The sequence below is a fragment of the Pacificispira sp. genome, assembly GCF_965228185.1.
Classification (GTDB): domain Bacteria; phylum Pseudomonadota; class Alphaproteobacteria; order UBA8366; family Aestuariispiraceae; genus Pacificispira.
Genome location: NZ_CBDDHE010000010.1, coordinates 1 through 110,926, shown reverse-complemented (window position 1 = coordinate 110,926; position 110,926 = coordinate 1). Strand labels below are relative to the sequence as shown.

The 110,926-nt window shown below is 65.2% G+C and carries 113 protein-coding genes, 1 tRNA gene, 1 pseudogene and 1 riboswitch; of the genes and pseudogenes, 60 read left to right on the top strand and 55 right to left on the bottom strand.

The features are described 5' to 3' along the window. Positions 1-310: 310 nt before the first annotated feature. The 7 genes from hisB (at position 311) to ACO06O_RS20935 (ending at position 4,753) form a co-directional block, all read left to right on the top strand. The gene (hisB, locus tag ACO06O_RS20965; RefSeq protein WP_421884459.1) at positions 311-910 is read left to right on the top strand and encodes an imidazoleglycerol-phosphate dehydratase HisB; all 600 of its coding nucleotides are present in this window, start codon (positions 311-313) and stop codon (positions 908-910) included. A gap of 6 nt (positions 911-916) precedes the next feature. After that, positions 917-1,549, top strand: a complete 633-nt coding sequence (gene hisH, locus ACO06O_RS20960; protein WP_421884457.1) for an imidazole glycerol phosphate synthase subunit HisH — start codon at positions 917-919, stop codon at positions 1,547-1,549. 11 nt (positions 1,550-1,560) lie between these two features. Continuing rightward, complete coding sequence (gene hisA, locus ACO06O_RS20955; protein WP_421884454.1) at positions 1,561-2,292, top strand: 1-(5-phosphoribosyl)-5-[(5-phosphoribosylamino)methylideneamino]imidazole-4-carboxamide isomerase; 732 nt, start codon at positions 1,561-1,563, stop codon at positions 2,290-2,292. Between the two features lie 7 nt (positions 2,293-2,299). Then, the gene (gene hisF / locus ACO06O_RS20950; protein WP_420419362.1) at positions 2,300-3,100 is read left to right on the top strand and encodes an imidazole glycerol phosphate synthase subunit HisF; all 801 of its coding nucleotides are present in this window, start codon (positions 2,300-2,302) and stop codon (positions 3,098-3,100) included. Further along, on the top strand, positions 3,097-3,429 hold the full coding sequence (locus ACO06O_RS20945; protein WP_421884451.1) for a phosphoribosyl-ATP diphosphatase: 333 nt from the start codon (positions 3,097-3,099) through the stop codon (positions 3,427-3,429). The genes hisF and ACO06O_RS20945 overlap by 4 nt, the downstream gene beginning before the upstream one ends. A 16-nt stretch (positions 3,430-3,445) precedes the next feature. Continuing rightward, entirely contained in the window at positions 3,446-4,102 is a 657-nt protein-coding gene (locus ACO06O_RS20940) for a LysE family translocator (protein WP_421884448.1), read from the top strand. A gap of 282 nt (positions 4,103-4,384) precedes the next feature. After that, positions 4,385-4,753, top strand: coding sequence for a histidine triad nucleotide-binding protein (locus ACO06O_RS20935; protein WP_420419359.1), 369 nt, complete (start codon positions 4,385-4,387; stop codon positions 4,751-4,753). A 72-nt stretch (positions 4,754-4,825) separates the two neighbouring features. Here ACO06O_RS20935 and ACO06O_RS20930 read toward each other — a convergent pair whose 3' ends face one another. Next, complete coding sequence (locus ACO06O_RS20930; protein ID WP_421884445.1) at positions 4,826-5,011, bottom strand: hypothetical protein; 186 nt, start codon at positions 5,009-5,011, stop codon at positions 4,826-4,828. A gap of 123 nt (positions 5,012-5,134) precedes the next feature. Between ACO06O_RS20930 and ACO06O_RS20925 the strand changes: the two genes are divergently transcribed. Continuing rightward, the gene (locus ACO06O_RS20925) at positions 5,135-7,144 is read left to right on the top strand and encodes a sulfotransferase (protein WP_421884442.1); all 2,010 of its coding nucleotides are present in this window, start codon (positions 5,135-5,137) and stop codon (positions 7,142-7,144) included. On the opposite strand, the gene ACO06O_RS20920 is transcribed toward ACO06O_RS20925, so the two are convergent. Then, a complete protein-coding gene (locus tag ACO06O_RS20920) occupies positions 7,129-8,403 on the bottom strand; it encodes an MFS transporter (RefSeq protein ID WP_421884439.1) in 1,275 nt (424 codons plus the stop codon). The two genes, ACO06O_RS20925 and ACO06O_RS20920, sit on opposite strands and share 16 nt — an antisense overlap. A gap of 177 nt (positions 8,404-8,580) precedes the next feature. Here ACO06O_RS20920 and ACO06O_RS20915 point away from each other — a divergent pair, with 177 nt between their 5' ends. Further along, positions 8,581-9,330, top strand: coding sequence for an AraC family transcriptional regulator (locus ACO06O_RS20915; RefSeq protein WP_421884435.1), 750 nt, complete (start codon positions 8,581-8,583; stop codon positions 9,328-9,330). Between the two features lie 371 nt (positions 9,331-9,701). Here the strand turns inward: ACO06O_RS20915 and ACO06O_RS20910 are convergent, their stop codons facing one another. Continuing rightward, a complete protein-coding gene (locus ACO06O_RS20910; RefSeq protein ID WP_421884432.1) occupies positions 9,702-10,358 on the bottom strand; it encodes a transglutaminase-like cysteine peptidase in 657 nt (218 codons plus the stop codon). Between the two features lie 225 nt (positions 10,359-10,583). Here ACO06O_RS20910 and ACO06O_RS20905 point away from each other — a divergent pair, with 225 nt between their 5' ends. Genes ACO06O_RS20905 through rfaE1 form a run of 3 tightly spaced genes read left to right on the top strand, consistent with a single transcriptional unit; the run spans position 10,584 to position 15,068 of the window. Beyond that, positions 10,584-12,737: an HD-GYP domain-containing protein gene (locus tag ACO06O_RS20905; RefSeq protein ID WP_421884429.1), complete on the top strand. Its 2,154-nt coding sequence runs from the start codon at positions 10,584-10,586 to the stop codon at positions 12,735-12,737. A gap of 55 nt (positions 12,738-12,792) precedes the next feature. Continuing rightward, entirely contained in the window at positions 12,793-13,554 is a 762-nt protein-coding gene (locus tag ACO06O_RS20900; RefSeq protein WP_421884426.1) for a metallophosphoesterase family protein, read from the top strand. Between the two features lie 38 nt (positions 13,555-13,592). Continuing rightward, entirely contained in the window at positions 13,593-15,068 is a 1,476-nt protein-coding gene (gene rfaE1, locus ACO06O_RS20895) for a D-glycero-beta-D-manno-heptose-7-phosphate kinase (RefSeq protein ID WP_421884423.1), read from the top strand. Between the two features lie 192 nt (positions 15,069-15,260). On the opposite strand, the gene ACO06O_RS20890 is transcribed toward rfaE1, so the two are convergent. The 3 genes from ACO06O_RS20890 to ACO06O_RS20880 form a co-directional block, all read right to left on the bottom strand. Then, complete coding sequence (locus tag ACO06O_RS20890) at positions 15,261-15,722, bottom strand: MmcB family DNA repair protein (RefSeq protein ID WP_421884420.1); 462 nt, start codon at positions 15,720-15,722, stop codon at positions 15,261-15,263. Positions 15,723-15,791: 69 nt separating this feature from the next. Further along, on the bottom strand, positions 15,792-16,328 hold the full coding sequence (locus ACO06O_RS20885) for a hypothetical protein (protein ID WP_421884417.1): 537 nt from the start codon (positions 16,326-16,328) through the stop codon (positions 15,792-15,794). 22 nt (positions 16,329-16,350) lie between these two features. Then, positions 16,351-16,433: riboswitch (cyclic di-GMP riboswitch) on the bottom strand. Between the two features lie 275 nt (positions 16,434-16,708). Further along, positions 16,709-16,785: transfer RNA gene (locus ACO06O_RS20880), tRNA-Arg, on the bottom strand. A gap of 555 nt (positions 16,786-17,340) precedes the next feature. Between ACO06O_RS20880 and ACO06O_RS20875 the strand changes: the two genes are divergently transcribed. Both ACO06O_RS20875 and ACO06O_RS20870 read left to right on the top strand, forming a co-directional pair. Next, the gene (locus ACO06O_RS20875) at positions 17,341-18,477 is read left to right on the top strand and encodes a hypothetical protein (protein WP_421884414.1); all 1,137 of its coding nucleotides are present in this window, start codon (positions 17,341-17,343) and stop codon (positions 18,475-18,477) included. A 118-nt stretch (positions 18,478-18,595) separates the two neighbouring features. Further along, positions 18,596-19,021, top strand: coding sequence for a DUF4864 domain-containing protein (locus tag ACO06O_RS20870; protein ID WP_421884411.1), 426 nt, complete (start codon positions 18,596-18,598; stop codon positions 19,019-19,021). Positions 19,022-19,049: 28 nt separating this feature from the next. On the opposite strand, the gene ACO06O_RS20865 is transcribed toward ACO06O_RS20870, so the two are convergent. The 3 genes from ACO06O_RS20865 to ACO06O_RS20855 all read right to left on the bottom strand — a co-directional run bounded on the left by ACO06O_RS20865 (position 19,050) and on the right by ACO06O_RS20855 (position 21,765). Further along, on the bottom strand, positions 19,050-19,622 hold the full coding sequence (locus ACO06O_RS20865; protein ID WP_421884408.1) for a DUF882 domain-containing protein: 573 nt from the start codon (positions 19,620-19,622) through the stop codon (positions 19,050-19,052). Between the two features lie 92 nt (positions 19,623-19,714). After that, positions 19,715-21,346: a L,D-transpeptidase family protein gene (locus tag ACO06O_RS20860; protein ID WP_421884405.1), complete on the bottom strand. Its 1,632-nt coding sequence runs from the start codon at positions 21,344-21,346 to the stop codon at positions 19,715-19,717. A 221-nt stretch (positions 21,347-21,567) separates the two neighbouring features. Beyond that, complete coding sequence (locus ACO06O_RS20855; RefSeq protein WP_421884402.1) at positions 21,568-21,765, bottom strand: hypothetical protein; 198 nt, start codon at positions 21,763-21,765, stop codon at positions 21,568-21,570. Between the two features lie 284 nt (positions 21,766-22,049). On the opposite strand from ACO06O_RS20855, the gene ACO06O_RS20850 reads away from it, so the two are divergent. Next, positions 22,050-22,964, top strand: a complete 915-nt coding sequence (locus tag ACO06O_RS20850; RefSeq protein ID WP_420419343.1) for a LysR family transcriptional regulator — start codon at positions 22,050-22,052, stop codon at positions 22,962-22,964. Between the two features lie 169 nt (positions 22,965-23,133). On the opposite strand, the gene ACO06O_RS20845 is transcribed toward ACO06O_RS20850, so the two are convergent. The 4 genes from ACO06O_RS20845 to ACO06O_RS20830 form a co-directional block, all read right to left on the bottom strand. Beyond that, the gene (locus ACO06O_RS20845; RefSeq protein WP_421884399.1) at positions 23,134-23,775 is read right to left on the bottom strand and encodes a phosphoribosylanthranilate isomerase; all 642 of its coding nucleotides are present in this window, start codon (positions 23,773-23,775) and stop codon (positions 23,134-23,136) included. 183 nt (positions 23,776-23,958) lie between these two features. Then, positions 23,959-24,711, bottom strand: a complete 753-nt coding sequence (locus tag ACO06O_RS20840) for a hypothetical protein (protein WP_421884397.1) — start codon at positions 24,709-24,711, stop codon at positions 23,959-23,961. After that, positions 24,701-25,465 (bottom strand): orotidine-5'-phosphate decarboxylase, encoded by a 765-nt coding sequence (gene pyrF, locus ACO06O_RS20835; protein ID WP_421884547.1) that lies wholly within the window; start codon positions 25,463-25,465, stop codon positions 24,701-24,703. The genes ACO06O_RS20840 and pyrF overlap by 11 nt, the downstream gene beginning before the upstream one ends. 81 nt (positions 25,466-25,546) lie before the next feature. Continuing rightward, positions 25,547-26,437 carry a transcriptional regulator GcvA gene (locus tag ACO06O_RS20830; RefSeq protein WP_421884394.1) on the bottom strand — a complete coding sequence of 297 codons (891 nt, stop codon included), beginning with the start codon at positions 26,435-26,437 and terminating at the stop codon, positions 25,547-25,549. 194 nt (positions 26,438-26,631) lie between these two features. On the opposite strand from ACO06O_RS20830, the gene ACO06O_RS20825 reads away from it, so the two are divergent. Beyond that, positions 26,632-26,889, top strand: a complete 258-nt coding sequence (locus ACO06O_RS20825; protein ID WP_420419339.1) for a DUF1127 domain-containing protein — start codon at positions 26,632-26,634, stop codon at positions 26,887-26,889. Positions 26,890-27,720: 831 nt separating this feature from the next. On the opposite strand, the gene ACO06O_RS20820 is transcribed toward ACO06O_RS20825, so the two are convergent. Together ACO06O_RS20820 and ACO06O_RS20815 are read right to left on the bottom strand one after the other, a co-directional pair. Next, the gene (locus ACO06O_RS20820; RefSeq protein WP_421884391.1) at positions 27,721-28,947 is read right to left on the bottom strand and encodes an SAM-dependent methyltransferase; all 1,227 of its coding nucleotides are present in this window, start codon (positions 28,945-28,947) and stop codon (positions 27,721-27,723) included. A 1-nt stretch (position 28,948) separates the two neighbouring features. Next, positions 28,949-29,992 carry an asparaginase gene (locus ACO06O_RS20815; protein WP_421884389.1) on the bottom strand — a complete coding sequence of 348 codons (1,044 nt, stop codon included), beginning with the start codon at positions 29,990-29,992 and terminating at the stop codon, positions 28,949-28,951. 108 nt (positions 29,993-30,100) lie between these two features. On the opposite strand from ACO06O_RS20815, the gene ACO06O_RS20810 reads away from it, so the two are divergent. From ACO06O_RS20810 to ACO06O_RS20800, 3 genes are all read left to right on the top strand, one after another. Then, positions 30,101-30,676 (top strand): RNA methyltransferase, encoded by a 576-nt coding sequence (locus ACO06O_RS20810; protein ID WP_421884387.1) that lies wholly within the window; start codon positions 30,101-30,103, stop codon positions 30,674-30,676. 187 nt (positions 30,677-30,863) lie between these two features. After that, positions 30,864-31,571, top strand: a complete 708-nt coding sequence (locus ACO06O_RS20805; protein WP_420419335.1) for a response regulator transcription factor — start codon at positions 30,864-30,866, stop codon at positions 31,569-31,571. A gap of 17 nt (positions 31,572-31,588) precedes the next feature. Continuing rightward, positions 31,589-33,328, top strand: a complete 1,740-nt coding sequence (locus tag ACO06O_RS20800; protein ID WP_421884384.1) for a stimulus-sensing domain-containing protein — start codon at positions 31,589-31,591, stop codon at positions 33,326-33,328. A gap of 51 nt (positions 33,329-33,379) precedes the next feature. On the opposite strand, the gene phbB is transcribed toward ACO06O_RS20800, so the two are convergent. Beyond that, positions 33,380-34,102, bottom strand: a complete 723-nt coding sequence (phbB, locus tag ACO06O_RS20795; RefSeq protein ID WP_420419333.1) for an acetoacetyl-CoA reductase — start codon at positions 34,100-34,102, stop codon at positions 33,380-33,382. 190 nt (positions 34,103-34,292) lie between these two features. Next, a complete protein-coding gene (locus ACO06O_RS20790) occupies positions 34,293-34,760 on the bottom strand; it encodes a hypothetical protein (RefSeq protein ID WP_421884381.1) in 468 nt (155 codons plus the stop codon). 182 nt (positions 34,761-34,942) lie between these two features. Between ACO06O_RS20790 and ACO06O_RS20785 the strand changes: the two genes are divergently transcribed. From ACO06O_RS20785 to ACO06O_RS20770, 4 genes are all read left to right on the top strand, one after another. Further along, complete coding sequence (locus ACO06O_RS20785) at positions 34,943-35,143, top strand: hypothetical protein (RefSeq protein ID WP_420419331.1); 201 nt, start codon at positions 34,943-34,945, stop codon at positions 35,141-35,143. A 144-nt stretch (positions 35,144-35,287) separates the two neighbouring features. Further along, complete coding sequence (locus ACO06O_RS20780; RefSeq protein ID WP_421884378.1) at positions 35,288-36,850, top strand: sulfatase-like hydrolase/transferase; 1,563 nt, start codon at positions 35,288-35,290, stop codon at positions 36,848-36,850. A 77-nt stretch (positions 36,851-36,927) separates the two neighbouring features. After that, complete coding sequence (locus tag ACO06O_RS20775; protein ID WP_421884375.1) at positions 36,928-37,653, top strand: AzlC family ABC transporter permease; 726 nt, start codon at positions 36,928-36,930, stop codon at positions 37,651-37,653. Further along, positions 37,643-37,963: an AzlD domain-containing protein gene (locus ACO06O_RS20770; RefSeq protein WP_421884372.1), complete on the top strand. Its 321-nt coding sequence runs from the start codon at positions 37,643-37,645 to the stop codon at positions 37,961-37,963. Before ACO06O_RS20775 ends, ACO06O_RS20770 begins: the two co-directional genes overlap by 11 nt. A gap of 3 nt (positions 37,964-37,966) precedes the next feature. Here ACO06O_RS20770 and ACO06O_RS20765 read toward each other — a convergent pair whose 3' ends face one another. Genes ACO06O_RS20765 through ACO06O_RS20750 form a run of 4 tightly spaced genes read right to left on the bottom strand, consistent with a single transcriptional unit; the run spans position 37,967 to position 39,611 of the window. Continuing rightward, positions 37,967-38,647, bottom strand: coding sequence for a nitrile hydratase subunit alpha (locus ACO06O_RS20765; RefSeq protein WP_421884369.1), 681 nt, complete (start codon positions 38,645-38,647; stop codon positions 37,967-37,969). Next, the gene (locus ACO06O_RS20760; RefSeq protein WP_421884366.1) at positions 38,644-38,925 is read right to left on the bottom strand and encodes an SH3-like domain-containing protein; all 282 of its coding nucleotides are present in this window, start codon (positions 38,923-38,925) and stop codon (positions 38,644-38,646) included. Before ACO06O_RS20760 ends, ACO06O_RS20765 begins: the two co-directional genes overlap by 4 nt. 4 nt (positions 38,926-38,929) lie before the next feature. After that, a complete protein-coding gene (locus tag ACO06O_RS20755; protein ID WP_421884363.1) occupies positions 38,930-39,280 on the bottom strand; it encodes a hypothetical protein in 351 nt (116 codons plus the stop codon). Positions 39,281-39,284: 4 nt separating this feature from the next. Then, positions 39,285-39,611 carry a PilZ domain-containing protein gene (locus ACO06O_RS20750; RefSeq protein ID WP_420419324.1) on the bottom strand — a complete coding sequence of 109 codons (327 nt, stop codon included), beginning with the start codon at positions 39,609-39,611 and terminating at the stop codon, positions 39,285-39,287. A gap of 193 nt (positions 39,612-39,804) precedes the next feature. Here ACO06O_RS20750 and ACO06O_RS20745 point away from each other — a divergent pair, with 193 nt between their 5' ends. Beyond that, the gene (locus tag ACO06O_RS20745; protein ID WP_421884360.1) at positions 39,805-40,974 is read left to right on the top strand and encodes a hypothetical protein; all 1,170 of its coding nucleotides are present in this window, start codon (positions 39,805-39,807) and stop codon (positions 40,972-40,974) included. A gap of 8 nt (positions 40,975-40,982) precedes the next feature. Here ACO06O_RS20745 and ACO06O_RS20740 read toward each other — a convergent pair whose 3' ends face one another. Further along, positions 40,983-41,786, bottom strand: coding sequence for a methyltransferase domain-containing protein (locus ACO06O_RS20740; protein ID WP_421884357.1), 804 nt, complete (start codon positions 41,784-41,786; stop codon positions 40,983-40,985). Positions 41,787-41,864: 78 nt separating this feature from the next. Here ACO06O_RS20740 and ACO06O_RS20735 point away from each other — a divergent pair, with 78 nt between their 5' ends. The 11 genes from ACO06O_RS20735 (at position 41,865) to cobM (ending at position 53,075) form a co-directional block, all read left to right on the top strand. Continuing rightward, positions 41,865-42,554 carry a hypothetical protein gene (locus ACO06O_RS20735; RefSeq protein ID WP_421884354.1) on the top strand — a complete coding sequence of 230 codons (690 nt, stop codon included), beginning with the start codon at positions 41,865-41,867 and terminating at the stop codon, positions 42,552-42,554. 114 nt (positions 42,555-42,668) lie between these two features. Beyond that, the gene (locus ACO06O_RS20730; RefSeq protein WP_421884351.1) at positions 42,669-43,988 is read left to right on the top strand and encodes an ActS/PrrB/RegB family redox-sensitive histidine kinase; all 1,320 of its coding nucleotides are present in this window, start codon (positions 42,669-42,671) and stop codon (positions 43,986-43,988) included. A gap of 37 nt (positions 43,989-44,025) precedes the next feature. Beyond that, positions 44,026-44,580, top strand: a complete 555-nt coding sequence (locus ACO06O_RS20725) for an ActR/PrrA/RegA family redox response regulator transcription factor (protein ID WP_420419319.1) — start codon at positions 44,026-44,028, stop codon at positions 44,578-44,580. A gap of 729 nt (positions 44,581-45,309) precedes the next feature. Beyond that, positions 45,310-46,524 carry a sirohydrochlorin chelatase gene (locus tag ACO06O_RS20720; protein WP_421884348.1) on the top strand — a complete coding sequence of 405 codons (1,215 nt, stop codon included), beginning with the start codon at positions 45,310-45,312 and terminating at the stop codon, positions 46,522-46,524. Positions 46,525-46,540: 16 nt separating this feature from the next. After that, positions 46,541-47,458, top strand: coding sequence for a hypothetical protein (locus ACO06O_RS20715; protein ID WP_421884345.1), 918 nt, complete (start codon positions 46,541-46,543; stop codon positions 47,456-47,458). Continuing rightward, on the top strand, positions 47,455-48,087 hold the full coding sequence (locus tag ACO06O_RS20710) for a precorrin-8X methylmutase (RefSeq protein ID WP_421884341.1): 633 nt from the start codon (positions 47,455-47,457) through the stop codon (positions 48,085-48,087). Before ACO06O_RS20715 ends, ACO06O_RS20710 begins: the two co-directional genes overlap by 4 nt. Next, on the top strand, positions 48,084-49,295 hold the full coding sequence (gene cbiE, locus ACO06O_RS20705; protein WP_421884338.1) for a precorrin-6y C5,15-methyltransferase (decarboxylating) subunit CbiE: 1,212 nt from the start codon (positions 48,084-48,086) through the stop codon (positions 49,293-49,295). The genes ACO06O_RS20710 and cbiE overlap by 4 nt, the downstream gene beginning before the upstream one ends. Beyond that, positions 49,292-50,029 (top strand): precorrin-2 C(20)-methyltransferase, encoded by a 738-nt coding sequence (gene cobI / locus ACO06O_RS20700; protein WP_421884335.1) that lies wholly within the window; start codon positions 49,292-49,294, stop codon positions 50,027-50,029. Before cbiE ends, cobI begins: the two co-directional genes overlap by 4 nt. Continuing rightward, on the top strand, positions 50,026-51,867 hold the full coding sequence (gene cobJ, locus ACO06O_RS20695; RefSeq protein WP_421884332.1) for a precorrin-3B C(17)-methyltransferase: 1,842 nt from the start codon (positions 50,026-50,028) through the stop codon (positions 51,865-51,867). The genes cobI and cobJ overlap by 4 nt, the downstream gene beginning before the upstream one ends. A 4-nt stretch (positions 51,868-51,871) precedes the next feature. Continuing rightward, positions 51,872-52,255 (top strand): GxxExxY protein, encoded by a 384-nt coding sequence (locus ACO06O_RS20690; RefSeq protein WP_421884328.1) that lies wholly within the window; start codon positions 51,872-51,874, stop codon positions 52,253-52,255. A gap of 61 nt (positions 52,256-52,316) precedes the next feature. Continuing rightward, positions 52,317-53,075, top strand: a complete 759-nt coding sequence (gene cobM / locus ACO06O_RS20685) for a precorrin-4 C(11)-methyltransferase (RefSeq protein ID WP_421884325.1) — start codon at positions 52,317-52,319, stop codon at positions 53,073-53,075. A 102-nt stretch (positions 53,076-53,177) separates the two neighbouring features. Here cobM and mobA read toward each other — a convergent pair whose 3' ends face one another. From mobA to ACO06O_RS20655, 6 genes are all read right to left on the bottom strand, one after another. Continuing rightward, positions 53,178-53,795: a molybdenum cofactor guanylyltransferase MobA gene (gene mobA / locus ACO06O_RS20680; protein WP_421884323.1), complete on the bottom strand. Its 618-nt coding sequence runs from the start codon at positions 53,793-53,795 to the stop codon at positions 53,178-53,180. After that, positions 53,792-54,691 carry a diguanylate cyclase gene (locus ACO06O_RS20675; protein ID WP_421884321.1) on the bottom strand — a complete coding sequence of 300 codons (900 nt, stop codon included), beginning with the start codon at positions 54,689-54,691 and terminating at the stop codon, positions 53,792-53,794. Before ACO06O_RS20675 ends, mobA begins: the two co-directional genes overlap by 4 nt. Beyond that, complete coding sequence (gene fdhD / locus ACO06O_RS20670; protein ID WP_420419308.1) at positions 54,681-55,562, bottom strand: formate dehydrogenase accessory sulfurtransferase FdhD; 882 nt, start codon at positions 55,560-55,562, stop codon at positions 54,681-54,683. The genes ACO06O_RS20675 and fdhD overlap by 11 nt, the downstream gene beginning before the upstream one ends. Positions 55,563-55,575: 13 nt before the next feature. Then, positions 55,576-56,076 (bottom strand): hypothetical protein, encoded by a 501-nt coding sequence (locus ACO06O_RS20665; RefSeq protein ID WP_421884318.1) that lies wholly within the window; start codon positions 56,074-56,076, stop codon positions 55,576-55,578. A gap of 89 nt (positions 56,077-56,165) precedes the next feature. Beyond that, a complete protein-coding gene (locus ACO06O_RS20660) occupies positions 56,166-56,576 on the bottom strand; it encodes a YybH family protein (RefSeq protein WP_421884315.1) in 411 nt (136 codons plus the stop codon). Positions 56,577-56,598: 22 nt separating this feature from the next. Beyond that, complete coding sequence (locus ACO06O_RS20655) at positions 56,599-57,111, bottom strand: molybdopterin-guanine dinucleotide biosynthesis protein A (protein ID WP_421884313.1); 513 nt, start codon at positions 57,109-57,111, stop codon at positions 56,599-56,601. A gap of 106 nt (positions 57,112-57,217) precedes the next feature. Between ACO06O_RS20655 and ACO06O_RS20650 the strand changes: the two genes are divergently transcribed. The 4 genes from ACO06O_RS20650 (at position 57,218) to ACO06O_RS20635 (ending at position 64,265) form a co-directional block, all read left to right on the top strand. After that, entirely contained in the window at positions 57,218-57,988 is a 771-nt protein-coding gene (locus ACO06O_RS20650; protein WP_420419304.1) for an NAD kinase, read from the top strand. 66 nt (positions 57,989-58,054) lie between these two features. Further along, the gene (locus ACO06O_RS20645; RefSeq protein WP_421884311.1) at positions 58,055-58,711 is read left to right on the top strand and encodes a hypothetical protein; all 657 of its coding nucleotides are present in this window, start codon (positions 58,055-58,057) and stop codon (positions 58,709-58,711) included. A gap of 13 nt (positions 58,712-58,724) precedes the next feature. After that, positions 58,725-60,947: an adenylate/guanylate cyclase domain-containing protein gene (locus ACO06O_RS20640; RefSeq protein ID WP_421884309.1), complete on the top strand. Its 2,223-nt coding sequence runs from the start codon at positions 58,725-58,727 to the stop codon at positions 60,945-60,947. Positions 60,948-61,073: 126 nt separating this feature from the next. Then, complete coding sequence (locus ACO06O_RS20635; protein WP_421884307.1) at positions 61,074-64,265, top strand: ABC transporter transmembrane domain-containing protein; 3,192 nt, start codon at positions 61,074-61,076, stop codon at positions 64,263-64,265. Between the two features lie 44 nt (positions 64,266-64,309). Here the strand turns inward: ACO06O_RS20635 and ACO06O_RS20630 are convergent, their stop codons facing one another. Next, positions 64,310-65,548 (bottom strand): DUF2336 domain-containing protein, encoded by a 1,239-nt coding sequence (locus tag ACO06O_RS20630; protein ID WP_421884305.1) that lies wholly within the window; start codon positions 65,546-65,548, stop codon positions 64,310-64,312. Positions 65,549-65,621: 73 nt separating this feature from the next. Further along, positions 65,622-67,298 carry a sensor domain-containing diguanylate cyclase gene (locus ACO06O_RS20625; protein ID WP_421884302.1) on the bottom strand — a complete coding sequence of 559 codons (1,677 nt, stop codon included), beginning with the start codon at positions 67,296-67,298 and terminating at the stop codon, positions 65,622-65,624. A 188-nt stretch (positions 67,299-67,486) separates the two neighbouring features. Here ACO06O_RS20625 and ACO06O_RS20620 point away from each other — a divergent pair, with 188 nt between their 5' ends. The 8 genes from ACO06O_RS20620 (at position 67,487) to ACO06O_RS20585 (ending at position 74,234) form a co-directional block, all read left to right on the top strand. Further along, a complete protein-coding gene (locus ACO06O_RS20620; RefSeq protein ID WP_421884298.1) occupies positions 67,487-68,209 on the top strand; it encodes a pyrimidine 5'-nucleotidase in 723 nt (240 codons plus the stop codon). 199 nt (positions 68,210-68,408) lie between these two features. Continuing rightward, positions 68,409-68,609, top strand: a complete 201-nt coding sequence (gene rpmI, locus ACO06O_RS20615; RefSeq protein WP_420419296.1) for a 50S ribosomal protein L35 — start codon at positions 68,409-68,411, stop codon at positions 68,607-68,609. A gap of 42 nt (positions 68,610-68,651) precedes the next feature. Continuing rightward, complete coding sequence (rplT, locus tag ACO06O_RS20610; protein ID WP_420419295.1) at positions 68,652-69,023, top strand: 50S ribosomal protein L20; 372 nt, start codon at positions 68,652-68,654, stop codon at positions 69,021-69,023. A gap of 151 nt (positions 69,024-69,174) precedes the next feature. After that, positions 69,175-70,272, top strand: coding sequence for a phenylalanine--tRNA ligase subunit alpha (gene pheS, locus ACO06O_RS20605; protein ID WP_421884295.1), 1,098 nt, complete (start codon positions 69,175-69,177; stop codon positions 70,270-70,272). Positions 70,273-70,336: 64 nt separating this feature from the next. Further along, positions 70,337-70,567, top strand: coding sequence for a ribbon-helix-helix domain-containing protein (locus tag ACO06O_RS20600; protein WP_421884292.1), 231 nt, complete (start codon positions 70,337-70,339; stop codon positions 70,565-70,567). Further along, positions 70,564-70,884 carry a type II toxin-antitoxin system RelE/ParE family toxin gene (locus tag ACO06O_RS20595; RefSeq protein ID WP_421884288.1) on the top strand — a complete coding sequence of 107 codons (321 nt, stop codon included), beginning with the start codon at positions 70,564-70,566 and terminating at the stop codon, positions 70,882-70,884. Before ACO06O_RS20600 ends, ACO06O_RS20595 begins: the two co-directional genes overlap by 4 nt. 99 nt (positions 70,885-70,983) lie before the next feature. Continuing rightward, positions 70,984-73,395 carry a phenylalanine--tRNA ligase subunit beta gene (gene pheT, locus ACO06O_RS20590; RefSeq protein WP_421884285.1) on the top strand — a complete coding sequence of 804 codons (2,412 nt, stop codon included), beginning with the start codon at positions 70,984-70,986 and terminating at the stop codon, positions 73,393-73,395. 8 nt (positions 73,396-73,403) lie between these two features. Further along, positions 73,404-74,234, top strand: coding sequence for an aspartyl/asparaginyl beta-hydroxylase domain-containing protein (locus ACO06O_RS20585; protein ID WP_421884283.1), 831 nt, complete (start codon positions 73,404-73,406; stop codon positions 74,232-74,234). A gap of 17 nt (positions 74,235-74,251) precedes the next feature. Here ACO06O_RS20585 and argB read toward each other — a convergent pair whose 3' ends face one another. The 5 genes from argB to rpmH are packed head-to-tail and all read right to left on the bottom strand — an operon-like array spanning position 74,252 to position 78,589. Further along, positions 74,252-75,184 carry an acetylglutamate kinase gene (gene argB / locus ACO06O_RS20580; protein ID WP_421884281.1) on the bottom strand — a complete coding sequence of 311 codons (933 nt, stop codon included), beginning with the start codon at positions 75,182-75,184 and terminating at the stop codon, positions 74,252-74,254. Positions 75,185-75,236: 52 nt separating this feature from the next. After that, the gene (gene yihA / locus ACO06O_RS20575; RefSeq protein ID WP_421884279.1) at positions 75,237-75,890 is read right to left on the bottom strand and encodes a ribosome biogenesis GTP-binding protein YihA/YsxC; all 654 of its coding nucleotides are present in this window, start codon (positions 75,888-75,890) and stop codon (positions 75,237-75,239) included. A 4-nt stretch (positions 75,891-75,894) separates the two neighbouring features. After that, positions 75,895-77,952 (bottom strand): membrane protein insertase YidC, encoded by a 2,058-nt coding sequence (yidC, locus tag ACO06O_RS20570; protein WP_421884276.1) that lies wholly within the window; start codon positions 77,950-77,952, stop codon positions 75,895-75,897. Between the two features lie 38 nt (positions 77,953-77,990). Next, the gene (gene rnpA / locus ACO06O_RS20565) at positions 77,991-78,410 is read right to left on the bottom strand and encodes a ribonuclease P protein component (protein WP_420419288.1); all 420 of its coding nucleotides are present in this window, start codon (positions 78,408-78,410) and stop codon (positions 77,991-77,993) included. Positions 78,411-78,454: 44 nt separating this feature from the next. Continuing rightward, complete coding sequence (rpmH, locus tag ACO06O_RS20560; RefSeq protein ID WP_420419287.1) at positions 78,455-78,589, bottom strand: 50S ribosomal protein L34; 135 nt, start codon at positions 78,587-78,589, stop codon at positions 78,455-78,457. Positions 78,590-78,732: 143 nt separating this feature from the next. Between rpmH and ACO06O_RS20555 the strand changes: the two genes are divergently transcribed. Then, positions 78,733-80,094 carry a sensor histidine kinase gene (locus ACO06O_RS20555; protein ID WP_421884273.1) on the top strand — a complete coding sequence of 454 codons (1,362 nt, stop codon included), beginning with the start codon at positions 78,733-78,735 and terminating at the stop codon, positions 80,092-80,094. Positions 80,095-80,269: 175 nt separating this feature from the next. Here the strand turns inward: ACO06O_RS20555 and ACO06O_RS20550 are convergent, their stop codons facing one another. After that, a complete protein-coding gene (locus ACO06O_RS20550) occupies positions 80,270-80,767 on the bottom strand; it encodes a hypothetical protein (RefSeq protein WP_421884270.1) in 498 nt (165 codons plus the stop codon). A gap of 177 nt (positions 80,768-80,944) precedes the next feature. On the opposite strand from ACO06O_RS20550, the gene ACO06O_RS20545 reads away from it, so the two are divergent. From ACO06O_RS20545 to ACO06O_RS20520, 6 genes are all read left to right on the top strand, one after another. Next, positions 80,945-81,709 (top strand): Crp/Fnr family transcriptional regulator, encoded by a 765-nt coding sequence (locus ACO06O_RS20545; RefSeq protein WP_421884266.1) that lies wholly within the window; start codon positions 80,945-80,947, stop codon positions 81,707-81,709. Between the two features lie 38 nt (positions 81,710-81,747). After that, complete coding sequence (locus ACO06O_RS20540) at positions 81,748-83,235, top strand: M81 family metallopeptidase (protein ID WP_421884263.1); 1,488 nt, start codon at positions 81,748-81,750, stop codon at positions 83,233-83,235. Continuing rightward, complete coding sequence (locus tag ACO06O_RS20535; RefSeq protein ID WP_421884260.1) at positions 83,232-84,287, top strand: P1 family peptidase; 1,056 nt, start codon at positions 83,232-83,234, stop codon at positions 84,285-84,287. Before ACO06O_RS20540 ends, ACO06O_RS20535 begins: the two co-directional genes overlap by 4 nt. 108 nt (positions 84,288-84,395) lie before the next feature. Next, on the top strand, positions 84,396-85,880 hold the full coding sequence (locus ACO06O_RS20530; RefSeq protein ID WP_421884256.1) for an ABC transporter substrate-binding protein: 1,485 nt from the start codon (positions 84,396-84,398) through the stop codon (positions 85,878-85,880). 51 nt (positions 85,881-85,931) lie between these two features. Next, positions 85,932-86,882, top strand: a complete 951-nt coding sequence (locus tag ACO06O_RS20525; protein ID WP_421884252.1) for an ABC transporter permease — start codon at positions 85,932-85,934, stop codon at positions 86,880-86,882. Further along, complete coding sequence (locus ACO06O_RS20520) at positions 86,879-87,706, top strand: ABC transporter permease (RefSeq protein ID WP_421884249.1); 828 nt, start codon at positions 86,879-86,881, stop codon at positions 87,704-87,706. Before ACO06O_RS20525 ends, ACO06O_RS20520 begins: the two co-directional genes overlap by 4 nt. Positions 87,707-87,720: 14 nt before the next feature. Here the strand turns inward: ACO06O_RS20520 and ACO06O_RS20515 are convergent, their stop codons facing one another. The 8 genes from ACO06O_RS20515 to aceA all read right to left on the bottom strand — a co-directional run bounded on the left by ACO06O_RS20515 (position 87,721) and on the right by aceA (position 95,088). Beyond that, complete coding sequence (locus ACO06O_RS20515; RefSeq protein ID WP_421884246.1) at positions 87,721-88,908, bottom strand: diguanylate cyclase; 1,188 nt, start codon at positions 88,906-88,908, stop codon at positions 87,721-87,723. Between the two features lie 86 nt (positions 88,909-88,994). After that, positions 88,995-89,609 (bottom strand): DNA-3-methyladenine glycosylase I, encoded by a 615-nt coding sequence (locus ACO06O_RS20510; RefSeq protein WP_421884243.1) that lies wholly within the window; start codon positions 89,607-89,609, stop codon positions 88,995-88,997. Positions 89,610-89,670: 61 nt separating this feature from the next. Then, positions 89,671-90,654 carry a cyclase family protein gene (locus ACO06O_RS20505; protein WP_421884240.1) on the bottom strand — a complete coding sequence of 328 codons (984 nt, stop codon included), beginning with the start codon at positions 90,652-90,654 and terminating at the stop codon, positions 89,671-89,673. A 123-nt stretch (positions 90,655-90,777) separates the two neighbouring features. Further along, positions 90,778-91,065, bottom strand: coding sequence for a YciI family protein (locus ACO06O_RS20500; protein ID WP_421884238.1), 288 nt, complete (start codon positions 91,063-91,065; stop codon positions 90,778-90,780). Between the two features lie 49 nt (positions 91,066-91,114). Then, the gene (locus tag ACO06O_RS20495) at positions 91,115-91,681 is read right to left on the bottom strand and encodes a TetR/AcrR family transcriptional regulator (RefSeq protein ID WP_421884235.1); all 567 of its coding nucleotides are present in this window, start codon (positions 91,679-91,681) and stop codon (positions 91,115-91,117) included. Between the two features lie 88 nt (positions 91,682-91,769). Beyond that, on the bottom strand, positions 91,770-92,627 hold the full coding sequence (locus ACO06O_RS20490) for an EamA family transporter (protein WP_421884232.1): 858 nt from the start codon (positions 92,625-92,627) through the stop codon (positions 91,770-91,772). Between the two features lie 221 nt (positions 92,628-92,848). After that, positions 92,849-93,565 (bottom strand): hypothetical protein, encoded by a 717-nt coding sequence (locus ACO06O_RS20485; protein WP_421884229.1) that lies wholly within the window; start codon positions 93,563-93,565, stop codon positions 92,849-92,851. 203 nt (positions 93,566-93,768) lie between these two features. Further along, positions 93,769-95,088 carry an isocitrate lyase gene (aceA, locus tag ACO06O_RS20480; protein WP_420419269.1) on the bottom strand — a complete coding sequence of 440 codons (1,320 nt, stop codon included), beginning with the start codon at positions 95,086-95,088 and terminating at the stop codon, positions 93,769-93,771. A 190-nt stretch (positions 95,089-95,278) separates the two neighbouring features. Here aceA and ACO06O_RS20475 point away from each other — a divergent pair, with 190 nt between their 5' ends. Together ACO06O_RS20475 and ACO06O_RS20470 are read left to right on the top strand one after the other, a co-directional pair. Then, a complete protein-coding gene (locus ACO06O_RS20475; protein WP_421884226.1) occupies positions 95,279-96,805 on the top strand; it encodes a helix-turn-helix domain-containing protein in 1,527 nt (508 codons plus the stop codon). A gap of 125 nt (positions 96,806-96,930) precedes the next feature. Beyond that, the gene (locus tag ACO06O_RS20470) at positions 96,931-97,953 is read left to right on the top strand and encodes a GSU2403 family nucleotidyltransferase fold protein (protein ID WP_421884223.1); all 1,023 of its coding nucleotides are present in this window, start codon (positions 96,931-96,933) and stop codon (positions 97,951-97,953) included. Between the two features lie 18 nt (positions 97,954-97,971). Here the strand turns inward: ACO06O_RS20470 and ACO06O_RS20465 are convergent, their stop codons facing one another. Genes ACO06O_RS20465 through cobA form a run of 3 tightly spaced genes read right to left on the bottom strand, consistent with a single transcriptional unit; the run spans position 97,972 to position 100,654 of the window. Next, the gene (locus ACO06O_RS20465) at positions 97,972-98,430 is read right to left on the bottom strand and encodes a YcgN family cysteine cluster protein (RefSeq protein ID WP_421884220.1); all 459 of its coding nucleotides are present in this window, start codon (positions 98,428-98,430) and stop codon (positions 97,972-97,974) included. A 21-nt stretch (positions 98,431-98,451) separates the two neighbouring features. Further along, a complete protein-coding gene (locus ACO06O_RS20460; protein ID WP_421884217.1) occupies positions 98,452-99,786 on the bottom strand; it encodes a cobyrinate a,c-diamide synthase in 1,335 nt (444 codons plus the stop codon). Positions 99,787-99,796: 10 nt separating this feature from the next. Next, positions 99,797-100,654, bottom strand: coding sequence for a uroporphyrinogen-III C-methyltransferase (gene cobA / locus ACO06O_RS20455; protein WP_421884214.1), 858 nt, complete (start codon positions 100,652-100,654; stop codon positions 99,797-99,799). Positions 100,655-100,814: 160 nt separating this feature from the next. Here cobA and ACO06O_RS20450 point away from each other — a divergent pair, with 160 nt between their 5' ends. Further along, positions 100,815-101,567, top strand: a complete 753-nt coding sequence (locus ACO06O_RS20450) for a cobalt-precorrin-6A reductase (protein WP_421884212.1) — start codon at positions 100,815-100,817, stop codon at positions 101,565-101,567. A 4-nt stretch (positions 101,568-101,571) separates the two neighbouring features. Continuing rightward, entirely contained in the window at positions 101,572-102,147 is a 576-nt protein-coding gene (locus tag ACO06O_RS20445; protein ID WP_421884210.1) for an ankyrin repeat domain-containing protein, read from the top strand. Positions 102,148-102,165: 18 nt separating this feature from the next. Here ACO06O_RS20445 and ACO06O_RS20440 read toward each other — a convergent pair whose 3' ends face one another. The 4 genes from ACO06O_RS20440 to ACO06O_RS20425 form a co-directional block, all read right to left on the bottom strand. After that, positions 102,166-103,851, bottom strand: a complete 1,686-nt coding sequence (locus ACO06O_RS20440) for an adenylate/guanylate cyclase domain-containing protein (protein ID WP_421884208.1) — start codon at positions 103,849-103,851, stop codon at positions 102,166-102,168. 7 nt (positions 103,852-103,858) lie between these two features. Then, the gene (locus ACO06O_RS20435; protein WP_421884206.1) at positions 103,859-105,406 is read right to left on the bottom strand and encodes an acyl--CoA ligase; all 1,548 of its coding nucleotides are present in this window, start codon (positions 105,404-105,406) and stop codon (positions 103,859-103,861) included. Positions 105,407-105,480: 74 nt separating this feature from the next. Continuing rightward, complete coding sequence (locus ACO06O_RS20430; protein WP_421884204.1) at positions 105,481-105,870, bottom strand: cyclic nucleotide-binding domain-containing protein; 390 nt, start codon at positions 105,868-105,870, stop codon at positions 105,481-105,483. 28 nt (positions 105,871-105,898) lie between these two features. Beyond that, positions 105,899-106,402 carry a TerB family tellurite resistance protein gene (locus tag ACO06O_RS20425; RefSeq protein ID WP_421884201.1) on the bottom strand — a complete coding sequence of 168 codons (504 nt, stop codon included), beginning with the start codon at positions 106,400-106,402 and terminating at the stop codon, positions 105,899-105,901. An 88-nt stretch (positions 106,403-106,490) separates the two neighbouring features. On the opposite strand from ACO06O_RS20425, the gene ACO06O_RS20420 reads away from it, so the two are divergent. Next, positions 106,491-107,096, top strand: coding sequence for an alpha-ketoglutarate-dependent dioxygenase AlkB family protein (locus ACO06O_RS20420; RefSeq protein WP_421884198.1), 606 nt, complete (start codon positions 106,491-106,493; stop codon positions 107,094-107,096). Here the strand turns inward: ACO06O_RS20420 and ACO06O_RS20415 are convergent. From ACO06O_RS20415 to ACO06O_RS20405, 3 genes are all read right to left on the bottom strand, one after another. Then, the gene (locus ACO06O_RS20415) at positions 107,093-107,713 is read right to left on the bottom strand and encodes a sigma-70 family RNA polymerase sigma factor (RefSeq protein ID WP_421884195.1); all 621 of its coding nucleotides are present in this window, start codon (positions 107,711-107,713) and stop codon (positions 107,093-107,095) included. The two genes, ACO06O_RS20420 and ACO06O_RS20415, sit on opposite strands and share 4 nt — an antisense overlap. Positions 107,714-107,770: 57 nt before the next feature. Next, on the bottom strand, positions 107,771-108,217 hold the full coding sequence (locus ACO06O_RS20410; RefSeq protein ID WP_421884192.1) for an ArsI/CadI family heavy metal resistance metalloenzyme: 447 nt from the start codon (positions 108,215-108,217) through the stop codon (positions 107,771-107,773). Between the two features lie 84 nt (positions 108,218-108,301). Then, complete coding sequence (locus ACO06O_RS20405) at positions 108,302-108,796, bottom strand: GAF domain-containing protein (protein ID WP_421884189.1); 495 nt, start codon at positions 108,794-108,796, stop codon at positions 108,302-108,304. Positions 108,797-108,950: 154 nt separating this feature from the next. On the opposite strand from ACO06O_RS20405, the pseudogene ACO06O_RS20400 reads away from it, so the two are divergent. Beyond that, positions 108,951-110,473 (top strand): annotated as a pseudogene (locus ACO06O_RS20400) (YifB family Mg chelatase-like AAA ATPase). On the opposite strand, the gene ACO06O_RS20395 reads toward ACO06O_RS20400, so the two are convergent. Continuing rightward, the coding region (locus ACO06O_RS20395; protein WP_421884186.1) for a TetR/AcrR family transcriptional regulator at positions 110,470-110,926 on the bottom strand (457 nt) is incomplete at its 5' end. The pseudogene ACO06O_RS20400 and the gene ACO06O_RS20395 sit on opposite strands and share 4 nt — an antisense overlap.

Here is a 110,926-nt window from a genome sequence, read left to right as displayed (position 1 = left end):
CATTCCCTGGACCCCGGCTTCGGCCGGGGTGACGGATTAGGGGTAACTCGGAGGGCGCGAAGGCGACTTTGCGGACCTCCGCGGAGCCTCTGCGCCCTCCGCGTTCAAATTCTTTCTCAAGGCACCATTGACGTCATTCCGGCGAAAGCCGGAATCCAGGGCCGTCGGCAGGGACGTGCCCCATTCCCTGGACCCCGGCTTCCGCCGGGGTGACGGCCGAGGAGGGGCTGCGACCCACGTGCGTCTAGCCATTCCGCGCCGTGCCTGCTATTTGCACCGCATTCGATGGATCGAATGAAGGAAAACGGTGATGCGGCAGGCGTCGGTCGAGCGCAATACGAAGGAAACGCGGATCTCCGGGTCGGTGAACCTGGACGGGGCGGGCGTCTATGACGTCCAGACCGGGATCGGCTTCCTGGACCATATGCTGGAGCAGCTCTCCAAGCATAGCCTGATCGACCTGACCCTGCGGGCCGAGGGCGACCTGCATATCGATTTCCACCACACGACCGAGGACAGCGGCTATGTCGTCGGCGAGGCCGTTCTGAAGGCGCTGGGCGACCGCAAGGGGATCGAGCGCTATGGCCATGCCTATATCCCGATGGACGAGACCCTGACCCGGGTGTCGATCGACCTGTCGGGCCGACCCTATCTGGTGTGGAAAGTCAATTTCACCAAGCCGAAGCTGGGCGATTTCGACACGGAACTGTTCAAGGAATGGTTCGCAGCCTTCGCCCAGGCGGCCGGCGCGACCCTGCATGTCGAGAATCTCTACGGCGAGAACAATCACCATATCGCCGAGAGCTGCTACAAGGGCCTGGCCCGCGCGCTGAAGGCGGCGACCGCCATCGACCCGCGCAAGGCGGACCAGGTGCCGTCGACCAAGGGCACGCTGGGCGAGTCGCTGTAGGCGGCCATGCGGACAGTCATCGTCGATTACGGGTCGGGCAATCTGCATTCCGCCGCGAAGGCGTTCGAGCGGATGGCCGGGCCGTCGGACCGGATTTCCGTCACGGACGACATCGTCGAGATCGCGGCGGCGGACCGGATCGTGCTGCCCGGCGTCGGCGCCTATGCCGATTGCCGCGCGGGTCTGATGAAGGTCGAGGGCCTCTACGAAACCCTGCAGGACGCGGTGATCGACAAGGGCCGTCCCTTTCTGGGCATCTGCGTCGGCATGCAGTTGATGGCGACATTGGGCGAAGAGCACGGCGAGACGCCGGGCTTCGACTGGATCCAGGGAAGGGTCACGGCGATCCGCCCGAACGACCCGGCGCTGAAAGTGCCGCATATGGGCTGGAACGATCTGACCCGCGTCGCCGACCATCCGGTTTTCGACGGGATCGGTCCCGGCGCCTATTGCTACTATGTCCACAGCTATCATCTGAAGACGGACAGGCCGGATCAATGCCTGGCCCAGGTCGATTACGGCGAGGCACTGACCGCCGCCGTCGGCCGCGACAACATGGTCGGAACCCAGTTCCACCCGGAAAAGAGCCAGGCGGCCGGCTTGCGGCTGATTTCGAACTTCCTGTCCTGGAAACCGTAAAGAGAGGCGCCATGATCCTGTATCCCGCGATCGACCTGAAGGATGGCGCCTGTGTGCGCCTGCTGCGCGGCGACATGGACGCGGCGACGGTGTTCAACACCGATCCCGGCGCCCAGGCCCGCGCCTTTGTCGATGCTGGGGCGGAATGGATCCACGTGGTCGACCTGAACGGCGCGTTTTCCGGCAAGTCGGAAAACGCCGATGCCGTCTCGGCCATTCTGGATGCCGTCGGCAACAAGGCACAGGTCCAGTTGGGCGGCGGCATCCGGTCGGTGTCGCATGTCTCGTCCTGGCTGGAGCGCGGCGTGTCCCGGGTCATTCTGGGCACGGTCGCGGTGAAGGACCCCGACACGGTCAAGGCGGCCTGCGCGGCCTTTCCCGGGCAGGTCGCGGTCGGCATCGACGCGCGCGCCGGCAAGGTCGCGGTCGAGGGCTGGGCCGAAGCGACGGAACTGGAAGTCCTGGAACTGGCGCGGATGTTCGAGGACGAAGGCGTCGCCGCCATCATCTATACCGATATCGACCGCGACGGCGCGTTGCAGGGTGTGAATGTCGCGGCGACCAAATCGCTGTCCGACGCCATCGCCACGCCGGTCATCGCATCCGGCGGCGTCACGTCGTTGGACGATCTGCGGGCACTGAAGGCGGCGGGCGGCATCGCCGGCGCGATTTCCGGCCGGGCGCTGTATGACGGCCGCATCGATCTGGCCGAGGCCATCGCCGTTCTGAAGGGCAAGGGGTAACGCCGCCATGCTGACGACCCGCGTCATCCCCTGTCTGGACGTCAAGGACGGCCGCGTCGTCAAGGGCGTCAACTTCGTCGGCCTGCGCGATGCGGGCGACCCGGTGGAACAGGCCAAGATCTACGACGCCGCCGGGGCGGACGAACTGACCTTCCTGGACATCACTGCCAGCAGCGACAATCGCGACACGATCTATGACGTGGTCGCGCGGACGGCCGCCGTCGCCTTCATGCCGCTGACCGTCGGCGGCGGGGTACGGGTGGTCGAGGATATCCGCAAGCTGCTGCTGGCCGGGGCCGACAAGGCGTCGATCAACACGGCGGCGGTGAAACGGCCGGAATTCGTGAAAGAGGCTGCGGAACGCTTCGGCTCGCAATGTGTCGTCGTCGCCATCGATGCCAAATCGGTCGGGCCGGACCGCTGGGAAATCTTCACCCATGGCGGGCGGGAGCCGACCGGCATCGACGCCGTCGCCTTCGCACGGCAGGTAGTCGAACTGGGCGCGGGCGAAATCCTGCTGACCTCCATGGATCGCGACGGCACCAAATCCGGCTTCAACATCCCGCTGACCCGGGCCATCGCGGATGCCGTGCCGGTACCGGTGATCGCGTCGGGCGGCGTCGGGACGCTGGATCATCTGGTCGAGGGCGTGCGCGACGGCCATGCCTCCGCCGTGCTGGCCGCCTCCATCTTCCATTTCGGCGAATATTCCATCGCCGAGGCCAAGGCCCATATGGCCGCCGCGGGCCTGCCAGTCCGTCCGGTCGACGGCGGCAGCAACGCCCCGACGACAGGAGCAGGCGCATGAGCGAGATCGACGCGACGGTTCTGGACCGCCTCTATGCCACTGTGGCCGCGCGCAAGGGCGCCGATCCGGACACGTCCTACACCGCCAAGCTGTTCGGCAAGGGCCGCGGCAAGATCGCCCAGAAACTGGGTGAGGAATCGGTCGAAACGGTGATCGAGGCGATGAAGGACGACCGCGAGGGCATCGCGTCCGAAAGCGCCGACCTTCTGTATCACCTGTTGGTGCTTTGGGCCGACGCGGGCTTGAAGCCCGACGAGGTCTGGGCGAAGCTGGCCGCCCGCGAAGGCACGTCCGGACTGACGGAAAAGGCGTCGCGCAAGCAAGACTGATCGAAGGGGAGGTGTCATGTCCTGGGAACTCTGGCTGGTTTTCGTCGCGGTCTGGTTCCTGGCGGGCATCCCCCTGGGTCCGAATGCGCTGAACTGCATCGCGATCTCATCGAATTCCGGGTTCCGCCATGCACTGTGGGCGGTCGCCGGCATCCTGATCGCCGCCTTCCTGTTCATTGCCGCCGTGTCCGCCGGTTTTGCCACCCTGCTGGCGGCCAATGCCACCCTGTTCACGATCCTGAAAATCTGCGGCGGGGCCTATCTGATCTGGATGGGGATTTCGATGTGGCGCAAATCCGGACGCGCCGTCGCCGTGAAGGCGGAGGCCGCGAAGCCGGCCGGACGCATCCTGCGCGATTCCATCCTGATATCGCTCAGCAATCCGAAGGCGGTCCTGGCCTATGCCGCCGTCTTCTCGCAATTCGTCGACCCGGCACAGCCGCTGGCCCCGCAATTGGCGGTCCTGGTGCCGACCGCCCAGGCGATCACGGCGTCGATCTATATCGGCTATTGCGGTTTCGGCACCGCCATCGGCCGCTTCCTTAATTCCACCCGCCGACGCCTGGTCTTCAACCGTCTGATCGCGGCGTTCTATGCCTTGGCCGGGACCGGCCTGATCGGCGCGGAGATCCTGGGCAACAGCAGTGGCGAAAGAACCGCGACCAGCCACTGAACCCACCCCGTCACCCCGGCGGAAGCCGGGGTCCAGGGGAACAGGCACCGGATCCTGCATGAGGCCCTGGATTCCGGCTTTCGCCGGAATGACGAAAGCAAATACATCCGTGTTCCTGCTCTCGCAGGAGCGCGGCAATGCCCTGCGGCACCCCCTTTTGATCCCGGCGACATGGAGTTGCGTCGCCGAACGCGGTTGCAAAATGGGTGAAGTTTTTGTCCAGTCGCACGGGGCCAGCGCCCGACGCAAATTCCGCAAGACCTTGCCGGGGAGGCAGACCGAATGACCTATGACGACCAGAATGTGTTCGCGAAGATCCTGCGGGGCGAAATTCCCTGCAACAAGGTCTATGAGGACGATTACGCCCTGGCCTTTCACGACATCGCGCCGCAGGCCCCGGTCCATGTCCTGGTCATCCCGAAGGGCCCCTATGTGTCGACCGCCGATTTCACCGAAAAGGCCAGCGACGCGGAGGTCGCCGGCTATTTCAAGGCCATCGGTACGGTCGCCCGGCAATTGGGTCTGGACGAGCCGGGCTACCGCCTGATCGCCAATCACGGCGCGGATGCCCACCAGGAAGTCCCCCACCTGCATTTCCACATTTTCGGTGGCCGCAAGATGAAGGGCATGATCCCGAAGCCACAGAACTGACTCTCTAGCCCGGCAATCGGGCGATCCGATCCGATTCGATCTGCCGGCGGCATCCCACTCTGAGCGCGGGGGCTATTTTCCCCATAGAAGGGTCTGAACGAACACCACCGGCACCAGGACCAGGGCGATCCATAATACGGCCTCCACGCCGAACCACAGCGTGGCAGCGAAGCCGAGAATGACGAGGACCCCCGCGAGGGCCAGTAGAATTGGTTTCAGCGCTTCCATGATGTGACGATCCCGGACCTGACGTTTCAATGCGATAGGATCCTAGGCGGCATGGCCGCAAGGGTCATTGACCTGGGTCAAGCGCATTGGTTGGTTGAACCGACCGGCGGCTTGCGCTTTCGTATCGGCGCAGCAGGGGGAGCGCCCAGACGCATGGCACAACAGCCGGCCGGATCGGCCCTACAATCCATATTGAACGCGGCCGTTGCGGCCCATCAGGCCGGGGATGTCGCCACCGCCGTGTCCGGCTATCGCCGCGTTCTCGCGGCCATGCCGAAGCACGCCCCGACCCTGCATCTGATGGGCGTTGCCCTGACCCAGTCCGGCGATGCGGAAGGCGGCGTCCGGTCCATCAAGTCGGCGATCAAGCTTGCGCCGCGCGACCCGGTTTTTCATTTCAACCTGGCCAATGCGGAAAGGGCGGCGGGCCGGGATTCGCGGGCGCTCGCGGCGCTGGAGGCCGCTATCGCGCGCAAGCCCGATTATGCCGAGGCGCATCTGAACCGGGCCAATCTGCTGGAGCGGACCGGAAGGGTGGAAGAGGCCGAGCGGGCCTATCGCGCCGCCACCCAATACGCGCTCGACTGGCCGCTGCCGCGCATCAACCTGACCCTGCTGCTTGCCCGAACCGGCAAGGTCGCGGCGGCGCTGGAGCTGGCGGCAAGCCTGCCCAGGAACGGCGCGGGGTTGAATGCTTCCGGGGTGGCGTTGCGCGCCGCCGGGCGGCTGGAAGAGGCAGAGGCCGCGTTCCGCACCGCGCTGAGTCAGAATGCCGCCGACCGGGATGCGCGCGGCAATCTGGGCGCGGTGCTGCTGGAAGGCGGCGCGCTGGACGAAGCCGAGCCGCTGCTGGAATCCGCCGCCGCCGACGGTGGCTCGGTCGAAGCGCGTGCCAATCTCGCGCGGCTCTATTTCAAACGATCGCGCACGCGCGACGCGCTGGCGCTGTTGGACGCGGTCATCGCGGAACGGCCGACGGACCCGGCCCTGCTGGCGCAGCGTGCCGTCCTGCGCGAGATGATCAGTGACGAAGCGGGGGCGCAGGCGGATGTCGATGCCGGACTGGCGCTGAAACCGGGCCATCCGGAATTGACCTATGTCGCCGCGCTGCTGCGCCTGCGCCAGGGTGCGGCCGAGGCGGCCCTGGATCTGCTGGACAGCCTCGACCCCGACAGTCTGACCGAAGGCACGCTGGCGCTGCAGGCGGCGTTCGAGCGGGCGCGGGCCTTGGACAGGCTGAACCGGACGGAGGACGCGCTGGCGGCCTTCACCGAGGCCAACCGGCGGGCCCAGTCGGTCCATGGCGCGGCGGCGGATCCCGCCTCGAATACGGCGCTTCTGGACCGGCTGGCGGCGTTCGACCCCGCCCGGACGGCGCTGGCGCCCTTGCCGGAGGACGGGATCGAGGATCCGGTCTTTCTGATCGGCTTCCCACGCTCGGGCACCACGCTTCTGGACCGGATGCTGGACGGCCATGGCGGGCTGAAAGTGATGGAGGAAGAACCCATCCTGGACGGATTGGCCGCGCGGTTGGCGGAGCGGCCGGAGGGCTATCCCGAGGCACTGGCGGTGCTGAATGTCGAGGACCGTCTGGCCCTGCGCCGCCAATACGCCGACTGGGCGGAGGCGAAGGGGCCACAGGGTCCAGGCCGGTTGATCGACAAACTGCCGCTGAACGCGATCCATGTGCCCCTGATCCGCAGCCTGTTTCCGCGCGCCCGCTTCATCCTGGCCCTGCGTCATCCGATGGATTCGGTGCTGAGTTGCTTCATGCAGAACTTCCACATGAATGCCGCCATGGCGAATTATTTGACCCTGGACGGCGCGGCGCGGCATTACGACCGGGTCATGGGCCTCTGCCAGGCCGCCTGTACGGCGCTGGAAATCGCGCCGATCCGCGTACGCTATGAAGATCTGATCGACGATCCGGAAGATGTCGCCGGGAAAGTCATCGGCGCGCTGGGACTGGAATGGGACGAGGCGGTTCTGGACCATGCCGGACGCGCCAAAGGGCGCCGGATCAACACGCCAAGCTACGCCCAGGTGTCGGAGCCGGTCTACAAGCGCGCCGCCGGACGCTGGCAGCGTTACGAGGCCGCGCTGAAACCCCTGGAGCCTGTTCTGGCCCCCTGGATCGACCGCTGGGGCTATTCGGCCGGCTGAACCGCGCCGGGCCCGGGCCGCGTCAGCACCGTCTCGTTCCCCGCTTCCGGATCGCGCGGCACCAGCAGGGCCAGGATCAGCGAGATCACCGCCATGCCCGCGCCCAGCAGGAATACCAGCCCCTCGTCCTCTAGATACAGGTAGCCGAAAGCGGCCGGAATACCGACGGCGGCGATATGGTTGATGGTGAAGCTGACCCCCGCCGTCGACGCGATATCCTTCGGATCGGCGATCTTCTGGAAGTAGGTCTTGATCGCCATGGAGAAGGCGAAGAACAGGTGGTCGACGATATATAGGAAGGCCGCGAAGGACGCGTCCTCGACCACCGCATAGCTGCCGAAGACACAGATCAGACCGACATATTCCAGGATCAGCGCGCGGCGCTCGCCCATCTTCACGATGAAGCGGCCGATATAGGGGGCGATCCAGATATTCGCGATCAGATTGACCATGAACAGGAGCGTGATCGCCGTCGCGTCATAGCCGAATTTCTCGACCATCAGGAATCCGGCGAAGACCATGAATATCTGACGCCGCGCCCCGCCCATGAAGGTCAGCGCGTAGTACAGCCAATAGCGCCGCCGCAGGAACAGCGACTTGGTTTGCACTTCCGCCGCCTCATAGAACGGATAATAGATTTTGCAGAACACGGCGATCACCGCCGTAACCGCGCCGGCGAAGACATAAATCGGCACATAGCCCAGATTGAGGCCGGTCAGCGGCTCGGCGATTCCCAGATTCTCCTGAATCCGCACGAAGGCGGAATCGTTGAAGAAGGCGATGATCACGATGAAAATGAAGAAGGTCCCGATCGACGCCGCCTTCAACTGCGTCGCCAGATGGATCGGCGCACGCTTCTTTTCGATCATCTGAAGCGTCAGGGACTGGTTCATCGTCTCGTAATAGTGGAAGCCCGTCGACATCAGCAGGGTCGTCAGATAGAGGCCCAGCTCCGTCGGGAAATAGCCCGTCAGTGCGGTACCGATACCCAGCAGGAACAACGACAGGAAGGCCAGGTTCTGCTCGCGGATGAAGGGCAGCAGCAGGACCGCCGCGAAGGACAGGAAGCCCGGAATTTCCCGGATCGACTGCAGAAACCCGATCTCCTTGCCGGTGAAATTCGCCCGTTCCACCACGAAATTGTTCAACAGCGCGAACCAGCCCTGCAGGCTGATCGCCATGGCGAAGGCCATCAGGATCAGCATGCCTTCGGGCCCCTGAAGGAATCGGGGCAGGAAACGGGTGATAAAACGGCTCATCGCGGGCGCTTTCTGGGTCTGACCGGCCGGAGTTCGGCGGCGAGAAGGGCAGGCGTTCAATGGACCGTCTACCCTCTAGATTCGGATGATCTGAGATTTACGCCTCGCCAGACCGGCTGTCTCTCGTTATTCTGACAAACGATGTCTAGAATCAGCCAAGCCCCATCCCGGGACGCCGTGCCGTCACAGCTGCTGCGTCCGGTCGAGGTCCGTGCCTTCGACATGAGCGTCGGCGAGACCGTGACGCCGCATTCCCACGATTGGGGGCAGTTCACCTATTCGGCGGAGGGGGTTCTGACCGTGCTGACGCCGCAGGGGCGGTTCACGGCGCCGCCCGCCATGGCGGTCTGGATTCCGCCCGGCATCCTGCACGACATCCGGCCCGTCGGACGGGCCAAATTCCGCAGCCTCTATGTTGCCGCCGAAGCGATGACCGGCATGCCCGACCGCTGCGCCGTCCTGTCGGTCGATCCGCTGCTGCGTCAGTTGATCCTGGAAGCCGCCGCCTTCCCCCGCGACTGGCAGGTGGACGGGCCGCAGGGCCGCCTGATGGCCGTTCTGCTGGACCAGATGCGCGCCGCCCCGCCCGCCGAGCTGCATTTGCCACTGCCCGAGGATTCGCGACTGCGCGCCGTCACCGACGCCCTGCTGGAAGACCCCGCAGACCGGCGCGGGCTGGAGGAATTCGCGAAGGTCAGCGGCGCCGCCCCGCGCACCCTGGCGCGCCTGTTCCAGAAGGAAACCGGCATGAGCTTCGGCGTCTGGCGCCGCCAGCGCGTCCTGCTCTCCGCCCTGGAACGCCTGTCGGAAGGCGTGCCCGTCACCAGCGTCGCGCTCGATCTGGGCTATGACAGCCCCTCCGCCTTCATCGCCATGTTCCGCCGCACCCTGGGCGACACGCCGACGCGGTATTTGCGCGGCGACTGAGCCAAGGGCGCACGGCGCAGGTATCGCGAAGGCTCCTGCGGCCGCAGGAGCACGACGATGTAAACTCGTCATCCCTGTGCAGACGGCCCTGGATTCCCGCCTTCGCGGGAATGACGGTCCAGAACACCTCCGTGTTCCTGCGGAAGCAGGAACCTTCGTCGGGCTCTCTCGGCACCGGAAAGATCAAAAGTCCTGCTATCGCAGAAGCGCCACTTCCCTCTCCCCCTGGGAGAGGGTGGCCCGAAGGGTCGGGTGAGGGCCTACGGCCGTAGCCTAGGGCACCATCTCCCCCTCACCCCGGCCCTCTCCCTCAAGGGAGAGGGGGCATCCGGCACGGCTGGTCGGGAACACTGCTGGCCAAGGCCGGAGCCTTACCCCCGGTGCAGCCACCAGCGGTCTTCGTTGATCGAGAAGATCGGCTTGTAATGCTTGATGCGGCTGGCATCGATGACCTGGGGGATCTGGTTGTCGAGGACCAGGGCCTGATTGTCGATGTAGACGACCAGAATGGCGTGAGGCGTATTCAGGTTCAGGTCCTGCAGAACCACAACGCGCATCTGTTCCTTCGGCCAGCCGAGATGGATCAGCGAGACGTATTTCGAGATCGCGTAATCCTCGCAATCGCCGGTGCGGTACATGAATTCGCGCGGCGTCGCCCAGTAATCCTTTTTTCCGTAATTGATCGGGTCCAGGATATAGGCGTATTGATTCAGGTACTTATTGACGTATTGCAATTGGTCGACCGGCGGATGGCCCTTCAGCTTGTTCAGGAAGATCCGCCATTTCGCGATATGGCAGGGCTCGGTCGCGGTGATCTGGCAGGCGCTCAACTCCGTGCCCTTCTCACCGCCATAGCGATCCAGGACGCCGGTCCATTTCTCGAACTTGTCGAGCTTGGTCGAGCTGATTTCCTTGGTGCCGAACAGGTTCACGCCGGCCGCATGGGCATCCGGCGCCGATAGGACCGGGGCGACCAAAAGCGCCGCGACGGCCGCGGCCATCATCAGGAAAGGCTTCCTGCGCAGCATGTCTCTCCGCTCCAATCCTTTGGACCCAATCCATGGCCAGCCCCGACGGCACACGTTCCCCCGCCACTGGCGACGGTAACCATATTTGATTATCCCGGCGGCTGCCAAGCGTATGGATCGGAATTTGCGCGAATATGGCTAAAACGTCGGGGTGTACGTTCATGCGGAATTTGGGCATTATCCGCGTCGATACACGTATCCTTTTGGGATCAGGGGGGATTACCGGTGAGCAGCACGACGAGTGACGGCGGCGCGAAGGACAGCGACAAGGCCGCCAAACCCGCCATGAGCGCGCGGATGAAGATGATTCTGACCGGCGTCGGGGTGGCCATCTTCGTCGCCGTCGGCATCTTCCTGATGCTGCAATTCAAGGCGTCGGAACAGGCGCGTGAAATGCGCCAGTGGCAGAGCCGCATGTCGATCGTCATCGACAGCCGCTACACCGATATCGAACGCTGGCTGGGCGAACAGACCGCCGATCTGCGCGGCATTTCCGACAATGCGTCGGTCCAGCTCTACCTGACCGTCTTCCACGAAGCCGGCGGCGGCGGTGAGGAGGCCCAGGCGGAACTGGGCTATCTGGGTAATCTCCTGGAGGTCGTCGCGGATCGCGCCGGGTTCCGCAAGGACGATACCGGCCCGCAGGTCGGCGCCAACATCGCCAAGGAAGGCACCCACGGCCTGGCGCTGATCGACTTGAACTACGAATACATCGTCCGGACCGACAATTTCCCGCAGATCAAGGGGCCGATCCGGACATTCCTGGACAATACGGAAAAGGGCGTCTCCGCCGTTTCCGACATTTTCCTGAATGCCGACAACAAGCCGTCCATGGCCTTTCTGGTCCCGGTCTATGCCATCCAGGCGGATGAGAGCGCGGAATCGCAGCTCGGCTACGTACTGGGGATCAAGGAAGTCGGGGAGGAACTCTATCCCCTGCTGGAACAGCCGGGCGCGACGGAAGAAACCGCCGAGACCCTGATCGTCCGCCAAGCCAAGAACCAGATCGAATATCTGACGCCGCGCCGCGACGGCACGCCGCCGCTGAAGAAGCCGCTGGCCGTCGACACGCCGAACCTGGCCAGCGCCTGGGCGGTCCGCACGGTCGGCGGGTTCACCACCGCGACTGACTATGCCGGCAACGAGGTCCTGGCAATCTCCCGCGCCTTCCAGCAGGTTCCCTGGACCCTGGTCCACAAGGTCGACACGTCGGAAGCACTGAAGGAATCGCGCGAGCGCATCCAGCTGCTGATGATCGTTTTCGGCGCCATCATCGTCCTGGTGCTGATCGGGATGTTGGCGCTGTGGTACTACGGCACGTCGCAGCGCGCGACCGAGGCGGCGCATAAATTCGAGGAACTGGCCAACCGCTTCCAGGGGCAGCGCAATTTCATGCACCTGGTGACGGACAGCCAGCCCAACGCCATCGTCATCCTCGACGAGTCCGGCCATTATCGCTGGTTCAACAAGACCGCGTTGGACCTGTCCCGGATGGACCGCAAGGACATGTTCGACAAGCATGTCTCGGCCATTCTGGGTCCGGTCGAGGGCAAGCGCATCGCCGCCTGGGTCAAGGAGGCCCTGGCCAAGAACGAACGCCTGACCGTCACCCATACGATGGAACTGGGCGAGGACGGGCCGAAGGTCTATCGATCCGACTTCCAGCCGCTGCCGGCCCGCGAAGACTTCCCGCCGGGCGTGCTGATGGTCAGCCAGGACATCACCGAAAGCGTCAAGGAGCGCGAGAAGCGCGAGGCCGTGATGCGTCAGTTGGTCGGCACATTGGTTTCCGTCGTCGACCGGCGCGACCCGTTCTCGGCCAACCATTCGGTCCGGGTCGGCGAGGTCGCCCGTGCCGTGGCCAAGGAAATGGATATCGACCACACCCTGACCGAAACCGCCGCCATCGCGGGCAGCCTGATGAATCTGGGCAAGATCACGGTGCCGGAAGAGGTTCTGACCAAGCAGGGCGGCCTGACCGACGAAGAGATCAAAATGATCCAGCAATCGGTCCTGACCAGCGCCGAATTGGTGTCGAATATCGATTTCGACGGGCCGGTTTACGACACGCTGCGCCAGTTGCAGGAGAACTTCGACGGCAGCGGCACGCCGGACGGTCTGTCGGGCCAGAACATCGTCGTAACGGCCCGCATCTCCGCCGTCGCCAACGCCTTTGTCGGCATGGTCAGCGCCCGCGCCTGGCGTGCCGGCATGAGCTTCGACAAGTCGCTGGATATCCTGTTGTCGGACGGCAATAAAAAGTTCGACAGGTCTGTTGTGGTGGCGCTGGCTAACTATCTAGATAACCGGGGGGGACGTGACGAGTGGAAGAGTTACGGCGACCCGCCGGCCGAGGATGGTAAAGCCCCGGCCGAGTGACCCGCGCCGGAAGTGAGGCGATATCAGTACGGCAACAGCCGCAACGGCCCCGCCCTTGAAACGATCCCGCGCGCCTGACGGCGTGCGGCTGATCGCTGTCGGCGATGTTCACGGTCATCTGAACTATCTGGACGATCTTCTGGCCGCGTTGGTCCGGACGCCCGCCCCGGCGGCAAAGAATCTGCGCGACCGCTTCGTGTTCCTGGGCGATTACATCGACCGGGGTCCGGACTCTGCGGGTGTCATCGACCGGCTTATCGAATTGCGTGAGGCCGAGGCCGGGTCGGCCGATGGGGCGGTCTTCCTGCGCGGCAATCACGAGGAGATGATGCTGCGCTTTCTGAAAGACGGGGATATGCGGCTGGGCGGTGCCTGGATCGCCAATGGCGGCGACGAGACGCTGCGCAGCTATGGCGTCACCCCGCCGGCGGATGCCCTCGACACCGCCGACTTCAATCGCAGCCGCCGCGATCTGGACGCGGCCCTGCCGCCGGCTCATCTGCATTTCCTGGAGACCTTGTCGCTGATCCATCGCGACGGCGATTTCATTTTCGTCCATGCCGGTTTGCGCCCGGACGTCGCTGTCGCGGATCAGGACGCGAAGGACATGATGTGGATTCGCGACACTTTCCTGGACAGCCAGTATGATTTCGGCGGGCTGGTCGTCCATGGCCATTCACCCACCCCCGATCCCGAACTGCATCCCAACCGGATCTGCGTCGATACCGGCGCGGGCAAGGGCGGATATTTGACGGCGGGATTGTTCTGGGGTACCGAAAAGGCCTTCCTTCACGCGGGCCCGCGCGCACCCTACTAAGCCGCGCCGGCGCCCATGATCACAAGGACATTCCGGAGATGACCGAGACCGATCTGGCGGCGACCCTGGAGCGGCTGGGCGGGGCCAAGGTGCTCTGCGTCGGCGATCTGATGCTGGACCGGTTCGTCGAGGGCAAGGTGGAGCGGATTTCCCCCGAAGCCCCGATCCCCGTCCTGTCCGTGCAGCGCGAACGCCCGGCACTGGGCGGCGCGGCCAATGTTGCGCGCAATGTCTCGGCCCTGGGTGCGCGATGCACCCTGGTCGGGGCGGTGGGCGCGGATTCCGCCGCGGGGGAACTGGCCACGATGCTGGCCGACCTGCCGGGTGTGACCGACGGCTCCGTCACCGCGCCGGACCGGCCGACCGCCGTCAAGACGCGCTACATCGCCGGCCGTGCCCAATTGCTGCGCACCGACCGGGAAAGGACCGGCCCCTTCCCGCCGGAAACCGCCGCCGCCCTACGCGAGGCCGCCCTGACCGCGCTGCCCGGCGCCGGCGCGCTGATCCTGTCGGATTACGGCAAGGGCGTCCTGTCCGACGCGCTGGTCGCCGACCTGATCGCGGCCGCCAACCAGGCGGGCTGCCCGGTCATCGTCGATCCGAAGGGTCGGGACTTCTCGCGCTATCGCGGCGCCGATCTGGTCACCCCGAACCGGGCCGAACTGTCCCTGGCCAGCGGCATGCCCGCCGAGGGCGACGACGCCGTGCTGGCCGCCTGCCGCCACCTGGCCGAGAGCTGCGGTCTGGCCGGCATTCTGGCCACCCGGTCGGAGGAAGGCATGACCCTCTATCGCCGCGCCGCCGACGGAACCGACAGCGCCGTCCATCTGGGCGCCCGCGCGCGGGAGGTCTTCGATGTGGCGGGCGCCGGGGACACGGTCGTCGCCGCGCTGGCCGCCGGTCTTGCCGCAGGCCTCGACCCGCGCAGCGCTGCCGCCCTGGCCAACCGGGCGGCGGGGATCGTCGTCGCCAAGACCGGCACCGCCGTCGCCTATCCCGGCGAAATCCTGAACGACAGTCACGAGGAACGCCTGGAGGCTGGGGAATCCAAAGTCCTGACCCAGGCCGAGGCAGTCGACCGCGTCGCCGCCTGGCGCCGGTCCGGCAAGTCGGTCGGCTTCACCAATGGCTGTTTCGATCTGCTGCATCCGGGCCATGTTTCGCTGATCGCCCAGGCCCGCGCCGCTTGCGACCGGCTGGTCGTCGGCCTGAACAGCGATGCGTCGGTCGGCCGTCTGAAAGGCCCCGACCGTCCGGTCCAGCCGGAATCCGCCCGCGCCGCCGTTCTGGCTGCGCTGGGCCATGTCGATCTGGTGGTGATCTTCGGCGAGGATACGCCGCTTTCCCTGATCACCGCGCTGGAACCGGACGTGCTGATCAAGGGCGCGGATTACACCAAGGACAAGGTCGTCGGCGCCGATGTCGTGGAGCGGCTGGGCGGCAAGGTCGTCCTGGCCGATCTGGTCGACGGTCATTCGACGACACGGACGATCGCCAAGCTGAACCGGGGCTGAGTGAGGGACCCTCTTCCCCGGAAGGGAGAGGCAGGACCATCACGCGTTCCTTCGCCCGCAAGAGCAGGGAGTGACCGGCACGGGCGCGCTCCTGCGAAAGCGGGGGCCTTGCCGGGTCGCGTCTGGAGAGGGGCCGCGAAGGTTCCTGCTTCCGCAGGAACCCGGGTGGCGTTACCGCGTCATACGGCTTCCTCACCCTTCCATCAGGCGTGAACAGCGTTCCGCCGCCAGCCGGGCGAAGCGCAGGGTCAGGGCCTTGCGGCGGCTGGCATTCATGCTGCCCTCCGCCGCCGGGCGTTCGATCGAGGCGCCATAGGCGTCGGCCAGGATCAGTCCGACTTCGCCGGGCAGGATGTCGATGGGGAATTCGGTCGGGACGGCGAAGTAGAACCGGTCGCAGAAGGGCAGATACTCACCCCATTTGGAATCGGCCGCATAATCCTCCAGCGAGGATTTCACTTCCACGATCGTCGTCTGGCCCTTCTTGTCCAACGCCATCACATCGACGCGCCGTCCGGTTTTCAGCGGCACCTCGGTCAGACAGGCCAAGCCCATCTCGCGCAGCAGGCGCATCGTGCCGCGCGTGACCGCCTGGGTCGCGTCCGGGCGGGTGCCGAAGCCAGGCGGCGTGATCTCAGGCAGGGATTCCGGCATGGCGCGCTCCTCTCCGGGGCACCATAGACCAGACGATAAAGAAAACAAACACGGAACTAATGCGAATATCTATTCGTAGGATTTCTGGGCGATCCGGCGGTAACTCAGCCCCTGGCATTCATAGACGTCGCGGCTGGGATAGATCCATTTATAGGCGGTCGGTTCGGTCAGTCGGACGGCATCCATCGGGATCGACGGAAATTCCGCGCGCAACACGCGGATCAGCACAGGATCGCGGCCGGAGATGCGCGTCTTGTCGCTCAAACGGGAGGGATTTTCCGCCGCGAAGACCTGCAGCCGGTCATGCAAATAGGGCGACTTTTCGCACAGCGCATCGGCCATGGTTCGGTTCGGCAGGTCGATGACCGCCACAAGGCCGTCATTGATCCGGCCGGCGACATTCATCAGCGGCCCGGCGACCAGCCGGACCGGCTCGCCGTTATCGGGTTGGCGCTTGTCCTCGGTGTCGGAAATCTCCTGCACCGCGTCCAGCACCTCCTCGCCGAACAAGGGCATCAGGATGATCGGAAGCACGCCGAAAAAGGCGATGATCGTATAGAGGATGAGGCGGTCGATGCCCATGGGCTGCACTGCTTTCGGCGTCACGCGTTGTTTCCAGTCGTCGCTTTTCGGCAACCCCGCTACCCCGTTTACGCTCCGGGGCCGGAGGCTTTGCGTCCCGCCGTTACCGACGGTTTGCCTTGATCGAAAGGCGCGACACCCGCGTCTTCCTACCGATGAACTATAATTAGCTGATTCCGCAGCGCAACACAGTGACGAGGATCACAGGTAGAATTTTTTGTGACGCCCCGGATTTTGCGGCGACGGTACCGATATCCGCTGAATGGGGCCGGCGAAGCGCATATGCGACTTCACCCACGGAAGTGGGACGCAGGCCGTCGAAAGTCGGGAGAAAATGGCGCGCCCCAACGGACGAAGTCCGAACTTACTAAGTTCCGGGAAGCGATGTTCGAACGAAGTGAGAATGGCGCGCCCCGGAGGATTCGAACCCCCAACCTCCTGATCCGTAGTCAGGTGCTCTATCCAGTTGAGCTAGGGGCGCGCAGTGCGGCCGACCGGTGATCGGCGGCGCGGCGCGGTTGATAGGCCAAGCGGCGGGGAATGGCAAGGGGTGATTTGCAGGAAAATGACAAAGACGCTGATCCGTCCGGTTTCGTCCGGCCCGGCCCGGTGCTCTTGCGGCGCGTATCTGTCGGGTCGCGGGGGTGAGACCGAGACGCAACGGCCGGGAAAAATCGCGCTAGTCCAATGGGATTCGGCCTATCCCCCACCCAGAATGCGGGTTGTCCCCGAACGCGGGGTCAAGTAGTATCCGCGCTAAGTTTGCCGGGTCCGGCCCGGCGGCGCTGTTTATCGGTCGCCGCCGTATGGATCGCGGATAGAGTGGGACGGCGGTTTTGGGCGCGGCGCAGGACGTTGCGGACCGGATCGCGTGGGGGCAGAAACCGCGTTGGGCTGGACGGGCGTTCCAACCAGGAAACTTCCGGCAGGGAGTTCTCCGAAGGGGCGGTCCGGCGGCGCATGCGGCGGTCCGAGAAAGGGTCCGGGGATCACGGACCCGAAGGAAGACAGGGCGGTACAAGGCATGGTGCAGGGCATGACGACTTCTTTCCGGATGTTTGGGCTGATCGGCGCGACCTGTGTCATGCTGACCGGATGCGACTCGCTGTGGCCGTCCCTGGACGCCCAGGACCCGGCCGGCGGATCCACCGCGGCCTCGCAGCCGACCACCGCACCCGCCCCGGCTCCGGCGGCGCAGCAGGCGACGGCCCAGCCGACCGTCTCGGCGATCCCGGCCAGCACCCAGGCGGTCTATTCCGGCACCACGGCGGTCGGCGAGCGGATCGCCCAGATGGATCAGGACCTGCGGCAATTGACCGGCCAGGTCGGCGACTTGAAGGGCCGGTTGAGTGGCATCCGCGCCAACAGCTCCAGCAACGCCACGACCTATCATTCCAACAAGGCCGCGATCACCTCGCGCCTGCAGCTCGGCACCACGCCGGGCAACCCCATCCTGGTCGAACAGTGGAACCAGGCCCAGAATTCCCTGGCCCAGGTCGAACAGACCATCCCGTCCCTGTCCAAGCTGCACAGCGACGCGTCGGATCAGGCGGCCTTTGGGAAATTCCTGTTGAGCACGGTTCAGGCGACCTATGGCCTGTCCGGCGCGGTCGACGAAGACCATGCCCGCCTGCGCGTCTTGGAAGACGCCGTGCACCAGGGTCTGGTCGATCTGGACCGGATGCTGACCGACGTCACGCAGGAGATCAATCGCCACAATCTCTATGTCTCGGCCGAGCGCGGGAACATGACGACGCTGGCGGAAGGCATCAAGAACGGTCAGCTGTATGGCGCCAATATCGCCACCCGGTCATTCCAACTGACCGAGAACGCGGCGGCGCGTGTCGCGGCGTCCGGCCAGGGCATCGATCCGTCGGCAGAGCCGCTGGTCATCATCAAATTCGACCGCGAGAACGTCCCTTATCAGCAGGCGCTGTTCAACGCGGTGAACCAGGCCATGACCGCCAAGCCGAACGCAGTGTTCGATCTGGTCGCCGTCAGCCCCGACCGCGGCAATGCGGCGCAGGTCGCGCTGAACGGCGCCGCCGCCCAGCGCAATGCGGAAGCCGTGCTGCGCACCCTGACCAGCATGGGCATTCAGCCCGGCCGGGTGAACCTGCTGTCGGATTCGCAGGGCGTCGCGCAGAACGAGGTTCACCTCTACGTCCGCTGAGGCATCGTCCGAGACCGCAGGTCCCGGCCGCCCCTTCCGGATTTCCACCGTCTGTGATCCTACCGGCCTTCCGGCGCGTATCCCTTTGCAGGGGCCCAACCACGCCGGAGGCCGTATCATGCGGATCGTCTTCGTCTTTCTGTTCGTCGCCGGGTTGGCGGCGGTCGGCGCGATCACCGCGCGGGCACAGGACAATGCGGGCCAGCAGGCCGTCGCAACCATCATCCAGAACCAGCTGAACGCCATGGCGGCAGGCGACCGCGCGGAAGCCTATTCCTATGCCGCGACCTTCATTCAGCAGAAGTTCCAGAACCCGGACATCTTCATGGAGATGGTGACCCGCGGCTATGCCCCGCTGATCGCGCCCCAGGCCGTGGAGTTCCAGCGCTTCGAGGTGTCAGGAGGGCGCGCCACCCAGGCGGTCATGCTGGTCGCGCGGGACGGATCGGCCTGGATGGCCACCTATTTCATGCAGCAGATGGAAGACGGAAGCTGGCGCATCGCCGGATGCCAGCTTGAGAAACTGCCGGGCGGGGCCGTCTGACCGCCGCCCGCAGGATCACATCGATCTGTTACCAGGTCCGAACCGGACCGGTATCGACATGGACGAAGTCGTTCTTGCGATACAGGCCGACGCCGCCCGCCTTCAGACCGCGCGCCACCGGATAGACGTTTTCCGCCCGGATGCCCGGCACCCGCACATCCACCGCCATGCCGCGCATGTGATAGCTTTTCTTGGCGACGCCGCCGCTATTGGCGGCCAGGGCCGCATTGGTGGCCGGCGCGCGATAGGCAGAGATGATTTCGAACGGCCCTTTGGTGTCCAGCTTGTGGCGCAGGCGCACCAGCAGCTCCAACAGACCCAGATCCATATCCACGGCTTCGCCGGTCCGCCAATCCCGCAGGATATTGTTGACCTCGGCCAGGGCGCCCTGGTCATAGACCCCTTCCTTGCGGAAGGTCAGCGCCAGCTTTTCGCCGGTATGAAGGTGGACGAAGGAGAGGCGCGCCACCCCTGGAAGCCGGATCGGCGCCACAGCGGAGGCGGTGCCCATCGTGATTCCCGGGATCGTGCCCGAAACCGCGGCCGCACTGACGAGGCCCGCGGCGCCGCTGATGAAGCGGCGTCGATCAATGAGTGTCATGAAGCGCTTGCTCCGAAAGTCAGCGATCTCCCTCCATATCCCGGAATGTGATCACAGGGCAATATGTATTTTCCGCATACGTCCGCGCCGTGTCATGCGCCTAGCGCGGCCCGCAGGATGCCGTCCCGGTCGTAAACATCGGGCCGGAAGCGCACGGCATGAAGCGGATCCGACAAGTCCGCGCCGGGCGGCACCCAGGCGGTCAGATAGGTCAGATGCACCGGCACGGTTTCCTTCATCAGAACCCGGACAGGCTTGTCGCGCGCCATCGCGTCGGCAATCCGCTCCGCCGTCCAGTCCGGCTGATCGCGCAGCAGCGCCTGGGCCAGCACATCCGGCTTGGATACACGGATGCAGCCGGAGCTGAAGGCCCTTTCCGGGCGGGCATAGAGCTCCTTCGCCGGGCTGTCGTGCAGATAGACATTGTGGGTGTTCGGGAACATGAACTTGACCCGGCCCAGCGCATTGTCGTCGCCCGGACGCTGCTGGATCTGATAGGGGAAGCCGCGCGCCTCAACCGTCGCCCAATCGATCTGGGACGGGTCGATCTCCTGCGGATTGTCACCGCCGGTGAAGAAACGGTAGCCGAACTTCTCGATCACCGTCGGGTCTTTCTTGATTTTCGGGATCATGTCCTTGACCAGAATGCCGGGCGGCACCGTCCAGGTCGGGCTGAAATCGATGTAGCGGATGCGGTCGGAAAAGACCGGTGTGCGCCGGTAGGGCCGGCCGACGACGACCGCCATACTGAGTTTCGGCGCGCCGTCTTCCCAGTAATCCAGTTGGAAATCCGCGATATTCACATGGACATGGCGGCTGCCGAAATTGTCCGGCAGCCAGCGCAGCCGCTCCATGTTCAGGGCCGCGGTTGTCACCCATTCGGCCGCGTCCCGATTCAGGGTGGCCAGGGTCTGCTTGCCGACCACCCCGTCTGCGGCAAGGCCGTAACGGGTCTGGAAGGCCGCGACCGCCGCCTGTAGGCCCGGGCCATAGGCCGAGCCAACGGCGCCGTCGATGGGGATGCCGAGATAGATCAGCCGGTCCGCGATCGCCGGCAGGCGCGCATCTTCCATGCCGGGCTTCAGCGTCGGGCCGTCCGGTACGGTCGGCGGCGGATCCTCACTGGCCTTGACGCGCCAGGCGGTATAGGCGGCACGCAGATTGCGGTAACGGTCGGATTGCGGGGCCATGGCGGCCAGCGCGGCGCGCGGATCCTTCGCCAATCCGAGCTTCAGCAGGACCGAATCCGGCTGCGTGTCGCGCGGATAGACGAACAGGTCCGGTTCCGCCCGTTTTGGATCGGCGCGGCCGCTTTGAATGTCGATCCCGTAGCGCGCGGCCGAGAAACTGTAAGCGAGTTCCCGGTGTTCCGGGCTGGCGTCCCAGTTGGGCAGGCGCGACGGGTCGTAATCGCGCGGGTCCAGGGCATCGGTATCGGCATGGGCCAACCCGGCCAACAGGGCATCGGCATGGCCTGCCGGACTGTCGGCGCCGAACCAGAAGGCGGCATAGTTGCGCAGGGCATAATGCCGGGCGACCCCGTCGCGCAGATAGTCGCTGACCGCCGCCCGGATCAGGGGATCGCTCCCGTCGACCAGCAGGTCCGCCAGCCTGTCGGGATCGGCCGTTCCCGACGACGCATCGGCCCGGCGCTGAAACAGTCCCGATCCGAATGCCGCGCCCAACAGCGCCGCGCCGCCGCCCAGAACCTGTCTGCGATCCATGAATGCCTCCGTCGCACCTTCCACAAAAAAAACCCCGTATCGGATCGATACGGGGCTAGTCTCTCACGAGTTTGCGCCGGTCGTACAGGGAGATCCGGCGCAGGGCGGTGGAGCGTCGGCGTACCGACGCTCCGGGGGGGATGGGCCGTCGCGGCCACCCGGCGAGCTTCATGCCGGGCGAAGGGGGCGATACCGCGACGGTGTTCCGTTCGCGCGACCTGTCAGCAGGCCACGCAGTTCGGCGCGCGACCGGTCAGGGTCAGATACGGACGCGCCGTGAATAGGTTTCTGAACGCCTCCGCGACGGCGGTACCGGCGTCGTGGAAGGCCTTGCTGCGAAGCCGGCCGGCACGGGCCAGGCCTTCGCGGATTTCCGCGTCAGTCGGATGGCGGCGCAACAGAGCTTCGGTCTCGCTCATAACGAAGATCCTTTCCTTCGGTTTGCGCCCGCCCTTCGATCCTGGGGGATCGGATTGCGGGTGTCTGGGTATGGCGTTTGTTCCGCCGTGGTAAAAAACTTAACAAGTCGGGCGTTCTTTTTTAATCTGGTGGATGGTCCAAGCATCTATTCTTTGACGGAATAGGTTGGGCCGTATATAAACCGATCCGTAACGCAACGGACACAAATCAGGGAGTTGCCGGCCCGGCGAGGCGAAAACGCCAGCCTGGCGCTATCGGCCTTTCGGGGGAGCGTCGCAGGAAAATGGATAGAGCGGGTGAAATGGCCGTCTTCACCAAAGTGGTGGAAGAGGGAAGCTTCTCCAGTGCCGCGCGGGCGCTGAAACTGACGCCGTCGGCGGTCAGCAAGCAAATCGGGCGGTTGGAAGACCGGCTGGGCGTGCGATTGTTGAACCGCACGACACGGCAGCTTTCGGCGACAGAGGAAGGCGATGCCTTCTATCAACGCTGCGTGCGCATCCTGACGGATATGGAAGAGGCGGAACTGGCGGTCAGCCAGCGCCATTCCGCACCACGCGGCACCTTGCGCGTCAATTGCGGCGTCGCCTTCGGCAAGCACCAGATCAGTCCGCTGATCCCGGAATTCCTGGACCGGTATCCCGAGGTCAATGTCGAGATGACGCTGACCGACGCGCTGGCCGATCTGGTGGAGGAAGGCCAGGACGTGGCGATCCGCTTCGGCAAGCTGCAGGATTCCTCCATGGTCGCGCGGCAATTGGCGGTCAGCCGCCGGGCGATCTGCTGTTCCCCGGACTTTCTCGAACGGTTCGGCGAACCGAAACACCCGTCGGAACTGGTGAATTACAACCGCCTCGCCTTTGCCATGGCGATCCATCTGAACGAATGGATTTTCCGCCTGCCCGACGGCACGGAATACCCGGTGAAGGCGGAAGGCAATTTCACCGCCAACAATGGCGAGACGATCCACGAAATGGTTTTGGCCGGGCTGGGCATCGCGCGGCTGGCCGAATTCCTGGTCGCGCCGGAGGTCAAGGAAGGCAAGCTGGTCCGCATCCTGACGCCGTTCTATCGCGACGTCGAAGTGCCGATCAACGCGGTCTATCCGACCCGCCGGCACCTGTCGCCCAAGGTGCGGGCCTTCGTCGACTTCCTGGTGGAAAAATTCAACCCCGTGCCGCCTTGGGAGTCCTTGACCTGAGGCGCCCGAACCGCCCGGACGGCACGGGGCTGAAAGTTGGGATGGGATAGAAGTGTCTTCAGGGATAGGGCCCATTCCGACGCTTCACCGCTCCGCAGAGCGATAAGGCGAGACTAGGCCCCGCCCCACAGGCCCGCATTGACGTGAATCAAACGGTTCGAGAAAGCCGTCAGGCGGACTTGACCGCGTTCAGGAAGGCCGCGATTTTCGCCGGATCCTTCTTGCCCGGTGCGCTTTCCAGGCCCGACGAGGCGTCGACACCGGGACAGCCGGTCATGCGGATCGCCGATTTCACATTGTCCGGGGTCAGCCCGCCGGCCAGCAGCCACGGCACGGGCCAGCTGCGCCCTTCCAGCACCGTCCAGTCGAAGGTCTCTGCATTGCCGCCGGGTCGCGTCGCATCCGCCGGCGGTTTGGCGTCGAACAGCAACCGGTCGCAGACCTTGGCGTAGCGGTCGGCGGTGGCCAGATCCTCGGCATCGCGCACCTTGATCGCCTTGTGCACTTCGCGGCCCGTGCGGGCTTTCAGCCCGGCGCAGCGGTCCGCCGGCTCCTCGCCATGCAGCTGGATCGCGTCCAGCGGCACCCGGGCCAGAACCTGATCGATCAACTCGTCATCGGGGTCCACGAACAGGCCGACGCGGAGGACGCGTTCCGGCACGCGCCCGGCCAGCATCGCCGCCTCGTCGACGGAGACCGCGCGCGGGCTGGGCGGAAAGAACACAAGCCCGATCAACGCCGCGCCATGCCTGACGGCGGCTTCCATCGCCTGGGGATCGGTGATCCCGCAAATTTTCGCGTCGACTGCCATGGCCGGATAGATAGAGCGGGACGCCGCGCGCCGCAAGCAAGACAACCGCGAAGGGCGCGAAGGAGGCGCCAAGGACGCCAAGTCGGTTTAACGCGGAGGGCGCGGAGGGATCGCAGAGAACGCGGAGAGAGTTTCGATGCGGTGAGTTCCGAGTCAGGTCTTATAGAAGATTCTTCCTCCGCGTTAAAACTTTTGATCCGTTATACGGAACAGCTCGACCGTCAGCCAAAGAACGCCGACCAGCCATGCTTTTTCCACCAGAATTCGTGCCAGGTCCCAGCCTGGTCGGAACAGGTCGATTGGCTCGATGGCTCCCCGGAACAGGTCGTAATGCCAATGAGGATCAACCAGAAAGACCGGTATCCGGAGCATCGTGATCCAGGCAATCAGGACCGAGCCGCCTACCAGACAGACAAAAGGCATCGGGTTTCGTTCAAAAATCGTGACCCCGCTATAGGGCCATACGAACCGCCCTTCCGTCACCGACAGCCAGAGCGTTGCCAGCGCCAGAAGCTTCGTTGTCTCCAGCACAAGGAAGAACACCAAACTGATCCAAACAGGACCGTCCGCCGACAGTATGAGGACGATGGGGGTTCCGACACTCCAAAGAACGTAATGAACCCCGGCGTAACATGCGGTCATGGCCGCCGCGGTAACCAGTATCGGCAAGGGCGCAAGGCGCCGTTCGGGTCCCGCCGCGAGGCGCATCAACGTCAGAACGGCGGCGGCATACAGGCATTCCTGCAATATCGGCCAAATCCATTCCGGCACATCGTGAAACGCAAGCGCCTTCCACCCAGTGCTATGCAGCCACCCGCGGCCGTCCTGTGTCGCGAAGACCGCCTGCCCCCATTTGACGCATGTGAAGGCCAGGGCGAAAAGGGCGGCGGCAAACAGCGAAGAGCCTGCGCCGCCTATCCCAGCGTTACGCCCCACCCAACTCGTCCGCGATGGCCTTGGCGGCGCCGGCGGGGTTTTCGGCGCCGGTGATGGGGCGGCCGATGACGATGAAATCGGCGCCTTCGGCAATCGCTTCGGACGGGGTCATGACCCGTTTCTGATCGCCCAGCGCGGCGCCGGCGGGACGGATGCCCGGGACGATCAGTTTGAAGTCGGGGCCGCATTCGGCGCGGATGGCGGCGATTTCCTTCGACGAGCAGACGACGCCGTCCAGCCCGGCCTTCCGTGCCAGGCCAGCCAGACGCACGGCCTGATCCTTCGACGGGCCGGCCTGACCCACGGCGGAGAGATCGGCATCGTCCAGGCTGGTCAGCACGGTCACGGCGATCAGCATCGGGCGCACGGTGCCCAACTGTTCGGCCTCGAAATTGGCGGCGTCCAGGGCGGCCTTCATCATCGCCGGGCCGCCACCGGCATGGACGTTCAGGATCGACGGGCCCAGCGGCATGACGGAGCGCACCGCCCCCGCCACCGTGTTGGGGATGTCGTGAAATTTGAGATCGAGGAACAGGCGTTGCTGCGCCGGGGCCTCGCCGCGCGGCGTTTCTTCCGGCCCGGCGCGCACCACCTTGCGGACCCCGTCCGGCCCGGCGGCGTTGAAGAATTCCAGCCCCAGCTTGATGCCGCCGACATGGCCCGCGAGCTGCCGCGACAGGGCGACGGCCTTGTCCGTATCCGGCGTGTCGAGGGCGACGAGAACCCTGTCCTTCGGTTTGACTGGCGTGGTCATCCGGGTCATCGGCGGGTCTCCTCCTTGATTGTGGCGGGCGTCGTCATACACCGCTTTGCCCGCAACCGCCAGCCACGGCGGTCAGGCGGTTTCCGCCTCCTTCAGCAGCCAGTCGGAGAAGGCGCGGATCTTCGGACGGTCGGCGCGTTCCTGGGGGCAGACGATCCAATAGGCGAAATCGCTGGGCAGGGAGAAATCGAAGGGTTTGACCAGAAGCCCCTGTTCCAGCGCGTCATGGGCGATGGCGCTGCGGCCCAGTGCCACGCCCTCCCCCGCGATCGCGGCCTGCAGGACCAGGTTCGAGAAATTGTAGCGCGGCCCCTTGTCCGGATTGACGCCCGTCACCCCCGCCGCCTTCAGCCAAACCCGCCAGTCGGTCCGGATATCGTCATGCAGCAATGTGTGCTGGGCCAGGTCTTCCGGCTTCTCCAGTGGCTTTTCCGGATCTTCCAGCAGGCGCGGGCTGCAGACGGGGAAGACTTCCTCTGTCATCAGGCGGATTTCGTGCAGATCGTTATACCCGCCCGTGCCCCAGCGGATGGCGAGGTCGATATCCTCCGCGTCGAAATCCGTCAGCTCGTAATCGGCGGACAGACGAATGTCGATTTCCGGATGGTCGGCGCGGAACCGCGCCAGGCGCGGCACCAGCCAGGCCGACGCGAAGGACGGCAGGCAACTGACATTCAGCGGCCCGCTCTCGTCCTGGCGTTTGACCCGGTCCGCGCCGTCAGCGATCAGATGCAGCGCCTGACGCACCGTTCCGGCAAAGGCCTGCCCCTCCTCCGTCAGCAACAGCGCACGGTTCAGACGGCGAAACAGGCGCACACCCATCGCGTCCTCAAGCTGCTTGATCTGATGGCTGATCGCGGCCTGTGTCACATAAAGTTCTTCGGCCGCCTCCGTGAAGGACAACAGCCGGGCCGCGGCTTCAAAGGCGGGCAAGGGCTTCAAAGGGGGCAGACGGGCGCTCACGACGGTCTCCGTTCGGATAAATTTTCTTAATTCGATAAATGAAAATATATCCGTTGTCCGGAAAACGAAACCCCCCTATTTCTCCCCCTGTCGGGCAACGGTGCCCGGGATGAACAAGACTTTCGGATAAACTACACCTCTGTGACATCCGGTCGTGTCATCTGTGAACGGCAGTTTGCTATAGGAGAAAGACAATGGCGAACACGCAGCAAATGTACGGGGCCGGCAGCCCGTTTGCGCCGCTGGCTTATCTTCTGGTCGAAGCGACGGATGCGGCCCTGGAAGGCCTGCGCTCGATCGCGGTCAACCCGATCGCGACCCTGGCGCAACTTCAGGCGCGCGCCGAACAGCGCCGCCGCCTGGCCGAAATGGAAGATCACCTTCTGGCGGATATCGGCCTGAATCGCGCCGAAGCCGACCGTGAAGCGAAAAAGCCGGTCTGGGTCGCGTAAGTCCCCAACGCACCCCCCAAATACCCAGACCAGCGCCGAAGCCCCCGAGCCCTCCGCCCGGGGGCTTTTTGGCGTCTTGGGGCCAGGGCTTGGTCGCACATACCGTGCCGACCATCCGCGATTCCCGCCCCAGCGCGAATGACGGACAGCCCAAAAGCCGTGTTCCTGCGAAAGCAGGAACCTTCTACGTCTTGGCACGGTGCCGGACCCGCGAAGGCTCCTACTTTCGCAGGAGCGCGCCGGTACCGGAAGTGAAACGCAGAGTACGCTGAGATGGCGCAGAGCGCGCGGAGGGGATGATAGCAGGGCCCCATCTGCCGCTCGCACCTTAGCCGTCACCCCGGCGGAAGCCGGCGTCCAGGGGGTGCGCTCAGACCGTGCCAACGGGCCTGATTCCCCGACCCTTCAAGAATTACAGACAACCCGGAGACCGTGTTCCTGCGGAAGCAGGAACCTTCTACGTCTTGGCACGGTGCCGGACCCGCGAAGGCTCCTACTTTCGCAGGAGCGCGCCGGTACCGGAAGTGGAACGCAGAGTACGCGGAGATGGCGCAGAGCACGCGGAGGGGATGAAAACGGGGCCGCGTCGTCCGCTCACCCCCTTGTCCGTCACCCCGGCGGAAGCCGGGGTCCAGGGGGGTGCGCTCAGACCGTGCCAACGGGCCTGATTCCCGGACCCTTCAAGAATTACAGACAGCCCAGAGACCGTCTTCCTGCGGAAGCAGGAACCTTCCTCATCCAGGCACGGTGCCGGAAACTCGAAGGCTCCTGCTGTCGCAGGAACGCATTCGGGCCCTGATTCCCCATGGCGCGGAAATGACGGAAACCCCGCTAGCGCGTCAGGAACAGTTGGGAGAAACCGTTCAGTGCGGCGAAGAGCTGGGTGAAGCTTTTATGGAAGCGGTCCCAGTCCGGGGCGGCGGGCAGGTCCTGGCGGATCTGCTCCAGGCTGCTGGTCCCGTCGATGCGGTCCAGAATTGTCTTGGCGTCGCGCGGCAGCGGCAGGGCGAGGTCCAGCCCGTCTATGGAGACCGGCAGGGACGGCGCGCCCGGCGGCATGGCGCGGAACTCGGCCTCCGTCTCCGCATCGCGGAACACCGGAACGGCGTCCGGTGCGATCCGGGCCACCGTGTCTTCCGCCCGGTCGGCGCGGGTCAGATAGGCGATATGGACCGGCATGTTCCCGGCCATGGCCTCGGCCAATGCCGCCCGGTCGCCCGCTGCCAGAGCGGCGGCGCGGTTCCGCAGATCCTGCTCGCGGGTATAGGTTTCCGGCGCATAGCGGGCCGGGTCGATATAGGTCACGGTGCGCAGGCCCGCCGCCGCTATTTCCGCCTCCAGCTGCGGCACGGTATAGGCGCGGTCGGTCGAATGCAGCAGCAGATCGTAAAGGCCGGCATCGCCGCCGGTCTTGTGGTCGCGCACCAGCGGATTGCGGACCAGCCGGTTGCTGGCGGGCAGCGCATTCAGATAGCGCTTGGCCAGGGCGACCCGTTTCGCCGGCGGTTCGTCGTCACGCGCCAGCAGGCGCAGCGCCGCCTGGGTTTCATAAACCCCGGTCCGGCCGGTCTCGCCATAGACCATGACGCCCATGCCGCCCAGAGGGGCCAGGGCTGCGGCCAAGGCCCGGAACCCGTCCTGCGGCACCGGCAGGTGATGCAGCACGCCGCAGCAGTCGATATAGTCGAACGGGCCCCATTCCGCCGCGTCCAACAGCGACCCGGTCCGGAACGTAACCCGCCCCGTCAGGCCGCGCGCGGCGATCCGCGCCTCGGCGATCTTGCGGGTCGCCTCGGACAGATCGACATAGTGGATGTCGGCGTCGATCCCGGCATCGGCGGTCTGCTGCGCCAGCATGGTCAGCGCATCGCCGCTGCCGCCGCCGGCGACCAGCAGGCGAAACGGCCTATCCTGCGGCAGGCGACCGGCGAACAGCCAATGGGTCAACTCCCGCAAATGGCTCGGCGAGCCGGTAATCAGCCGTTTCGCCTCGTCCTTCGGGTCGCGGGCCGGATAGGGGTAGGTTTCGTACTGGGCCCGGACCGGATCCACCGCCATGTCAGAAAGCCAGCCAGCTATCCGCCGGCCGGATGTCGCCGACGATGGTTTCCTGGCGGTTCTTGAGCTGCGGATTGAGCCAGGGGGCCATCGCCTCCATGTGCTCGTCCTCGATGACGCCGATTTCGCGCAGCAGCGCCGCCATCATCGTCTCCGCACCCCGGGTCGCACCGTCATCGCATTTCAGCGCGACGCCCAGACCATATTCCGGCAGCGCGGCGCAGAACACGCCTTCCGCCCCGGTCTTGATGAAGGCGCGCGCGCCCAGGATCTTCATGACCTCGGTGCAGAACCGGCCGGTGCCGGCGACCATGAAGGGATGCGCCATGACCGACGAGGTGATGCGGTGCACGGCCTTGGCGCGCTCCTCCGGCAAATCCTTCGGGTCGGCGACGCGGGCAAAGCCATAGGCCAGATTTTCCAGCGGGATCGGCCAGTTCGGCGCGGAACATCCGTCGATGCCGGGCTGCACGCCGGACAGATCGATGCCGCACATCTGCTCCATCGCGCCCAGAATGCGCTGCTGTACCGGATGGGTCTGTTTCGTATAGCCCTTGGTCGGCACGCCGAGCTGTTTGGCCAGGGCCAGCATGCCCGCATGCTTGCCGGAACAGTTATTGTGCAACTGGTTGGGTTCAACCGCCGCCCGGGCCAGCGCGTGGGCATCCGCCTCGCGGTACGGCCAGTGCGACCCGCATTCCAGATCCGCCTCCGACAGGCCCAGCTTGGACAGCATGGACGCCGCGCCGTCGGTATGCCCCTTTTCGCCATTATGCGAGGCGCAGGCCAGCGACACTTCCGCATCCGTGAAACCGAATGCTTCCGGCGCGCCGGATTCGACCATCGGCAGCGCCTGGATCGCCTTGATGGCAGAGCGCGGATAGGTCGGGCGGGCGATTTCGCCCCAGGCGGCCTGCAGCTTGCCGGCCACGTCGACCACGGCGGCGCTGCCGCGATGGCGGCTTTCCACCACGCCGTTGCGGGTGACTTCGACGGTCAGAGGGTTGGCGTTGCTGCCGGATAGGGTGATGGCGTCGTCGAGCATCGCGCGTGGCTTTCCGGTTACTGTCCTTGGGGGCCGGAAACTTGCCTTGCCCGGACCCTTTGTGCAAGAAGGCGGCGATCCGGTTCTCACAAGTCACGGAACGGCGCCATGGCGCAGACGCGCGGATATTTCGGCCTGGGGGTCGAAGGCATCTCAAAACCGATGAATGCGGGCAGTCTGCTGCGCACCGCCCACGCCTTCGGCGCCAGTTTCGTCTTCGCTGTCTCGCCCTATGTCAACATGCGCGGGCTGAACAAGTCGGACACGTCCGGCACCGCCGATCAGGTGCCCTATTACCAATGGGAAACGGCCGACGAGATCGCCCTGCCCAAGGGCTGCCAACTGGTCGGGGTTGAGTTGACCGACGACGCGGTCGAACTGCCGTCCTTCCGCCACCCGGACCGGGCGGCCTATATTCTGGGGCCGGAGCGCGGGTCCCTGTCCGACGCGATGGTCGAACGCTGCGATTTCGTGGTGAAGATTCCGATGGCTTTCTGCATCAATGTCGGCATCGCGGGTGCGATCACGCTTTACGACCGGATGATCAGCCGGGGCCGGTTCGCGGAGCGGCCGGTGAAGGCGGGCGGGCCGCATGCCGCCCTGTCCCCGCATGTCCATGGCAAACAGGTCTTCCGGACCCCCCGGATTCCGGTGCCGAAAGGCGGCACAAAACCCGTGGAATAGCGGCGGCCCGGTGGATCGCACCGCCGAATTATGACAAATATTTTCCAATAACTGCCGCGACCTTGCCTTATTTCCGCCCTGTTGCAACGGTGTAAGGGACAGCGTCCGCTACCGGTTCGCCTGACGACGCCGGGAGACGGACCCTGGAAACAGGCCCCTGCTTATCGCGGTGAACGAGGAAATACAGATGCCCCAGCAGATCGCCCTGGTCGACGACGACCGGAACATTCTGACCTCCGTCTCGATCGCCCTGGAGGCGGAAGGATTCAAGGTCACCACCTATACCGACGGCGAAACCGCCTTGCGCGGCCTGACCACGCGGCCCGTCGACCTGGCGGTATTGGACATCAAGATGCCGCGCATGGACGGGATGGAACTGCTGCAGAAGCTGCGCCAATCGTCGGAATTGCCGGTCATCTTCCTGACCTCCAAGGATGACGAGGTGGATGAGCTGCTGGGCCTGCGCATGGGCGCGGACGATTACATCAAGAAACCGTTTTCCCAGCGCCTGCTGATCGAGCGCATCCGCGCCCTGCTGCGCCGGGCCGAACTGGAACAGCGCACGGCCGAAGGCGGCGGCAAATCCCAGGGCGCCTTCACAAGGGGCGAGCTGGTGATGGATGGCGACCGCCATCTGTGCACCTGGAAGGGCGAACCGGTGAAGCTGACGGTGACGGAATTCCTGCTGCTGAAGGCGCTGGCCCAGCGCCCGGGCCATGTGAAGAACCGGGATCAGCTGATGGACGCCGCCTATGGCGAGAACATCTATGTCGACGACCGCACGATCGACAGCCATATCAAGCGCCTGCGCAAGAAGCTGCGGGCGACCGATAATGAATTCGACAAGATTGAAACGCTCTACGGCGTCGGATACCGCTACAAGGACGAGGAATAGCGCGAAGGGCCATCGAATTGGGCAGCCTCACCGCCGAAAGGCCCGTCTCCCGGGAAGAGGAAACCCGCGCCGCCAAGAAGGCCGCGCGTGTGGAGAAGCGTGACGGTAAGAACCGGTCCCGGGCCGCGCGGCGTCTGCGGCGGCGTCAGCGTCTGTCGCCGCTGACCCGCAAGATTCTGGCGGTCAATCTTCTGGCCCTCCTCATCCCCGTCGTCGGGATGCTCTATCTCGGCCCCTATCGCGAAAGTCTGATCGCCCAGGAAATCGACGCCCTGCGCGAACAGGGGGAAATCTTCTCCGGCGCGCTGGGCGAGGGCGCGATCGGCCTTTTGGACAATGGGCAGGAAGTCCTGAACATCGTACCCGCGCGCGATCTGGTGCGCCGCCTGTCGGCCGCCAGCGAGGTCCGCGCCCGCTTCTTCCTGGCCGACGGGTCGCTGGCGGTGGACAGCCGTCAATTGGGGTCGACCGGCCAGCAGATTCTGGTGGAGGAGTTGGAAGATCCCATTGCCGAAGATCCGATCCAGCCGGTGGTGAACCCGGTCCTGTCCTGGCTGGACAGCCTGTCCCACTGGATCGAAAACCGGGACTATCCGCTTTACCGCGATCATTTGAATCCGACCGTCACCGATTATCCGGAATCCGTCCGCGCGTTGCAGGGCGAAAGCGCCTTCGCGGTGCGCCGGGACGACAACCGCAATCTGGTCCTGACCGTCGCCTTGCCGGTCCAACGCTATGTCCATGTCTTCGGCAGCCTGATGCTGTCGCGTGACGGCGGGCGGATCGACGAGGCGATGCGCGATGTCCGCCTGACCATTCTGGCGGTATTCGCCGGCGCGCTGGTCATCACGACCCTGGTGTCGCTCTACTTCGCCAGCACCATCGCCCGCCCGCTGCACCGATTGGCAGAGGCGGCGGAAAAGGTGCGCCATTCCGTCGGCCGCGACCCGGACACCATTCCCGATCTGACGGGCCGGCGGGATGAAATCGGCGATCTGTCGGCGGTGCTGCGCGAAATGACCTCCGCCCTGACGATGCGGATCACGGCGATCGAACGCTTCGCCGCCGATGTCAGTCATGAGATCAAGAATCCGCTGACCTCGCTGAAAAGCGCGATCGAGACGGTACAGCGCGTGAAGGACCCGAATCATCAGCGCGAATTGCTGCGCATCGTGAAAGAGGACGTGGAACGGCTGGACCGGCTGATCACGGATATCTCCGACGCGTCGCGTCTGGACGCCGAGCTGGGCCGGGTGCAGACCGAGGAGATCGACCTGGCCGACATGCTGGAGATGCTGGTCGGGATGCACCGCACCGCGCGCGGCGACGGTGTGCCGGATGCGGGCGGTCAGGGCCCGGTGGTCCGGTTTGTCCGGTCCGGGAACGGCCCCTTCCGGGTCGGCGGCATGGAAAGCCGGCTGGTCCAGATCTTCCAGAACCTGATCGGCAATGCGGAGAGTTTCAGCCCGCGGGACGGCACCATCACCGTCACGATCGCGCGCGAAGGCGCCTGGATCGTCGCGACCTGCGAGGATGACGGGCCGGGCATCCCGGCGGCCAAGCTGGAGGAAATCTTCAACCGCTTCTATACGGAACGCCCGCAACACGAAAAGTTCGGGGCGCATTCCGGCCTGGGCCTGTCGATCTGCAAACAGATCGCCGAAGCCCATGGCGGCGCGATCCATGCCGAAAACCGCCCCGGCCCCGACGGTAATCCGAAAGGCGCTCGCTTCGTGGTTCGCCTGCCAGCGGCGTAACATCGCGCACCCCGCCCCTCTCCCTGAGGGAGAGGGGTTACTGCAAGGGCCTCAATACATGTGCTGGCCGCCGTTGATCGACAGGGTCGACCCGGTGATGAATCCGGCATCGTCCGAAACCAGGAACAGGACGCCGCGGGCGATTTCGCCGGCCTGGCCAAGACGCCCGACCGGGATTTTCGCGACGATCTTTTCCAGGACCTCCGCCGGGACCGCGCGCACCATGTCGGTGTCGATATAGCCCGGCGCGATGGCGTTGACCGTGATGCCGGCCCGCGCGCCCTCTTGGGCCAGGGCCTTGGTGAAGCCGTGAATGCCGGATTTTGCGGCGGCATAGTTGACCTGGCCGTACTGACCGGCCTGGCCGTTGATCGAGCCGATATTGACGATGCGGCCGAACTTCCGCGACCGCATGCCGTCGATGACGGCGCGGCAGCAGTTGAAACAGGACCCCAGATTGGTATCGATCACCGCCTGCCACTGGTCCGGCGACATGCGATGCATGGTGCCGTCCCGGGTGATACCGGCATTGTTCACCACGACGTCGATCGGCCCCAGATCGGCTTCGATCTTCGCCACCGCGGCCGTCACGGCGTCGAAATCGGAAACGTCGAACTTAAAGGCCGCGATGCCGGTTTCCTCGGTGAAGGCCTTGGCGGCGGCGTCATTGCCGCCGTAATTCGCCGCGACGGTATAGCCCGCCGCCTTCAACGCCGTGGAAATCGCCGCGCCGATACCGCGCGTACCGCCCGTAACCAGTGCCACTCTGCTCATGAGATTCCTCCCTCTTGAGTCTTGTTGGGTCCTGAACTCGTCTTCTCTGCCCGGCCGCGCCCCGCCCTCTCCCCAGCGCGTAACGCATTGCCATTGCTACTGTCTCATATCCCGACCCCGGATGCGATGGGATCGGATACATGAATTCGACGGCGGTTGCGGCGGATCGTTCCGCCGCCGCCGTCCCGATCTACTTGCGCGCCTTGCCGCCCGGCCTGGCCGGCGGTTTGCCGGCCGGCGCCGATCCGGGTTTTCCCCCGGTATTGCCATGCTGGCGGTCGCCCAGCGCCTTGAGGGTCAGGACGATCTCGTCGCGCTCGAAACTCAAATCCTCGACATCGGCAGGATCGTCGGTCTGGGCCAGGCGCGCCTTGATCTGGCGCAAGACTTTGTCGAATTCCTGCCGCACCAGTTCCTTTTCGCGCGCGGTGACCTCTTCCAGCACGACCTCCTGATCCATCATCAGGTCGGCGAAGGCGTCCATGTCATGCTTCCCCAGATCGACCAGGCGCGCATCCAGATCGACCCACAGATCCTCCCATTTGTCATACAGCGATTTCAGGTCCGAGCCGCGCCCGCCGCTGCGGGTATTCAGCGACTCCTCCATGCACACCATCAGGCGGACGAACTGCCATACGTCCAGGGTGAGATCGGTCATCGGATCCTCATTTTTGCCAAGGGTTTCGCCGCAGCCTACGTCACCCGCCGGGTCGGTGAAAGGGTCGGTTTCGCCCAGAAGCCGTAGCGTAACGTTCAGCAAAGGGACGCCGATTCGTAACAGAACACTGTTAATCACGACCCTTACACCCCATGTGGGACCGTATCGAAGGATTGAGGACGATGATCGACGCCAACCGGCTGGACTATTCCGACTTCGAGGGAAGCGAATTCGCCGCGGCCATGGCCGATATCGAAGGCGAAGTGCAAGCCGCCGTGGATTGGGTGGAAGACGCGTTCGGCGAAATCGAAGCCGAAGCCTCCAGGCTCGCCCCCGTACGGGCGGTCAAGGCCGTTTTCCGCACCCTTTTCCGTCAGGGCTGAACCCGACAGAGAACGACCGAGGCTCCTGCTTTCGCAGGAGCACGCGGGAAGTAGCCGGAGTGGCTCTGTATCCTCCGCGTTCGTCCTTTCCCGTTTCGACCGACCCGCCTTTCCGTCCGGAGGAAACCGCACTAATCTCGCGCCATGCCGGTTCGGAACATTCTCTTCATCATGGCCGATCAGTTGCGCGCGGATTGCTGGGGCGCGGGGATCGGCGTGCCGGGGGCAAAGATCGAAACCCCGCATCTGGAGGCATTGGCCCGGCGCGGCACGCGGTTCGACCGGGCCTATTGCCCGGCGCCGATCTGCGGGCCGTCGCGGATGGGGTTCTATACCGGGCTTTACCCGTCGACCCATGGCGCGACCGTCAATCAGGCACCGCTGCCCCTAGGGACGGTGACGCTGGGCGACCGGATGCGGAAGCTGGGCCTGCGCACGGCGCTGGCGGGCAAGACCCATATGAAGGCCGACCGCGAAGGCATGGCCCGTATGGGCCTGTCGGACCTGTCCGATCAGGGTGTGCTGGCGGCGGAATGCGGCTTCGAACCTTTCGCCCGCGACGACGGGCTGCATCCATTGGATAAGCCGCCGAACAAGGGCTACAACGCCTATCTGCGGGGCAAGGGATATGACGGCGACAATCCCTGGCACGACCACGCCAACAGCGCGTTGGGGCCGCAGGGCGAGATCCTGTCGGGCTGGTATCTGCGCCACGCCGACAAGCCCGCCCGTGTCGCGCCGGAGGACAGCGAAACCGCCTGGACCACCGACCGGGCGATGGCCTTCATCGACGAACAGGGCGACGCGCCCTGGTGCCTGCATCTCAGCTATATCAAACCGCATTGGCCCTACATCGCGCCGAAACCCTATTGCGGCCTGTTCGGCCCGGATAGCGTCTGGCCCGCCGTCCCGACCGCCGCCGACCCGCATCCGGTCTACCGCGCCTTTCTGGACCATACCGAAAGTATCGGTTTCCGCCGCGACGGCGCGCGGGAACGGGTGATCCCCACCTATCTGGGCCTGATCCGGGAGCTGGACGACCATATCGGCCGCCTGACCGCCTTTCTTGAGGAACGCGGCCGCCTGGACGACACGATGATCGCCTTCGTCAGCGATCACGGCGATTACCTGGGCGATTACGGGCTGGGCGAGAAGCAATTGTTCCACGATGTCTCCGCCCACATCCCTTTCTTCGTCGTTCATCCCGACCTGCCGGGCGGGCACGTCAGCCAGGCGCCGGTCGAAGGCATCGATCTGGTGCCGACCTTCCTGGACGCGTTGGGCGGCGATCCGCACGATATCCAGATGCTGGACGGACGGCCGCTGACGCCCTTCCTGAGAGGCGAAGCCCCGCCCGCCTGGCGCATGGCGGCGTGCTGCGAGCTGGATTACGCGACCCGGCAGGCGCGCGTCGCGCTGGGCGTCGCGCCGAAACGGGCGCGCGGCTGGATGCTGCGCGGAGAACGCTGGAAATACGTCCATTGGCTGGACCTGCCGCCGCAGCTCTATGACATGATCGAGGATCCGCGGGAATTGCACGACCTGGGCCGCGACCCGGCCCATGCCGCGACGGTGCGGCGGATGCGCGACCTGCTGTTCGATCAATTCGCCGACCGCCTGACCCGGACCAGTTTCACCGCCGCCGAGGTCGAGGCCGAAACCGCCGATTACACCTTCGGCGGGCGCATCAAGATGGGGGTCTGGTAAGTTTGCTTCCGCGCCGTCGGAAATGCTGTGCCGAAGCGACGGTTTCGCCCGGCGCGCGAAAGGATTAAGTCGCGCCAATGGCCTTTCCCACAGATATGACCGGCACACCGCCGGGCTGTTCCGGCGCGAGCTTCCTCGCCGGGATCCGCGACGCGTCCGGCATGTTCTTCGGCGCGCTGCTGTTCGGCATCCTGTTCGGATCGGCAGCCAGCGTCGCCGGGCTGGACATGGGCCAGACCGTCGCCATGAGCGCCTTCATCTTCGCCGGCACGGCCCAGTTCGCGACCCTGGCCCTGTGGTCGGATCAGATGCCCTATTTCGCGATCCTGATTTCCGCCGCCATGGTGACCAGCCGCCTGACCCTGATGGGTCTTTCGCTGGGACCGACGATCCGCGGCCTGCCTAGTCCGCTGCGCCTGCCCGCGATCTTCGTGATCAACGACGCCGCCTGGGCCCTGACCCTGCAGGCCAAGTCGATCCCGAACAAATCCGCCTATTATCTGGGCGTTTCCGCGCCGATGTATGCAATCTGGGTCGCGGCGACGGCGGTCGGGGTCTTCTCCGCCGGGCTGTTCGATCCGGTGACGGCGAAAAGCCTGGCCTTCGCCGGGATCGTTTTCCTGTCCATTCTGGTCGGCGTCGTGGTACGCGGTGTCGACGCGCCGCGCGCGCCGCTGGCGGTTTCCGCCGGGGTCGGCATCGCGCTGGACGGCGTGATCGAGCCGGGCGCGGCCGTCCTGGTCGCCGTCGCGGCCGGCGCCGTCACCGCCCTGGCGTCGGAGGTCATGCGCGATGCCCGATAGCTATACCGCCTTTCTGACCATCGCTCTGGTCGCGCTGACCGTCTTCGGCATGCGCATCGGTGGCATGATCCTGGGCGCGGCCCTGTCCAGCGGCGGCGAGAAGACCCAGCGCATCGTCAACTGCCTGCCCGGCTGCGCCCTCGCCGCGATCGTCGCCCCCGCCGCCATGCGCGGCACCCCGACTGACATCGCCGCCGTGATCGTGACCTTCGGCCTCTATCTCTGGACCGGCCGCACAATCCTGAGCCTCATCGCCGGGGTCTCCCTGTGCCTTCTGGGCGCCCACTGGCAGGCGGGCACGTTCGGGTAGGAATCACCCCGCCGCCGGTCCCGCCACCTCGATCACCCCGATCAGGCTGTCGCGGGTGACCAGCGCCGCCAATTCTTCCTCGGTCATGCCGTCGGTGCCGTCGGGGCGCATGGGCAGGATCATGTAGCGCATGTCGGCGGTCGAATCGTGGACGCGGACCTCGCGGCCGGGCGCGATCTCGGTGCCGAATTCGGCCAGGACGGCGCGCGGTTCGCGGACCATCCGGCTGCGGTACTCCCGGCTCTTGTACCAGTCCGGCGACTTGCCCAGCAGAAAGACCGGATAGCAACTGCACAGGGTGCAGACGATGACGTTGTGGACGTCCGGCGTGTTTTCCATGACCAGCAGCGGCGCCGGGCCGGTATCGATGCCGATTTCGGCGGCGGCCTCTTTCGCATTGGTCGTCAGGCGCTTTTTGAAATCCGGATCGGTCCAGGCCCGGGCGGTCAGCTTCGCGCCCAGATCCGGATTGCGGCCCTGCATGTATTCGATGGTCTCGCGCAGCTCGCCGCCGGAAAACACGTTCTTTTCGATCAGCAGCTCCGCCACCGCGTCGGCCATGGCCTGGTAATAGGTCGGCGGCAGATCCTCCAGATCGGGCTGGTTCGGATGCCGGTGGGGGTGGTCGTGCCCGTGGCCGTGACCATGGTCATGGTCGTGCGGATGGCTATGGTCGTGGCTCATCGCGGTTGCTCCAGCCAATGTTCGTACAGTTCGATCTCGACGGTATCGGTTTCCGGGCCGCTGTAGTCCGGCCACAGATCGCGCTGCCGGAACCGCACACGGTAGAGGGTCAGCAGATCCTCGCCCGCGCGGCCATAGGCCAGTTCCTCCGGATTGTGAAACCGGCCGCAGACCCGCTCCACGACGCCGGCATGGCCGCGGCAGTAAAAGGGGGTGCGGACATGGCCCGGCGGGGTCGCATAGCGGACCTGGACGGTATCGCCGACGGCATAGGACATGCGATCAGCCCTCCGCCGGTTTCGCGGAACCGGACGCCGGGACGTGCCGCGCCTTGACCTCTTCGATCTTGCGGCCCAGCTCGTCCACATTGATCACGCCCTTTTCCAGCAGGATGTTGGCGATCGATGCGATCCAGCGCTCGTAATAGGTCAGTTCGTCATAGACGCCCGGGCCCATTTCCTCGATCCCGCGCCGCAGCTCGTCGATCCGCATCATCGGGCCGCGCTTCGGCTGCGACAAAAGGCGCACGATGGCGTCCGTCTTGTTCTCCCAAGGCTCGAACTTGTGTTCGCTGCGGTGGACCGGGCCCGCATCCAGCCCGCCCATATCGTGATGGCGCCGTTCCGTCGTCATGGTTTCACCCGCCGTTCATACCCAGTTTGGAGACGAATTCCCGCACGGTCGAAACGTGGTGCGGGATCTTGCAGCTCATCGAACAGCCGATACGCGTGCCTTCGATCCGCCGGACGACCAGATGGACGGGCATTTCATATTGTTCCTCGGAATCCTGCAGGACCAGAAACCCGTCGATCGGCAGACCGACCGTGAAGGAATCCGGCCGCTCGGCATGGAACCCCAAACCGTTGACGCTGAGGTCGTCCAGAGCCAGAGGGCGGTCGTCGATTTCGATGAAACCCGCCGAAAACGGGTATCTTGGCTCCGCCCGAGCCTCGGTGAATCGCATGGGTTCCGTCGCCTTTCGCCCGCAGTCCGGACGTTAACCATAACATCCGTTTACCAAGTTCCCGGCCTTGTGTGTCGACCGTTTGTATACATAGTATAAGAGCCGAAACGCGGAGTGGGAAACCCCCGATCCGCAGCGCGGTTGCAAGGGGCAGGTGTCGCCGAGGCGACTATTGGGAGAGGCGCTCGGCCGGATGAATCGCCGTGCTTTGAAAACGTTGTTGCGTTCGGGTCGCTTTCTCTGTTTCGACGCCCGCGCTGTTTATCTGGATCTGAAAGTCGGCCTGCCCGAGGACGAATTTCCGAAAACCAAGCTGTTCGACCTGTCGACGTTGAATCTGGGGATTTTCTTCAAGGAAGTCACCCTGGATGACGATGACGAAGTCATGGTCTCAACCCGCGTCTATTTCCCGTATAACGACGACGAGGTCGATCAGGGCGGCGAATCGACCCAGGCTGATCCGGACCGCATCGTGCGCGTCCTGGCCAAGCGCGGCGCGATCAAACGCGACGAAAGCCTGAGCGCGCATGATCAGAAGGTGCTGGACATCCTGACCAAGGTGCCGACCTTCGATCCGTTCCTGCTGCTGTCCCAGCGCCGGGAGTTGGAGGTCGAGCGGGCGATCTCGGCGAATTATTTCGAGATCACGGAGGCCGACTGGCTGCTGATCCGCCGGCCGGTGCTGGAAAAGATCAGCGTATTGGTGGCCAAGGCGAATTCCGGCAACAAGCTGGACGTCTACAAGGAATATGTCGGCGGCGAGCGCGATACCAAGGAAGACGAAGGCAAGCGCCTGATGACCAGCGCTGTCGTCGACGCGATCTGGCAGGGCGAGGAAACCGAAGGGTCGCGCAGCCTGATCCGCAGCTTCCGCCTGAACGAGGCCCAGACCAAGCAATTCCTGTTCGCCTGGAAGGGCATCAACTACTACGAATTCCAGTACGCCCGGCATAAGGACCTGTTCTATCAGTTCTTCGAATGGCTGGGCTCCGCGTCATCGCTGCCGCGCGACCGGGAAAGCATGACGGATTCCGCCATGGACCGCTTCAAGTTCCGCCGCGACCGGGCGCGCCAGTTGATTCGCGCGACGCATTCGACCGTGATGCGCATCATCAAGAACTATAACGAAGCCTTCGATCAATTGATCCAGCACGACGATCCGCGGCCGTTCCAAGCCTTCCTGCGCGATGCGCCGAAGAACTTCCTGACCGTCGGCCTGGCAATCGGCGTCCTGGCCCATACGGCCAATGCCTGGGCCAATGTGACCGGCAAGAAGAGCAAGCCGCTGAAGGCGATCGATCTGGAACCGTTCTACGATTTCATCATCGCGATCAACGGTCAGGACTTCCAGACGCCGCGCTGAGCTGACCGTCAGCCGCCCGGCTTGCGCGCGGCGACCATGGCGTAACCGATCTTCCCCGCCTCCGCCAGTTCCGCGCCCCAGCGCCACATATCTGCGTTCTGGTCCAGAAGCGCCGCGTCGACATGGTCGGACAGGGCCGCGCGATGGGATTCCAGCCGGTCATGCAGGGCGCGAAAATGCCGCGCCATATGCGGGGTCCAATCGTGCAGGGCCGCGATACCGAACCCGGCCGCCCGCAGCCCCGCCTCGAAATCCCCCTCGGACCACAGATCGTCGCTGCCGTGGCGGTCGGCGATACGCCGCGCCTCGGCCTCCGTCAGGCTGTCCCGCCGGGTCGTCTGATCGGTAAAGACCATCATTCCGCCCGGTTTCAGGACGCGGAACGCCTCCGCGAAGACCCGGGGCTTGTTCTGGGCATGGACCAGCGATTCCTGGGACCAATGCGCGTCGAACAGGGCGTCGGCGAAGGGTAGCGCATGATAATCCGCCATGGCCAGCCGGATCGTGCCCGTCGCGATCTGTCGGGCGCAGCGCCGGGCCGCGATTTCAGCCTGTCGCCTGGCGTAATTGGTCGCGATCACGCGGCAACCGACCTCGTCCGCCAGATGGCGCGCCGCCGCGCCCCAGCCGCTGGCGACCTCCAAGACCAAATGCCCCCGGTGCAGCCCCGCAGCCCGGACCATGGCCCGTTTCGCCGCCCGCACGGCGTCGTCGAACGGCGTGTCCGGCGCCGGATAAAAGCCGAAGTGAATGCTGTCGCCCCAAACCGTGGAATAGAGCCGGTCAAACTGGTCGACCTCGTACCGCTTCATATCCCCATACTTTTCTATAAAAAGACGCATTACAGGGGCACTCGCTACTCCCGGAAATAAACCACAAGGAGTAGTGAGATGACAGTGCATTTCGATCAATTGAAGGCCTCGTGCTATGTCGCACGACGGGTCGAAGAAGCGCAGACCCAGGGAATCACCCTAGAATTGTTAAGCGATTTCGACCGGCTTCGTCAGGTGGTCGCAGAGACCGACGGACGGGCGCCGTTGACGCCGATCTTCGACAACACGGTCAGCGACGTCACCGGCGATAACGGGTTTTGGATTCTGGGCCGATCGCCGCAAGGGCGTGTGGTTCATGTGCAGGCGGTCCGGATGGACGATCTGCGCGGCGAAACCCTGGCCGATCATCTGGAGCGGCTCGGAAACCTGTTCCTGTCGCCGCATATCCCGGCGACGCCCGACGGGTCGGACTATCGTGCCTGCCGCTATGTCCGCGAGATGGCCGGCACGATCTGTTATCACGGCGAGGTCTGGCTGAGTCCCGACGGCGAATTCCGCGGCCGCGGTCTGGCGATCATCTTACCCCGGATTGCGGTCGCCATCGCCCTGATGCGCTGGGCCCCGGACTATATCTACGGCTTGGTCCATCCCGACCTGGTGATGAAGGGGATTCCGGCGCGCTATGGTTACAATCACGCCCATCCGCTGGGCGTGCGCTGGCGCCGGACGGACGGGCGGGGCACGCTGGACGAATACATCACCTGGATGACCGGCGACGATATGCGTGACCTGGTTGAAGTCGCGTAGTTATGGGCGGCGGCCGGGTCCGGCGCGGTCCGGCCGCCGCCCATTCTGCTTGCCCCCACGCGCCGCGCCTGCTGGATTAGCCGGCGGTAAGGGACCGGCAGGATTTCGGGGGCGATGGCGAACAGCAAATATACCTGGGACACACGGCCAAACCACCCGGACCGCCTGCCCGAGGCGCGCCGTCCGGTCGGATTGAGCCTAACCTCTTTGATCATGCTGCGCTGGATTGCGGTCGCCGGGCAGATGGCGACCGTGCTGGTCATCCATTTCGCCTTCGGTTTCAACCTCGCGGTCTTTCCCTGTCTGATTGCGATCGGTGCACTGGCGGCGTCGAACTTGGCCCTGATGGCGTCCAAGCGGCGGCGATTGACGGAGCTGCGCGCCGCGTCGCTGCTGGCTTTCGACCTGTTGCAACTGGCCAGCCTGATTGGATTGACCGGCGGGTTGCAGAACCCGTTCGCGCTGCTGCTGCTGGCCCCGGTCACCGTGTCCGCGACCATATTGTCGCGGCGCGCGACCCTGGCGCTGACCAGCCTGGCCGTCATGGCCGCGACCTTCGTTACCTTCTTTCACCTGCCGCTGCCCTGGCGCGGCGACGAGGGGCTGCAACTGCCGCTGGTCTATATGCTGGGCATCTGGACGGCGCTGACCATGTCGATCGTGTTCATGGCGACCTATGTCTGGACGGCGTCGGAGGAATCCCGCCGATTGAGCGACGCCCTGTCGGAATCCGCCGCCGCCCTGGCGCGGGAACGGGAGTTGTCCGCCCTGGGCGCGCTTGCCGCCGCGGCGGCACATGAACTGGGCTCGCCACTGGCCACCATCGCCGTCGTCTCCAAGGAGCTGATGAGCGAGGTCGACAAGGACAGCCCGCTCTACGAAGACGTCGAATTGCTGAAAAGCCAGTCCGACCGCTGCCGCGAGATCCTGGTCGGATTGTCGCACCAGCCGGACGCGACCGGCGACCCGTTCGAAACCCTGCCCCTGTCCAATCTGGTCGAACTAGCGGTCGACGAACATGTGCCGGACCATGTCGAACTGGACATCCTGATCGACGAGTCCTGCGAAGGGCCGGAACCGATGGTTCGGCGCACGCCGGAATTCCTGCATGGTCTGGGGAACTTCGCGTCAAATGCCGGGCAATACGCCAAAAAACAGGTCTGGATCCGCATCTATTGGACGCCGCGCGACGTCTGGATTTCGGTCCATGACGACGGGCCGGGCTTCTCCCATTCCGTGCTGCAGATGCTGGGCGAGCCCTATATGTCGACCCGCGCCGGACAGGACGGGCATATGGGTCTGGGGGTCTTCATCGCGACCACGCTGCTGGAACGGATCGGCGGGCATTCCGCCTTCCGCAACCGGCGCGGGGCGGAAGCCCTGGTCCATTGGGACCGCGACGACTTGGAAGCCCCGGCGGAAACGCTATTATGACCCTTCAATGACCCGCTGAATTCGCAAGGAACCGCGCATGGCCGAAACCCTTCCCTCGCACCTTCGGGAAAAGACCCTGCTGATCGTCGACGACGACAGCCCGCTGCGCAATCGGCTGAGCCGGGCGATGGAACAGCGCGGTTTTGTGGTGACCGGCGCCGCCGGGGTTGCGGAAGGGTTGGAAGCCGCGGCCGAACGTCCGCCCGCCTATGCCATCGTCGACATGCGCCTGGAGGACGGCAACGGCCTGGACGTGGTCGAGGCGCTGCGCGACGCGCGCCCGGATATCCGCATCGTGATGCTGACCGGCTATGGCAACATCGCCAGCGCCGTCAGCGCGGTGAAGAAGGGCGCCGTCGACTATCTGGCCAAGCCCGCCGATGCCGATCAGATCGCCGCCGCGCTGCTGGAGGAGGACCGCCCCCTGCCGCCGCCGCCGGAAGACCCGATGTCCGCCGACCGGGTGCGCTGGGAACATATCCAGCGCGTCTTCGAACAGTGCAACCGCAACGTCTCCGAAACCGCGCGCCGCCTGAAAATGCACCGCCGCACGCTCCAGCGCATCCTGAACAAGCACGCCCCGCGGGGGTAAGGTGCGCAACTTGTGGCAAACGCGCCGCCCTTGCCGTCTGATATCGGCATTGGCGGCATGTGTGCTTCCGCTATTCGTTTCAAGCGCAGCCAAGGCGGAGTGCATCGACAATGATATAGATTGGTTCCTTTGGGACCATTCGTTGTCTCAGCATAGCCGGATGATTGCGATTAACCGGACATGTGGTGCCGACCACGCAGCCGACTTATGGACGGACCTCCTCGAAAACCGAATTCGCGCCTGCGACGCCGCTGGGGCGTATTCCGAAGCTGAACGCCAAGAAATGATGCTGCTAATTCGGCTGGCAAGGGACTTTGCGCCAAACAAAAAGCCGGCGGCGCATCATTGCGGCCCTCCCGGTTCCCCTGGGCTGTACACGCCCAAACAGGCGGAAGAAGCCTTTATGGAAGCAAAAAGATTCGAAATGAACCTGGTGGAGGCGGCATCCCAGGACAATCTTTGCCCACCGGTGCCACAAGCACGGCGTATCGAGCGAGATTGCGACGACCGGACACCCGAGAAACATTTGCCGCCCAGATGACGACGACGCCGTTGAGTGTGCGCCACACGTCGCCCGTCGCGATTTCAAAACTCTTCGGCGGTTTTGAGGCTGACGGGCGCGGGGCGCTCTGTTAGGTCATTCGCTTATGAGCACCCTACCGGTCGCGGGGGCAAATGCGGCGCCGGGTGAACCATAATGCGAACCCACAGGTCAGGACGGGGGCAAATATGTCCGTAGCAAGCGCGCCGGTGACGGCGTCCGCAAACGAGATTCCCACCCATATCGACGGCGAGAAGGTCGGCATCATGGTCTGCGGCCATGGCAGCCGCGACACCGGCGCCGTTTCCGAATTCCAGCAGATCGGCGAGACGCTGAAGGCGCGCTGGCCGCATCTGCCGGTCGAATACGGCTTTCTGGAATTCGCCACGCCGATCATCCGGACCGGGCTGGACAAGCTGCGCGACCAGGGCGTGACCAAGGTTCTGGCGGTGCCGGGCATGCTGTTCGCCGCCGGTCATGCCAAGAACGACATTCCGTCGGTCCTGAACACCTATCAGGCGCAGAATCCCGGTCTGACGATCACCTATGCCCGGGAACTGGCGGTAGATTTGAAGATGCTGCAGGCCGCCGGCGCGCGCATCGAGGAAGCGCTGGCCAAATGCGACGACAGCGTCGCGCGCCACGATACGCTGCTCTGCGTCATCGGGCGTGGCGCGTCGGACCCGGACGCCAATTCCAACGTCGCCAAGGTCGCCCGCATGTTGTGGGAAGGCCTGGGCTTCGGCTGGTGCGAGGTCGGCTATTCCGGCGTCACCTTCCCGCTGACCGAACCGGCCTTGGAGCATTGCGCGCGCATGGGCTACAAGCGGATCGTCGTGTTCCCGTATTTCCTGTTTACCGGCATTCTGGTGAACCGCATCTATGACTACACCGACAAGGTCGCGGAACGGCATCCGGAGATCGAATTCGTCAAGGCGGGCTATCTGAACGACCACCCGTCGGTGATGGATACCTTTGTCGAACGGGTCATGGAGATCCTGAACGGCGCGAACAACATGAACTGCCAGATGTGCAAGTTCCGCGCCCAGGTCCTGGGTTTCGAGGACGAGGTCGGCCTGCCCCAGGAAAGCCACCACCATCACGTGGAGGGCATCGGTACCGGCCCGGCCCAAACGGACCATCACCATGACCATGGGCACGACCACGGGCACGATCACCATCATGACCATGGGCATCACCATCACCACGATCATGATCACCACCATCACGGCCATTCGCATGATCACGATCACGGGCATGACCATTCCCATGGGCATTCCCACGGACATGGCCACGATCATGGGCATGGACACGACCACCATCATCACCCCTATCCGCAGGCGGACCATCCGCATGGGCCGCGCAGCATGAAAGAGGGCGTGAAACTGCCGCGTTCCGAATAGGCCGGACCCGGACGCCATGCCCGCCTTCGACAGCTATATCATGGTCGACTGGTCCGCCGCCGCCGTGCCGCGCCGGGGTAAGGATTCGATCTGGATCGCCTGCGTCGACCGCCTGTCCGACGGGCGGGTCCGGCGCAGCGTTCTGGAAAATCCAGCGACCCGCGCCGAGGCGACGGACCGTCTGGCGGCGCTGATCGCGAACCGGGCCGACCGGGGCAAACGGGTGCTGACGGGGTTCGACTTCCCCTTCGGCTATCCGCGTGGCACCGGGGCGGCGCTGGGCCATGACGGGCTGGTCTGGCGGCGCATCTGGGCCCAGATCGACGCGCTGCTGGACGATGCGGCGGACAATGCCAACAACCGCTTCGATGTCGGCGAGGCGCTGAACCGGGTGCTGACCGGCGAGGCTTTCCCCTTCTGGGGCCATGACGGCAACAAGGATCGGCCATACCTGCTGCGCCGGGACCGGCGGCCGCATGGGTCGGAGGATTTGTCCGAACGCCGCCTCTGCGAGGCGCGGGTGCGCACGACCCAGCCGGTCTGGAAACTGGCCTATACCGGCTCCGTCGGCAGTCAGGCGCTGACCGGCATTCCCCGGGTCTGGGCGCTGCGCACCGATGGGCGGCTGGCCTTTCGCACGCAAATCTGGCCGTTCGAGACCGGTCTGGCAGATTGCCCCGAGGCGCAGGTGATTCTGGCGGAAATCTATCCGTCCCTGGTACCCCCGGAAGCCCTTTCCGGCCTGCCGAAGGATGCGGGCCAGGTCTCTGCCATGGCGAAGGCCCTGGCGCGCTGGGATGCGGCCGGACGTCTGCCCGCCCTGTTCGCCGCCGACCCGGCCCTGACCGACGCGGAACGCCGGGCGGTCGAGACGGAGGAAGCCTGGATCCTCGGCGTGACCGACCGGCCGGAACCCCTGGAGGCCGCCGCATGAAGCCGCCCTACGACTACATCAAGGACCCGGCCGCGATCTATCGTGAAAGCGCGCGCCTGATCCGCGAGGCGACGGATCTGAGTGGCGTGCCGGAGGACCTGCACACGGTCGCGATCCGGCTGGTCCATACCGGCGGTCGGCCCGACATCCTGGCCAGCCTGACCGCCAGCGACGGTGCGGTCGCGGCGGGCCACGACGCGCTGAAGGCCGGGCGCCCGGTCCTCTGTGATGTGGAAATGGTCAGCAAGGGCATCATCCGCTCGCGGCTGCCCGCAAAGAACGATGTGCTGTGTACATTGGGTCTGGGCGCTGTCGCGCCGCTGGCCCAGCGCCTGGGCACGACCCGGTCGGCGGCGGCGGTCGACCTGTGGGAGCCCTGGCTGGAGGGTGCGGTTGTCGCCATCGGCAACGCGCCGACCGCGCTGTTCCACCTGCTGGAGCGCATCGATCAGGGCTTCCCAAAGCCCGCCTTGATCCTGGGCTTTCCCGTCGGCTTTGTCGGCGCGGCGGAATCGAAGGACGCGCTGGTCGCCAGCGGCCTGCCCCATATCGCCCTGACCGGCCGCGAGGGCGGCAGCGCCTATGCGGCGGCGGCGGTCAACGCCCTGTGCGGAGAACTTGAGACATGAGCGACGCCTGGCTGTCCATCGTCGGGATCGGGGAAGACGGTCTCGACGGCGTGCCCCCGGCGGGCCGCGCGCTGATCGACGGCGCGGAGGTCCTGCTGGGCGGCAAGCGCCATCTGGCAATGATCCCGGAAACGCATCCGGCCGAGCGCCTGACCTGGCGCGTACCACTGACGGATACAGTCGGCGACATCGCCGCGCGCAAGGGCAAGGCGGTCTGCGTCCTGGCGACCGGCGACCCGATGAGCTACGGCATCGGCGTCACTTTGGGTCGGGAATTCGGGCGCGACGCGCTGACCGTCCTGCCCGCGCCAGGCGCCTTCTCCCTGGCTGCCGCACGGCTGGGCTGGCCGCTGGAAGACGTGACGCGGATGACCCTGCACGGCCGGCCGCTGAGCCTGCTGGCGGCGCAGATCGAGCCGGGCGCGAAACTGTTCATCCTGTCCGAAAACGCCCGGACCCCGGCAGAGGTTGCCGGGATGCTGACCGCAGAGGGATATGGTGCCAGCCGCATCTGGGTGCTGGAACATCTGGGCGGCGCGAAGGAGCGCATATTCGACGGCACGGCGCGCGGCTGGGACGCGGCGCCCGGCGCCGATTTGAACACCATCGCCGTCGAATGCCGCGCCGAAACGGGCACGCGTATCCTGTATCGCGGCCCGGGCCTGCCGGACGACGCCTTCCATCATGACGGCCAGCTGACCAAGCGCGAGGTCCGCGCGGCGACCCTGGCGAAGCTGATGCCCCGGCGCGGCGCCACCCTTTGGGATGTCGGCGCGGGCTGCGGGTCCATCGCCATCGAATGGATGCGCGCGGGCGGCCATGCGGTCGCCTTCGAACGCGACAAGACGCGCTGCCGCCTGATTGCCCGCAACGCCGCGACCTTGGGCGTCCCGCATCTGGACCTGATCGAGGGCCCCGCACCGGACGCCTTGGACAAGGCCGAGGGCGCGCCGGATGCGATCTTCATCGGTGGCGGTCTGACCGGGCCGGACATGGCGGCGCGCTGCTGGGACCGTTTGGCCCCCGGCGGCGTGCTGGTCGCCAATGTCGTGACCCTGGAAGGCGAGGCGATCCTGACCCGGTTGCAGTCCGATTGGGGCGGAGAGCTGGCCCGCATCGCCGTGTCGCGGATGGAACCGGTCGGCCCCTATCGCGGCTGGAAACCCCTGATGACAGTGACCCAATTCAGCGTAAGGAAACCCGTTTGAGCACCAAAGGCACCCTGTATGGCCTGGGCGTCGGCCCCGGCGACCCGGAACTGATCACGCTGAAGGCCCTGCGCATTCTGCGCGAAACCGATGTTCTGGCCTGGCCCGCGCCGCTGGAGGGCGAGTCCATGGCGCGCGGGATCGCCGCGCCGCATCTGGACGGCCATCACCGGGAAATCCCGATCCGCATGCCGATGGATGTGAAGCGCTTCCCGGCACAGCAGGTCTATGACGAAGCGGCGGTCGAGATCGCCGCCGAACTGGATGCCGGAAACGACGTCGCGGTCCTGTGCGAAGGCGACCCGTTCTTTTACGGCTCCTTCATGTATCTGTTCGGGCGACTGTCGGAGACCTATTCCGTTGAGGTCGTGCCCGGCGTCTCCAGCCTGATGGCGACCGCCGCCGCGACCGGTGCCCCGCTGGCCGCGCGCAACGACGTCCTGACCGTCCTGCCGGCACCGCTGGACGAGGAGGAATTGACCCGCCGCCTGGCCCAGATCGACGCCGCGGCGGTAATCAAGGTCGGCCGCCATCTGCCGAAGCTGCGGCGCGCGCTGAAGGCGGCGGGCCTGATGGATGCCGCGCGCTATGTCGGGCACGCCACGATGGGCGACCGGCAGACCGTCTGCCCGCTGGCGGATTACCCCAATGAAACGGCGCCCTATTTCAGCATGGTTCTGGTCCATCGCCGCAAGGACGCCTGGATCGACGGCAAGGGGGAAGCGGCGGAATGATTGCGATCCTGGCCCTGACCGCGCGCGGCGGCGAGACCGCCCGGCGCGTCAAATCCCTGATCCCCGATGCCGTGATCTTCGGACGAACGGGCCGTGTCGAGAGCGCGGACCGGGACTTCGACGATACGGTGGACTGCATCCGGACGCTCTATGCCGAGGGCTGGAGCATTGTCGGTCTTTGCGCGGCGGGCATCCTGATCCGGGCCCTGGCGCCTGTCCTGAACGACAAATGGCAGGACGCGCCGGTGCTGGCCCTATCGGAAGACGGCGCGACCGCCATTCCGCTGCTGGGCGGTCATCGTGGCGCGAACGCGCTGGCCGAGACACTGGCGCAAGGCCTTGGTGGAGCGGCCGCGGTGACCACCGCCGGAGATCGGCGGCTGGGTTTTGCCCTGGACGATCCGCCCGACGGCTGGACCCTGAAAACGCCGGACGCGGTCAAGGGCGTCACCGCGCGCCTGCTGGCCGGGGAACCCGTCAGCCTGCGCCGCGAATGCGGGGCGGCCGATTGGCCGGACGATGCCTCCTTCTCGCCCGCCGGACCGGGGGATACGCCGGATGTGCTGATCACCGACCGGGCCGTCACCGCGACGGGCGGGCAGGTTGTCCTGACCCCGCCGACACTGGCGCTCGGGATCGGCTGCGAACGCCATGCCCCGGCGGACGGGCTGATCGACTTCCTGAACGACGTCTTCGCGGAGGAAGGGCTGGACCCGTCCGCCGTGGCCGCCATCGGCACCGTTGACCTGAAAGGCGACGAAGCGGCTTTGAAAGCGGCGTCCCGGCATCTGGATCGCCCGATCCGCCTGTTCACCGCCGCGGAATTGGAAGCCCTGACCCCACATCTGCCGAACCCGTCCGATGTGGTCTTTCAGGAAATCGGCTGTCACGGCGTGGCCGAAGCCTCCGCCCTGGCGCTGGCCGGGCGCGATGCCCGTTTCGCGGTCGAGAAGAAGCGGCGCGGCCCCTATACCTGCGCCATCGCCCGGGCGCGGGACAAGGTGGTCGATGCTGATGCCGGACGCGCGCCGGGCCGCCTGTTCGTGGTCGGAATCGGGCCGGGCGACGCGGATTACCGGACCGGCGCTGCGGCGCGGGCCATTTTGGCTTCCGACGCCGTGGTGGGCTACAAGCTCTATCTCGATCTCGCCGCCGATCTGATCGGCGACCGGCCGACCCATGACAGCGATCTGGGGGCGGAGGAAGCGCGCGCCGCCAAGGCCCTGGCCCTGGCCGCCGAGGGCCAGACGGTCTCGCTGATCTGTTCCGGCGATCCTGGCATCTATGCCCTGTCGACCCTGGTGTTCGAGCTGATCGAGAAATCCGAAGACCGTGCCCTGCGCGGTGTCGATGTCGAGGTCGTGCCCGGCATTTCCGCCTTCCAGCTAGCCGCCGCGCGGCTGGGCGCGCCGATGGGCCACGATTTCTGTCTGATCAGCCTGTCCGATCTGCTGACCCCGGTCGCGGCGATCCGCAAACGGCTGGACGCCGCCGCGCGCGGCGATTTCGTGACTGCCTTCTACAATCCGCAAAGCCAGCGCCGCCGTACCCTGCTGCCCGAAGCGCGGGAGACCTTCCTGGCCCATCGCCCGGACGACACGCCGGTCGCACTTTGCCGTCAGCTCGGCCGTCCGGAAGAAAGCGTCACCGTCACCAATCTGCGCGAATTCGACCCGTCGGTGGTCGATATGTTCACGCTCGTCGTCTTCGGCTCCAGCGAAACCCGCGCCTTCAACCATTCCGGCACCCCTCGCGCCTTCACCCCGCGCGGCTATGCGGGGAAGTGGGAGGGGGAAGAAAACCGCGAAGAACGCCAAGAAGGGCGCAAAGGACGCTAAGGGAATGGAGAATGAGATCGGCCGTTCCGTCGTCGACGCCGCCCTGACGGTTCACAAGGCTCTTGGCCCGGGGCTGCTGGAAAGTGCGTATGAGGCATGCCTGTGCCGCGAATTGGAGCTGCGCAATTGGCAGGTCGAGCGGCAGGTCGCGATCCCCATTCGATACCAGGATATCGAAGTGGATCAGGGGTATCGGCTCGACCTCCTGATCAACCGATTGGTCGTGGTCGAAATCAAATCGGTGGATAGGATCGTCGACGTCCACAGGGCACAGATTCTCAGTTACCTGAAACTCGGCGACTTCAAACTGGGCTTCCTCATCAATTTCAATTCGTCCCGAATCCGGGACGGCATTCAACGCTTCGTCAACGGGCTCGACGAGCGCTAGGGGCGCTTAGCGTCCTTGGCGTCATCCTTGGCGGCCTTAGCGGTTCTCTTGGAGGTATATCATGACCGTTCACTTTATCGGCGCAGGGCCGGGGTCGCCGGATCTGATCACGGTGCGGGGGCTGAGGCTGATCCAGTCCTGTCCGGTCTGTCTCTATGCCGGATCGCTGGTGCCCGAGGAAGTGGTGGCCGCCGCGCCGGACGGGGCGCGGGTGTTGGATACGGCGCCGATGAACCTGGAAGAGATCATCGCCGAGATCGAGGCCGCCCATGCCAAGGGTCAGGATGTCGCCCGGGTGCATTCCGGCGATCCGTCGATCTATGGCGCGACGGCGGAGCAGATGCGGCGGCTGGACGTGCTGGGCATTCCCTATGACGTGACGCCGGGCGTGTCGGCCTATGCCGCCGCCGCAGCCGCGCTGAAGACCGAACTGACCCTGGCGGGCGTCGGCCAGACGGTGATCCTAACCCGCACGGCGGTGCGCGCGTCGGGCATGCCGGAAGGCGAGGATCTGGAAACGCTGGGCCGCAGCCGCGCGACCCTGGCGATCCACCTGTCGGTCAACAATCTGGCCAAGGTCGTTCGGGAACTGGTGCCAAATTACGGCGAGGATTGCCCGGTCGTCGTCGCCTATCGCGTCGGTTGGCCGGACGAGGCCTTCATCCGCGGCACGCTGGGCGACATCCGCCCCAAGGTGAAGGCGGCAGGCTTCACCCGCACCGCGCTGATCCTGGTCGGCCGGGTGCTGGACCCGGAAGGCTTCGACGACAGCAAACTCTACGACGCCGCCCACCACCACGTGCTGCGCCCGAAGGCCTAAAACCCCTCACCCCGGCCCTCTCCCTGAGGGAGAGGGAGTCACACTGCAACGTTCGTAGAGCCCCTCTCCCCCCGGGAGAGGGGTTGGGGTGAGGGCCGGCGCCTAATCGTCCAGCTTGGCCAGCAATGCTTCCGCCTCGGCGAGGTCTTCCGGGCGGTTGGCGTTGAAGAATGGGTCGACCGGATGGGTCGAGAAATGGACGACGGCGAGGTCGTAGCGTGCGGTCCATTTGTCGACCTTGCGGATGTCTTCCTCGACCATGGCATGGCGCAGTTCCTCCGCCGCATCCACGGGCCAGAGGCCGACCACCGGATGATCCCGGCCCGCCGAGGCGGCACAGGCCATGTCCGCCCCGCCCTGCTCGACGGCGCTCAACAGGTTTTCGACCAGGTCCAGCGGCAGGAAGGGCGCGTCCGTCGGGAAGGTCGCGACATAGTCGCAATCCGGCGCTTCCTTGGCGGCCCATTCCAGGGCCGTCAGCACCCCGGCCAGGGGACCGGCGAAACCGTCGACCGCATCCGGCAGGACCGGCAGGCCGAATGCCGCGAAACGGGCGGGGTCGCCATTGGCATTCAGCGCCAGCGGCCCGACCTGGGGCCGGACGCGGTCGATGATCCGGGTCAGGATCGGGACGCCACCCAATTCCCGCATGCCCTTGTCGCCGCCGCCCATGCGCCGTGCCAAGCCACCCGCCAACAGCAATCCCGCAACCTTGGTCATTCGCTTCCCTTGCCTTCCGCATAGCCGACGACCCGGTTCCGGCCCGCCTGTTTGGCGCGATAGAGCGCTTCGTCCGCCTGTTCGATCACCTTTTTGAGCGGCACGCCACCGTCGATTTCGCAGTAGCCGAAGGATGCGGTGACCGGCAGTTCCTGGCCGTCCTGCAGCGGGATCGGCCGGTCGGCCAGCGCCTCGCGCAGGCGTTCCAGAACGCCCGCCGCCGTCGCCGGATCGGCATTGGGCAGGCAGAGCAGAAACTCCTCCCCGCCATAGCGGTAGATCAGGTCATAGGGCCGCATGCGCGACAGGAACCGCCCGGCCGTCGCCGCTAGAACCTCATCGCCGATCGCATGCCCATAGGTGTCGTTGACCTTCTTGAAATGGTCGATATCGGTCAGCGCCAGGCAGCAGGGCGTCTTTGACCGGACCGCGCGTTCGTATTCCGCCGCCAGTTCGGCATTCATCGTCGTCCGATTGCTGAGCCCGGTCAGCGGATCCAGGTCCGAGACCGCCTTGCGGAAGGCGTCGCGAATGCGCCGCGCGCGCGTCAGGAACTCGTCGGCCTTGTCGATGACGTCGTCATATTCCGCCGGATCCGCGTCCCGCGCGGTGTCGGCAGCAACCAGCCGGGCGGCCCGGTGCATGTCCAGATAGCTCTGCCAAAGCTCGCGGAAGGCCGATTGCGACAACAGCGGATCGTCGCGATGGTCGTCATGCCAGCGCCCGAATTGCGTCAGCTCGTCCGACCGCGGGTCGACCAGGTCCGGTTCGGCGGGAATGCGGCAGACAAGCGCCCGGTGCCAGCGCGTCATCCAACGCCCCTGCTCCTCGATCGCCGCGTCGACGGCACGCAGGATATCGGCGGGGACCAGCGGTTTCGCGCCGTCAGGCTGCATCCGGCGGCAAGCTCCCCTTGCGGCGCAGGCGGGCGGGTTCTTCCTCGCCCTCCTCCGCCGTGGCGTCGAAGACGATCCGGTCGAGACCGGCCAGCGCGGTGAACCGCCGGCCGCGCGCCCGGCCGATCAGGGTCAGATTGGTTTCCCGCGCCAGTTCGACCCCCCAGGCGGTGAAGCCGGAGCGCGAGATCAGGATCGGGATGCCCATCTGCACCGTCTTGATGACCATTTCGGAGGTCAGGCGGCCGGTCGTGTAGAAGATCTTGTCGGCGGCGGAGATGCCGTTCAGGAACATATAGCCGGCGATCTTGTCGACGGCGTTGTGGCGGCCGACATCTTCCATATAGACCAGCGGCCGGTCTTCCTGACACAGCACGCAGCCATGGATCGCCCCGGCCTGAAGATAGAGGCTGTCCGTCGTGTTGATCGCCTTGGTCAGGGTCTGCAGCCACGACGTCCGCAGCACGGCACCCGCCGGCAGTTTCGTGTCCTCGATCTTTTCCATCAGATCGCCGAACACCGTGCCCTGGGCGCAGCCGGAGGTGCGGACCTTCTTCTTCAGCTTCTCTTCGTAATTCGTCTCGCGCTCCGTCCGGACGATGACGGTTTCCAGGTCCTCGTCATAATCGATGCCGGTGATCACATCGTCCTGGCGCAGCATGTTCTGGTTCAACAGATAGCCGACGGCCAGATAGTCCGGGTAATCGCCGATCGTCATATTGGTGACGATTTCCTGCCCGTTCAGGAACAGGGTCAGCGGCCGTTCCACGACCACGGATGTATCGACCGGATTGCCGTCCTGATCGATGCCGTCGACCTGACGGGTCAGTTTCGGATCGGCCGGATCGGGCCCCAGAATGTAATCGGTCATTGCAGCCCCGGTATCAGCCGCCGGCGCCGGTCTGGGCGCGGATGGCTTTCGCGACTTTTTCCGGATCCTCGAAACTGTCGCCGACGCGCACGTCGATCGATCGGATGACCCGGTCGCAGCGTACATTTGCCGCCGCGCAGGCCGCGACTTTCAGCTTCGGATGATAGAACCCGCCGCGCGAAATCGTCCGCACGGAACCGGGATTATACAGGTTCGAATATTCGCAATACCAGCCCGGCACCGAATAGACACCGGAACCGGAAATGATGCGATAGCAGATCAACGCGGCGACCGTCGCGTTGCACAGATTCTTCGCGGTGATGGTACGGATGCCGCTGTCGTTGACTTCGCGCACATCCATGCATCGGGACGCGTTATAGAAATCCTGGGCGAATTCCGTCTTTGTCTGGGCGGCCGCCGGTCCGGCCGGCAGGCCGGTCATCATGGCAACCAGCGCCCCGGCCGTCAGACCGGCCCATAGCGACAACGCGGCACGCTTTGCGACTCGTCGCATCGTCTTCTCCATTCCTGCCCCTTTACCGGTATCCAGCTTAACCCATGGAAGACGTTGGGCAAAGTTCGGATCACCGTAAATTGACGCCGTTAGTTGACGCTTTGCCCGGGTTCGGATTCGGGATCGGGCGGCGCGCCGCGCACCGGCCCGGCCTGATGGTGGATGACCCGCCAACCGTCCCCTTCCCGTCGGAACAGGTTGGTCGCAATCAGATATTCGCCGCCGATCTCCTCCCAGCAGATCACCGCGCCGCCGTCCGGTCCCATCCGCACCACGCGGGGCGCGACGCAGCGCACCGGCGGCGGGGCTTGCAGGATCGCCTTCCAACTCGCCAGGACGCGGTTGCGGCCGAACAGCGGCTCCCATCCCGGATGCAGGCAGCAGATCTCCCCCGCCTCGCCCCACAGGCGCGCCATTTCGTCGGCGTCGCCCCCCGCGAAAGCGGCATAAAAGCGCTCGTTGGTGAACAGGATCTCCGCGTCGTCCCGGTCGGTCGTCACGGCCGCATCTCCCGCCATCCGCCTATTGAACCGGGGGGTCGAGATAGATGCGGTGCGACACTTCCCGGCCGTCCGACACCGTCACCTGTTCGAAGCCGATCAGATAGATCAGGTCCAGAAAAGTCAGGTTTTCCGGGTGCGGGTGACTGTTGAAAGCGGGGCTGGACCGGGCATAGGCGGTCAGCATGGCCAGAAGCGCACGCAGCCGATACAGCGTGTTGAAGGCGTCGTCCTGCAATCCGACAATGATCAACTTCTCCGCGTCATTGCCCTTGGCAAAGATCGCGAAGCGCGGCGGCGACGGCGCGGCCAGCATCTGGGCCGTCAATCCCGTGGTGAAGGCGATCCGGGTCCGGCGGTCCGCCTTGCCCGCATTGGCGACGCGGGCGGCATAGCGTTCCTCGGTCTGCGGCGAGGGATAGTAATAGCCGTCATGGCGTTGGCTTTCGGCGCGCGCTGCACTTGAAACCAAGGTCAAGATCGCGGCGCAGACCAGCGCCAGCCCGATCCGGCGCGGCGCAACTGATTGGAACATACGGCGTTTCCCCCTGTCCGAATTTCCTCTAGTGTGGCCGCGACACGGGACGCCTGGCAAGCACGCATGGGCGGTTTCTTGGAGGAAAACAGGGAAGACCGACCCGATGGCGGACCCGAAACTCGCCTTTGTCGCGTCCGATGCCCCGCGCGCAAAGGAAGCGCTGTCGCGCCTGCGCCGGACCTTTCCGGGCGTCGACGATCCAAAGGATGCCGACGTCATCGTCGCGCTGGGCGGCGACGGCTTCATGCTGCACACCCTGCGGACCTTCATCGGCAGCGGCAAACCGATCTATGGCATGAACCGTGGCACGGTCGGGTTCCTGATGAACGAATTCGTGCACGAATCCCTGATGGAGCGGATCAAGGGGGCGGTCGCCTTGCGCCTGCACCCGCTGCGCATGCGCGCCACCCGGGCCAGCGGCGAGACCGTCGAGGCGCTGGCGATCAACGAGGTTTCGATATTCCGCGAAACCCGTCAGGCGGCGAAGATCGACATCCGCGTCGACGGGGTCGCGCGGCTGAACGGATTGGTCTGCGATGGGGTGCTATTGGCCACGCCGGCGGGCAGCACGGCCTATAACCTGTCGGCGCATGGGCCGATCGTGCCGCTGGGCGCGGGCGTCCTGGCCCTGACGCCGATCAGCGCCTTCCGGCCCCGGCGCTGGCGCGGCGCGCTGCTGCCGCAATCGGCGAAGGTCGAGTTCGAGATCCGCGATACCAAGAAGCGCCCGGTCAGCGCCGTGGCGGATTCCGCCGAAGTGCGGAATGTGCGCCATGTGGAAATCGTCGAAGACCGCGAGATGGCGGCGACGATCCTGTTCGATCCCGAGCATAATCTGGAAGAAAGAATCCTGAAGGAGCAATTTGCCACCTGACCCTGCTATAGTGATCGGGGACGGGATGGGCGAAACGCGACACGAGGAGGCGGAAGGGCAATGGACATGCGACGGGCTGGCGCGGCGGCGCTGCTGATCGGATCGATGATCGTCGCCGGCCCCGCGCTGGCCGGGGAACCGTCCGCGATGGTGGAGGACATTTCCAGCAGCCGCGACGATGTGCAGATGATGGACTATCTGGAGCCCGGCCAAACGATCACGCTGGCGCCGGGCGAAATCCTGACCCTCGGCTATTTCCTGAGCTGCGCCCAGGAAACGATCACCGGCGGCACGGTCACGATCGGCGACATGCAAAGCGACGTGTCGGGCGGAACGGTCGAAACCGCCTATGTGTCCTGCGACGATCAGGTCGTCACCCTGTCCGCCAGCCAGCAGCAGGAAGCCGGCACGACGGTCATGCGGCCGGGCAATCCCTGCGACAGTCTTGTCCCCGATGTCGTCGTCTATGATGTCAGCCCGCTGGTCCGCCTGACCGAGCCGGCCGCGTCGGTGGAATATGTCGACGCCTGTTCGGCGGGAACCGGACAATGGACGACGATCGGTGCGGCGGAGGGTCTGGCCGACTTCCGGACAGCGGGAATCGCCCTGGTCCCGGGCCAGACCTATCTGATCCGGCGCGGCGACCGGACGTTGACCGTCCTGGTCTCCAAACTGGCCGAGGCCCAGGCGGTCGCCCTGATCGCCCGTCTGGTTCCACTCTGACGGCCGGCGGATCTTGCGCGCAGACGGGGAAACACGGGCCGCCCGGCGACGCCCACCGCGGCATGGCCGCGCGGTTCTGGCCTGCCTGACAGCCGCCCTTTGTGCATCCCTGATCACGGCGATACCGGGGTTCGACCGGTTCCATCCGATCGATGAGGATATCCTGTTACTGGTGCGTCAGATCGTGGCGCCGCGCGACACCGCGCCGGACGCCAGTCCGGTGGCCGTGGTCGCGATCACACCCGAAACCTTTACCGCACCGGGCCTATCCGGCATTCCGCGCATTCTGTGGACGGACCAGATGGCCAAGGTGCAGGCCAAAGTGCTGGAGGCCGGGGCGACGGTCTTCGCCTGGGACGTGATCCTGCAGAACAGCGCCGCCAAATCGATGACCGGTATCCTGGGCGGGCGGGTCGACCTGGATGCCGGGGCGGAACGTGCCCTGCGGCGTCTGGACCGCGACCTTCTGATCGGCATGAAGACCTATGGCCGCGACCAGGGGCGCGTCGTTCTGGGATATGCCGATCTGGCCCAGGGGCCGGTGCTGCCGCATCAGGGGCTGCGCCAGATGATCGGGCGCGGGTCGGCGCTGCATTCCGTCAACGCCTATGTCGATCCGGATGGGATCGTGCGCGGTGTTCCGCTGGTGGCCCCCACGGACGACGGCACGGAACATGTCTTCTTCGCCCTGGAGGTCGCGCGCCGGCATAGCGGACTGGATCACGCCTGGTCGCCGCCGGATGGTTTCGAATTCGGCGGACGGCGCGTTCCGGTACTGGCGGAAACGGGATCGGGCACCAATATGCTGGTGAATTTCGACCCGTCCCCGGGCGCGGTACCGTCCTTTACCTTCCACGATATCCTGGCTTGCGACGACGCAGAGTATCTGCGCCGGGCCTTCGAGGGACGCGCGGTTCTGTTCGGGTTTGTCACCGATCTGGAGGACCGCAAACTGATGTCGAACCGCTTCGTGCGCCATGCGGATTTCGACGGTGCGCCGATTGCCTGCGACGGGTCGCCGGCGCCGGTCGCCGCCATCGCGCGCAACACCGAATCCGGCGTCTATCTGCATGCCCAGGCGGTGCGCAACCTGCTGGACGGCGATGCCGTCGCGCGGCCGGGAACAGGCATTCGACTGACCGCCGCCTTCGCGCTGGCCCTGGCGGCGGCGGGAGTGGCGGCCTTTCGCCGCCCCCCCGTCGCCCTGGCGGCGACCGTCGGGCTGATCGCGCTTTACGGCGTGATCGCGGGGATCGTCTTCGCGGACGGCACCGTCCTGCCGCTGACCGATCCGGGCGCGGCCGCTCTGCTGGCCTTGGGCGGGATGATCGGCTTCCGTTTCGTGACCGCCGACCAGGAACGCCGCCAGGTACGCAATACCTTCTCGCAATATCTCGACCGCAAGGTCATCGAGGCGATGATCGACGCGGGCGACGTTCCGGAACTGGGCGGGGAAAGCCGCGAACTGTCCTGCTTCTTTTCGGATATCGAAGCGTTTTCCAGCATTTCCGAGAAGATGGGGCCGCCGGAGCTGGTCGCCTTCCTGAACGAATATTTCAAGGTCATCGGCCGGGCGATCGAATCCCATGGCGGGATCATCGAACGGTTTCTGGGCGATGCCGTCTGTTCCGTTTTCGGGGCGCCGGTGCGCGATGAAAACCATGCCGCCAACGCCGTGCGCTGCGCCCTGGCCATTGATCGCGGCCTGGCGGCGGCCCAGGATCGGTTCGATGTGCCCGAAGGCCGGGTGGTGCGGACCCGGATCGGCATCAATACCGGTTTCATGACCGCCGGCAATGTTGGGGCGGAACGGCGCAAGACCTATACGGTGATGGGCGATTCCGTGAATCTGGCCGCACGGCTGGAAAGCGTGAACAAGCAGTACGGCACCCTGTTGATGGCGGGGGAAGACACCGTGACCGCGACCGGCGGCCTGTTCGAATGGCGCATGATCGACCGCGTCAGGGTCGTCGGCCGAGACACGCCGGTCGGGCTTTACGAACCGCTGGGCGAGGCGAGCACGGTCGCGGCGGATGTCCTGGCGCTGCGCGACGCCTATGAAGCGGCGCTGCGCCAGTTCCAGTCGGGAGATTTCGCCGGCGCGCGCGCGGCGTTTCAAACCCTGGCGGATCGCGGCGACATGGCATCACGAAAGGCGGTCGCGCGCTGCGACGCGCGGCTGGCGGACCCGCCGCCGCCGGGCTGGGACGGCGTCACGGACCTGACGAAGAAATGAGCGAGACCGGGGCGATACTCTTGACTAGGCGGGAACGATTGGTCGCAATGGTCGGCAACGCAGGTGGCGGAGTTTGGGGAAACCCGGTACCGGTCGGAGCGGTTACCGCTGGGGGGCAGTTCAGTCATGCATAAGTCGATGTACGGCTATATCTGGGCGTACTCGAAGCGCGAGCAATTGCTCGCGTTGGCGCTGACGGCCATCTCCTTCCCCTTCCTGTACTTCTCCTTCGACCTGCCGAAGACCATCGTCAACCGGGCGATCAAGGATCCAAGCCAGGCGAATGACCCCGGCGTCCCGGTTCCGGAAGAGGTCGTTCCGGTCGAGATTTTCGGCTTCAACTTCACCGAGCTGTTCGGGATCGAGATGGAGCGATTGCCCTATCTCTTCCTGCTTTGCGCGCTGTTTCTGATCCTGGTCTGCGTCAATGGCGCCTTCAAGATGCGGATCAACACCTATAAGGGGATCATGGCGGAGCGCCTGCTGCGCCGCCTGCGCTTCATCCTGATCGAGCGCACCCTACGCTTCCCCCTGCCGCAGTTCCAGAAGACGTCGTCGGGCGAGGTCGTGACCATGGTCACGGCGGAGGTCGAACCGCTGGGCGGGTTCTTCGGCGACGCCATCGTCCTGCTGGCCTTCCAGGGCGGCACCTTCCTGACGATCATCGCCTTCCTGTTCGTACAGGATCCGATGATGGGGCTGGCCGCGACGGCCCTGGTCCCGGTTCAGGGCTACATCATCCCGAAGCTGCAAAAGAAGATCAATCAGCTCGGCAAGGAGCGGGTGAAGCACGTCCGCAAACTGTCGAACCGGATCGGCGAGGTTGTCGGCGGCGTCCAGGACGTGCGCGCGCACGACAATACCGGCTATGTCCTGTCCGGCATCTCGCGCAGCCTGGGCAAAATCTTCTGGGTCCGGCTGGAGATCTACGAACGCAAGTTCTTCATGAAGTTCGTGAACAACTTCATCAACCAGATGACGCCGTTCCTGTTCTATGCCATCGGCGGCTATCTGGTGCTGTTCGGCGATCTGTCGATCGGGGCGCTGGTCGCCGCCCTGGCCGCCTACAAGGATCTTGCCGCGCCATGGAAAGAACTGCTGGGCTGGTATCAGCGGCTGGCGGATTCCAAGATCAAATACGACCAGCTGATCAGCCAGTTCGAACCGCCGGGCATGCTGCCCGAAAGCCTGCAGCGCGACCCGCCCAAGGAACTGCCGCGTCTGACCGGCACGGTCGAGGCGAACGGCCTGACCTGGGCCGACGAGGACGGTGTCCGGGTCATCGACAATTCCAGCTTCACGGTCAATCAGGGCGAGGCGATCGCCGTGGTCACCCCGAACGGCACGGCGAAGGAAATCTTCGCCCGATTGATGGCGCGGGTGCTGATGCCGACCGGCGGCAGCCTGACCATCGGCGGGGAGAATGTCGAAAAGCTGCACGAGGCAGTGACCGGCGCGCGCATCGGCTATGTCGTCAGCGACCCGATCTTCTTCAACGAATCCATCGCGGACAATCTGCTGCTGGGTCTGCGGCGTCTGCCGCCGACGGCCGAACTGGAAAGCGAGCAGGCGGACGAAGGCCGCATGAAGGAGATCGAAGAGGCCGTGGCGTCGGGCAACAGCCCGTTCAGCCCGTCCGCCGATTGGATCGACTATGCCAGCGCGGGGGCGGAGGACCGGACCGGCGTTCTGGACAAGGCGGTCGGCCTGTTCGAGGCGGTCGAGCTGAAGGACGATATGTACGCGCTGGGCCTGCGGCAGAGCATCGATCCGACGATGGTGCCGGACCTGGCGGAACAGATCGGCGCGGCGCGGTTGCACATTCGCGAGCTGTTGGATTCGCGCGGCATGGACGATCTGGTCCAGGCTTATGACTTCGACCGGTTCAACACCTATGCCTCGGTCGCCGGCAACATGATCTTCGGCAAGCCGGTGAAGCCGGAATGGGAATACGAGAATTGGCCGAAGAACAAGATCATCCGCGCGATGATGGAAAAGCACGGCCTGATCGACGATTTCTTCGATATCGGCCTGCGCAGCGCCGAATTGATCGTCGACCTGTTCCGCGACGTCCCGCCCGGCCATTCCTTCTTCGACCAATACAGCTTCGTCAACGAGGACGTGCTGCCCGAATTGAAGGTGGTGATCCGCAAGATCCAGAAGGAAGGCGGCGTCGGTGAACTGACCGCGTCGGAGCGGCAGCTGATCATCACCCTGCCGCTGAACTTGAACCTGCAGCGCCACCGTCTGGGCCTGATCGACGATGCGATGCAGCAGCGCCTGGTCGATCTGCGCCACGACCTGCATGAATCCCATCCGGAGGTCTTCGGACCCGGCGGCGGTGTCGACCCGTATCGCGACGATCAGATCAACCGGGGTCTCAGCATCCTGGACAACATGCTGTTCGGCCGCATCGTCCATGGCCGTGCCGACGCCATGGAGAAGGTCGGCGCGCTGGTGCAGGAGGTCGCCCGCGATCTGGGTCTGGAGAACGCCATCCTGCGCACCGCCCTGAACTTCCCGGTCGGGATCGGCGGCGGGCGGCTGTCCGGCATTCAACGCCAGAAGCTGAATGCGGTGCGGGTCGCCCTGAAACGCCCCGACATCCTGGTCATCGCAGATGGGCTGAACAATATCGAGCCGGGCCAGCGCAAGCGGATCGCGACGAAACTGCACGAGGCGCTGGACGGCACGACCCAGATCTGGGTCGGGTCTTCGCCCCAGGACGGGATCGAGTTCGCCCGCACTTTCGATATCCGCAACGGCCGGGTTCAGACCTCGTCCGACGGGGAACCGGGCGGGGCGGAAGAGTCACGCGCCGCCCCGGCCGCCACCGCCAAGGCCAGCGAGGCGTTGAGCGCGGAGGCAAGGCTGCTGCAGGAATTGCCGCTATTCTCAAATCTGGACGCGACGAAGCTGAAGTTCCTGGCCTTTACCAGCGAGCGCATGACCTACAAGCCGGGCGAAATCCTGATGCAGCAGGGCGATGACGGCGAGGACGCCTATGTCATTCTGGACGGCGCGGCGGAGGTCGTGATCGAAACCGAGGAGTCCGAACAGGTCCTGTTCGAACTGGGCGCCAACAAGCTGGTCGGCGAACTGGCGCTGCTGTGCGATTCGAAACGCACGGCCACCGTCCGCGCCCGCATTACCACGACGGCCCTGCGATTGAACCGGGAAGTCTTCTCGGAAATGGCCCGCCAGGACCCGCAATTCGCCTTCGAAATGACCCGCGAACTGGGCCGCCGCCTGATCCTGACCACCAGCGAATTGAACCGTGCCCGGAACGAGCTGGTACATGCCCAGCACGATGATTAGGAGACGCGGGGACTAAAGGTACCGGGGCCGAATACGGCCGCCGGTCAGACGACGTGGCTCGGTTCGGCGTGGAAGTCGAGCTGCCATTGCATGGCGTCGGGCGACATGGGCCAGCGGTTTTCGTCCATCCGGACAATTTCAGACGGGCCCAGCCCGACCAGTTGGGACTGAAGCTGTGCGGCAAAATGCGGCTTCAACCCGGCCTTCCAGGTCAGGGCGACCACGGCCTTGGCGCTGCGATTGGACACGATGCGGTTCACCGTCTGGACCGGGACGCCGCCCAGCTTCGCCAGCGCCTTCAGGACGAACCGCTTCTCGCCCTGCGCCAGCGCCTTTTCCAACGCCTTGGCGTTCAGGCCGCCGGTTTTGAACAGGCGCTCGATTTGAGCATCCAGATCGTCCTTTTCCGCCCATTGCGGCTCCGCAAGCCTCTGCTTGGTATCTTCCGCCAGGCGTTTTTCCACCGCATCGGCCACGGCAACCAGGGTCTCGTCGTCCAGATCGAGGCGTTTCTGCACCCGGTCGAGCAGGTTCATGGCGACGAAACTGGCCAGACGCTGAACCGCGCGCGGCGACAGTTTCGGGCGCATGACCAGCGGCTCGTGCCAGACCAAGTGATTGGGCGCACGGTCGATGATGAAATCCAGCGTATCTTCGCGGATTTGCGCGCTGCCATTGGCCAGCAGGTTTGAAATCGCCTCCTCGTCACCGGACCGCGCGATCGCGTCGGACACGCTCGCCTTCAACGATTGACGTTTGGCGATGGCGTTCATCGCGCCCTGGATCGGCCCGGAATTGATGACTTCCAGCAGATCGGCGTCGGATAGGACGGGCGAGAATTCCAGGACCGGGCTGGACACGGTCAGCGCCCGGTCCTTGGCCAAAGTCAGGATGACATTGGGCGGCGCCTTGGCGACATCCTTCAGGGCATTGGACAGAATTTCGCGCACCCGGACCAATTGATCCTCGGCCAGCGCCTCCAGCGCCTGAACGGTCAGCTTGTAGAGCGCCGTCCGCCGGTCGTCCGGCAGGTCGGGGGTCAGCCGCGCGATCTTCGCGGCCAGATCGGTGCGGATTCCGTCGTCCGAATCCTGGGTCAGCAGCAGATCGGCCTGGCGCGGAGACCCTTCGTTCAGCGCCACCTGGCGGCGAACCGACGGGTCTTCGTCCTCGGCCAGGAAGTACAGAATCTCCGGGCGCGTCTCCGGATCGGCCGCCAGGGCCGCCCGGACCTCAGGGTCCGGATCGCGCGCCAGTCGCTTCTGATCCTCATACGTCGCCAAGTCGTCGCCTTCCCCAAACTTCCGCACGGACCCGACCAATCGGGTGCGCCGCGGATCGCCTCGCCCGTCGATACTAAGCATCGACAATGCGGGAATCCGCGAACACGATTCTGTTCTTCCCACCCTTCTTCGCATCGTACATTGCCGCATCGGCCCGGGCGATCAAGCCTTCAACCGTTTCGCCCGTCCCCGGTTCGAACATCGCGATCCCGATAGACATGCCGAAGCCGATTTCGGGATCCAGATTGTCTGCTTTCCAGGCATCCAGCGACGACAGGAATTTTTCACCCCGCGCCGCGCCGATTTCTCGGTCCGCGCCTTCGATCCAGGCCGCGAATTCGTCGCCGCCCAGCCGGCAGGTCAGATCGTAGGTTCGGGTGCCGCCGGTCAGGATATCGGCGATGGCCTGCAGCGCCTCATCCCCCTTTTCATGGCCGAACCGGTCGTTGATCGGTTTGAAATTGTCCAGATCGATGAACAGCAGCGCGCCGGTTTCCTGATAGCGTTCATAGCGCGCCATTTCGCGCGACAGATCCTCCATGAAGGCGCGGCGGTTGCGCAGCCCGGTCAGGTCGTCGGTGCGCGACAGATGCTCCAGCTTGTGCTGGTCCGCGATCTGGCGGAAGACGATGCCGAATTGCGGTTCCACCGCCTTCAGCAATGCGTGTTCCTCGTCATCCCAGTCCTGGCCGTCCTCGTCGCGCCACAGGACGATGCCGCCATTGGTTTCACCGCGATAATCCGTCGCGATGCCCAAATATTTGTGCGTCCCGATCTGGCCGTCGACGGCGCTGCCATGCTTGGCCAGGATCGCGTTCATCGCCTCCTCGGCCAAGTCCGGGTCGGGCGCCGTGCCAAAGGCGGCAATATCCAGCGGAGTGCCATGGGGGCCGCGCACCTGCACGATGCAGGCCGACGCCGAGGTCGACCGGCCCAAAGCCGTCGCCGCGGAATGCAGCATTTCGGTCGGCGTGACCTCGTTGCGCAGGGAATCGACAATGTAGGACACCAGCCGCTCGCGAATTTTCAAACGCGCCAGCTCGCTTTGCCGCTGCCGTTCTTCGGTGACGTCAATGGCGATGCCCCGGGTGCCGGCTACGACACCGTCCTTATCCAGGACCGGGATCGCGGACACCAGGACGCAGGCGGGTTCCCCGCCGCGCGTGCGGACCCAGACTTCGACATTCCGCACCGTCATATCGGCCAGGAAGGGCAGCGGCTTCGGGGCGGTTTCCGGTGCCAGCAACAGGGTGTCCGGCGCTTCACCCAGCAGTTCCTCCGGCGCGTAGCCGATCGCCCCGCGCGGCGAGATGTAACAGATCAACCCGTCCCGGTCGGTCTCCCAGGCGAAATCGGCGGCGACTTCGACCAGGTCCTTGAAGCGCGTGCGCGATTCCGCCAGGGCGGAGCGGATGCTGACTTCCAGCGTCGCGTCCCGGCCGATCAGCAATTGCGAGCCGTCGGGCTGGGGCAGCATGATGAATTCGACCTGACGACCGGTGCTGGGCAAGGTGAAGGTGCGGGTCTTGGCGCGGTTCTCGCTGCGGGTCTTGACCGCAAGTTGAACCATCGCGGGCATCAGGGAAACGCCGGAATCGCCGTTCAGATCGTCCGCGACCGGAATGGCCGCGTCGTTCAGCGGCACCAGGCGCGCTTCTTCGTCCAGCGCCAGAACCGGACCGGGATAACTGTCGAAGGCCCCGGTCAGTACCGGAAGATTGGGGGTGCCCGTCCGTTCTGCCACTGCCATGCCTGATCCGACCCTGGCCGGAGATTTCCCGGCTCATTCAACCTGTTGGCCGCAACCATGCGGCTTCCGTCTCGTATCCTTATACCTATAACTGGTGAAGAAAGGGTAAATCGGTATGCTTCGATTTGCCTATAAATTGAGATAATTCGGGATTGCCCGCCGCCCCCCGGCGCGCCATTTTTGCCGCCATGACACAGAAACCCTCCGCCGCGCCGGCCCGGCCGGCCGCTTCGACCGACCCCGCCCTGATCGCCGCGCGGGATTGGATTTTCGATCTCGACAACACGCTCTACCCGGCGGAATGCAACCTGTTCCACCAGGTCGACCTGCGCATGGGCGGCTATATCTCGGATCTGCTGGGCATTTCCTATGACGAGGCCCGGGCGATCCAGAAACGCTATTTCCGCGACCACGGCACCACCCTGCGCGGCCTGATGCTGAACCATTCGGTCGATCCGCACGCCTTTCTGGGCCATGTCCACAATATCGATTACAGCCCCGTGCCGGCGAATGCCGCGCTGGGTGCCGTGCTGGACCGGCTGCCGGGTCGCAAGCTGATCTTCACCAACGGCACCGTGGCCCATGCGGAAGCGGTTCTGGACCGGCTGGGGATCGCCGCGCGGTTCGACGGTATCTTCGACATCGCCCATGCGGATTTCATCCCGAAACCCAATGCCGAGCCCTATCGGGTGATGGTCGAACGCCACACGGTGGACGCGGGCCGCGCCGTGATGGTCGAGGATATCGCCAAGAACCTGATGGTCCCGGCGGAGCTGGGCATGCGAACCGTCTGGGTTCGGACGGATCACGCCTGGTCCGGGGACGGCGCGTCGCAGGATTACGTCCATCACGAGACCGACGACCTGACCGCCTGGCTGACGGCCTTCGTGGACAGCCTGGAACGGGCCTGATCCGGCGCGTCGCGGGATCCGCCGCCTTTCGGGCCTTGCAAGCCCGCCCCCGCCCCGGTATAAGCCCGCGTTCCCGGTTCCGGCCGGGGCAGTGTAGCGGCGCGTCCGGGCCTGATGGGTATGCCCGGCCGCCAGACGAAAAAGCGGCCCTGATCCAAGGCGTTAGCCCAAGATCATCCGCCCACCGACGGAGTGTGAAATGCCCAAGATCAAATCGAAAAGTTCCGCCAAAAAGCGGTTCAAGATCACCGGTACCGGCAAGGTGCGTTTCTACAGCGCCTGCCTGCGCCACAACACCTCGAATCGTCCGACGCAGATGAAGCGCCAGAACCGTGGCGGCCAGATCATGTGCGATTCGGATGCGACGGTGGTGAAGCGCAACTGGCTTCGCGGCCGGTAAGCGCCCCGTCCCCCTAAATTCGATTTCGAGGAGCCTTGAACCATGGCACGCGTCAAACGGGGTGTAACCACCCACGCCAAGCATAAGAAGATCATCAAGCAGGCCGACGGCTATCGCGGCCGCCGCAAGAATACGTTCCGCACTGCCGTCCAGGCGGTGGAGAAGGCCGGTCAGTACGCTTACCGCGACCGCCGCGCCCGCAAGCGGGACTTCCGTAAGCTCTGGATTCAGCGCATCAACGCCGCTGTCCGGGATGCGTCCGATCACAGCATGACCTACGCCCGCTTTATCGACGGCCTGAACAAGGCCGACATCGAACTGGACCGCAAGGTCCTGGCCGATATCGCGGTGCACGATCCGGAAGCCTTCAAGGCTCTGGTCGGCCGGGCGCAGGAAGCGCTGACCGCGAACTGAGCCGGCGGCACTTAGCCGACCACAGGCGACAGGTTCGAAGACGCCGGCTCTCCCATCCCGGATTTCGGGGCAGAGAGCCGGCGTTTTTGTTTTGGGACCAAGCCTTTTTGTTTTGGGGCCAAGCCTTTTTGTTTTGGGGACTGAGGATACGATGACGATCGATGCGCAGGCGTTAGGCGACGAACTGCTGGCCCGGGTGGACGCGGCCGGCGATCTGAAGGCGCTGGACGAGGTTCGGGTCGAGGCCCTGGGCAAGAAGGGCCGCATCACCGCCGAGATGAAGGGTCTGGGCAAGCTGGACCCCGACGCCCGCAAGGCCGCCGGTCAGGCGCTGAACGCCGTCAAGGACCGCGTCGCCGAGGCCATCGAGGCGCGCAAGGGCACGCTGGAACTGGCCGAGATGAACGCCAAGCTGGCCGGCGATCGGGTCGATGTCTCGCTGCCGCCGCGGCCGGGCCAGATGGGCCGCCTGCACCCGATCAGCCAGACCCTGGACGAGATCGTCGCGATCTTCGGCGAAATGGGTTTCGCCGTCGCCGAAGGCCCGGATATCGACGACGATTTCCACAATTTCACCGCGCTGAACATGCCGCCGGAACACCCGGCGCGTCAGATGCACGACACGTTCTACATGGCCGACGAGACTGGTGGCGTGGACATGTCGACGGTGCTGCGCACCCATACGTCCACCGTGCAGATCCGCACGATGGAAAAGCAGAAGCCGCCGATCAAGATCATCGCGCCGGGCCGCACCTATCGGTCCGACAGCGACATGACCCACACGCCGATGTTCCATCAGGTCGAGGCGCTGGTCGTCGACAAGAAGACCCATTTCGGCCATCTGAAGGGCTGCCTGCAGGATTTCTGCAGCGCCTATTTCGAGGTCGAGGACGTGCCGCTACGCTTCCGCCCCAGCTATTTCCCCTTCACCGAACCGTCGGCGGAGGTCGATATAGGCTGTAACCGCAAGGATGGCGGCCTGACCATCGGCCACAAGGGCGACGATGGCGACGGCTGGCTGGAAATCCTGGGCAGCGGCATGGTGAACCCGAAGGTCCTGACCATGTCCGGCGTCGACCCGGAAGAATATCAGGGCTTCGCCTTCGGCATGGGGATCGAGCGCATCGCGATGCTGAAATACGGCATCCCCGACCTGCGCACCTTCTTCGACGCCGACCTGCGCTGGCTGAAGCACTACGGCTTCGTCCCGCTGGAAGCCGCGAGCCTGGTGCGCGGGCTGACGCCCTAAGGCTTGCCGATATCCGATCATTGCCAATTTTTGCCATCGCCCCTATTTTGAGGGCATGGCGACGATGAATATATCCCTGACCGAAGAGATGAAGGCCGAGGTCGACACAGCGGTGTCGACGCGCGGCTATGTGTCGAGCAGCGAATATATCCGCGATTTGATCCGCAGGGATTTGGAGGGTCAGCGTTTTCGGGCGCTGATTGCCGAGGGAATGGACTCACCGGAAGGCGGCGCGATGGATGGTGCCTTCTTCGACCGGATGGATGCGGAAATCGATCGGATGGAGCGCGGGTGACGGCGAAGCCGGTCCGCTACCGGGTATCGGCCGAAACCGACCTTCGGGATGCGGCGCAGTATCTTGTCGGTGAAGGCGGAAAAGCGTTGGCGCGGCGCTTTACGGGTGCCGTCCGGGACGGGGTCGCCCGAATTGCGGACAACCCGGCCATCGGCGCCCTGCGCTATGCGTTGCCGGCGGGAGTTCCAGGCTTGCGGGCGTGGCCGCTGCGAGACTTCCCCTACCTGATTTTCTATCGCGACCTGTCCGACCGGATCGAGGTCCTGCGCATCCTCCACGCCCATCGCGACATCCCCACCCTCCTGCGGGACGACTGAAGCCCCGGATTTCGGGCCTTGTCGCCGGACCGGCATTGCCCCGTCCCGGCGGCGGCGGTATAGACAGCGCTCCCTTTCTTTAAACGTGCGGACAGATCCATGAAGTTCACCCTTTCCTGGCTGAAAGACCATCTGGAAACCGAGGCGTCGCTGACGGAAATCACCGATGCGCTGACCTCGCTGGGCCTGGAGCTGGAGGGCGTCGACGATCCGGCGGCGAAGCTGAAGCCGTTTACGATCTGCTATGTCCGCGAGGCGAAGCAGCATCCGAATGCGGACCGGCTGCGCGTCTGCATGGTCGAGACCGAGGAAGGCGGCGAGCTGGTTCAGGTCGTCTGCGGCGCGCCCAATGCGCGGACCGGGATGAAGGGCGTCTTCGCGCCGTCCGGTGCCTATGTGCCCGGCACGGACATGACCCTGAAGCCGGGCGTCATCCGGGGCGAGGAATCCAACGGCATGCTGTGTTCCGAGCGGGAAATGGGCCTGTCGGACGATCATGACGGCATCATCGACCTGCCGGAAGACGCACCGCTGGGGAAATCCTTCGCGGAATATATGGGCCTGGACGATCCGGTCATCGAAATCGCCATCACGCCGGACCGGGGCGATTGCCTGGGTGTGCGCGGCATCGCGCGCGACCTGGCCGCCAAGGGTCTGGGCACGCTGAAGCCGATCGATCTGACGCCGGTCGAGGGGACCTATGACTCGCCGCTGAAATGGGCGCGGTCGGAGACGATCGGCAATGATTGTTCCTATGTCGCCGGGCGGCATTTCCGGGGCGTGAAGAATGGCCCGTCCCCGGCCTGGGTTCAGCGCCGTCTGACGGCCATCGGCCTGCGCCCGATTTCGGCGCTGGTCGACGTCACCAACTATGTCACCCACGATCTGGGCCGCCCGCTGCATGTCTTCGACGCCGCCAAGGTGAAGGGCGACACGCTGCTGATGCGCCATGCCGAGGCCGGAGAGAAGATCCTGGCGCTGGACGGCAAGGAATACACGCTGGAAGCCGGCATGCCGATCATCGCCGACGAAAACGGCCCGGAAGGGATCGGCGGCGTCATGGGCGGTGAATTGAGCGGCTGCACCGACGAGACCACCGAGGTCTTCCTGGAATGCGCCCTGTTCGATGCGGTGCGCGTGGCGGAGACCGGCCGGCGTCTGGGCATCGAATCCGACGCCCGCTACCGGTTCGAGCGCGGACTGGACCCGGAAGGCGCGAAATGGGGCGTCGCCGTGGCTGCCAAGCTGATTGCGGAATGGTGCGGCGGCGAGACGTCCCATGTCGTCGATGCCGGGGAAATCCAAAGCAATGTGAAGACCATCGTGCTGCGCCCGGAACGACTGAAGAGCTTCGGCGGCCTTGCCGTGAAGACGGAAGAGGCGGTGGATATCCTCGACCGGCTCGGCTTCGTCACGATGCAGCCCTACGGCATGATCACGGTCAACAACCCGACCTGGCGGAATGATATCGAGCATGAACAATGCCTGATCGAGGAAGTGCTGCGGGTTAAGGGTTTCGATCAGATTCCGGCGGTCTCCATGACCCTGGACGGGGCGCTGCCGCAGCCGATCCTGACCCTGACCCAGCGCCGCATCGCCTTCTCCAAGAAGGTGCTGGCCCAGCGCGGCATGTTCGAGGCGGTGACTTGGTCCTTCATGGCCAAGGCCGACGCGGTCGCCTTCGGCGGCGATGCCAAGGTGCTGGCCATCGCCAACCCGATCAGCGCCGATCTGGACACGATGCGTCCGTCCATCCTGCCGAACCTGCTGGCGGCGGCGCAGCGCAATTCCGGCCGGGGATACGGCGATGTCGCCCTGTTCGAGGTCGGTCCGGCCTATCGCGGACGCGGGCCGAAGGATCAGGACACGGTCGCGACCGGCCTTCGATCCGGCAAGGCGGTGCCGCGCCACTGGGCCGAGAAGACCCGCGAGCCCGATGTCTTTGACGCCAAGGCGGACGTTCTGGCGGTGCTGGAGGCCTGCGGCGCGCCGGTCGACAAGCTGCAATCGGACAATTCCGACGTGCCGGATTGGTACCATCCGGGCCGCACCGGCTGTTTCCGCCTGGGCCCGAACGTGCTGGCCCGGTTCGGCGAGATCCATCCGGCGGTCGCCAAGCGCTATGACCTGCGCGGTCGCGTCGCGGCCTTCGAGATCTTCGTCGAGAACATTCCGCAGCCCAAGGCCAAGAAAGGCGCGGGCAAGGGCCGTCCGCTGCTGCAGGCCTCGTCCTTCCAGCCGGTCGGCCGCGACTTCGCCTTCCTGGTGGATGCCGACGTCCCGGCGGAGAAGCTGGTGCGTGCCGCGTTGGGCGCCGACAAGGCTCTGGTGACCGATGCCACCGTCTTCGACGTCTATGAGGGCGCGGAAATGGACGGCAAGAAGTCCATCGCCCTGTCCGTGACGCTGCAGCCGGTCGACGCGACGCTGACGGATAAGGAGATCGAGGCGGTCGGCGACAAGATCGTCGCCAATGTCACGAAATCCACCGGCGGCACGCTGCGCCGATAGGGGGTCGATTGGCCGTCCGCATCGGCAAGAAGAAGGTCAAGCAGGCGATCATCGCCGCCCTGTTCCTGGCGGTGACGCTGACCTTCATTCCCGTCATCACGGCGGTCTATCTCGTTTGCGGGCTGCTGGACGTGATCCGTAACGAGCGCCGGGATTTCTATCTGTTCCAGCGCTATTTCAGCGGCAACGGCTTCACCACCTGGCTGGTCGCGCCGCTGAACCTGCTGCTGGATCTGGTCAGCCACCGGAACCGCAAGATCTATCGGCGGGAGGATTTCTCCGAAGAATGCCAGGCGGAACTGGACACGGTCCTGTCCTTCTTCCGCGACAACAAGGATACGGTCATTCGGCGGATCGACAGCGAGCTGGGTCCCGACGCCAAGCGCGGCATGTTCCTGTTCCGCTGGTTCGGGCAGCGCTACAACCGCGAATTCGAGCCGCTGAACGGCGATTTTCGGCATATCCGCACCATCGCCGTCTCGGTCTTTCAGGGCACGGAACGGACCAATTTCCATTTCGGCCCGCTGCGCCTGACCCTGCGGGCGCTCTACAACCTGACACCGGTGAAGGATGCCGAGGTCTTCATCGAATGCGGCAAGACCAAGCATTACTGGGCCGACGACCCGCTGTTCATCTTCGACGACACGCTGATGCACCGCTCCGTCAACGACCATGACGGCCGCCGCTATGTCGTCTTCATGGACGTGATCCGTCCCAGCCCGGTCCCGGCCTTGCTGCGCGCCTTCATGGTCCCCGTCTCCTGGGCGGCGACGGCGTTCAAGTCGATCTATTACCGCCGCTGGACCATGATGGGGATCGGGAAGGCCCCGGCCGAGTAAGCCTCGCGCGGCCCCGGTCAATCTGCCCGGATCAGCGTCCCCGTGCCGTGTTCGGTGAACAGTTCCAGCAGGATCTGGTGCTGGTGGCGGCCGTCCAGGATGACGGCTCCGTCGGCCCCGGCGCGAACGGCCTCGATGCAGGTCTGAATCTTCGGGATCATGCCGCCGGAAATGATGCCCTTCTCCTGCAGCTTCTCGGCCTCGGACACGGTCAGTTCCGGGATCAGATGGCCTTCCTTGTCCAGCACGCCCGCGACATCGGTCAGCAGCAGCAGGCGTTTGGCGCCCGCCGCCCCGGCGATGGCGCCCGCTGCCGTATCGGCGTTGATGTTATAGGTCTCGCCCCCTTCACCCATACCGATGGGCGCGATGACGGGGATGAAATCGCTCTTGCGCAGGATCTCCAGGATCGTCGTGTCGCAATCATAGGGCTCACCCACGAAACCGAGATCCAGAACCTTCTCGATATTGCTTTCCGGGTCCTTGGTCGTGCGCTGCAGCTTGCGCGCCTTGATCAGCCCGCCATCCTTGCCGGACAGGCCGATCGCCTGCCCGCCTTCGGATTGCAGCGAGGCGACGATCTGTTTGTTGATCGAGCCCGCCAGGACCATTTCGACGATGTCGACCGTTTCCTGGTCGGTGACGCGCAGCCCGTCGACGAAGACGCTTTCCTTCGACATCCGGTTCAGCATCTGGCCGATCTGCGGCCCGCCGCCATGCACGACGATCGGGTCCACACCGACCTGTTTCAGCAGCACGATGTCCCGGGCAAAGAGGCGCGCCAGATGGGCGTCGCCCATGGCGTGACCGCCATATTTCACGACCAGGGTCTTGTCGTTGTAGCGCCGCATGAAGGGAAGCGCCTCGGTCAGGATGCCGGCCTGCGCCAGCCATTCGACGCGCCGCCGCGCCTTGTCCGCCGCCACGTGGCCGCTGTCACCCGTCGTCATCGTCCCATCCTGCTCCCTTGTTGCTTGTCGCCGGTCCGGTTTTGCCCGGACCTTACCCCGGCTCCGCGAAGCTTGCCAGTTCGGCGCGCAATTCTTCGATGCCCAGGCCTTTTTCGGAACTGGTGCTCAGCGGGACCGGAACGGCCGCCGGATGCTTTTTCAGGGCTTCCGTCACCGCCGCCTCGACCTGGCGGATTCCGCCGCCGCCCAGCTTGTCCGTCTTGGTCAGGATGACACGGTAATTGACCGCCGCCTTGTCCAGCATGGTCATCAACTGCTCGTCGTTTGGTTTCAGGCCGTGGCGGCTGTCGACCAGAACGCAAAGCCGGCGCAGCACCGCGCGGCCGCGCAGATAGTCGTGGATCAGCTGCGTCCAGCCCTCGACCATCGGTTTCGGGACCTTGGCGAAACCGTAACCCGGCATGTCGACCAGACGCAGCCGGTTTTCGAATTCGAAGAAATTGATCTCGCGCGTGCGGCCGGGCGTGTTGGAGGTGCGGGCCAGCGTCTTGCGGCCGGTCAGGGCATTGATCAGGCTGGACTTACCGACATTCGACCGGCCGGCGAAGGCGATTTCGGGCAGGCCGGGGACCGGAAGCTGCTCCATCGCGACGCAGCCCAGCATGAAGCGGCATTCGCCCGCGAAAAGCTTGCGGCCCGCCTCACGCTGTTCGGAATCCGGCCCGGTCTCCTCGAAGTCAGGCATGATTTCAGCTCGACTTCGTCTCGTCGGCTTTCCCGTCGCCGCCCGTGCTATCCCCAGTGGCCGCGTCGCCGGTATCGGCGTCTTCGGTGGTCACGGGTTCAGGCGCCTCGGCTTCGGCTTTTTTGCCTTTGGCCTTCTTGCCGGCAGCCTTCTTGCCGGCAGCCTTCTTGCCTCCGGCCTTCTTGCCTTCCGCCTTTTTACCGGAGGTTTTCTTGGCGGCGTCTTTCTTGCCGTCGGCCTTGGTTTCGGCGGGCTTGCTCTCTTCCGGCTTCTTGTCCGCATCCTCGATGCGCCCGCCGCCGATCGCGACACCCATGCGGCGCATGATCACATATTGCTGCAGGATCGACAGCGAGTTGTTCCAGGCCCAGTAGATCACCAGACCGGCCGGGAACCCGCCCAGGATGAAGGTGAAGAAGATCGGCATCAGCGCGAAGATACGCTGCTGAATCGGATCGGCGGGCGGCGGGTTCAGCTTCTGCTGGAACCACATGGTGAAGCCCATGATGATCGGCCACAGCCCGATGTTGAACAGGATCAACCAGGCAGGAACCTGCCAGTCGATCAGACCGAACCCGGTCAACAGGCCCAGCGGATCCGGCGCCGACAGGTCTTCGATCCAGCCATAGAAGGGCGCGTGGCGCATTTCGATGGTGACGAACAGCACCTTGTAGAGCGCGAAGAAGACGGGAATCTGCACCAGGATCGGCAAACAGCCCGACAGCGGGTTCACCTTTTCCTTCTTGTACAGTTCCATCATCTCCTGCTGCAGCTTCTGCTTGTCGTCGCCCAGACGCTCGCGCATCTCGACGATTTTCGGCTGCAGCAGCTTCATCTTGCTCATCGACTTGTAGGATTTGTTGGCCAGCGGGAAGAAGGCCAACTTGATCGCCACGGTCAGGGCCAGGATCGCCAGACCGAAATTACCCAGGAATTCGTTCAGCAGATGAATGGCGTAGAAGATCGGCTTGGTCAGGAAATAGAACCAGCCGAAATCGACCGCCAGGTCGAAATTGGTGATACCCAAATCCTCGCCGTACTTGTCCAGAAGCGTGGTTTCCTTGGCCCCGGCGAAGAAGCGGCCGGTGGTCTCGGCGCTGGTCCCCGGCGCGACGCTCTGCGGGTCGTTCACGAAATTGACGTGATACTGGCCCTCGGCGGTGCGCGGCGTCCGGCGGAAGGTCGCCTGCACGGCATTGGCCTGATCCGGGACCAGGGCGACCAGCCAGTACTTGTCGGTGATGCCCATCCAGCCGCCGGTCGTGGTGAACCGTTCGGTGCCGTTGGCCCTGTCGGCCATCTCGTCGTAATCCCGCTCTTCCAGGACGCCGTCGAACACGCCGATCAGCCCTTCATGCAGGATGTAGAAGTTTTCCAGCTTCGGCACGCCGGACCGGAAGATCCGGCCGAAGGTCTGTGGCGACAGCGCGGTATCCGTCCCGTTGGTCAGGCGCTGGGTGACCGTCACCATGTAATTGCGGTCGATGGCGAAGACCTGTTCGAAGGTCACGCCCGCTTCGTTGGTCCAGCGCAGCGTGACCGGCGTATCGGGCGTCAGGGTCTCGCCGTCGGCCGTCCACAGCGTGTCGCCATTGGGCACTTCCAGCCCCTCGGCCGGAACCCAGCCGAATTGCACCAGATAGGGTTTCGGGCTGCCGCTCGGCTCCAGCAGGTCGATCAGCGCGGAATCCTCGTCGATCGTCTGGCGATAGCCCTTCAGGGTCAGATCGTCGACGCGGGCGCCACGCAGATTGATCGATCCGGTCAGGCGCGGCGTTTCGATGGCGATACGCGGGGCCTGTTCCAGCGCCTGTTCGCGCGTGACGGAATCTAGGACCGGCGCGGCCATGTCGGCGGCCCCGGTCGGAACGCCGTCATCGACGCCCGGCGTCACGGTCCCGGTCTGACCGCCGGCGGTCGGTTGCTGAACGCCTTGCGTGTTCTGGGCCACTTGCGGCGGTGCGGGGGGCGACGGGAACAGCGCTTCCTGAATATACGGCCAGCCAAACAGGATCAGGGCCGACAGGCCGATCGCCAAAATCAGGTTTCTTGAATCGTTCATTCCGCCTTGCCTCTTTCCGGGGCCGGTCCCGCCCGGTTTCAGACGTCCCGCCAGAGCTTGAGTCGCTTAAGCGCCCGTTCCAGGTCCCCGCGCAGCGCGGCGTAGGAACGGGTGGCAGTGCTCTGCCGGGCGATCAGGACATAGTCAAGACCCGGTTCCGCATGCCGGGTCATCACTTCCGCACTCAGGGCCCGAAGGCGCCGCTTGGCCCGGTTGCGGGTCACGGCGTTGCCGACCTTCTTGCTGGCGGTAAAACCGATGCGGGCGCCGTCGCCGCCGCCCGCATCCTGGTACATCTTTTCGCTGACGGTCGCCGCCTGGCGGGGTGACATCGTGTCGCCCCAGGGGCATGCCTGCAGAACCAGTCCGGGCATGCCCGCGCTGGTCCGCGCCCGCGTCACCCGCAGGAACTCCGCCCGTTTCTTCATGCGCGCCAGGGTGATCGTCCGGTCAGTCATGGCGATCGGCGGCGTTTCGGAACAGCCGGGCGGGCCGTTCCCGATTAGGCGGTCAGCTTCGCGCGGCCCTTGGCGCGGCGGTTGGCCAGCACCCGGCGACCGGCCTTCGTGGCCATGCGCGCACGGAAGCCGTGGCGACGCTTGCGGACAAGGCGGCTGGGTTGATAAGTGCGTTTCACGGTTCGTCTCCGACGTCTTTTGGGGTTGCACCCCGGAATTCGACGCCGCTGTATAGTGGGGTGAACCACGCAAGTCAACGCGATCCGCGCGATTCTGCGCATGGGGCCGGCAAGTATTGTTTGGGGACAGGACGGGGAGTTGAATGAAAAGCCTTTCGGCGCGTCTTCTGTTGCTGACCATCATCTTCGTGATGGCGGCGGAAGTGCTGATTTTCGTTCCCTCCGTGGCGCGTTTCCGCGAAACCTATATTCACGACCGAATGGTTGCCGCCCATTTGTCCGTTCTGGTCCTGGACGCCACGCCGGACGGCATGGTGTCGGAGGAACTGACCCAGGAACTGCTGGGTTTCGTTGAGGCCTATTCCGTCGCGGCCCGGCGCGGCGATCTGAAACTGTCCTTGATGCTGGAATCGCCGCCGGACGTCGACGCGACGGTTCGCCCGGATTCGGAAGGCCCGATGACGATGGTGGCAGAGGCCTTCGCCGCGCTGACCCAGGACGAAAGCCGTGTCCTGCGCATCGTCGGCCCATCACCCCGCAACCCCGCGGTGGAGCTGGAAATCGTGATGGAGGACGGACCGCTTTGCGAGGCGATCCTGGCCTTTGCATTCCGGGTTTTCTGGCTCAGCCTCGCCATCTCGCTGATCACCGCCTTGCTGGTGTTCCTGGTCCTGCGGCGGCAATTGGTCCGGCCGTTGAAGCGGCTGATCCGCAACATGGCGCGGTTCCGGGCCCATCCCGAGAACCAGAACACCGTGATCCGGCCCAGCGGCCGACGCGACGAAGTCGGTGTGGCGGAGCGCGAACTGGCCGCCATGCAGACGACGATCCGCGACGCCCTGACCCAGCGGAAGCATTTGGCGGCCCTGGGCACGGCGGTGGCCAAGATCAATCACGATCTGCGCGGCATCCTGTCCAGCGCGCTCGTCGTGTCCGACCGGCTGGAGAATTCCGAGGATCCGGAAGTGCGGCGGATCGCGCCCGGCATTCTGGACGCCATCGAACGGGCGGCGGCGCTGTGCGGCCGGACGCTGAACTATGCCGGCCAGGAAGGCAGCGCCTTGCGATTCGAACCGGTGCCGCTGGCCGATCTGATCGCGGATGCCGGGTTCGGCCTGCCCAATGAGGCGCGGCTGAAATGCCGGGTCGAACCCTCCGTGACGGTTCATGGCGACCGGGCGCAGCTCTACCGGGTCTTCGGCAACTTGCTGCGGAACGCCGCGGAGGCGGGGGCGACGGAAATCGCCGTCGATGCCCAATGCCGGGACGGGGCGGCCGAGATCACCGTGTCCGACAATGGCCCCGGACTGCCGCCCCGGGCCCAGCAAAACCTGTTCAAACCCTTCGAGGGGTCGGCCCGGGCGGGCGGCACCGGTCTGGGCCTGTCGATCGCGCGGGAACTGGCGCGCGACCATGGCGGCGAACTGGCCCTGCGCAGCACCGGGGCCAATGGCACCGTCTTCGCCCTGCGCCTGCCGGACCGCCCGACCCAGGAAGACCTCTGATCCGGCGCAGCGGCGCCCTTCACCTTCTGGTGATCGCCCCTTCCGCCACGGCGAGGCGGCCCCATCTTGATCCTATCGGCCTTTCCCTATCGGCCGGGACGGCCGCCGGGTCTTGCCCCCCATCAACCGGCGGCCGTCCACCCCCGCCCCCCTATCTTGGAATGCCGCGCGGGCGTCAGACCGCGAGGCGCAATTGCTTGCAAAGCCGCAAGGAGTCGACCCGGTATCCCATGGCGGACATCCGGTCGTATGTATTGCCCGGCCGGAGCGGCAGCGTCCCGTCGGCGGCCTCATAGGAGATATGAATGGCGTCACACTGGTTCCGGTCGGCCAGCGCGTCCAAACGGGCCAGCAACATGCGGGCCGCGAGATTTCGGCCATAAAGATCGGCCGCCACGAAGGGATCGACCGCCAGAACGCGGCCGTGGCGGATGTCCGGGCGGGCTCGGTAGCCCGCCAATCCAATCAGATAGTCCTTTTCGTCGATCACACATTCCAGACCGCACGCACTGTCCGTCCCATCCAGGAACGGGGCGCAGTATGCCCGCCATTCCCGCAGGCTGAGATCGCTGCGCAGCCCGCGCACCAGTGGCAGGGCCCGGTCCACCCAATCTGCCGCCAAGGGCGACACTCTCAGATGAACGAGTGCTGGCGATAGGTCGATCTTAGGCATAACGGCGGGCCCTGTGGTGAAACGCTGTGCCGGCAAGCCGACCCGACTAGGATGGCGAGACACCGCCCCGCATACGTTGATTTAGGTCAACCTGTCGCAGATCCGTGCGCCGATGCCGGTCGGTTGCATTTCCCCCCGCATTTGGCATGATCGTGGAAACAGCCTGGATGGGACGATATGAGCCGTTCTAACCCGTCGAAATCGCAGGGCGATCTCGACATCCTCGGATCGCCGAGGGCCCTGCCCTATTCCGTCGAGAATCCCTGCGCCGCCTGTGAGATCCGCGAGATGTCGATTTGCGGCGTTCTGGATTGCGAGGAGCTGGACGCACTTATCAAGATTCTGACCCGGCAGACCTTCGAAACCCACGACCCCATCATCGACGAGGGGGAATCGGCCGATTTCGTATTCAACGTCACCGGCGGCGCCGTGAAACTGTTCAAACTGTTGCCCGACGGGCGGCGGCAGATAACAGGCTTCCTGTATGAGGGCGATTTCCTGGGCATGGCGATGAACGACGTCTATTCCTATTCGGCGGAGGCCGTCGGCGATGTGTCGCTGTGCCGTTTCAACCGGCGCAAGCTGGAAGGGCTGCTGGACACGTTCCCGAAACTGGAACGCCGGTTGTTGTCGATGGCATCGAACGAACTGGCCCAGGCGCAGGACCAGATGCTATTGCTGGGCCGCAAGACGGCGCAGGAAAAGCTGTGCAGTTTCCTGCTGAGCCTGTCGCGGCGCGCCGAGACCCGGGGATATGACCCGTCGATCCTGCATTTGCCGATGAGCCGGAACGACATCGGCGATTTCCTGGGTCTGACGACGGAAACCGTCAGCCGCACTTTCACCAACCTCAAACGCGATGGGGTGATCCGCCTGCTGGAAGGCGGCCGGGTCCAGATCAACGATATCGATCAACTGCAGGACATGGCCGAAGGGGCCTGATCCGGTGGGCGGTTGATCGGCGCAAGAGAGGTCGGTTCATGCGCGTTCTCTGCGCGATGCTTAAACACGAAACCAACACCTTTTCTCCGATCCGCACGGATATGGCGCGGTTCCGGGATTGGGGCCTGCATTTCGGACCGGACGCGGCGGCGGCCTATCGCGATACGGCCATGCCGCTGGCCGCCTATATCAAGCTTGCCGAGGCCGAGGGTGCGGAGATCGTCACCCCGGTCGCGGCGGAGGCGATGCCCGCCGGACCGGTGACGGCCGAGGCGTTCGAGCGCCTGAACGGCGCCATCCTGGAGGAGGTCGCGCGCGGCTGCGACGTCGCGCTTTTGGATCTCCACGGCGCGATGGTGTCGGAAACAGAGTCCGATGGCGAAGGGGCGCTGCTGCGCCGGATCCGCGAGATCGCGCCGGACCTGCCGATCGCCGTGACCTGCGACCTGCATTGCAATCTGACCGCCGCGATGGTCGACAATTGCACGGCGCTGATCGGCTATAAGACCTATCCCCATGTCGACATGTACGAAGTCGCGGAACAGGTCGGCGGCATCGTCCTGGCCGCCGCGAAGGGCGAGGCCAATCCCGTCATGGTCTGGGGTCAGGCGCCGCTTCTGTCCCAGACATTGCGCCAGGGCACCGACGACGAGCCGATGCGTGGCCTGATCGCCGCCTGCCGCGACTGGGAAAACCGCGATGGCATTCTGGCCGCGACGGTCTTCGGCGGCTTCGCCCTGGCCGACATCGAAGACGCGGGCAACAGCGCCGTCGTCATCGCCGACAGCGCCGATCTAGGCCGCACGGCGCGCGACGATCTTCTGGCCCGGACCTGGGCGGCGCGGGAAGAATTCGTCTACCGTCACCGCGATCTGGCCGGCGCGGTCGAAACCGCCAAGAGCTATAATGACGGGCCGGTCATCCTGTTGGACCATGCCGACAATTGCGGATCGGGCGCGACCCAGGACGTGATGACCGCGATCGCGGAAGTGCTGCGCCAGGATCTGGACGGCGTCGCGGTCGCGACCGTCTGGGACCCGGCCGCCGTCGCGGAGATGACCAGCGCCGGTATCGGGGCGACGGTCACGCTCGATCTGGGCGGCAAGACGGATATGCCCAGCATCGGCGAGGCCGGCCGGCCCCTGCGGGTCACCGGCACGGTCGAAGGCCTGTCCGACGGCAGCTTTACCGTCGAAGGCCCGATGTATACCGGGGTCACCGTCCGCTGCGGGGCGACGGCGCTGCTGCGCGTGCGCGGGGTGCGGATCATCGTCACCTCCCTGCATCATGAACCCTGGGACACGGGCATATTCACCATGATGGGGATCGATCCGGCGCGGACCCGTTATCTGCTGCTGAAATCGCGCATCCATTACCGCGCCGGGTTCGGCGCGCTGCCGAAACACACGCTGACCCTGGACGGGTCCGGCGTCACCACTTCGGACAATACCCGCCTGACCTACCGGAATGTGCGGCGGCCGATCTATCCGCTGGACCCGGAAACGAGCTGGAGTCCCGGAACATGAGCGGCATTCGGCCCGGCCCGCGCAATAGTCTGACCGATGTCGGCGGCCTGCTGGTCGGCAATGCCGAGGACAAAGCGGCATTGAGCGGCACCACCGTCGTGCTGTGCGACGGAATCCGCGCCGTTGCCGCCGCCGATGTGCGGGGCGGCGGTCCCGGCACGCGGGAGACGGATGCCCTGGCCCCGGCCCGGCTGGTCGACGGCGTCGACGCCTTGGTCCTGTCCGGCGGATCGGCTTATGGCCTGGACGCGGCGGGATCGGTTGCTGCCTGGCTGGGCGCGCGGCGGCGGGGCTTCGATACCGGCGACACCCATGTGCCGATCGTACCGGCGGCGATCCTTTATGACCTGGCCAATGGCGGCGATAAGAATTGGGGCGAGGAACCGCCCTACCGGGCGCTGGGCCGCGCGGCGGTGGAGGCTGCGTCGGCCGATTTCGCCCTGGGCCGGGCCGGTGCGGGCTATGGCGCACGGGCCGGATCGCTTGCCGGCGGGCTGGGCACGGCATCGGCCGTCGACCCGACGACCGGCGCGACCGTCGCCGCCCTGGCCGCCGTGAATTGCTTCGGAGAGGTCGTCTTTCCGGACGGTCGTTTCTTCGCCGCACCCTTCGAACAGCAAGACGAGTTTGGCGGTTTGGGCGCATCCGGCGGCCCGGCCGACCCGGAACCGGCCTTTCCCAAACTGGCCGGCAAAGGGCGAGGCGGGGGGCGAGGCGCGGCACCGGCGCACCAAAACACCACCATCGCCGTCGTCGCCACCGATGCAATCCTGGGTCACACCAATGTTCAGCGCATGACGGTCATGGCCCAGGCGGGACTGGGACGGGCCGTGCGGCCGGTCTATACGCCGTTCGACGGCGATACGGTTTTCGGCCTGGCAACCGGCACGGGTCCGGCGGTCGATCTGATCGGTCTGGCGCGGATCGGGGCGATTGCGGCGGATTGCCTTGCCCGGGCCGTGGCGCGCGGAGTCTACCGCGCCGCCGCCCATCCCGGCGGCGCGCCCGGCTGGCGCGACCGGTTCGGCCCGAATTTGATGGCCGGTTCATAGGTCTGCGAACGGAAAGACGCTTCAATCCGCGGGGAAGCCTTGATACTGTCCCGGCAACAAGAGCGTCGGCGGGGCCATCGCGGCGCGGATGATAATGGGGATTCTGCCATGAAAAAGATGTTCGGCGCGTGCCTGATCGGGGCCGCACTTGGTTTGACCGCTTTGTCCGGGGCCGCCCATGCGAAGACCGGCGCGACACTGGCGATCACCTTGGAACCGCCGCATCTGGACCCGACCGCCGGCGCGCCCGCCGCGATCGACGAAATCGTCTATGCCAATGTCTTCGAGGGCCTGACCCGGATCGATTCCCAGGGTCTGGTGAAGCCGGGCCTGGCCGAGCGCTGGGTGATCGAGAATGACGGGCTGACCTATCGCTTCATCCTGCGCGAGGGCGTGACCTTCCATGACGGGGCGACCCTGGAAGCATCCGACGTCAAATTCTCGTTCGAACGTGCCGTCGCCGAAGCCTCCGAGAATGCGCAGAAAGGCCTGTTCTCCGCGATCGATTCGGTCGAAGCGCCGGATGACCGCACCGTCATCCTGAAGCTGAACCGCAAGGAAGGCCTGCTGTTGTGGAATCTGGGCTGGGGCGACGCGGTGATCGTCGATCCGGCTTCGGCCGAGACCAACAAGACCAACCCGGTCGGCACCGGCCCGTTCAAATTCGAGGACTGGGCGCGCGGGGATTCGATCAAGCTGGTCCGCAATCCCGGCTATTGGGGCAAGGCTTCGTCGCTGGAACGCGTCACCTTCAAGGTGATCGACGATGCCGCGGCCCAGGTCGCGGCCCTGCTGGCCGGCGATGTGGATGCGATCCCGAATATCGGCGCGCCGGAAACGGTCGCCCAGTTCGAGGCCGATCCCCGCTTCGCCGTCCTGAAAGGGACGACCGAGGGCGAGACCATCCTGTCGATGAACCACCGCCGTCCGCTGCTGCAGGATGTCCGGGTGCGCAAGGCGATCCAGCACGCGATCGACCGCAAGGCCATCGTCGACGGGGCCATGTTCGGCTTCGGCACGCCGATCGGATCGCATTTCGCGCCGCACAGCCCGGCCTATACCGACCTGACCGGCGTGACGCCTTATGATCCGGCCAAGGCCAAGGCGCTGCTGCAGGAAGCAGGCGTCGCGGAAGGCACGAAACTGGTCCTGAAACTACCGCCGCCGACCTATGCCCGTCGCGGCGGAGAGATCGTCGCCGCGCAACTGGCTGAAGTCGGGTTCGAGGTCGAACAGATCCCGGTCGATTGGGGCCAGTGGGTGTCGGAAGTCTTCAAGGGCGAGCATGATTTCGACCTGACCATCGTGTCCCATACGGAACCGCTGGATATCGGCATCTATGCCCGCGACGAATACTATTTCGGCTATGAGAATCCGGCCTTCAAGGAATTGATGGCCAAGATCGACGGCGTTTCCGATCCGGCACAGCGCAACACGCTGTATAAGGAGGCCCAGCGCATTCTGGCCGACGACGCGGTCAATGGCTTCCTGTTCCAGCTCGCCAAGGTCGCGGTGATCCGCAAGGAACTGAAGGGCCTGTGGACCAACGCGCCGATCCAGGCGAACGATCTGACGGCGGCGCGTTGGGAATAATCCTGCCGACGTCGGGGGTCGTGCCCCGCACCTGCCCGTGACGGCCGCCGGATGATCGGTTTCGCGATCCGCCGGCTGGCCGCGCTGGTTCTGACCCTGCTGGCCGCCTCCATTGTCGTGTTCCTGGCCCTGGAGCTGTTGCCGGGCGACGCGGCGCAATTGCTGTTGGGGACGGAGGTGCGGCCGGATACCTTGGCCGCGCTGCGCAGTCAGCTCGGCCTCGACCGCCCGGCACCGGTACGTTACCTGGAATGGATCGGCGGGCTGGCCGTCGGGGATCTGGGCATCAGTCAGGTCTATCGCGTGCCGATCTGGGAGATGGTGCGCGACCGGCTTGCGGTCTCTCTGCCACTGGCGATTCTGGCCTTCGTCCTGTCGACCCTGATCGCCCTGCCCTTCGGCATCGCCGCGGCGATCCGGCGCGGCCGGGTCACGGACGTCCTGGTCATGGGCTTCGCCCAGATCGGTCTCGCCATCCCGAATTTCTGGTTCGGCATCCTGTTGATCCTGCTGTTCGCGGTTCAGCTCGGCTGGGTCGGGGCCGGCGGCTTTCCCGGCTGGCAGGACGGGCTCTGGCCGGGCTTGCAGGCGCTGATCCTGCCCGCCCTGGCACTCGCCTTGTCCGAAGCCGCGATCCTGTCGCGCATGGTCCGCGCATCGATGCTGGAAACCCTGGGCGAGGATTATGTCCGCACGGCCCGTGCCAAGGGGTTGAGCGCCCGGCGCATCGTCGTCGGCCATGCCTTGGGCAATGCGATGATCCCGATCGCCACGCTGATGGGCCTGCAATTCGCCTTTCTGGTCGCGGGGGCGGTGATCGTCGAGAACGTCTTCTATCTGCCCGGCCTGGGGCGATTGCTGCTGCAGGCGATTTTCGAGCGCGACCTGATCCTGGTGCGCGATCTGGTCCTGTTGCTGTCCGGCTTCGTCGTCATGCTGAGTTTCCTGGTCGACATCGCCTATGGCGTGATCGACCCGAGGCTGCGGAGGAGCGGCGGATGAAGGCGCGCGTCCCACAATTATGGATCGGCGGCGCCCTGACCGGCGTGATCCTGCTGGCGGCCGTCCTGTCGCTGTTCTGGACGCCCTACGGCATCGATCAGCAATCCATCGCGGACCGGCTGCAGGGGCCCAGCGCCGGGCATTGGCTGGGCACGGATATGTTCGGGCGCGATATCCTGTCGCGCATTCTGGGCGGGGCCGGCACCGCGCTGACAGTCGGACTGGCGGCAATCGCGCTGGGCCTGGCGGGCGGACTGCCGCTGGGCCTGGCGGCGGCGATGAACCGGGACGGTCCGGCCGACATGCTGATCGCGCGCGGCGCCGATCTGATCTTCGCCTTCCCGGCGCTTCTGTCCGCCGTCCTGATTGCCGCCGTACACGGCCCGGGCGCGATCAATGTCGTGGTCGCGGTCGGCATCTTCAACATCGCCGTCTTCGCCCGCGTGGTGCGCGGCGCCGCCCTGTCGGTCATGGCGCGGCCCTTCCTGCGCGCCGCGCTGGCCATGGGCCGGCCCTGGCCGTCGGTGGCGGTGAAGCATCTTCTGCCCAACATCGCCGGCGTCATCGCCGTCCAGGCGACGATCCAATTCGCCGTCGCGATCCTGGCGGAGGCGGGGTTGAGCTATCTCGGCCTCGGCGTCAAACCGCCCAATCCAAGCTGGGGCAAGATGCTGGCCGATGCGCAAACCCTGCTCTATGTCGATCCGCGCCAGGCGATCTTCCCCGGACTTGCCATTCTCTGGGCGGTGCTGGGCCTCAACTTGCTGGGCGATGGGCTGCGCGATTTCCTGGATCCGCGCCTGCGGAAAATCCGCGCGATCTGAAACGCCGAAAGGCGCTATCCCGCCGCGACGGCGCGGATCGGCTCGGCGATGTCGGCGACGACCCGGTTCCGGCCCGTTTTCTTCGCCAAGTACAGCGCCCCGTCGGCCCGGTGCATCAGGGCGTCCAGCGTGTCACCGCGGTCCAGCTCCGCAATTCCGACGCTAAGGCTGACATTGAAGGAACGGTCGGTGCCGTCTTGGAACGTCTGACCCTCGATCCGCCGACGGATACGGTCCGCGACGGCCTGGGCCGTGGCCGCGTCGGTGCGGGTCAGAAGGACCGCGAACTCCTCCCCGCCCAGCCTGGCCGACAGATCGGTCTCCCGCACGGTCGCCAGGATGGTGACCGCCAGCCCCTGGATCACCCGGTCACCGGCCGCATGTCCGAAGCGGTCATTGACCGATTTGAAATGATCGAGATCGAGAAACAGGAGGTAGGTCGGATCGCCATGCCGTTCGGCGGCCTGGATCGCGCGCTTTGCCTGGCGGTCGAAGGCGCGGCGGTTCAGAAGGCCGGTCAGCGGGTCCGTTTCCGCCTGCTGGCGCAGATCGGCCTGCAGATGTTCGGTGACCATGGTGATATAGGTCGACGCGATCAGGACCGACGCGGCGGTGCCTTCCAGCATGACCAGAACGATATCGCCGACCGGATCGGGTGGCGGCGCGAGGCCCAGCGCGGCCGCGCCATAGCGTCCGGCGCGCACCAGAAAGAACAGGCCGGTAACGCCGTAGATTCCCGCCATGACACGGGGCGAGAACTGCACCAGATTGGACCGTCGCGGCCAGAGCGACCAGACATTCACGAAGGACAGGATCGTCAGAGCCGCGGATACGACGATATGCCGGTAGGGCGCCTCCGGCGCCATGGACGCCAGATAGGCCAGTAGGGGCCAATAGACGGCGAAGAAGGCCGCGACCCAGGTCCACGGGATCGGCGCGCGGTCCATGAAACGCCGCGACCCGGCAATCGCCAGGACATGCCCGAACAGGATGAGGGTGGTGCTGATCAGGGCCGACGCGACCAGCGGGATGTCGAAGCGCAGCAGAAACAGCAGCAGCCCCAGCCCCAACGTGACCCGCGCCATGACCCACAGGCCGATACCGGGCACACCGCGATTGATGAACCAGACCGCGATCAGGGCCACGGTCCCGGCACATTGCGCCGTGAAGAAGGTGAAGACCAGCGTGGCGGGATCGAGCATGGGGGGACGCGAACTCCGGACCGAACGGACAGGCGTCAACTATGCCGTGTCGCCCGTCAAAAGTTCAACACGCTTCTGAAGCCCCGTCACCCGGTGGGGCGGTTAAAGGCGCGCCGCGCCTCTTCCACTTTCTCCCGCGTCACGCAGCCCTCGGCATGATCGTTGATCAGTCCCATCGCCTGCAGGAAGGCGAAGACGGTGGTCGGCCCGACGAATTTCCAGCCGCGCTTCTTCAGCTCCTTGGAGATCGCGACGGATTCCGGCGACGTGCTCTGGCTTTGCGGTTCGGGAAGGGTGGCGGGATCGGGTTCGTAGCGCCAGAAAAAGGTCGCGATGGAGCCTTCCTTCTCCACCATTTCGCAGGCGCGTTTGGCGTTGTTGATCGTCGCCTCGATCTTGCCGCGGTGCCGGATGATGCCGGCGTCTTGCAGCAACCGCTCGACATCGGCTTCGCCGAATTCGGCCACCTTGCGGAAATCGAAGCCCTGAAAGGCGGCCCGAAAATTCTCCCGCTTGTCCAGAATGGTCCGCCAGGACAGGCCGGACTGAAACCCTTCAAGGCAGATCTTCTCGAACAAGCGGATATCGTCGCCGACCGGGAAGCCCCATTCCGTATCATGATACTGGAAAAAGTCCGGCGCGGACCCGGCCCAGCGGCAGCGCGGCAGCCCGTCCGGGCCGGGAATGGTCTTATCGGTCACAGCCTTAAGTCTCCTGTTGGAAAATCCCCGCCGGAAATCCCGGCGGGGAGAATAGCTCAATTCAGTTCACTGTCCGAACCGGAATGGCGATCGGACGCAGGGGCGACGCGGTGGCGCCACGCATCTTCAGCGGCGAGGCGATGAACAGGAATTCATAGACCGCTTCCGCCGAAAGATCCTCCAGCCAGACCAGCTCCAGCATGGACACGCCGCGCTCCGCCAGAAGATAGGAATGAACTGGCACGAAATTGTCCGGATCGGTCGACGGGAAGGCCTCGACCCCGAAATTGTCGGCACCCAGCAGCATTGCCTTCCGGTCCTCGACCAGCCAGCGCGCCGCGTCCAGGCTCAGCCCCGGCTGGTCCCACAGCCGGAATTTCTGTTTGTCCGGCCACACCTTCATCAACCCGGTGCGGACCAGGACGACATCGCCCGGCCGCAGATCGGAACCCTGGCGTTCCAGCGCCAGCTTCAGATCGTCCACCGTGACCGCATAGGAGGGCGGCAGCACGTCGACCCCTTTCGACGCCGCGACATCGATCATCACGCCCCGCGCCACGATCGGCGGATATTTGTCGACGCCGGATTTGGTCCAGCCCCGGGTTTCCAGGGCGTCTTCCGCCTTGACCTTGTTCCAGATCTCGCCATGCAGGCCGAAATGGTTCAGGGCGTCGATATGGGTGCCGGTATGGGTATACATGGAGACGCCATCGCCGGAATAGGACAGGTGCTCATGCGTCTCGCCGCGCGACGGGGAATGCGTCATCCAGGACTGATAGTTCGGGTCGCCGAAATCGGCACAGCAATTCGGCATGCCGACGAACATTTCGACCGCCAGATCGTAGATCTTGCCGCCGGCGATCCGGCCCAGAATGTCGGTGCGGCTATCGTCCGTCATCATGTTCAGGGTGCCGATCTCATCCGCCGGTCCCCAGGGGCTGATCCCGGCGGAACTGCCCGTGTCCTGGGCTTGCGCGGCCGAGGTCAGCAGCATGCCGGCGGCAATGGCCGCCTGGGCCAATGTCAAAACTCTTGATGTCATCATTATCTCCTGAGTGGTTGGAACCCGAAGGTGGCGGCACGCGCCACCCGGTTCTTGCACGCGATTGCGCGCAAGTCGGGATCGGTCGTATCGGAAAGTCGGAAGCGGCCCTGTCGGCCGCTGGGATCAGCTCAGCAGAAAGCCCAGCCGGTCATCGGCCCGGTTCGGCGTGATTTCCACGATATCGGCGGTCACCACGCCTTCCGCGACGAAGGGGTCCTGATCCACGCGCGCGCACAGGGCGTCGCGGTCGATGCCATGGGCTAGGACGGCCCCGCCCAGATTGGGGGACAGGCTGCCGACCAGCAGGAAGATTCCATCGTCGAATCCCTGCTGAATCCAGGCCTTGTGACCCTCCATGAACTGGCCTGCCAGGGCCTTGTTTTCGGCAAACCTCAACTGTACGACGAACATCGGTTCTCGTCCTTTCCGGCTATTCGATTATCGGTTTGGCGGGGCGGGATCAGGCGGCCTGGTCGCGCACCCAGCGGTACATCTGGTCCACCTCATGGCGGACGAAACTGTCATCCTTGAAGGCGGCGGACAGGGTGGCGACGCCCTGGCTGCGCATCAGCAGATGCATCGCCAGCTCGTCGGCTTTTTCCGTCACGCCCATGGCTTCGAATTGGCGTTTCAGCCATTGGCGGAACAAGGTGAACAACTCCTTGGCGCCGGACAGGGACGGATGGCCCAGCTTGGTCAGTTCGGATGTCAGCGTGCCGACCGGGCAGCCGAACTGACGGATCTTGTCGGCATTCACCACCAGGATATCGATAAAGCCGCGAATGCGCGCCTCCGGCGTCTCGCCTTCGATTTCCCAACGGTCCAGCATGGCCTGCGTATTGACGATGCGCCGTTCGATCACGGCGTCCAGGATCTCATCCTTGGTCTTGAAATGATAATAGAAATTGCCGCGGGAAATCCCGACGGCATCGGCGATATCCGCGAAGGACGTATGGTCGAACCCCTGCTGATAGAACAGCCGGTCCGCCTCTTCCACGATCTGCGCCCGCTTCGTATCCTGCGCCATGCCGCGCCTCCTTAACGTGTCTAGGACGTTTGTCCTAAGCACGGATATAGGACACTTGTCCTAAACGGTCAAGAGGCAGGATTCCTCCCTAACCCGTCGCCAGGATCGAGACGCCCGCCAGGATGACCGCCGACCAGGTCAGGCGGGTTTTCAAGTTCCCCTCACCGAGGAACAGACTGCCGGCCAGAACGGTCAGCAGGACGCTGGTCTCGCGCAGCGGCGCGACATAGACCACCGGGGTGAATGTCAGGGCGTAGAGCACCAGGATATAGGCCAGCGGATTGCACACCGCGATCACCAGAACACCGGCGCGGTGATCGCGCCAGATCTGCGCCACCCGCGCGCGGCGGCCCCAGGCGATCGGGGCCAGGACGGTCGACCGCGCGATGCTGGACGCGTAATCCAGCAACAGCGGCGGCACGGCCAGCAGTGAAACCGTGTAGGCGTCCCAGGCGGTATAGCCGCCGATCAGCAATCCCGCGCCCAGACCGAAGGCCAGCGAAATTCCCATCGATCCGCCGCCGCGACGAAAACCACCGGTCAGGTTCAGAACGCCGAAGATCACGACCGCCGCGCCGACAAGGATCTGGGGCGAAACCGTTTCACCCAGGATCAGAACCGCCAGACACGTTGAGATCACCGGCCCGGTTGCCCGCGCCGTCGGATAGACCAGGGACAGGTCGCCATGGCGGTATCCGGTCTGCAGCAACAGGAAATAGGCAAGGTGCAGCAGGGCGCTGCCGATGATGAAGAGATAATCCACCGCCCCGAAGGACGGAGCCTCCGACAGGTAGATCCAGATGGCGAGCGGCAGATAGAGGAGTGCGGCGATAATCGAGAACAGCCAGACCAGTTCCGGCCCGGCATTGATGCGTTTGACGAAGAAGTTCCAGGTGGCGTGACAGATTGCGGCCAGCAGGACCAGAAACAGACCGAACAGGGACATAACGACCTCGCGGGTTGGAAGGAAGACGTGCGTAACCACGCCCTTTCCATCCCCTCCGGGTTTTTAGTCCTCGGGTGTCTGCCGTACACGGCTCATAACGGCGCTCGGTCCAGGCCCGTTCCCGCGATTGATTTCCGGGGACGGCGGAACCCTAGCCGCACATGGATAGGCAGGCTGAGAATATCACCGGCCGGCCGCCTGTAAAGAACAGGCCGTCCCCATCAACCTTGATCCGCGATATAGGTTTTGAACGCCTTCAGCAGCGCCGGCACGTCGGGGTTCAATTCGTCCCATTCGTCCGCGACGGCCAGCCCCTCGGCCAAGGTCCAGCGCCGGAAATCGTCGCACCAGTGATAATCGGTCGCCTGGCGCAGGCTGATGGCTTCGTCCGTCGTTTTGTCGGCACCGATATCCTGGTTCGCCTGTTCATGGACCAGATAGGCCTCGCATTCGGCGTCCAGGATGCGCATGTCGCGCAAACGACCCTGCATGCGCTGATAGGCGTGTCCGGCCAACTCATGGGCGACGGCGGCGGCCAGCTCGTCATTGGTCCATTGAATGCCGGTGCGGCCGATCAGGATCAGGAAGGTCCGCTTGCCCTTGGACGGCGTGTAGTATTCCGGCAGATACAGCGCGATATTGACCTCCGACATCACATTCTTCGGATGGTTGGCGTCGTAATAGAATTCGATGTCGCCCTTCTTCTTCAGGGCGTCGATCCGCTTGCGGGTGAATTCCGAGCCGCGAAAGGCCCGGTCGATGGCCGCCCCGATCGTCTGCATCGCGGTTTCGGCGTCGGTCGTGCGGACATTGCCGATCCGCTCCGCCTCGGGATGGAAGGCAAAGACGGTGATGCCGTGAATTTCGCCGGCAACATAGGTGTCGTCCTGTGCATCTGCGGACGACGCGAAAAGCAGAAAACCCAACAGGGCCGCCACGCAGCCCTTTCCCATCCCCGATCGATGCACAGAATATCCTCCCCGGTTTCTAGCCCCGATTGTAGCGCGGTGATGGGGGGCGGCAACCATCCTCCGCCGGATCGCGCACCCAAAACGAAACCGCCCGCCGGATTGCTCCGACGGGCGGTCTTCGGTTTCCCCGCTAAACCGGGCCGGCCTCCCTTAAGGGAGAGTTCTCGGCCTTAGTGGAACTGCGCGGTTTCGGTCGATTCGGCCATCGCCGTGGTGGCGCTTTCCTTGGCCGTCGCCGTATTGACCGCGTCGAAGTAGCTGACGCCGACTTCGTGCTGGTGGCGAGTGGCGGAGAAGCCGTTGGCTTCGGCCGCGAATTCCGCCTGCTGCAGCTCGGAGTAACCGGCCATGCCGCGATCCTTGTAAGCCCGCGCCAGTTCGAACGTGGCGTAGTTCAGGCTATGGAACCCGGCCAGCGTGATGAACTGGAACTTGTAGCCCATCTTGCCCAGTTCGCGCTGGAAGGCTTCGCATTCCGTCGGGCCCAGATGCTTCGCCCAGTTGAAGGACGGCGAGCAGTTATAGGCCAGCATCTGGTTCGGGAATTCGGCGTGGATCGCATCCGCGAACTGCTTCGCCTGTTCCAGGCTGGGGGTGGAGGTTTCCATCCACAGCAGGTCGGCATAGGGCGCGAAGGACAGGCCGCGGCTGATGCACATATCCATGCCGCCGGTGATCCGGTAGAAGCCTTCGGATGTGCGTTCACCGGTCAGGAAGGGCTGGTCGGCCGGATCGATGTCGCTGGTGATCAGGCGGGCCGCCTCGGCATCCGTACGGGCCATGATGATCGTCGGGACGCCCATCACGTCGGCCGCCAGACGGGCCGAGCTGAGGTTGCGCACCGCCTGCTGCGTCGGCAGCAGAACCTTGCCGCCCAGATGGCCGCATTTCTTTTCCGACGACAGCTGGTCTTCGAAATGGACGCCCGCGGCGCCGGCCTTGATCATCGCCTTCATCAGTTCGAAGACGTTCAGCGGGCCGCCGAAACCGGCCTCGGCATCGGCCACGATCGGCGCGAACCAGTCGATGTCGGTCGTGTCTTCTCCAGACAGACGCTCCATGGTCTGGATCTGATCCTGGCGGATGAAGGCGTTGTTGATCCGCTCCACCACCTGCGGGACGGAGGACACCGGGTACAGCGACTGGTCGGGATACATCTGACCAGCATTGTTGGCGTCGGCCGCGACCTGCCAACCGGACAGATAGATCGCCTGCAGGCCGGCGCGGACATGCTGCGTCGCCTGACAGCCGGTGAAGGCGCCCAGCGTGTTCACATAGGGCTCTTCATTGATCAGCTTCCACAGCTTCTTGGCACCCATTTCGGCCAGCGTGTGGCGGATCTGGATCGAGCCGCGCAGTTTGGCGACGTCTTCCTTGGTGAAATCGCGGCGCGTCGTGGCCCAGCGGTCCGGCGCGTAATCCGGCGCGTCCCACTCTTCGCCCTTACCGTCGTCCCAGCCCCAGTTATCGTTCGGTCCCAGGCTATCCATTGGTCTGTCCTCTCGTTCAAATCCGTTGATCGATCGGCGCTGTCAATGTCTTTACAACTGATGTAAAGCCGACGTGATCGCCGCTGACAACCGGGATACTGGGAAATGATGCGGCGCACAATGCTAACCGACATGACTTATTGTAAAGATTTCCAGAAAATGCTTTACTATATGTAAATGGAGTAAAGGCATGGCCCGCAAACCCGCGAAAGACGCGCCGAAAATCGGCCCGAAGATCCGCCGCCTGCGCCGCGAACACAGTCTCAGCCAGGCCGCCCTAGCCGAAAAGCTGGAGGTCAGCGCCAGCTATCTGAACCTGATCGAGCATAATCGGCGCAAGCTGACCGTGCCGCTTTTGCTCAAACTGTCCGAATTGTTTGCGGTGCCGGTCGACCAATTGGCGGAGGAGGAGGAGAGCCGCCTCTATTCCGATGTCATGGAGGCGCTGGCCGATCCGATTTTCGAGGAATTCGACGTTCGCAACACCGATGTCCGCGATCTGGTGGAGGTCAGCCCGGAATCCGCCCGTGCGCTGCTGCATGTCTGCGACGCCTATCACACGACCCTGACCGACGCGCGCAGCCTGGCCGCGTCGGCCGCCGACGATCCGGACGGGCGCGGCAGTCTGGGCGGGCTGATCGGCGGGCTCGGCGCCAGTGCGCAATCCGCCGCCGATGTCGTCTCCGACATGGTCCAGGCCAACAGCAATTATTTCGGCGACCTGGAGGACGAGGCGGACCGGGTCCGTCGGGAAATCGGCACCGTCGGCGGCACCGTTCGGTCTCTCGACGCGCTGAGCGAGTATCTGCACCAGGCCCATGAGGTCCGGGTCAATTTCGTCGAGCCACGCGACGGCGGGAAGGGCGATCTGCCCATGATCCGCCGCTTCCACCCGCAGCAGCGCCTGCTGGAAGTTTCGCAGCGCCTGACCGGGGCTAGCCGGTCCTTCCAACTCGCCTATCAAATTGCGCTGCTGTCGGCCGGGTCGGTGATCGACATGCTGCTGATGGAAAAAGGGCTGAAGGATGGGCAGGCCCGGGCGCTGGGCCGGGTCGCGCTGGCCAATTACTTCGCCGCCGCGCTGCTGCTGCCCTATGACGAATTCCTGAGAAGCGCGCGCGAAAGCCGCTATGACATCGAATTGCTGCAGCACCGCTGGCGGGCCGGGTTCGAACAGATCTGCCACCGGCTGACCACGCTGAACCGGCCGGAGAACCGGGGCATTCCGCTGCATATGCTGCGGGTCGATCTGGCCGGCAATATCTCCAAGCGGTTCACGCTGTCCGGCCTGCCGATCCCGCGCCATGGCGGGGCCTGCAGCCGCTGGAACATCTATTCGGCCTTCCTGAACCCGAACCAGATCCAGGCCCAGGTCTCCAAACTGCCGGACGGGACGGCCTATTTCTGCATCGCGCGCACGGTGGTGAAGGGCGGCATCGGCTTCGGTGCTCAGCGCAATGTCCTGTCCATCGGCCTGGGCTGCGATGTGCGCTATGCCCGGGAAATGGTCTATGCCGACGGGCTGGAAACCGGCAATCCCGACCGCTTCGCCGAAATCGGCGTCGCCTGCCGCATCTGCGAGCGCATGGACTGCACCCAGCGCGCCTTCCCGCCGGTCCACCTGCGCTACAAGATCGAAGAAAACATCCGCGGCCCCAGCCCCTACACCGCCCCCGGCTGGCCCCACCACCACGAACGGCCGGGCGGCACGCGGTAGGCGGTACCATACGGCCTCAACACTTGTATGGTAAGGAATTCTGATACATACCACACAAAAATTATTTTTGTGTGGTATGTCGTTCTTTGCTATACCACACAAAATATTTTAATGTGTGGTAAGCCATGAACATCACATCGCTATCGACATCGGCACACACCGCCTACCATGACTTGAGAAATCTAGTGCTCAACGAAACAGTCATGGAGATTCGCGGAAAGCTGGTGAAACGTGACATCAACGGAAAAACCTATTGGTACGATCACTATCGCGTCGGCACCACGACCAAGGATCGATATATCGGCGAGGATTGCCCCGAAATCGAGACGAGGCTGAAGCGTGCAACACGGTTGAAGCAAGCCCTGCCCGCACAAAAGAGTAAAAGATCGACTTTGGTACGGTTGCTGCGAGCAGAGGGGATGTTGAGTGTCGACCGCAAAACAGGGTCGTTGCTGAAAGCTTTCTCGGAGGCCGGGGTTTTTCGGGTCGGCGGCGTGCTAGTTGGTACACAAGCATTCCGCCTTTATGAGGGAGAACTGGGGGTCAAACTGCCGGCGGGCGATACCTCCGTCACGGACGACATAGATATCGCCGGTTTTGAAAGGCTCACGCTGGCGATTGGCGACAGCACGAACAGAACGCCAGGCTCAATCCTGGAAGACCTGGAGTTCGAGCCTATTCCCACCCTCGACAACCAAGCTGTTTGGAAGTGGCGACAAAGCGGAAGTGGCGCCGAGGTCGAGTTCCTCACGCCTTCATTTGAAGAAAACGAAGGGATTCGACCGCTGAAATCCCTGAATGTCAGCGCGCGCGCACTCCACCATCTCAATTTTCTGATAGCAGAGCCAATCTATGTCGTTGGTCTTTATCGGGAGGGCATTCTTGTTCGCACGCCGAGACCCGAACGATACGCCATTCACAAGCTCATAATCGCTGATCGAAGACGACGGGGCCCGGATTCCCTGAAATCCCGCAAGGACCGCGCTCAGGCAGCCTTCCTGATCCGCGTTCTGGCGGAGGACCGGCCCTATGAGTTGAAAGGCGCATGGGACACCGCCCGAGCGGCAGGCCCGAAATGGCGCGACCGTCTGGACGCGTCCCTGGCGCGCATGCCGGAGGAGAAGGCGATCCTGGACGGGTTGGCCTGATCCGGACCGAGGCGGCTCTTACCCCTTCCCCGGCATAATCGCCGCCAGGGTGCGCTGGATGCGCTGGGCCATTTCGTCGACGGTGGGGTCGCCGGCGACGGCCTTGTCCCGGACCGAAATCCCGGCTTCATGCACCGTGTTCGGGTCGCCGGAGACGAGCGGGTGCCACCAGTCGAGCGGCTTGCCGTCGGCCAATTTGCGATAGGCGCAGGTTTCCGGCAGCCAGTCGGTCTCATAGACCTTTTTCGGGGTCAGCTGGACGCAGTCGGGGATGGTCGCGAAGCGGTCGGCATAGTCGCTGCACCGACAGGACCGGCAGTCGAGAAGCTGGCAAGCGATGTCGGTGACGTAATAGTCGCCGGTATCATAGTCCTGCAGCTTGTGCAGGCAGCATTGGCCGCAGCCGTCGCACAGACTTTCCCATTCCGTGCGGGTCATCTGCGCCAGGGTTTTGCGTTCCCAGAAGGGTATGTCCATCGTCCGCGCATTCATTCGGGGTTATCGGCCTCGGTCTATCAGATGCAGGAAGGACCCGGAAACCCGTCCGATCGACAGGCCCTGACGGCCCTTATCCTCGCCCAGCGCGTCATGGGCGTGGAACAGCGGCGGGGCGTCCGGATCTTCGTGCAATGTCGTCGCATAGTGAAATTCATGGGCCGACAGCCGGGTCCCCTTGGGCCAGGGCGCGCCGTCGGCCACGGTTTCCGCGCGGCGATAGCCCAGATGCAGGCGGCGCAAGGAAAAATCCGTCTCCACCGGCAGCAGGCCCGCCATGGCATGGGTCGTCCCATCCGCGTCGCGCAGGGTCCGGCCCAGAACCATATAGCCGCCGCATTCCGCGAAAATCGCCGATCCGCCCCGTGCCTTGCGCCGCAAACCGGTCAGGAAGGTGCCGTTCGCCGCGATCCGTCCGGCATGCAGTTCCGGATAGCCGCCGGGCAGATAGACGGCGTCGGCGATGTCCGACGGCGCCTCGTCCGCCAGCGGACTGAAGGGCAGGATTTCCGACCCCGCCGTGCGCCAGCCCTGAAGGATATGCGGATAGACGAAATCGAAGGCCGCATCGCGGGCGACCGCAATCCGCTGGCCCAGCGGCGGGATCGGTACGGGCGCGTCGAATTCGACCCGGCTTCCGGCGGCAGCGGAGGTCAGAATCGCGTCCAGATCGGCATTGTCCACCATCCAGTCGGCGGCACGTTCCAGCAGGACCTCCAGATCGGCCCTTTCCCGCGCCTGCACCAGGCCCAGATGGCGGCTTTCCAGGGTCAGTCCCTCAACCCGCGGCAGGCAGCCCAGGACCGGCACGCCCAACCCCGTTTCAGCCACCGCGCGGCGCAGCATATCGGCATGCCGCCGCCCGCCGACCCGGTTGAACAGGATGCCGGCGAAGCGCAGGTCGTCGCGATGGGTCACCAGACCGCGCACCACGGCGGCGGCGGTCGCGGCCTGTCCTTTCACATCGACGACAAGCAGGATCGGCCAGCCCGTTTCTTCCGCCAGATCGGCGCTGGACCCGCGGCCGTCGGCGGCGCCGTCATAAAGGCCCATGACGCCCTCGGCCAGGATCAGATCGCTTTCGAAATGAAGCTGGTCGATCAGGGCCGCACGGGTTTCCGCCCGCATGCCCCAAAGATCGAGGTTGAGGGACGGATGTCCGCAGGCCGCCGCGTGAAAGCCGGGATCGATGTAATCCGGGCCGATCTTGGCGGGGGCGATGCGCAGGCCCGACCGGCGCAAGGCACGCATCAGGGCGAGCGAGATCGTCGTCTTGCCGCTGCCGGAGGACGGGGCGGCGATGATCAGGCCGGGGACGGGGCGGGACGGATCGTTCAATTGAGGGCGCTCAACTGGCCACGTCCCGGTCAGCCTGGCCGAAAGGGTTCGGGTCCAGCACACGCCCCTCCATCCGGCCGACCCAATCCAGGGCGGACCGCAGTTTCACGACCGGACCGATGGCGATGACCGCCGGCGGCTCGACCGATGCGGCCACCGATCCGGCCTCGGCCAGCGTGCATTCCACGACGGTCATTTTTTCGGTCGCGGCATTGGATACGAAGGCGACCGCATCCTGCGGGTCGCGGCCGCCGTCGATCAGGCGCTGGGCGATGCGCGGCATGTGTTTGACGGCCATGTAGAGGACGATGACCGGCGCGCCGGTCGCCAGGGCATTCCAGTTGAGATTGTCCGGCACCTCGCCGGTCACGGAATGGCCGGTGATGAAGGTGACGGAGGAATTGGTGTCGCGATGGGTCGCCGGGATCCCGGCATAGGCCAATCCGCCGATCCCGGCGGTGACGCCGGGCACAACGCGGAAAGGAATGCCCGCGCCGGTCAGTTCCAGCGCTTCTTCCCCGCCGCGCCCGAAAACGAACGGATCGCCGCCTTTCAGGCGCAGAACCCGCTTTCCCGCGCGGGCCAGCTCGATCAGGCGCAGCGAGATCGACCGCTGGGTCGGGCTCGGCTTGCCGCCGCGCTTGCCGGCATAGATCAGTTCCGCCGTATCCGGCGCATGGTCCAGAATGCGCTGATCGACCAGCGCGTCATAGACGATCGCATCGGCCTGGCGCAGCGCGTTGACGCCATGCAGGGTCAGCAGGCCGGGATCGCCCGGCCCGGCACCGACCAGCCAAACCCAGCCCGGTTCGAATTCCGGCAGGCCGTTCAGCAGGTCCCGTGTTGCGCTGTCGCGTGTCATGGCCATTATCTACGCTTTTCCATGCCTGAATGCCTTTTCCGAATGCGACATGGATGCATGACGGAAAAGACAAAGCCTAATAAGGTCTTGGCGCAATGTCACGCAAGCCAAACCATTCCCGGGTTCGGTCCGGGGGGATCGATATCCGACCCGACGGGCCTGCGGCATGACGGGACCGGTCCTGATTCTAGGGGGTACGGCGGAGGCACGGCGCCTTGCCGAGCGCTTGGCGCCCGCGCGGCGGGTCATCACCTCCCTGGCCGGCCGGACCGGCGCGCCGACGGCGCTGCCGGGCGAAACGCGCATCGGCGGTTTCGGTGGAGTTGCCGGGCTGGCGGCATATCTGCGCGCCCACCGGGTCGTGGCGCTGATCGACGCGACCCACCCCTATGCGGCGCGGATGGCGGCCAATGCGGCGGCGGCAGCCCTGGATTGTGGAACGCCGTTGCTGCGTTACGACAGGCCGACCTGGCAGCCGAAACCCGGCGACAAGTGGGTGGAATATGACGACCTGATCGCCCTCGCCGCAGCGTTGCCGAACCTGGGACGGCATGCCTTGGTCACATTGGGCGGGGCCGATTTGTCCGCCTTGTCGGGCGCCCTCGGCATGCGCCTGACCCTCCGTGCAATTGACCCGCCCGCGCGGTTGCCGGACCATCCGGATTTGGACGTGATTTTGGACCGGGGACCGTTTGACTTGGCGGGGGAGCGCGCCTTACTGTCCCAGCGCGGGATCGACGTGCTGGTCTCCCGCAATGCTGGCGGACAGGCGACGCGGGCCAAGCTGGATGCGGCGCGCGACCTCGGGATTCCGGTCGCCCTGTTGCGGCGGCCCGTCCGCCCGGTAACGGCCAGCGCGACGGAAATGGAGGCTGTGCTGCGTTGGATAGAGGACGCCGCACCGATCGAGGGAGAATGACGGAATGACGCGCCTATCCTGCCTAGCCATCGTCGCGGCGGTGACATTCGCGGTCCTCGGCCTGGGCCGGGGCCCCGACCTCGCCGCGCAGACGGTCATCGGTGTCGAAGCCGATATCGTCCGGGCGATCCGCGCCGGCGACCTGCCCCGCGTCAAGTCGATGGTTATTCAGGGATCGAACCCGTCCACCGCGGATACCGACGGCCTGAACGGCATCGCGATCGCCGCGCGCAACGGCGACTACGCGATGATCGAGTATCTGCTGACCGTCGAGGTGCCCATCAACGCGCAGGACGAGATCGGCAACAGCGCGTTGCTGTGGGCGACAGAGGACGGCGATGTCGACATGGCGGAATTTCTGATCAAGAACGGTGCGGATGTGAATGTCCGGAACCGTCGGGGTCTGACGCCCACCATGGTCGCGGCCCGCAGCGGCTATCGCGACATGGTCGAACTGTATATCGACAACAACGCCGATCTGAACGTCCGAGACTATACCGGCCGCGGCGCGCTGGATTGGGCGCGCGACAGCCGCGCGCCCGGCATGGAGCAGGTCCTTATGGACGCCGGCGCCCAGTAACGGACCGGCGGCGCCCCTTCAGAGGGCCGCTGCCTCGCCGTCCGACAGGGCCATCGCGTTCGGCACGGCGACGACATGGATCGGCCGTACCCGGCCGCGAATCTCGATCTCGTGCTCACCCCAGTCACGGGCGCGATAGTCGATACCGGCGGCCCGGAACACCGCGCGCGAAGCGACCAACTGCGCGGCCAGTTCCTTGGTTGTCGCTTCCAGTCGGCTGGCCGTGTTCACCGCGTCGCCGATCGCCGTCAACTGCGTCGCGCGGCCATAGCCCATCTCTCCCACGATCACCGTACCGACATGAATGCCGATCCCGATCCGCAGCGGTTCGTCGAGATCCTGCGACAGTCCGTCATTCAGCGCCGCCAACCGTTCGGCCATCCGCTGTGCCGCCTTCAGGGCATCGCGGCACCCGGCCTCCTGACCCTGTTCTATGCCGAACAGGGCCATGATCCCGTCGCCGATGAACTTGTCCAGATGGCCGCCGCTTTCTTCGATGGCGCGGCCCATCGCGTCGAAATACCGGTTCAATAGGAACACCGTGTCATAGGGCAGGCGGTCTTCGCTGAGCCGCGTGAAGCCGCGCAAGTCGCAGAACATCACCGCGATCGACGCCTCCTTGCCCTGCAGCATGTCGGACCTGGCGTGCCCCTGTTTGGCCGTCGCGTTCGGCGGCAACAGCGGCGTCACCTCGATCCGGCCGGGCGCGGGGACGGACTGGCAGGCAAGTCGGACATCCTCGGCCGCCCGAATCCGGCGCAGAACGCGCTTTTCGGCCTCGCTCGCCGGGGGCAGTAGCTCCGCGCCGTGCCGCACCCGAATGCGGCAGGTCGAACACCGGCCGCGCCCGCCGCAGACGCTGGCATGGGGGTAATTGCATTCGCGGCTGGCCTCCAGGATCGTGAGACCCTGATTGAACCGGTATTCACGGCCGTCCTCGTAGCGCAGCGTGACCAGGCCGCGCCGCTTTTCGATCTGCTGGCGGATCAACCGGGCCGCGATGGCGCCGAGCAATAGCGAACCGAGGCCGATCAGAATCCAATCCTCGATCCGGTACAGATCGGCCTGGGCCGCGCGGTTCAGATTGCCGACATAGCGCAACACCATCTCGACCCATCCCGGGTCGACGGTCAGGTCCGCCGCCTCGCTGCCCGCCTTGTAGAATCCGGTCATGGCCAGGGCCGGCCAAAGCAGGGCCGCCGCATAGAGCCCGAAACGCATTTTCGGCCAGGACGGTTTCAGCCGCAGCCAGTAGTAAAGTCCCATGCAGCCATGGGTCCAGGCGACCAGGAAAACGGTCGCCTGCCGCCATCCGGCCACCGGGTCGTATTTCAGATAGATCGCCATGATCCAGGGATAGGTCGGTTCTATCCCATAGCGCAGGGCCGCGATGCGGGTGCTGACCAGATGCAGGGCCAGCAGCGCCGGGACCGACAGGCCGAAGACAAGCTGCACCGCCTCGCCCCGTGCGATGCCGCGCCAGCGCCGCCGGCGATAGACCGCATAGAGGCCCAGCGATAGATGGGTCAAGAGCGCGCCGTACAGCGTCAATTGGCCCAGCCAGGTTTCCCAAGGCGCGTGCCAATAGGGCCGCACCGCCTCCATCACCGCCAGCGAATGGTTGCCCAGGATCAACGGCAGGGTATGCGTCGCGATATAGACGAACAACGTCAGACCGGTGATCAGGCGGATGCGGCGCAGCATGAACGGGTTACGCCAGACCCAGCTTCTCGGCCAGCCCGATGCGCTGCAGCTTGCCGGTCGCCCCTTTGGGAATCTCCTCCACGATCACGATGCGGCGCGGCACCTTGAAATCGGCCAGACGCCGGGCGGCGAAATCCTTCAATTCCTGATCCGCGGCCGTTTCGCCCTCTTTCAGCACGATGGCGCAGGCGACCTCCTCACCCAGCTTGTCGTGCGGCAGGGCGAAGGTCACGGCCTGGGCGACGGCGGGATGGTCCATCAGCACCTCATCGACCTCACGCGGGGCGATTTTCTCGCCGCCCCGGTTGATAATCTCCTTCAACCGTCCGGTGATCCACAGATAACCGTCTTCGTCCAGCCGCCCCTGATCGCCGGTACGGAACCAGACCCCGCCCTTTCCGTCCGGATCGGGGGGGAAGCTTTCCGCGTTGGCCTTCGGATTATTCTCATAGCCGGCGGTGACATTCGGCCCCCGGATCACGATCTCGCCTTCGCCGCCCTGGGCCACGAACCGGCCGTCCAGATCCATGATCCGCACTTCCGGCCCGGCCGGCAGGCCGACACAGCCCGGCTTCCGCGCCCCGGGCGGCAGCGGGCTGGACGCCATCTGGTGCGCCGCTTCGGTCATGCCGTAGCTTTCGATCACCGGACAGCCGAAGGCGGCTTCCAGATCCGTCATGACCTGCGGCGGCAGGGAGGAGCTGGAGGACCGGATAAAGCGTAGTTTCAGTTTCGAAACGATTTCCGGATTGCGAGCCGCGCGGCCCAGAATTGCCTGATGCATGGTCGGCACGGCGGTGTACCAGGTCGGATCCACCTGCTCCAGCCATTGGAAGACTTTCAAGGCGTTGAAGCCGGGCGCGCAATGCACCGATCCGCCGGCCGCGATGGAGCTCAACACCGCCGCGATCAGCCCGTGAATATGGAACAGCGGCATTATGTTCAGACAGCGGTCGGCCGGTCCCAGCGCCAGGGTCGCGCCGATATGCGCGGCGGAGGCGCAGATATTCGCGCCGCTCAATGGCACGATCTTGGGCCGCGACGTCGTGCCGGATGTGTGTAGCACCAGGGCCGCATCACCGGGGCCCGCCCGCCGGGCGGTTCCGTCCGGCATGCCGGTGGTCAGGGCGAAGGCCCCGGCGGGACCTTCCTCCGATTCCGTCAAGGTGATGATTGTCGCGCCGTGGCGCCGTGCGACCGCGATCGCCGGCGTGTCGGACCCTTCCGCGACGATCAGCGCCTTGGCGCCCAGATCGGAAATGTAGAAATCGAACTCGTCCTCGCGATAGGCCGGATTCAGCGGGGCCGCGCAGGCATGCGCCGCGACCGCCAGAAAACAGGTCGCCATGGCCGGACCGTTGGGCAGCACGATGGCGACCCGGTCGCCAGGGCCGATCCCGGCCCCGGCCAAGGCCGCGCCGCTGCGCGCGGTCAGATCCTGCAATGCCGCGAAGGACAGATCCTTCCGGTCCGGCGCGCCGACCGCCGGCGCGGCCGGATCGCGTTGCGCCGCCGCATCGATTGCCTCGCCGACACACCCCATCGCCCGTGCCATGCGCTCACTCCCCCTGTTATTGGTCTGTTCAGGGTCGTGAGTTTGCCCGTCCGGTCAAAGGCTTTCCAGCGCGATCAACGGATTTTGACCACCTCGTCCACATGCTGTTCGGAAAGAACCTGCAATTTGCGGGTCAAGGTTTGCAGAACACGGGACATGACCGGGTCCATGGCGGCGATCCGGCCCTCAAAATCGCTGCGCGGAATGACGATGACAGACACATCGGTCAGCGCGACGGCCGATGCGATGCGCGGACCGCCGGAAATCAGCGCCATCTCGCCGACCAGTTCGCCCCGGCCCAGAACCCCGAGCGCGACCCGGCGTTCGTTCCGGCCGCGCATGGCGATTTCGACCTTGCCGCTTTCGATCAGGAAGGCCTCGTCGCCGTCGGCTCCTTCCTTGAACAGGATCGACCCGGTGCCGAAGACGCGGCGCTCGAAGGGGGATTTCGCCGTGTCCGTCATGTCCGCCCTCCCCCGGATCGCCGTGCCGTCAGCCGCGGCCGCCGACGGGATGCAGGGCGTCCGAATCTTCGACACCCGCCTCGCGCCGCGCCAGCACGCGTTTCCGCGCCTGGCCGCTTTCGACATCGGTCAGGCCCAGCATGCTGGACACGCGGCGGATCAGGTTCGCCTCGTTATCGTGCAGGTCGCCATCCGCGTAGACCACGTCCCACAGCATTTCCACCAGCGTGATCCGCTCGTCGTGATCGAAATGCTCGTTGACGACCCTCAGGAAGGAATAGATGTCCACGGCGGCCTGGGCCTTGGCTTCGCTTTCATCCAGGATCTGGGCGACATCGCCGCGCGGCACGCCGAAATGGCGTTCGATCAGGACACCGATCCGGGCGCGTTCGACGGAATCCACCTGACCGTCGGTCATCGCCGCTTCGATCAGCATCGCCGCCGCCGCGATATGCAGTTCGCGTTCCTCATGGGGACCGCTCTTCTGGGAATCCGCCTCGGATTTGAAAAAGTCGACTATCTTGTTCAGCATATCCGCCGTCGTTCGCTCGGGTTCTTGTTTTTCGACGCGTGCGCGCCGGATACCGGCATTCGGTTTCACCCTTTCAATAGTAGGCAGGATGGTCGACGGGTTCAAACTGCATGCGGGATTTTTCGACCGCGCGGCCCAGGAAACGCTGGTCGGCGCGGTCCGCTTATGCCTGCGCGACGCCCCGCTTTACACTCCGGCCATGCCGCGCAGCGGCAAGGAATTCAGCGTGCGGATGTCGAATGCCGGTCCGCTGGGCTGGGTCTCCGACCGGGAAGGCGGTTACCGCTATCAGCCGCATCATCCGGCGACCGGTCGGCCCTGGCCGCCGATCCCCGACCTTCTGTTGCAGGCCTGGGAGGCGCTGTCCGGCTATCGCGCCCCGCCGGAGGCCTGCCTGATCAACTGGTACGGGCCGGGGGCGCGCATGGGTCTGCACCGGGACAGCGACGAACAGGCGCGCGACGCGCCGGTCCTGTCGGTCTCGCTGGGCGACACGGCGGTGTTCCGCATCGGCGGCGCGGAAAAGGGCGCGAAGACCGGCTCCCTGCGCCTGAATTCCGGCGATGTGGCGATACTCGACGGCACCGCGCGGGAGAGCCGTCACGGCGTCGACCGCATTCTGCCGGGCACGTCGACGCTGCTGGACGCGCCGGGGCGGATCAACCTGACCCTGCGCCGGGTCACGATCCCCTAGGCGCCGCAGCCGCAGCGGCCGGCTTCGACAGGACGATAGTCGAGAATGTCGCCACGCCGGTTGGTTTCAACCTGGCAACAGCGCAGCAAGGCGTGTTTCAGCAACGCCCGGCCGCGTTGGACGCGGGATCTGAGTCCGGAATAGGACAAGCCGAGCCGCCGGGCCGCCGCTTCCCGGGTCAGTCCTTCGATATCCGTCAGCATCAACGCCTCCGCATAGCGTATCGGCAAGCCCCGGATCAGCGGTAGCAGGCAGGGCGCGAGGCTCTGCGCCGGCGGGAATTCGGGATCGGCGTCGGGGCCAGGGTCTGGGACACCCCCCGCATCCAGGATCGCCGCACCCTCCATCGTTCGGCGCTCCGCCGCACGCCGGCGGTGCAGGTCGGTAATCGCATTGCGGGCGACGCCATGCATATAGGCCACCGGATCGCGCGCATTCGACAGGGCGTCCCGATGTCGGACCAGGCGCAGAAGGACCTCGCCCGTCACCTCTTCGGCGTCGGAAGGTCCGACATATCGGCGGACGAACCGCAGCAAACGCGCCTTGAACGCGTCCCAGTCCAATTCGTCCCGATCCATGTCGTGCCGGTCTAGGTGGCGGATAGCGGGGTCGGTCATGGTCTCATCCTACCGTCCCCGCACAGGTTCCGCACCTGAATCTCCTGTCCGGCCAAATCAGGTACAGCATACGTTGCCGGGTGTTTGCCTGGCGGGTTCGGCATCCGAGGCGCAGCAGGTGTCGTCATTTGGCCGGGCCTGCGGCGCATCGTCGGTGATGGTATACCATTCCCAGTTCAGCCCGTCCGGCCCGTCGGACCACAGCTTGTCCTGGGTCGCATGGCAGCAGGTGGATTGATCGACGACGCGCGCCAGGATGTCGTTGTCCGCCAGCCGCTTCTGGATGCCCGGCATCTGCCCCGGATCCAGCACTTCGACCCCGATATGGTTGAGATGTTCCTGTGCGCCGGGGACCTCGAACAGGACCAGTTTCAGCGCCGGGTCGTCGATGGCGAAATTGGCGTAGCCGGGCCGCCGCTTGTGGGGTGCCGTCGCGAACAGTCGGCTGTAATACGCGACCGCCGCGTCGATATCCGATACGTTCAAGGCCAATTGCAGTCTCATTTCGGGTCTCCTTGTCCCGGGTTGGATCTACCCTGTAAGACGCGGCTGTTCCGAAAGGGACGCAAAATTATTGACGGGACCGCCCTATTGGGACGATGCGGGGGACATGCGCTCGATCTCGCGGATCGACTGACCGGCGAGTTCCGACAGCAGCAACCGTTTCCCTTGGGACATGGATTCAGTGCGCGGCGCGCCGTCGATGATGCACAGCGTGCCGATCCGATATCCCGACCGCGTGACCAGCGGTGCCCCACAGTAATAGCGGATATACGGCGGGCCGGTGACCAGCGGATTGTCCCGGAACCGGGAATCCTCCCGGGCGTCCAGCACTTCCATGACATCGGTGCTGCGGATCGCGTAATCGCAGAACGCCCATTCGCGCGGCGTCTCCTGCGCGTCCAATCCGCACCGGGACTTGAACCATTGGCGATTCTCATCGACCAGGGATACCAAGGCTATGGAAGCGCCGAAAATGCGCGACGCCAGCCCCGTGATCCGGTCGAGTTCCGGCAACCGCTCTGTGTCCAGAACGTTGAGGTCCCGCAGCGCCTGCAGGCGATCCTGTTCAGTCGTATCCACGTGTCATCCAAAACGCGTTCCCGATAGGAGGATGGCGTCGAACCGGGTTCCAGGCAAGGACTCATGGACGGGCATAACCGCCCACGCGCGGCCCTACCGCGTATCCGGGATTTTTCCCGCTGACAGCGTCCGGGGGTTGAGGCATAACCGACCTATGGTAGCCCATGTCACAACCGTCGCGTTTCAGGGCGTCGAGACGATGCCGATCGATGTCCAGGTCCAATTGACCTCGGGCCTGCCGGCTTTCAACGTCGTCGGCCTGCCCGACAAGGCGGTGGCGGAAAGCCGGGAGCGGGTGCGCGGCGCGCTGGCCGCCATCGGTCTGGCCCAGCCGCCGAAACGGATCACCGTCAATCTGTCGCCCGCCGATGTCCTGAAAGAGGGCAGCCATTACGACCTGCCCATCGCGCTCGGCCTGCTGCTGGCGATGGAGGCGATCCCCAGCGACGCGCTGGACGGGCATCTGGCGCTGGGCGAGCTGGGGCTGGACGGCCGCATCGCGCCGGGTTGCCGGGGTGCTGCCCGCGGCCATGGCGGCGGTCGGCATGGACAAGGCGCTGATCTGCCCGGCCAGCCAGGGCGGAGAGGCCGCCTGGGCCGGCGAGATGGAGATCGCCGCCGCACCGGATCTGATCGCCCTGATCAACCATCTGAACGGCAGCCAGGTCATGCCGGTGCCGCAGCCGAAACTTGCCCCACCGGTCCAGGACCCGCCCGACCTGGCCGATATCAAGGGCCAGGAAACGGCCAAGCGTGTGTTGGAAATCGCGGCGGCGGGCGGCCACAATCTTCTGATGATCGGCCCGCCCGGATCGGGCAAGAGCATGCTGGCCGCGCGCCTGCCCGGCATCTTGCCGCCGATGACGCCGACCGAGGCCCTGGAAGTGTCGATGATCCATTCGGTCGCCGGGCTGATGATCGACAACGGCCTGTCCCATACAAGACCGTTTCGCGACCCGCATCATTCCAGTTCCACCCCCGCCCTGGTCGGCGGGCGGGCAGCGGGCCCGGCCGGGCGAGGTCTCGCTGGCCCATAACGGCGTCCTGTTTCTGGACGAATTGCCGGAATTTCAGCGCGGTGCGCTCGAATCCCTGCGTCAGCCCCTGGAGACGGGGCGGGCCGTGGTGGCGCGGGTCAACGCCCATGTCACCTATCCGGCGCGGGTTCAGCTTGTGGCCGCGATGAATCCCTGCCGCTGCGGCCATCTGGACGATCCCGACCTTGCCTGCAGCCGCGCGCCGCGCTGCGCCGCGGATTATCAGGCGAAGATTTCCGGGCCGCTGTTCGACCGCATCGACCTGACCGTCGACGTGCCCGCCGTGCGCGCCAGCGATCTCGACCGCCCGCCGCCGGCCGAGGGTTCGCGCGAGGTCGCAGCCCGCGTCGCCGCCGCCCGCCTGCGCCAGACCCGCCGTTTCGCCGCCTATCCCGCCGACGGCCGCCCGCGCACCAACGCCCAGGCGGACGGCCAGATCCTGCAGGACATCGCCACCCCGGATGCCGAGGGCCGCAAACTCCTCACCGAAGCCGCCGACCGCCTCAAACTCTCCGCCCGCGCCTACCACCGCGTGCTGCGCGTCGCCCGCACCCTGGCCGACCTGCGCGACGAAGACACGGTCCGCCGGGCCCATGTGGCCGAGGCGCTGAGCTACCGACGGGTGCCGGTACGGGGTTAACCTCCCTTCGCCGCCGCAATCACATCCGCTGCGATTTCCGACGCCCGTTCAGGTGAGCCGGTGGCGCGGGCGAGGGTTAGGCCGCCGATCAGGGTGCTGAGGAGCTGCCAGGCGCGGCGGCGGCGGTCGGCATCGGTGTCGCCGTCCAGGCCCTGGGCGATCAGGTCGACGATGCGGCCCATTTTCTCGTCATAGACGGCTTTGATCTCCGGCCCGGCGCGGGCGACATCGGGGGACAGCGCGGTCATGGCGCAGAGCCGGTCGGCGTCGCCGCGATGGGCGGCGCCCAGATAATAGTCGGCGAAAGCGGCGACCCAGTCCTTGCCGTGCTCCGCCTGGAATATGGGCACGGCCTCGATCACCTCGTCCAATCCGGCACAGACCGCGGCGGCAAAGGCGCCTTCCTTCGATCCGAAATGATCGTAGAAGGCGCCGGAGGTCACCCCTGCCTCC

What these genes read in the sequence shown, in the direction of transcription:
- hisB (WP_421884459.1), top strand. Translation starts at nt 311, where the DNA reads ATGCGGCAGGCGTCGGTCGAGCGCAATACGAAGGAAACGCGGATCTCC.
- hisH (WP_421884457.1), top strand. Translation starts at nt 917, where the DNA reads ATGCGGACAGTCATCGTCGATTACGGGTCGGGCAATCTGCATTCCGCC.
- hisA (WP_421884454.1), top strand. Translation starts at nt 1,561, where the DNA reads ATGATCCTGTATCCCGCGATCGACCTGAAGGATGGCGCCTGTGTGCGC.
- hisF (WP_420419362.1), top strand. Translation starts at nt 2,300, where the DNA reads ATGCTGACGACCCGCGTCATCCCCTGTCTGGACGTCAAGGACGGCCGC.
- ACO06O_RS20945 (WP_421884451.1), top strand. Translation starts at nt 3,097, where the DNA reads ATGAGCGAGATCGACGCGACGGTTCTGGACCGCCTCTATGCCACTGTG.
- ACO06O_RS20940 (WP_421884448.1), top strand. Translation starts at nt 3,446, where the DNA reads ATGTCCTGGGAACTCTGGCTGGTTTTCGTCGCGGTCTGGTTCCTGGCG.
- ACO06O_RS20935 (WP_420419359.1), top strand. Translation starts at nt 4,385, where the DNA reads ATGACCTATGACGACCAGAATGTGTTCGCGAAGATCCTGCGGGGCGAA.
- ACO06O_RS20925 (WP_421884442.1), top strand. Translation starts at nt 5,135, where the DNA reads ATGGCACAACAGCCGGCCGGATCGGCCCTACAATCCATATTGAACGCG.
- ACO06O_RS20920 (WP_421884439.1), bottom strand. Translation starts at nt 8,403, where the DNA reads ATGAGCCGTTTTATCACCCGTTTCCTGCCCCGATTCCTTCAGGGGCCC.
- ACO06O_RS20910 (WP_421884432.1), bottom strand. Translation starts at nt 10,358, where the DNA reads ATGCTGCGCAGGAAGCCTTTCCTGATGATGGCCGCGGCCGTCGCGGCG.
- rfaE1 (WP_421884423.1), top strand. Translation starts at nt 13,593, where the DNA reads ATGACCGAGACCGATCTGGCGGCGACCCTGGAGCGGCTGGGCGGGGCC.
- ACO06O_RS20890 (WP_421884420.1), bottom strand. Translation starts at nt 15,722, where the DNA reads ATGCCGGAATCCCTGCCTGAGATCACGCCGCCTGGCTTCGGCACCCGC.
- ACO06O_RS20875 (WP_421884414.1), top strand. Translation starts at nt 17,341, where the DNA reads ATGACGACTTCTTTCCGGATGTTTGGGCTGATCGGCGCGACCTGTGTC.
- ACO06O_RS20870 (WP_421884411.1), top strand. Translation starts at nt 18,596, where the DNA reads ATGCGGATCGTCTTCGTCTTTCTGTTCGTCGCCGGGTTGGCGGCGGTC.
- ACO06O_RS20865 (WP_421884408.1), bottom strand. Translation starts at nt 19,622, where the DNA reads ATGACACTCATTGATCGACGCCGCTTCATCAGCGGCGCCGCGGGCCTC.
- ACO06O_RS20860 (WP_421884405.1), bottom strand. Translation starts at nt 21,346, where the DNA reads ATGGATCGCAGACAGGTTCTGGGCGGCGGCGCGGCGCTGTTGGGCGCG.
- ACO06O_RS20855 (WP_421884402.1), bottom strand. Translation starts at nt 21,765, where the DNA reads ATGAGCGAGACCGAAGCTCTGTTGCGCCGCCATCCGACTGACGCGGAA.
- ACO06O_RS20850 (WP_420419343.1), top strand. Translation starts at nt 22,050, where the DNA reads ATGGATAGAGCGGGTGAAATGGCCGTCTTCACCAAAGTGGTGGAAGAG.
- ACO06O_RS20845 (WP_421884399.1), bottom strand. Translation starts at nt 23,775, where the DNA reads ATGGCAGTCGACGCGAAAATTTGCGGGATCACCGATCCCCAGGCGATG.
- pyrF (WP_421884547.1), bottom strand. Translation starts at nt 25,465, where the DNA reads ATGACCACGCCAGTCAAACCGAAGGACAGGGTTCTCGTCGCCCTCGAC.
- ACO06O_RS20825 (WP_420419339.1), top strand. Translation starts at nt 26,632, where the DNA reads ATGGCGAACACGCAGCAAATGTACGGGGCCGGCAGCCCGTTTGCGCCG.
- ACO06O_RS20820 (WP_421884391.1), bottom strand. Translation starts at nt 28,947, where the DNA reads ATGGCGGTGGATCCGGTCCGGGCCCAGTACGAAACCTACCCCTATCCG.
- ACO06O_RS20815 (WP_421884389.1), bottom strand. Translation starts at nt 29,992, where the DNA reads ATGCTCGACGACGCCATCACCCTATCCGGCAGCAACGCCAACCCTCTG.
- ACO06O_RS20810 (WP_421884387.1), top strand. Translation starts at nt 30,101, where the DNA reads ATGGCGCAGACGCGCGGATATTTCGGCCTGGGGGTCGAAGGCATCTCA.
- ACO06O_RS20805 (WP_420419335.1), top strand. Translation starts at nt 30,864, where the DNA reads ATGCCCCAGCAGATCGCCCTGGTCGACGACGACCGGAACATTCTGACC.
- phbB (WP_420419333.1), bottom strand. Translation starts at nt 34,102, where the DNA reads ATGAGCAGAGTGGCACTGGTTACGGGCGGTACGCGCGGTATCGGCGCG.
- ACO06O_RS20790 (WP_421884381.1), bottom strand. Translation starts at nt 34,760, where the DNA reads ATGACCGATCTCACCCTGGACGTATGGCAGTTCGTCCGCCTGATGGTG.
- ACO06O_RS20785 (WP_420419331.1), top strand. Translation starts at nt 34,943, where the DNA reads ATGATCGACGCCAACCGGCTGGACTATTCCGACTTCGAGGGAAGCGAA.
- ACO06O_RS20780 (WP_421884378.1), top strand. Translation starts at nt 35,288, where the DNA reads ATGCCGGTTCGGAACATTCTCTTCATCATGGCCGATCAGTTGCGCGCG.
- ACO06O_RS20775 (WP_421884375.1), top strand. Translation starts at nt 36,928, where the DNA reads ATGGCCTTTCCCACAGATATGACCGGCACACCGCCGGGCTGTTCCGGC.
- ACO06O_RS20770 (WP_421884372.1), top strand. Translation starts at nt 37,643, where the DNA reads ATGCCCGATAGCTATACCGCCTTTCTGACCATCGCTCTGGTCGCGCTG.
- ACO06O_RS20765 (WP_421884369.1), bottom strand. Translation starts at nt 38,647, where the DNA reads ATGAGCCACGACCATAGCCATCCGCACGACCATGACCATGGTCACGGC.
- ACO06O_RS20760 (WP_421884366.1), bottom strand. Translation starts at nt 38,925, where the DNA reads ATGTCCTATGCCGTCGGCGATACCGTCCAGGTCCGCTATGCGACCCCG.
- ACO06O_RS20755 (WP_421884363.1), bottom strand. Translation starts at nt 39,280, where the DNA reads ATGACGACGGAACGGCGCCATCACGATATGGGCGGGCTGGATGCGGGC.
- ACO06O_RS20750 (WP_420419324.1), bottom strand. Translation starts at nt 39,611, where the DNA reads ATGCGATTCACCGAGGCTCGGGCGGAGCCAAGATACCCGTTTTCGGCG.
- ACO06O_RS20745 (WP_421884360.1), top strand. Translation starts at nt 39,805, where the DNA reads ATGAATCGCCGTGCTTTGAAAACGTTGTTGCGTTCGGGTCGCTTTCTC.
- ACO06O_RS20740 (WP_421884357.1), bottom strand. Translation starts at nt 41,786, where the DNA reads ATGAAGCGGTACGAGGTCGACCAGTTTGACCGGCTCTATTCCACGGTT.
- ACO06O_RS20735 (WP_421884354.1), top strand. Translation starts at nt 41,865, where the DNA reads ATGACAGTGCATTTCGATCAATTGAAGGCCTCGTGCTATGTCGCACGA.
- ACO06O_RS20730 (WP_421884351.1), top strand. Translation starts at nt 42,669, where the DNA reads ATGGCGAACAGCAAATATACCTGGGACACACGGCCAAACCACCCGGAC.
- ACO06O_RS20725 (WP_420419319.1), top strand. Translation starts at nt 44,026, where the DNA reads ATGGCCGAAACCCTTCCCTCGCACCTTCGGGAAAAGACCCTGCTGATC.
- ACO06O_RS20720 (WP_421884348.1), top strand. Translation starts at nt 45,310, where the DNA reads ATGTCCGTAGCAAGCGCGCCGGTGACGGCGTCCGCAAACGAGATTCCC.
- ACO06O_RS20715 (WP_421884345.1), top strand. Translation starts at nt 46,541, where the DNA reads ATGCCCGCCTTCGACAGCTATATCATGGTCGACTGGTCCGCCGCCGCC.
- ACO06O_RS20710 (WP_421884341.1), top strand. Translation starts at nt 47,455, where the DNA reads ATGAAGCCGCCCTACGACTACATCAAGGACCCGGCCGCGATCTATCGT.
- cbiE (WP_421884338.1), top strand. Translation starts at nt 48,084, where the DNA reads ATGAGCGACGCCTGGCTGTCCATCGTCGGGATCGGGGAAGACGGTCTC.
- cobJ (WP_421884332.1), top strand. Translation starts at nt 50,026, where the DNA reads ATGATTGCGATCCTGGCCCTGACCGCGCGCGGCGGCGAGACCGCCCGG.
- ACO06O_RS20690 (WP_421884328.1), top strand. Translation starts at nt 51,872, where the DNA reads ATGGAGAATGAGATCGGCCGTTCCGTCGTCGACGCCGCCCTGACGGTT.
- cobM (WP_421884325.1), top strand. Translation starts at nt 52,317, where the DNA reads ATGACCGTTCACTTTATCGGCGCAGGGCCGGGGTCGCCGGATCTGATC.
- mobA (WP_421884323.1), bottom strand. Translation starts at nt 53,795, where the DNA reads ATGACCAAGGTTGCGGGATTGCTGTTGGCGGGTGGCTTGGCACGGCGC.
- ACO06O_RS20675 (WP_421884321.1), bottom strand. Translation starts at nt 54,691, where the DNA reads ATGCAGCCTGACGGCGCGAAACCGCTGGTCCCCGCCGATATCCTGCGT.
- fdhD (WP_420419308.1), bottom strand. Translation starts at nt 55,562, where the DNA reads ATGACCGATTACATTCTGGGGCCCGATCCGGCCGATCCGAAACTGACC.
- ACO06O_RS20665 (WP_421884318.1), bottom strand. Translation starts at nt 56,076, where the DNA reads ATGCGACGAGTCGCAAAGCGTGCCGCGTTGTCGCTATGGGCCGGTCTG.
- ACO06O_RS20655 (WP_421884313.1), bottom strand. Translation starts at nt 57,111, where the DNA reads ATGTTCCAATCAGTTGCGCCGCGCCGGATCGGGCTGGCGCTGGTCTGC.
- ACO06O_RS20650 (WP_420419304.1), top strand. Translation starts at nt 57,218, where the DNA reads ATGGCGGACCCGAAACTCGCCTTTGTCGCGTCCGATGCCCCGCGCGCA.
- ACO06O_RS20645 (WP_421884311.1), top strand. Translation starts at nt 58,055, where the DNA reads ATGCGACGGGCTGGCGCGGCGGCGCTGCTGATCGGATCGATGATCGTC.
- ACO06O_RS20635 (WP_421884307.1), top strand. Translation starts at nt 61,074, where the DNA reads ATGCATAAGTCGATGTACGGCTATATCTGGGCGTACTCGAAGCGCGAG.
- ACO06O_RS20625 (WP_421884302.1), bottom strand. Translation starts at nt 67,298, where the DNA reads ATGGCAGTGGCAGAACGGACGGGCACCCCCAATCTTCCGGTACTGACC.
- ACO06O_RS20620 (WP_421884298.1), top strand. Translation starts at nt 67,487, where the DNA reads ATGACACAGAAACCCTCCGCCGCGCCGGCCCGGCCGGCCGCTTCGACC.
- rpmI (WP_420419296.1), top strand. Translation starts at nt 68,409, where the DNA reads ATGCCCAAGATCAAATCGAAAAGTTCCGCCAAAAAGCGGTTCAAGATC.
- rplT (WP_420419295.1), top strand. Translation starts at nt 68,652, where the DNA reads ATGGCACGCGTCAAACGGGGTGTAACCACCCACGCCAAGCATAAGAAG.
- pheS (WP_421884295.1), top strand. Translation starts at nt 69,175, where the DNA reads ATGACGATCGATGCGCAGGCGTTAGGCGACGAACTGCTGGCCCGGGTG.
- ACO06O_RS20600 (WP_421884292.1), top strand. Translation starts at nt 70,337, where the DNA reads ATGAATATATCCCTGACCGAAGAGATGAAGGCCGAGGTCGACACAGCG.
- pheT (WP_421884285.1), top strand. Translation starts at nt 70,984, where the DNA reads ATGAAGTTCACCCTTTCCTGGCTGAAAGACCATCTGGAAACCGAGGCG.
- argB (WP_421884281.1), bottom strand. Translation starts at nt 75,184, where the DNA reads ATGACGACGGGTGACAGCGGCCACGTGGCGGCGGACAAGGCGCGGCGG.
- yihA (WP_421884279.1), bottom strand. Translation starts at nt 75,890, where the DNA reads ATGCCTGACTTCGAGGAGACCGGGCCGGATTCCGAACAGCGTGAGGCG.
- yidC (WP_421884276.1), bottom strand. Translation starts at nt 77,952, where the DNA reads ATGAACGATTCAAGAAACCTGATTTTGGCGATCGGCCTGTCGGCCCTG.
- rnpA (WP_420419288.1), bottom strand. Translation starts at nt 78,410, where the DNA reads ATGACTGACCGGACGATCACCCTGGCGCGCATGAAGAAACGGGCGGAG.
- ACO06O_RS20555 (WP_421884273.1), top strand. Translation starts at nt 78,733, where the DNA reads ATGAAAAGCCTTTCGGCGCGTCTTCTGTTGCTGACCATCATCTTCGTG.
- ACO06O_RS20550 (WP_421884270.1), bottom strand. Translation starts at nt 80,767, where the DNA reads ATGCCTAAGATCGACCTATCGCCAGCACTCGTTCATCTGAGAGTGTCG.
- ACO06O_RS20545 (WP_421884266.1), top strand. Translation starts at nt 80,945, where the DNA reads ATGAGCCGTTCTAACCCGTCGAAATCGCAGGGCGATCTCGACATCCTC.
- ACO06O_RS20540 (WP_421884263.1), top strand. Translation starts at nt 81,748, where the DNA reads ATGCGCGTTCTCTGCGCGATGCTTAAACACGAAACCAACACCTTTTCT.
- ACO06O_RS20535 (WP_421884260.1), top strand. Translation starts at nt 83,232, where the DNA reads ATGAGCGGCATTCGGCCCGGCCCGCGCAATAGTCTGACCGATGTCGGC.
- ACO06O_RS20530 (WP_421884256.1), top strand. Translation starts at nt 84,396, where the DNA reads ATGAAAAAGATGTTCGGCGCGTGCCTGATCGGGGCCGCACTTGGTTTG.
- ACO06O_RS20525 (WP_421884252.1), top strand. Translation starts at nt 85,932, where the DNA reads ATGATCGGTTTCGCGATCCGCCGGCTGGCCGCGCTGGTTCTGACCCTG.
- ACO06O_RS20520 (WP_421884249.1), top strand. Translation starts at nt 86,879, where the DNA reads ATGAAGGCGCGCGTCCCACAATTATGGATCGGCGGCGCCCTGACCGGC.
- ACO06O_RS20515 (WP_421884246.1), bottom strand. Translation starts at nt 88,908, where the DNA reads ATGCTCGATCCCGCCACGCTGGTCTTCACCTTCTTCACGGCGCAATGT.
- ACO06O_RS20505 (WP_421884240.1), bottom strand. Translation starts at nt 90,654, where the DNA reads ATGATGACATCAAGAGTTTTGACATTGGCCCAGGCGGCCATTGCCGCC.
- ACO06O_RS20500 (WP_421884238.1), bottom strand. Translation starts at nt 91,065, where the DNA reads ATGTTCGTCGTACAGTTGAGGTTTGCCGAAAACAAGGCCCTGGCAGGC.
- ACO06O_RS20495 (WP_421884235.1), bottom strand. Translation starts at nt 91,681, where the DNA reads ATGGCGCAGGATACGAAGCGGGCGCAGATCGTGGAAGAGGCGGACCGG.
- ACO06O_RS20490 (WP_421884232.1), bottom strand. Translation starts at nt 92,627, where the DNA reads ATGTCCCTGTTCGGTCTGTTTCTGGTCCTGCTGGCCGCAATCTGTCAC.
- aceA (WP_420419269.1), bottom strand. Translation starts at nt 95,088, where the DNA reads ATGGATAGCCTGGGACCGAACGATAACTGGGGCTGGGACGACGGTAAG.
- ACO06O_RS20475 (WP_421884226.1), top strand. Translation starts at nt 95,279, where the DNA reads ATGGCCCGCAAACCCGCGAAAGACGCGCCGAAAATCGGCCCGAAGATC.
- ACO06O_RS20470 (WP_421884223.1), top strand. Translation starts at nt 96,931, where the DNA reads ATGAACATCACATCGCTATCGACATCGGCACACACCGCCTACCATGAC.
- ACO06O_RS20465 (WP_421884220.1), bottom strand. Translation starts at nt 98,430, where the DNA reads ATGGACATACCCTTCTGGGAACGCAAAACCCTGGCGCAGATGACCCGC.
- cobA (WP_421884214.1), bottom strand. Translation starts at nt 100,654, where the DNA reads ATGGCCATGACACGCGACAGCGCAACACGGGACCTGCTGAACGGCCTG.
- ACO06O_RS20450 (WP_421884212.1), top strand. Translation starts at nt 100,815, where the DNA reads ATGACGGGACCGGTCCTGATTCTAGGGGGTACGGCGGAGGCACGGCGC.
- ACO06O_RS20445 (WP_421884210.1), top strand. Translation starts at nt 101,572, where the DNA reads ATGACGCGCCTATCCTGCCTAGCCATCGTCGCGGCGGTGACATTCGCG.
- ACO06O_RS20440 (WP_421884208.1), bottom strand. Translation starts at nt 103,851, where the DNA reads ATGCTGCGCCGCATCCGCCTGATCACCGGTCTGACGTTGTTCGTCTAT.
- ACO06O_RS20435 (WP_421884206.1), bottom strand. Translation starts at nt 105,406, where the DNA reads ATGGCACGGGCGATGGGGTGTGTCGGCGAGGCAATCGATGCGGCGGCG.
- ACO06O_RS20430 (WP_421884204.1), bottom strand. Translation starts at nt 105,870, where the DNA reads ATGACGGACACGGCGAAATCCCCCTTCGAGCGCCGCGTCTTCGGCACC.
- ACO06O_RS20425 (WP_421884201.1), bottom strand. Translation starts at nt 106,402, where the DNA reads ATGCTGAACAAGATAGTCGACTTTTTCAAATCCGAGGCGGATTCCCAG.
- ACO06O_RS20420 (WP_421884198.1), top strand. Translation starts at nt 106,491, where the DNA reads ATGGTCGACGGGTTCAAACTGCATGCGGGATTTTTCGACCGCGCGGCC.
- ACO06O_RS20415 (WP_421884195.1), bottom strand. Translation starts at nt 107,713, where the DNA reads ATGACCGACCCCGCTATCCGCCACCTAGACCGGCACGACATGGATCGG.
- ACO06O_RS20410 (WP_421884192.1), bottom strand. Translation starts at nt 108,217, where the DNA reads ATGAGACTGCAATTGGCCTTGAACGTATCGGATATCGACGCGGCGGTC.